Here is a 111,990-nt window from a genome sequence, read left to right as displayed (position 1 = left end):
GGTCCCGACCGTCGACTACGGCACCTTCACGCCGGAGGCCCGCATGGCAGTCCGCGCGCAGATCCCGAACATCGCCAATGGCGGCGACATCGACGAAGCGCTGAAGGCGATCGACGCGCAGCTGCGCCAGCAGATGCAGTAACCAAAAGTCCTTTCCCATGGGGGCGGGCTCTCGGGCCCGCCCCGCTCCGTCAGTCTCTTCCCGGCGAGGCTCGTGGCCACGCCGTGGTCTTGCGGCATTCATGATCGGAAGGACGCATGGCGAAGACGCGTTTGGACCGCAGCGAGCAGATCAACGGCTGGGCTTTCGTGATGCCTGCGCTGGTGCTGCTCGGCCTCTTCATGATCTACCCCATCATCTGGTCGCTCTGGATGAGCTTCCAGGTCGGTCGCGGCGCGAATTTCAGCTTTGGCGGCTTGGCGAACATCCAGCGCCTCGCCAATGATGCCCTGCTGATCAAGGCGCTGACCAACACCACCATCTTCTTCTTCATCCAGGTGCCGATCATGATCGTTCTGGCGCTGCTTCTGGCAGTCGCCCTCAACGATCCGACGCTGAAGTTCCGGGGTCTGTTCAGGACCGCGCTGTTCCTGCCCTGCGTCACGTCGCTCATCGCCTATTCGAGCCTGTTCAAGTCGATGTTCTCGACCGACGGCATCATCAACCAGGCGCTGCTGACGCTGCATGTGATCGGGACGCCGATCCCCTGGCTGACCGACCCGTTCTGGTCGCGCGTCGTCATCATCACCGCCATCACCTGGCGCTGGACCGGCTACAACATGATCTTCTACCTGGCCGCGTTGCAGAACGTGGACAAGTCGATCTACGAGGCCGCCCGCATCGACGGCATTCCGGCCTGGGCGCGCTTCACGCGCATCACGATCCCGATGCTGAAGCCGGTGATCCTCTTCACGACGATCCTGTCGACCATCGGAACGCTGCAGCTCTTCGACGAGGTCAACAACATCACGCAGGGCGGTCCCGGCAACGCCACGCTGACGCTCTCGATGTATATCTACAACCTGACCTTCCGCATGATGCCCAGCTTCGGCTATTCGGCCACCGTCTCCTGGGTCATCGTCGTGATCGTCGCGGTCCTGAGCTTCATCCAGTTCATGATCGCCCGCGACCGGAGGAGGGCAACATGAGCCTCGCTCTCCTGCGCCGCGGCGTTGTCTATGTCTTTCTTTCGGTCGCCACCTTCTTGTCGGTGTTCCCGTTCTACTGGATGGCGGTCGGCTCGACGAACCAGTCGCCCGACATCGTCCGCGGCAAGCTGGGTATCGGCAGCAATCTCCTGGTTAATTTCCAGCATCTGATGACCCAGGTCGACCTGCCGCGCGTCTTCGGCAATTCGTTCCTGATCGCCGTCGTCTCGACGGTGCTGACGCTCGTCATCTCGTCCTTCGCCGGCTACGGCTTCGAGATGTTCCGCTCGCGGATCCGGGAGCGCATCTTCCAGCTCCTGCTCCTGCTGCTGTCGATCCCGTTCGCCGCGCTGATGGTGCCGCTGTTCGTGATGATCTCGCGCGCTCAGCTCAACAACACCTTCACGGCGGTCATCCTGCCGGGCATCGCGTCGATCTTCATCGTCTTCTATTTCCGCCAGGCCACGAAGGCGTTCCCGCGCGAACTGCGCGACGCCGCCCGCGTCGACGGGCTGAAGGAATGGCAGATCTTCCTCTTCGTCTACATGCCGACCATGCGCTCGACCTATGCGGCGGCGACGATCATCATCTTCATGAATGCCTGGAACAACTATCTCTGGCCGCTGATCGTGCTCCAGACGCCGGAGAACAAGACGATCACGCTCGTGATCTCGACGCTCACGGCGGCCTATACGCCGGATTACGGCGTCATCCTGCTCGCCACCGTGCTCGCCACGGCTCCGACGCTCGTCATCTTCTTCGTCCTGCAGCGGCAGTTCGTGCAGGGAATGCTGGGAGCGGTCAAATGAGGAACCCATCATGACCAGCCTCAGCCTCAAGGGCGTGCGCAAGTCCTACGGCAACCTTCCCGTCATCAAGGGCGTCGATCTCACCGTCGAGTCGCGCGAGTTCGTCGTCTTCGTCGGACCGTCGGGCTGCGGCAAGTCCACCCTGCTGCGCATGATCGCCGGTCTCGAATCGATCACCGGCGGCGATCTGGAGATCGGCGGCAAGCGGATGAACGACGTCGATCCGTCGAAGCGCGGTATCGCCATGGTCTTCCAGTCCTATGCGCTCTATCCGCATATGACCGTGCGCGAGAACATGGGCTTCGCGCTCCGTTTCGCCGGAAAGCCCAAGGACGAGATCGCCCGCCAGGTCAACGAAGCCGCGCGCATCCTGGAACTCGGGCCGCTGCTCGACCGCCTGCCGGCCCAGCTCTCGGGCGGACAGCGGCAGCGCGTCGCCATCGGCCGCGCCATCGTGCGCCATCCCGACGTGTTCCTCTTCGACGAGCCGCTGTCCAATCTCGATGCCGAACTGCGCGTCCATATGCGCATCGAGCTTGCGCGCCTGCATCGCGAATTGCAGGCGACCATCATCTATGTGACGCATGACCAGGTCGAGGCCATGACGCTGGCCGACAAGATCGTCGTGCTGCGCGAGGGCGAAGTCTCGCAGGTCGGAACGCCGCTGCAGCTCTACGACGATCCGGACAACCTGTTCGTCGCCGGCTTCATCGGCTCGCCGAAGATGAACTTCCTCGCCGGCGAGGTCGTCGAGGCCGCCGCTGGCAGCGCGACGATCGCGCTCGTCAACCATGGCGGAGCACGCCTCACCAAGCCACTTGGCGGTCCGCTGCCGAAGGCGGGCGAAAAGGTGACGATCGGCATCCGCCCCGAGCATTTCGGCGAGGCGGGGGAGGGCACCGACCTTTCGCTCGCCGTCGACGTCGCCGAGCATCTCGGCTCGACCACCTATGTCTATGCCAACGCAGGCGGCGAGCGGCTGATCATCGAGCGCGAGGAACGCCATATGGGCGACAGCGATACCATAGCGGTGTCGGTCCCCATCGAGGCGGCATTGCTCTTCGACGCCGCCGGCAGGCGGCTGCGCTGAATTTCCAGGCTTCTATCGATCGACTGAGGAGACCCCCCAAATGACTTCGCAACCCCTGCGCTGGGGCATAATCGGCCCCGGCGGCATCGCCCGCGCCTTTGCCGACGGCGTCGCACATTCCCGTACCGGCAAGCTGGTTGCCATCGCGACCCGCGATCCGCAGAAGCCCGGCCTCGCCGACGCATTCCCGGGCGCGCGCATCATTGAGGGTTATGATGCGATGCTCGCCGATCCGGAGGTGGAGGCGATCTACATCGCCACGCCGCATCCGAGCCACGCCGAATGGGCGATCAAGGCGGCCGAGGCCGGCAAGCATGTGCTGGTCGAGAAGCCGCTGGCGCTGACCGCTTTCGAGGCCGACGCGGTGTTCCACGCCGCGCGCAAGGCCGGCACCTTTGCCGGCGAGGCCTTCATGTATCGCCTGCACCCGCAGACGGCGAAGCTGGTCGAACTCGTCAAGGCCGGCACGATTGGCGAAGTGCGCGCGATCAAGTCGAGCTTCGGCTTCGCCATGCCGCGCTTCGACGCGTCGCACCGCCTCTATGCCAACGAACTGGCCGGCGGCGGCATCCTCGATGTCGGCTGCTATCCGGTCTCCATGTCGCGCCTCATCGCCGGCGCGGCGTCTGGCAAGCCTTTCGCCGAGCCGGAGCAGGTCTTCGGCATCGGCCATCTCGGCAAGTCGGGCGTCGACGAGTGGGCCTCGGCGCTGCTGAAGTTCCCCGGCGACATCCTTGCGGAGGTCTCCTGCTCCGTCTCCTTGGCGCAGGACAATGTGCTGCGCATTCTCGGCACGACGGGCCGCATCGAGGTCAAGGATTTCTGGTTTGCCGGCGGCCGTGAGGGCGGCACCGGCGTGATCTCGATCCATCGTCCGGACGGTTCGGTCGAGACGGTCGAGGTCGCCGAACCCGGCTGGCTGTACTCGTTTGAGGCCGATGCGGCCGGCGAGGCGATCCGCGCCGGCAAGACCGAGTTCGCGACGCCCGGCATGAGCTGGGCCGACACGCTCGGCAATCTCGCGGTGCTCGACAAGTGGCGCGCGGCGATCGGCCTCGAATACGATATCGAGAAGGCCGCCAACCGTCCGCGCACGGTCGCGGGCCGCGTCATCGCAAAGCGCCCGGCCGGCATTCCGAAGCGCGCGCTGCCCGGCGTCGCCCGTGACACGTCGCTGGTCGCGCTCGGCTTCGAGTTCTTCCCGAACTTCTCCGGCGCCTCGATCCTGCTCGACGCCTTCTTCGAGGCGGGCGGCAACCTGTTCGACACCGCCTTCATCTATGGCGGCGGCAAGACGGAAGCTCTGTTCGGCGAGTGGCAGACCTCGCGCGGCATCGCCCGCGACGATTTCGTCGTCATCGGCAAGGGCGCGCATTCCCCGCTCGTCTATCCGGACATCATCGCCAAGCAGCTGACGCAGACGCTCGACCGGCTGAAGACCGACTATGTCGACGTCTATTTCATGCATCGCGACAATCCGGAGATCCCGGTCGGCGAATTCGTCGATGCCATGGATGCCGAGGTGAAGGCCGGCCGCATCCGCGGTCCCTATGGCGGCTCCAACTGGACGCGCGAGCGTCTCGACGCGGCGATCGCCTATGCCGACAAGACCGGCAAGACGCGGCCGGGTGCGCTCTCGAACAACTTCTCGCTCGCCGAGATGGTCGACCCGATCTGGGCCGGCTGCGTCCATGCCTCGGACGATGAATGGAAGAGCTGGCTCAAGGAGCGGCAGATTCCGAACTTCGCCTGGTCGAGCCAGGGCCGCGGGTTCTTCACCGACCGCGCTGGCCGGGGCAAGATGGACGATGCGGAGATCGTGCGCTGCTGGTATTCGGAGAAGAACTTCGACCGCCGCGACCGCGCGATCGAACTGGCCGGCAAGCTCGGCCGCAGCCCGATCCATGTCGCGCTTGCCTATGTGCTGGCCCAGCCCTTCCCGGTGGTGCCGCTCATCGGGCCGCGCACGCTGGCCGAACTCGAGGACAGCCTCTCGGCCCTCGACATTCGCCTGACGCCCGACCAGATCGCCTGGCTCGACAACGGTTGAGGCGGGTACTCCCTCTCCCGCGAAGCGGGGGAGGGTTCAGGGGCCTCGCAGTCGCGTTAACCGGCTGGACGAAACCTGTCCCAGCCGTCCGCCGCCCTCTCAATCTCTCCCCCACGAGGGGAGAGGGCCGGGGTGAGCGCGGCATCGAGGGCGGGTCATCTCGAGGTTCGCCATCCTCTCCCAGACACAGGCGATTCACTCTCCCGCGAAGCGCGGGGAGGGTGAGGGAGGGGGAGCGCCGCAAGCGACTGCGGCATCCTCCCGTCGCGCGGATCGTTCCGCGCGACGATTTCTTTCAGTCCATGTCGGAATCGCCGCCGCAGGGCTCCGGCCGCTCGCGGCGCTCGGCCACGCGCGCATGGATGAGGGCGGCTCGCAGATGCGGATTCAGCGTCTTGTAGTGGTCCTGAAGGCGCTCGCGGCCCTCGATGTCCTCACGGCGCAGAAGCGTGGCCTCACGCAACGACATGGCTCTCTCCTCGGGGATTTCCGGACCGCCTAGGCGCAGCGGTCGCGGCGGGCCGCCTCGAAGGCGGCCCCTTCATTGTCAGGTTCGGGGCCGATCGGCAGATCGGCCAAGTCGTGGGCGCTCATGCGCCACAGCGCATTCTCGTTGTCATGGGCGAGCGCGGGGCGCGCCGCCCACTGGATGATGGCGCGATAGAGGCTGGTGATGATCATGGTCGTTCTCCCAGGCTGCGACGCCACCGAATATGGAGATAGACCGGACCGCTCCCTATCGACATGATCTCGGTCACACTATAGATTTTCTCTATGGCTAATCCCTTCAAGGTGCCGCTCAACGCTATTCGTGCGATAGAAATTGTCGGTCGCGACGGCACTCTGTCTTTGGCGGCCGCCGAGCTCGGGGTGACGCCGGGAGCCGTAAGTCAACATATCCGTCGGGCCGAAGAGCGGCTGGGCTATGTCCTTTTCGAGAGGACCCGCGAGGGAATGCGGCCGACCGCGGCCCTGGAGGCGGCGCTGCCGCATTTCCGTCAGGGTTTTCGGGCTCTGGCGGACGGAATCGCCGCGATCGAGCAGAGCCATAGCGGCACGCTCACATTGACCGCCGCGCCGGCCTTCGCCGCGCGCTGGCTCGTCCCGCGACTCGGCCGCTTCACGCGCGAGCATCCGGAGATCGAGATCCGCTTCGCCGCTTCGGTCACGCTGGTCGACCTCAACCACAGCGACATCGACTGCGCGATTCGCCTCGGCAAGGGCGACTGGCCGGATGTCGAGGCCGAGAAACTGCTGGCGCAACCGTTCTTTCCGGTCGCCACGCCGGAATGGGCGGAGCGGCTGAAGGCGCCAGCCGATCTCGCGAACGTGCCGATCATCCATGACGAGGGCACGATGGTCGCCTGGCGCGACTGGTTCGAGGCGGCCGGCCTCGAGATGCGGGAATTGGCCGGTCCGCGCTTTTCCGATCCGATCCTCGCGCTCGAGGCGGTGATGGCGGGGCAGGGGGTGATGCTCGCCTGGGACATGGTGGTGGCCGACGCGCTGGCGCTCGGCCGCCTGGTCCGCCCATTCGACATCGCCGTCGAGAGTTGCCTCGCCTACTGGTTCGTGACGACCGCCGCCTCGGCGCGCAGCCGCAAGGTTCGCCTCTTCCGCGACTGGCTGAAGCGCGAGATCGCGGCGACGGGCGGGCGCGCCGCCTGACCGGTCAGCCCTCGAGGCGGATGCGGTTGCCTTCGTGGATGGCGGCGCCTTCCTCCGTCATGACTTCCGCGAAATCTTCCATCGAGATCAGCGGGCGAATCTCGATCTCGCTCGGTCCCGGCATCGGATTGGGGCAGCGCTTCACCCAAGCCACCGCCTCGTCCATGTCGGCCACTTCCCAGAGCCAATAGCCCGCGATGAGCTCCTTGGTCTCGGCGAAGGGGCCATCAATGACCAGGCGGCTGGCGCCGTCGAAGGCGACGCGCTTGCCGAAGGAGGACGGCTTCAGCCCGTCGCCGGCCTTCATGATCCCGGCCGTGATCAGCTCCGTGTTGAAGCGACCCATCGCCTCGATCAGTTCAGGCGACGGCATGGCGCCGGCCTCGCTGTCCTTCGTCGCCTTGACGATCACCATCACGCGCATTGCTTGTCTCCCATGGATTTTCGGCGGCCGGTGGTGGCCGGCTCTTCGAAATGACGAATGGGCGCGTCGCGATCCGACATTCTTCGTACTCCGTTCGCCGCGCCCCGCACGGACGTGATTTGTTCGTGCGATGCGGTATCAATGCACACGACAAGACGGCCTTCGGGCGCCTCCGCATCATGGGATCTGGAATGACCGATTGGAACGACCGCGTGCGCATCGTCGAGACGACGCCCCTCTCGCGCAACTGGGGCAAGCTCGATCGCAATGTCTTCGACTACCAGCGCTCTGACGGGATCTGGCAGCGCCAGACCCGCGAGACCTATGACCGCGGCGACGGCGCCGCCGTGCTCGCGTATGACCCCGATCGCAGCACGGTCCTGCTCATCCGCCAGTTCCGCTTTCCGGCCTACAAGCGGGGCCATGGCGAGCCGCTGATCGAGGCTTGCGCCGGCCTGCTCGACGCCGACGACCCGGTCACCTGCATCCGCAAGGAAGCCGAGGAGGAGATGGGCGTCACCATCGATACACCCGAGGAAGTCCTCGTCAGCTTCATGTCTCCGGGCAGCGTGGTCGAGAAACTTCACCTCTTCGTTGCACGCTACCGGCCCGGCGATCGCCACGGCACGGGCGGCGGCCACGAAGCGGAGGGCGAGGATATCGAGGTGCTGGAGCTTCCCTTCGCGGAGGCGCTCGCCATGAGCTTCGATGGCCGCATCTGCGACGCGAAGACGATCATGCTTCTCCACTATGTCGCGCTGAAAGGGCTGATGCGGCGCTAATCGGCGTTTGGCGGCGGCCGTCATTGCTGTATCTCTGATGGCCATCCCTCCAGCCACCGCCGGGCCCGGCCCGCGCGCCACGGACGAGCGACCATCATGACCACGACGACCCGACGTTTCACCCGCCTCGCCGCCGCTGCCATCGCCGCCGCGGCGGTCTTCGGCCCGGCCGCGGCCTTCGCCGCCAAGGATCCGGCCTGCAAGCAGACGCGCTGGTCGCTGCAGGTTCCTCAGGGCATGAGCGAGGGCGAGGCCGTGATCATCCAGTCGCCGGAGAATCACGTCTGGCGCGTCGGGGTCGGCGGCGTTCCGGCCGATGCCATGCTCATCATCGAATACAGGAGCACGGTCGGCAGCAAGGGTGAGGTGGTGCTGAATTCCGGCGCCGCCGAGCTGGTCGAGGGTGCGACCGTCACCATGCGGCTGAAGCGCGACACCTCGACCAAGGGCGTCGCGGTTGCCGGCACCTGGAACATGAAGTGCGGCAAGTGATTGCGCGGCGGCCGGCTCAGGCCGCCGACGAATCGTAGCGCGATCGCGCCGCGCGGACACTGTCATGGTGGCGCGCGGCCCATCGCGTCAGCGCCGCCATCGGCTCGACGAGCGACTCGCCGAGCGGCGTCAGGCGGTATTCCACCATCGGCGGTGTCGTCGGATAGACCGTGCGGGACACGAGCCCGTCGCGCTCGAGGCTGCGCAGCGTTACGGTCAACATCCGCTGCGACACACCGCCGACCCGGCGCTTCAGTGCGTTGAAACGCTGCGGCCCGTCCGCCAGCCGCAACACGACGAGAAAGCTCCAGGCATCGCCGAGCCGGTCGAGCACGTCGCGCACCGGACAATCCTCGGCCGAGAGGGCGGCCGCGCCGAAACCCGACTCGAGCGTCGCGATCTCGGGCGCGCAGGCCGCAAACGACGATCCGGACGTTTCGAAGCCCTGCGTCTCCGCCGCCATGGCAACGGCGCCGTCGTCCAGCCGATCCATCATCGCATCTCCGTTCGCCGTCCTGCACTGGCCATACGCCCGGCGGTTCCGACCATGTGCCTTGGTGCCGGCAAGATGCGTTCTTCACGGCGGCAGTTCAAGCGCCTAGTTACGATGTGTAACCGGGCGGTGCCGTCAAGGCCGCCGTGACCCGGCCCAGGACACCAGGAAAAGCGACCCATGAGCCAACCCACACTCCTCGTCACCGGCGCCGGTGGCCATCTCGGCCGCATCGTCGTCGAGACGCTGCTCGAATCGGGCGCCGGCAAGGTGATCGGCACCACCCGCGATCCCTCGAAGCTCGCCGACCTCGCCGCGAAGGGCGCCGAAATCCGCGCCGCCGACTTCGACCGTCCCGAAACGCTCGCCGCCGCCTTCAAGGGCGCCGACCGGATGCTGCTGGTCTCGACCGATGCGCTCGACGTTCCCGGTCGCCGTCTCGCGCAGCATCGCGCGGCCGTCGCCGCCGCGGTTGCGGCCGGCGTCGGCCATATCGCCTATCTCTCGGCCCCCGCGCCCTATCCGACGGCCGAGCCGAGCCTCATCGGCGATCATTTCTGGACCGAACAGGCGGTGGTCGCGTCCGGCGCGGACTTCACGCTGCTGCGCGACCATATCTATACGGACTATCTGCTGTTCGGCCTGCCGCACGCGATCGCGACCGGAACGCTCTACACCGCGACCGGAACGGGCGGCCGCAACTATGTGCTGCGCGCCGATTGCGCCCGGACCGCCGCTGCCGTTCTGGCGCGTGCGACCGGTCAGTCGGTCCTCGACGTGACGGGGCCTGCGCCGGTGACGCAGAACGAACTCGCCGCGCTCGCTTCGGAGATCTCCGGCCGGCCGGTCGCGCATGTGGCGCTGCCGGCCGAGGCGATGAAGCAGGGCCTCGCCGCGGCCGGCCTGCCGCCCGGCATGGTCGAAGGTCTCGTCGCCTTCGACGTCGCGGCCGCCGAAGGCTTCCACGCGATCACGACATCGGTGGTCAAGGACTGGACGGGCCGCGAGCCTGGCTCGGTGCAGGACTTCCTCACCGCTAACGCGGCGGCGCTCAAGGCGGCCTGACCTATTCGATAACGATGCGCGGCGCCGGCTTCGCCCCGGCGCCGCCGGCGACTGCCGCCGCGATTCGTCCGGCGATCGTCCGGTAGACGGCGGCATGGGCGCTCTCGGGGGCGGTCGCCACAATCGGCGTGCCGGCATCCGAGGTCTCGCGGATCGCGAGTTCGAGCGGGATCTCGCCGAGGAAGGGAATGTCGAGCTTCTCCGCCTCGTGGCGGGCGCCGCCATGGCCGAAGATGTCCGACCGTCCGCCGCAATGCGGGCAGAGGAAGTAGCTCATGTTCTCGACGATCCCGAGCACAGGCACATTGACCTTGCGGAACATGCCGAGGCCCTTTCGGGCGTCGATGAGCGCGAGATCCTGCGGCGTCGAGACGATCACCGCGCCGGCGAGGGGCACCTGCTGCGCCATGGTGAGCTGAGCGTCGCCGGTTCCGGGCGGCATGTCGACGACGAGGATGTCGAGCGGCGCCCAGGCCACCTCGCGCAGCATCTGCGTCAGCGCCGACATGACCATCGGGCCGCGCCAGATCATCGGCGTGTCTTCCTCGACAAGAAAGCCCATCGACATCGCCTTGATGCCGAAGGCCTGCATCGGGACGAGCGTGCGCCCGTCCTGAGTCTGCGGCCGGCCGGAGAGACCCAGCAGGCGCGGCACCGACGGACCATAGATATCGGCGTCGAGCAGGCCGACCTTGAGCCCGTTGGCGGCGAGCCCGAGCGCGAGGTTGACAGCCGTGGTCGATTTGCCGACGCCGCCCTTCCCCGATGCGACGGCGACAATGGCCCCAACGCCGGGAATGCCCGGCTTGCCGCTCGCCGAGGCCGCGGGCTGAGCGGGGGCGCGCGGCGGAGCAGGAGCCGTCTGACCCGCGCCGCCCTTCCGCTCCGCCGTCAGGATCACGAGCGTGCTCTCGACGCCGGGCAGCGTCTTGACCGCTTCGGCCGCGCGGGCGCGCAGCGGCTCCATCGCCGCGGCGCGGGCCGCATCGACGGTGATCGAGAACATGACCTTGCCGGCATTGACGACGATGTCCGAGACGAGGCCGAGCGAGACGATGTCGCCTGAGCCGTCCGGTCCGGGGATGGTGGCGAGTCGCGCCAGAATCGCGTCGCGTTCGATGGGGGCCATGAAATCCGATCCTTGCAGGGCTGGAACAGGGGCGGCACCATGCTCCGGTGCCGCCGAAGGTACAAGCGCGGGCGCCGCCTGTCGGGAAAAGTCGATGCGGGCCAGCGCGTTAACACTTCTTTCGAAGACCTTAATCGCGAAGTCGTGACGACGGTCGGTAGTGTTGCAATTCCGTCATAGCGGCATCGGCGGCTTTCGGTATGATCACTTTCACGGAATCGCAAAACGGTTCCCGCTGTTGCGCCTGTCACCCAGGGGTGGGGGACAATCAAAAGGCAGATGCAGCCGAACGGGGATTTGACGGACTTCGAGCGAGCCGACTGACGGAAAGATCGAAAGATCGATCCGGTGGCGACGAGAAGAAAGAAATATCTCCTGGTTTAACCTTTTGGAGGTCAGGATATGAACTTCAAGACCCTTCTCCTCGGCTCTGCCGCTGCGATGATCGTGGCCGGTGGCGCTCAGGCGGCGGATCTCACGGTCGCCGAGCCGGTTGACTACGTGAAGGTCTGCGACGCGTTTGGTTCGGGCTTCTTCTACTCGCCCGGCACCGACACCTGCATCAAGGTCGGTGGCTACGTGAAGTTCGGCACCGCTTTCGGTGACACCGACTTCGGCGTCTACAACGGCTACTACCCGACCTCGAACTGGTCGAACTTCTACACGGAAGCTTCGATCCAGCTGACCGCTTCGTCGGTCACCGAGTTCGGCAACCTCACCGGTTTCCTGGACTTCCGCGCCCAGACCGGCAACGCCGGCAACTTCTCGCAGTCGGCTGCGCAGATCGTCAACTCGGCCACCAATTCGGCCTATGTTGACAGCGCCTGGCTGTCGATCGGGCCGATCAAGGCTGGTCGCTTCACTTCGCTGTTCGACTTCGGCCGTGGCTACACCGACACCGGCGTGTTCGGTTCGGACACCTCGACCGATCACATCCAGGCGACCTATGCCATCAACGGCTTCGGTCTCGCCCTGTCGATCGAAGACCAGCGTGACCGTGGCGCCGCCCCGGGCCTCGACGGCCTTCAGGTCACCAATTCTGGCGACCCGCTGAATCCGGCCGACGACATCTACTACTACGGTGGCCAGAACAACATTCCGGACGTCGTCGGTGCGATCACCTACGCCTCGGGCATCTTCTCGACGAAGCTGGCCGCTGCCTACGTGAACAACGCTGTCGACCGTTCGGGCTCGGGCACGCTGCTCGACCCGTATGACTTCAGCGCGCAGACTGGCTGGGCCATCGGCGGTAGCGTCGAGTTCGCTCTCGACAGCTTCTCGGCCGGCGACAAGTTCTTCGTCACGGCTTCGTATGGCGACAACGCCAACTCGTACACCGGCATCGCCGGCGGTACGTCGGTTGCGGGTCTCGTCGGCAACGGCATCGTCGCGGCTGACAACACGCTCAACTTCGCCGTCGCTCCGGGCTCCAGCTGGTCGGCCCTCGCTTCGTACAAGCATGTCTGGACCCCCTCGGTCTGGTCGGCTGTGTCGGGCGGCTACGCTGCCTATGACGGCAATGGCTACTACGACAACCTGACGATCGATGCCTACCGCCTCGTCGCTTCGACGGGCTGGACGCCGGTTGCCGGTCTCGACCTGATGCTCGACGGTCAGTATTCGCATGCGAATGTCGACCGCGACCTCCTCGACGGTGGCGATCTGGACGGCGACGTCTGGGCTGTCAACCTCTGGATGAAGCGCTCCTGGTAATCATTCCCTCACGGGAATGGGAAAGGCCCGGCGGAAACGCCGGGCCTTTTGCTTTTTGAACCGTGTTGTCGCCGAAGGCTGGCGTCGATCGGCTTGCATGACCAGATTGGCAATAGCTACGCGGGGCAACCGGGTACGAGGGCAACGGGACGGACGCGGCGATGCAGTGGAGCGATGAGGGCATCGTGCTCGGTGTCCGCCGCCTCGGCGAGGCCAGTGTCATCCTCGAGCTGATGACCGCCGAGCGTGGCCGGCAGCTCGGGGTCGTCCGGGGCGGTCGCTCGAAGCGACTGGCGCCGGTGCTGCAGCCCGGTAATCGCGTGGTGGCAACCTGGCGGGCCCGGCTGGACGACCAGCTCGGCGTGTTCACCGTCGAGCCGACATCGCTTCGCGCGGGTGCGATCATGGACCGACCGCTCGCGCTTTTCGCGCTTCAGGTTCTGGTGGGGCATTTGCGGCTGCTGGCCGAGCGGGAAAGCCACCAGGGCCTCCACGACGCCGCGGAGGCCGCGATGGCCGGGTTCGCGGCAGTCATCGGTCCCGACCCTGTCGACATTGGAACATTCATGGCGCGCTTCGAGCTCGCTTTCCTGGAGGAAAGCGGCTTCGGGCTCGATCTTTCTCGCTGCGCTGTGACCGGGATGACGGAAGGGCTGGTTTTCGTTTCGCCACGCAGCGGCCGCGCGGTTAGCGCCGAAGGCGCGCGGGGATACGAGGAGCGACTCCTGGCGTTGCCGGGCTTGCTGATCGGCGGCCGTGGCGCCAACGATGCTGCGGCAGCGCTCGACGATGCCTTCCGGCTCACCGGTCACTTCCTCGATCGCGACGTCTACGCGCCGCGCGGTCTGGAGGAGCCTGCCGCGCGGCGCGAATTCGTTTCAAGGCTGAGGCGCGCGCTCGTGGACGCGCCGGGCGATCACTTGAGCTGATCGCAGAAGGAGCGGACCGTCGAGGAATAGCGAGTCGGGTCGATCGTGACCTGATCGCGGCAGGTGTTCTTGGCCGCCATCATCTGCTCCGCCGTCAGCTTGGCGGTGCCCATCGAGATGTCGAAGCCGAACACGTCCTGATCGGCAATCGCACCACCCGGCTTGTCGGCTTCGCTCGACGATTCCGGCGAGACGCCATTCGACGGATTGGCGGTGTCGGGCGTGCCCGGAGTCGTCGGCGTCGTCGTGGCGCCGGTGTTCGGCTGGACGGACGGCGTATCGGACTGAGCATCCTGCGCCAACGCAGGAGAGAATGCCAGCGCGGAAAGAACAAGGCCACCGGCCACAAGCTTGCCGAAAGAGTAAAACGCCATCTTGAGCTCCCTGAATGCGACGAGAAGCGTCCGGAGACCTTCTCTGATGAGTTCTGTTCCTATCCGGCGCTGCCGATGTTCTTGTCTGTCGAGACCATCAGCAGCTTCCGGGAGGCAAACGGCGGGAGCGGATTTTCGTTCCAAGGGCAGGATCGGACGCAGCGCTCGACGGCCAGCCGCATGGAGCGCCGTTGAGTAACTCACGAAGAGGAACGGCAGAACGTCGTCGCAGCCGAATGCCAGACGACCCTCGCTGCGATGTCAGGCTTCGATTTGTAGCGAGCCGCGGAAGGCGAATCGTTCGCGGAGCCGGTCCCGCCCTAGTGGCCCCAGCAGAACATCCGCACCTTGGACGAATAACGCCAGGGCATCGAGACGATGTCCTGCTTGCAGCGGTTGTTGACGGCAAGTTGCAGGCGCGGGTCCAGCGAGGCTTTGAACGCCATCAGCGAGGCGACGTCGCCGGGGACTGTCGTCAGGTCAAAGCCGAACACCTGCCAGTCCGGGACGGGCGCGGTGTGGCCATCGTAATAGCTGAACGCGCCGGCCTCCACGGCCACCGACACAGAGGCCAGAGCGGCAAAGACTGCCAAGCGCAGCATCCTGATCATGATGGTCTCTCCTTCGTCGAGCGCCCGGCGACCGCGCCATGATGCCCGATCGGGGCCGGCATTTCCACTGCCTGCGCCGCAACGCCGCCCATCACCAATCGCCGTCGTCACCGGCGGCGCGACGGGGTAATGATGAGACGCCGCCCGCTTCGACTAAGGCCGAGGACTGTCTTGCGCTACGCCATCTATGCAACGCCCGCTCCCGATCATCCGCTGACCCGCGCGGCCGTTGCCTGGCTCGGCCGCGACGCCTTCGGGGCCACAGACCTGCCGCTCCCCACCGTCGAGGGGCTGGCGCCCGAAACGGTCGAGGCCTATCTCGCCGACCCCGCCCGATACGGCTTCCACGGCACGCTGAAGGCACCGTTCGGGCTTGCTGATGGTCGCAGCGAGGACGAGTTGCTGGCCGCCTTCGACGCCTTCGCGGCGGCGTCGCGCCCGATTGCCATTCCGGAACTGGTCCTGCGGCGGCTCGGCCGGTTCTTCGCGCTGGTCCCCAACGAGCCGGTCGATGAACTGGACGAATGGGCCGGACGGATCGTCGCCGATTTCGATTCGTTTCGCGCGCCGATATCGGAGGCCGACATGGCCCGCCGCCGTGCCGCCGGTCTCACGCTCGAGGAGGAAAACAACCTCGTGCGCTGGGGCTATCCCTATGTCTTCGGTGCCTTCCGCTTCCACCTGTCGTTGACGGGGCGCGTCCCGCGCGAGGATGCAGAAGCGGTCGACACGGCCCTTCGCCGCCATTTCGCGGCGTTCGACGGCAAGCCTCTCGTCATTGATCGTCTCGCGCTCTTCGTCGAGCCGCAGCGCGGGGCACCGTTCTCGGTGCGGCATGTCGCGTCTCTCGACGGCGCGAACGCTGCTTGATCGCCGTCATTGTGGACCGCGCCTGGCGGTTCCAATAGTCTTCGATGGCTGCCCGGAACTCGCCGGAGCCGCCAATCCGGGACGCCCGCCATGAGACTGTTCGCCGCCGCATCGCTGATCGTTCTGATGACCGCCGGGCCGGCGCTCGCCGACGACGGCGCGAGGTTGACCGGCGTTCCGGCGGCGTTGCTCTCGGGCGCGGCCGCCGAGGGAACGCAGCACGAGATCCCCAATCCGCCTGCGCCGACCATCGCCGCCGGCCCGGCGACGATCATTCTCGGCCAGACGCCACTCGCAGACCTGCATGAGGCCTTCGGCGGAACGCTTCATCATGCCTCGGACGGCGTCGCATCGGCGGATTGGCTCTGTTACCAGCTCGACGCGGACGGCCGGGCGGAACTGGTCTGGTTCGTTTCCGATGGCGAGTCGGGCGGCGATTCGAAACTGGTGACGCTCGTCGCCGCGGCCTATGCGCAGCCGAATCCGGTCTGCGATGCGCCTTCGAACGGCCTCGCGAGCCCCCAGCCGGCGGCGCCGATGCCGGGGCTCGGCGGAAGCCTCGCCGATCTCGAAAAGGCCTATGGGCCGGTAAGCCCGCGCGACGGCATGGTCGCCTATATCAACCAGGGCGCGGCCATGAAGGGCGGCTTCACGGCCTTCCAGAGCATCAACTATCTGCTGAGCGGCGATAGCATCGTCGCCTTCGGAGCCAGCCAGATCTCCGTTCGCTGACGCCTCAGCCGTCCACACCCGCCTCGAGCGCCGGAAGAAGCCGCGGCTTACGCTCGGCATCGATGGCGACGAAGGTGAAAGTCGCATGCGTAACCTGCGCGACGTCGTCGCTTTCCCGGCTGCGGCGCCAGGCCTCGACGAAGACGCGGATCGAGGTACGGCCGGTCGAGACGATGCGGCCATAGATGGTGACCTCATCGCCGACCTTGACGGGGGAGATGAACGACATCGCCTCGACGGCCGCGGTCACGGTGCGTCCGCGCGCGCGCCGTGTCGCGATCGTGCTCGCGCCGAGATCCATCTGCGACATGAGCCAGCCACCGAAGATGTCGCCGGCGGGATTCGTGTCGGCCGGCATCGCGATGGTGCGGATGACGGGGATCGCAGACCGGTCGGGCGTCGGCTGGACTGCGCGCCCCAGCTTGGCGGGCAGGGAAGGGGATTCTGTTTCAGTCTCGCTCACGCATCGGGCTCCGTCGGAAGAGGCGCCACAATTCTAGAGGCATTTTATCCGCTGGCGAGTCTCAGCCTCCATTCCGCCCTTGCCTGGGGTCGGTTGACGACGACGCTGCGGCGGACGGCGTGGTGGTGATAAGCTTCGATTAGCCAACGGGGGAAGGCAGAGACATGAAACACTTCCTGAAGACACTGGTTCTCGTGGCCGGTACGGCCGCGACAGTCATCGCGCCGTTTGCGCAGGTGACGCCTGCCGAGGCACGGCGCGCGGCCGGGGCCTGTGGCCCGCGCGGCTGCGCGGCGGCGGGTTGCGGCCCGCGCGGATGCGCCGCTGGCGCCACCACGCGCCCGGCCTATCGTCCGGCCGCGCCAGTCTATCGCGCGGCGCCGGTCTACCGACATCCGGTCTATCGTCCGCCTGGTGTCGTGGTGGTCAATCCGGGCCGCTACTACTGGCCGCCTGGCGGCGCGGTGGCGGCCGGCGTGGCGATCGGCTTCATCGCCGGTGCGGCCGCGGTCTCGGTCGCCGGCCAGCCGCCCAAGGCGGGCTATTGCTGGTATTACACGACCCCGGCCAAGACGAGCGGCTTCTGGGACGTCTGCCCCTAAGGGTTTTCGAGGACAAGGCGCCACCGGTCGGGCGGCGCCTTGTCCTCGCCGTTGGGTGGTCAGAGGGTGGCGGCAAGCGCCGCCAACTGGTCTGCGCAGCGTCCCCAGCCTTCGTGGAAGCCCATGCTCTCATGGGCCGCGCGGTCTTCCGCCGACCAGTGCTGCACGCGGGCCGTGTAGCGGGTCTTGCCGTCTTCGTCGGCGAAGGTGACGGTGGCGACCATGAAGGCCTTGGTCGAGGGCTCCCAGGCTTCGGCGAAAGCGTCGGTCAAGACGAGCTTTTCGTTCGGCACCACATCGAGATAGACACCCGGATTGGGAAAGTCCTCGCCTTCAGGGCTGCGCATCACGACGCGGCACGAACCGCCGGGCCTGACATCGAGTTCGGCGACGGGTGTCGTCCAGGGCTGCGGCGCGAACCATTTCCTCAAAAGCTCGGCCTCGGTCCAGCAGCGATAGAGCGCTGTGCGCGGAGCATCGATCAGCCGCGTGATGACGAGTTCGCGCTCGGCGATGGGGCTCCCCTCGGCCGCGCTGTCGGTGGTCTGGCTCTCGGCGATCGAAGTGTCGGCGGTCATGGCGGTCTCCCTGTTGCGTGAACCGGCCTGAGGACGTTTGCTCGGTCCCTTGTCCGACATGCTTGCACGAAAATCGAAACCGGGTTGGCATGGTCCGGAGCGCAGTCCGTGTCGGAACCGGGCGCCGCCGCTCGTCTTCAAGGCACCAGGGAGAAAGCCATGCTCTACGCCATCCTTTGCTACCACTCGGAAGACGTCGTCGGCTCCTGGACCAAGGAGGAAGACGACGCGGTGATGGCGCGCCTCGCCGTGGTCCACGAAAAGCTGGCGCGGGACGGACGGCTCGGTCCGGTGGCTCGCCTGCTGCCGACGACGGCCGCCACGACGCTGCGCAAGGATCAGGACCCGCCGCTTGTGCTCGATGGGCCTTTTGCCGAAACGAAGGAGCAGCTTCTCGGCTTCTATCTCGTCGAGGGCGGCTCACTGGAAGAAATTCTCGACGTCACGCGCGATCTCGCGGCGGCCAATCCCGGCGGCGCCTATGAAGTCCGACCGGTCGGCGTCTATCATCCGGGCGGGGGCAAGCCATGACCGACATCGCCTGGATCGAGGCGGCCGTCGCCGGGGCGCGGCCGAAGGCGATCAGCGCGCTGCTGCGCTATTTCCGCGATCTCGACATCGCCGAGGAGGCGTTTCAGGAAGCCTGCCTCAAGGCGCTGGCGCTCTGGCCGCAGAAGGGGCCGCCGCGGGACCCCACCGCCTGGCTGATTTTCGTCGGGCGCAACGCGGCGATCGATGTGGTGCGCCGGCGCAGCCGCGAGGCCGAACTTCCCGACGAGGCGGCGCTGTCGGATCTCGGCGATGCCGAGGCCAGCCTTGCCGACCGCCTCGACGATGCCCATTACCGCGACGACATCCTGCGCCTCCTGTTCATCTGCTGCCATCCCGACCTCTCGGCGACGCAGCAGATCGCCCTTGCGCTCCGGATCGTATCCGGCCTCACGGTGCCGCAGATCGCCCGAGCCTTCCTCGTCAGCGAGGCGGCGATGGAGCAGCGCATCACGCGCGCCAAGAGCCGGATCGCCAAGGCGGGCGTGCCGTTCGAGACGCCGGGTCCCGTCGAGCGGGCAGAGCGCCTCGCCGCCGTGGCGACGATGATCTATCTCGTCTTCAACGAGGGCTATTCGGCACCGTCAGTGGATGGCGCGCGGACGCGGCTCTGCGATGAGGCGATCCGCCTCGCCCGGCTGCTGCTGCGGCTCTTCCCGGCCGAGCCGGAGATCATGGGCCTCGCCGCGCTGATGCTGCTTCAGCACTCGCGGCTTGAGGCTCGCTTCGACGCCGACGGCGCGCTGATCCTGCTCGACGACCAGGACCGCTCGCTCTGGAACGGCGCCATGATCGCCGAGGGCCTCGCGCTCATCGACAAGGCGATGCGCCACCGCCGCCCCGGTCCCTATCTGATCCAGGCGGCAATCGCGGCTCTGCATGCGCGAGCCGCCCGGCCGGAGGAGACGGACTGGCAGCAGATCGATCTTCTCTATGCGACGCTCGAGCACCTCCAGCCTTCGCCGGTCGTGACGCTGAACCGGGCCGTGGCGGTTTCGAAGGTCGCGGGACCGGCCGCGGCACTCGCCATGATCGAGCCGCTCGCCGGACCGCTCGGGAGCTATTTCCACTATTTCGGGCTGGTGGGTCACCTGCTGCTGCAACTTGGCCGACCCGCGGAAGCGCGCCAGGCCTTCGATCGCGCGATCGCGCTGGCGCGAACGCCTGCCGAGGCGGCCCATATCCGCTCCCATCTCGATCGTCTCGCCGCCGAAGCGGCGCCGAGAGCCATCGCCGCTTCGGCGATTTGAGCGGTCTGTCGGAACGTCGGGCGCCCGAACGTCCTTGCTGTGTCGGGTCAGGCAGCTGCGCTGCCGCTTTGCACGAAGGAGGAACGGGAATGAGCGAGACGGCAGTCCACCAGCAGGCGAACAACACCATCACCGGGGTCGTGCCCTATCTCAGTGTCGACGGCGCCGTGGCGGCGGCCGAACTCTACAAGCGGGCCTTCGGCGCCGAGGAACTCGCCCGGCAGCCGCTCGACGAGAAGGGCCGGACGATGCACATCCATCTGCGCATCCATGGCGGCTCGGTGATGCTGTGCGACTTCTATCCCGAATATGGCCACGAGAAGCAGGCGGCGCAGGGCTACACGCTGCATCTGCAGGTCGCTGATCCCGACATGTGGTGGCGCCGGGCGGAAGGCGCGGGCCTGACCGTCGTGAACCCCCTTCAGACGATGTTCTGGGGCGACCGCTATGGTCAGCTGCGCGACAGCTTCGGCGTCATGTGGTCGATCGGCGGCACCTGATCGACGATCCCGTCAATGAAAACGGCGCGGAGTGGTCTCCGCGCCGTCATCGTATCCAGCTTGCTCAGGATCAGGCGGCGGCCGAAGCGCTGCCTTCCACGGGAACCTCGGCGATCGTCTTCAGCACGCGCGAGGCGATCTGGTAGGGGTCGCCCTGGGAGTTCGGGCGGCGATCCTCGAGATAGCCCTTGTAGCCGTTGCGGACGAACGAGTGCGGCACGCGGATGGATGCGCCACGGTCAGCCACGCCATAGGAGAACTTGTTCCACGGCGCCGTCTCGTGCTTGCCGGTCAGACGCAGATGGTTGTCCGGTCCATAGACGGCGATATGCTCCTGAAGGTTCTTGTCGAACGCCGCCATGAGCTTCTCAAAATAGTCCTTGCCGCCAACTTCGCGCATATAGGCGGTCGAGAAGTTGCAGTGCATGCCCGAGCCGTTCCAGTCGGTGTCGCCGAGCGGCTTGCAGTGGAACTCGATGTCGACGCCGTACTTCTCGGTCAGGCGCAGCAGCAGGTAGCGCGCCATCCAGACTTCGTCAGCGGCCTTCTTGGAGCCCTTGCCGAAAATCTGGAATTCCCACTGGCCCTTCGCCACTTCGGCGTTGATGCCCTCATGGTTGATGCCGGCCGCGAGGCAAAGGTCGAGATGCTCCTCGACGATCTCGCGCGCGACGTCGCCCACATTCTTGAAACCGACGCCCGTGTAGTACGGGCCCTGCGGCGCCGGATAGCCGGCGGCCGGGAAGCCCAGCGGGCGGCCGTCCTTGTAGAAGAAATACTCCTGCTCGAAGCCGAACCAGGCGCCGGAATCGTCCAGGATGGTCGCGCGGGCGTTCGAGGGATGAGGGGTGACGCCGTCGGGCATCATGACTTCGCACATGACCAGGGCGCCGTCCTTGCGGGCCGGGTCGGGATAGATCGCGACGGGCTTCAGCACGCAGTCGGAGCTGCGGCCTTCGGCCTGCATCGTCGAGGAACCGTCGAAGCCCCAGAGCGGGAGCTCCTCGAGGGTCGGGAATACGTCGAACTCCTTGATCTGCGTCTTGCCACGCAGGTTCGGCACGGGCGTGTAGCCGTCGAGCCAGATGTACTCCAGTTTGAACTTTGTCATTTAGGTCTCTCGTTCAGTGATGACGCGACGCGCCCGGAACCCTTCGCCTGTCAGAGCCGTCGCCCGATCGGTCGCCAGCGCCGCCCTCGATCTTGCATTTTGCATGCCACGCCGCCGCCCGCTATGCGCGCACTGCCGCAGGCGCGACGAATTTCGCGGCATCGCGACGGCCGCCGCATGACCGCGCTCAGGTCTCGCGACCGATATCGACGCCCGAAGATGCTGCATTCTTCATCGCAAGCAATCGCGATGGCGCCTGAAAAGGCAGCAGTGTCCAGAAAATGCTCAGAGCAGCGGCGGCGACTGCCCTTCGACGCGTTTCATCACCGCGAGCATGGTGCCGAGCCAGCCATCAAAGTCCATTACTGAGCAAATTGTAGTCATTTGCTGCTCTTTGGCGCATTTTTGCGCGCAATCGGTGTGCAACCATGGTATGAGTCACTACATTGTTCGATGAGCGGTTTGCCGCACAGCGAAGGACAACTGAAATGACTGCGAGTGTTCAAAGAGAAACTGCGAAGATATACGCGTTTCCAGCCGGCGGACGGGCCGGCGTGAAAGGTCGTCTCGCCGGATATATTGGCGAGACCAGTCTCGAGCGCGAGGCGGCCATGCCGGCCATCGCCTGGGACAGCTGGTACCACGACGCTGCCATCGCCGAAGACGACCGCCTCGGTCAGCACTAATGGATGGCGACGGGCACAGCGAAGCAACGGCATCCCGGCTTCGGGGTGAAGACGAAAAAAGGGCCGATGCAGGCGATGCATCGGCCCTTTTGATTCTGCGGCCCGTTTGCGCAGTCGGTGGTCTCGCCTAGCGCGTCTCCCATTGCCGCGAGGGCGGGCCGACGGAGTTGCGGATGACGAGGTCCGGGACGAGCAGCAGCTCGCTCTCGGCCGGCTGGCCTTCCGACAGGAGTTCCAGGAGCAGGGCCATGGCATGCTTTCCGATCAGCGTGCGCGGCTGGCGGATTGTCGTCAGCGGCGGCGTCATGAACGAGGCCTGCGGAACGTCGTCGAACCCGGTCACCGAGAAATCGCGCGGCATCGTGTAGCCGCGCGCCGCGAGGCCGGTCATGACGCCGAGCGCGGTCTGGTCGTTGACGCACATGAAGGCCGTCGGCAGCGTGTCGCGCATGAACAGCTGCTCCACCGCGAGGCGACCGCTCTCGCTTGTGCCGTCGCCCTCCAGCACCATGCGCGGATCGAGCGGGATCCGTGCCGCGGCAAGGCCCTGCTCATAGCCTTCGCGACGGCGGCTGTAGGCGAGGCGGGTGCGCGAGTCGCCGATGAAGGCAATCTTGCGGTGACCCTCCGTGATGAGCAGGTCGATCGCCTTGCGCGCCCCGGCATGTTCGTCGACGCCGACATAGGGGATGCCGCCGTTGAAGACCGGCTCGAAGACGGCGACGCTCGGCGGCAACCGTGCCATCATGGTCTGGTGGCCGAAGGGCAGGATGCCGGTGAAGAGGATGAGACCCGCCGCCTGGTTCGAATCGAAAAACTTCAGATACTCGAGGCCGCGCTGCGCGTCGTTCTGCGTATGGCCGATCAGCACGCCATAGCCATGGGCGCGGGCCTCGTTTTCGAGCCCGATCAGGATGCTTGAGAAGTTCGGATCGCCGATGTCGGGCGCCACGACGAGGATCATGTTCGACCGGCCGAGGCGCAGGCTGCGCGCCATGGCGTTGGTCGTGTAGCCTGTGATCGCGATCGCCTGATTGACCTTGAGCCGCGTCGAGTTCGCGACCTTCTCCGGATTGTGGATCGCGCGCGACACCGTCGCGATCGACACCTGCGCGATGCGCGCGACATCCTCGATGGTCGCTGGCGTGGAATGAAACACTCTGGACTGCCCCGGATCGCCCTTCCGAAGGAGTCTACACAAACTCACCCTGCGATCAAAGCATGACGCGGAAAGGGCGCCTATTCAGCGGTATGAAAACCTTTACATCGCCGACTGAAAAGGTTTACATTGCCCCTCAAGCGGTGGAGGCCGCGGGTGGAGGGGGAGTCCATGAAGTCTGCCGATCCGGCTGGAGCGGACGTCGTTCTATCGGCGCGCCGCATCAGCAAGTCGTTCAGCGGCGTGCAGGTGCTGTTCAGCGTCGACTTCGAGCTGCGCCGCGGCGAGGTGCATGCCCTCATGGGCGAGAACGGCGCCGGCAAGTCCACCCTCGTCAAGATTCTCTCTGGCTTCGAACAGCCGACCTCGGGCGAGATCCTGCTCGACGGCGTCCCGGTGAAGCTGCCGGCCAACGGCGCCGCAGAGGCGCTTGGCATCGTCATCATCCATCAGGAATTCAATCTCGCCGAACATCTGACGGTGGCCGAGAGTCTGTTTCTCGGCCGCGAGGTGACGCGGTTCGGCGTGCTCGACCGCCGCTTCATGCGCGCCGAGGCGCGGCGCGTGCTCGACATGCTCGGATCGCATGTCGACGAGAACGCGCTTATCGGCAGCCTCGCGGTCGCCGACAAGCAGATGGTCGAGATCGCCAAGGCGATCAGCCGCGATGCCCGCGTCGTCATCATGGACGAGCCGACCGCCGTTCTTTCGCGCGAGGAGACCCGCGTCCTCTTTGACCAGGTGCGCAAGCTGCGCGCCGCCGGCACCAGCTTCATCTTCGTCTCGCACAAGCTCGACGAGGTGATGGAGCTGACCGACCGGGTCACGGTGCTGCGCGACGGCCAGTGGGTGAAGACGGCGCGCACGGAGGTGCTGGACGGCGAGTCGATCGCGCAGCTGATGGTCGGGCGCGAGCTTTCCAGCCTCTATCCGGCCAAGCACGAGCCGGACATCGACGAGAATATCCTGCTCTCCGTCCGCTCGGTGTCGACGGGGTTCGTGAAGGAAGCGAGCTTCGAGATCCGCCGCGGCGAGATCATCGGCTTCTCCGGCCTGATCGGCTCGGGACGGACGGAGCTGATGGAGGCCGTGGTGGGACTTCGGCCGCGCCTTTCCGGCCATGTCGCGGTGCGCGGCCAGGAACTGCCGTCCGGGGACGTCCATGCGGCCATCCGGGCCGGCCTCGCCTACATGACCAAGGATCGCAAGCACAAGGGCCTGCTGCTCGGCGAGGGCATGACGGCGAACCTGACGCTTCAATCGCTCGCACGGCATTCGCGCCGTGGCTATCTCGACCCGGCGAGCGAGGCCGCGGCCATGGATCGCGCGCGTCGCCGCTTCGACATACGCGTGCGCGACAACGCCGTCGCCGTCGGGCGCATGTCGGGCGGCAACCAGCAGAAGCTGCTGCTTGCCAAGGTGATGGAAACGGAGCCGCAGATCATCATCATCGACGAGCCGACCCGCGGCATCGATGTCGGCACCAAGCAGCAGATCTATCACTTCATCTCGGCGCTGGCGCGCGAGGGCAGGGCGATCGTCGTCGTCTCCTCGGAGATGCCGGAGGTGATCGGCCTCTGCACGCGGGTCGCGGTCATGCGCGAGGGGCGCATCGCCGGCATCCTCGAAGGCAGCGAGATCAACGAACACGAGATCATGCGCTACGCGGCCGGCCTCAAGAGCAAGGCCGCCTAGCCGATCGACGAGGCGGCGCCGATGAGGCGCCGTGAGGAGCCGGCGAGGACCGGACGGGGAGGTTTTTTCGTAAAATGACGGCCAATGACGACAACAGCGCGCTGGCGCGGCCGCGCCGCAGCTTTCGCGACGTCGATCTCCGGGCGGTCGCGCCCTTCGCGGCGCTGATCCTGCTCCTCATCGTCGGCGCGCTGGTCAATCCCAATTTCATCGGGATCAACAACCTCGCCAATGTCGCGACGCGCAGCGCCTTCATCGCCATCATCGCGGTCGGCGCCACCTTCGTGATCTCCTCCGGCGACCTCGACCTCTCGGTCGGCTCGATGGTCGCCTTCGTCGCCAGTCTCATGATCCTGTTCATGAATTCCGGCGCGATCTCCGATCCCGCACTGATGCTCGCGGCAGCGGCGCTCCTCGCCGTTGGCGTCGGCGCGCTATGCGGCCTCGCCAATGGCCTGATCACGACGCTCGGGCGGATCGAGCCCTTCATCGTCACGCTGGGCACGATGGGCATCTTCCGGGGACTGACGACATGGCTCTCGCAGGGCGGCGCGATCACGCTGCGCCAGCCCGAGCTGCAGGCGATGTATCGCCCGGTCTATTTCGGCTCGATCTTCGGCATCCCGATCCCGATCATCGTGATCTTTGTCGTCGCCGCGATCGCCGCCTTCGTTCTGTACCGCACCCGCTATGGCCGCCACGTCGTCGCCGTCGGCTCCAGCCGCGACGTCGCCCGCTATTCCGGCATCCACGTCAACCGCGTCCGCACCATCGCCTTCGTGATCCAGGGTCTCTGTGTCGCGATCGCCGTGCTTCTCTATGTGCCGCGCCTCGGCTCGACCTCCGCCACCACCGGCATCCTGTGGGAGCTGCAGGCCATCACGGCCGTCGTTGTCGGTGGCACAGCGCTCAAGGGCGGCTCCGGCCGCATCTGGGGCTCGATCTGCGGCGCATTCATCCTCGAGCTCGTGGGCAACATCATGCTGCTCTCGAACTTCATCAGCGAATATCTGATCGGGACGATCCAGGGCTCGATCATCATCATCGCGATGCTCGTCCAGCGTTCGCTGGTGCGGAAGTCGTGAGGGAGCCGGGCCGACGGGTCGCCCGGTTCGGAGGAACAAAGACCCGCCAATCAAGGGAGTGAGTTGATGATCAAGCAGTTTCTGGGCGCGGCCGCTCTCGCCGCCGCGCTCTCCGGCACCGCTTTTGCCCAGGATGCCAAGACCATCGGCGTCTCGATCCCGGCGGCCGACCACGGCTGGACGGCGGGCGTCGTCTATCACGCCGAGCGCGTCGCCGAGCAGATCCGCAAGGAGCATCCGGGCGCCAAGGTGATCGTGAAGACCTCGCCCGATCCGGCGAGCCAGGCCAACGCCGTCCAGGACCTCGCGGTGCAGGGGCTCGACGCCCTCGTGATCCTGCCGACCGATCCGGACCAGCTCGTCAACGCGATCAAGGAAGTGAAGGACGCCGGTACCTTCGTCGCGATCGTCGACCGCGCCCCGAGCGTCAATGATGACAGCGTGCGCGACCTCTATGTCGCGGGCAACAACCCGGCCCTCGGCGAGGTCGCCGGCGAATACATCAAGGCCAACACGCCGGACGCCGAAGTCGTCGTGATCCGCGGCATGCCTATTCCGATCGACCAGCAGCGCCAGGACGGCTTCGACAAGGGCATCGCCGGCTCGAACGTCAAGGTCCTCGACCGCCAGTTCGGCAACTGGAACCGCGACGACGCCTTCAAGGTGATGCAGGACTTCCTGACCAAGTATCCCAAGATCGACGTGGTGTGGTGCCAGGACGACGACATGGCGGTCGGCGTGCTCGAGGCCATCGAGCAGGCGAAGCGCACCGACATCAAGTATGTCGTCGCCGGCGCCGGCTCCAAGGACATGATCAAGCGCGTCATGGACGGCGACAAGATGATCCCGGTCGACGTGCTCTATCCGCCGGCGATGGTGGGGACGGCCATGGAGCTCACCGCCGCCGCGGTGTTCAACCAGGTCCCGGTGCGCGGCACCTACGTCCTCGACGCGACGCTCATCACCAAGGACAACGCCAAGAACTACTACTTCCCCGATTCGCCGTTCTGATCGGCGAGCGAAGGCCAAGACCGAACTGCCCGGGCATGCCCGGGCAGTTTTCGTTTGGGGGCCAGGCTCATTCGGACTGCTACCCACTAGAGAGGCCTGCATCAGCTGCTAGACTGGCGGCAATCCCACCATTGCGACGCCGCGGCCTCGCGCCCGCGGCGCGCACCGAACCTTTCACGTCGATCATGACGAAGCCGGTCGCGTTCAAGCGATCGTGGCGATTCCGGGAGGAGACGATTCCATGAAGATCACCGCTGTCACGCCGTTCCTCGTCAAGGAATGGAGGACGATGCTGTTCGTCAAGGTCGAGACCGACGAGGGCATCGTCGGGATCGGCGAGGCCGGACTCACCTCACGAGAGGACGGCGTGGCCGGGATCGTGCGCGCCCTGGCGCCGCTCGTCATCGGCGAGGACGCCATGCGCTCCGAGCATCTGTGGCAGTTGATGTGGCGCGGTGGCTTCCACCCCTCCGGACAGGTGCTGTCGTCGGCCATCGCCGCCATAGATATCGCGCTCTGGGACATCAAGGGAAAGGCGCTCGGGGTTCCCGTCTACCAGCTGCTCGGCGGCAAGGTGCGGGACAAGGTCGACACCTATTGTCATCTCGGCGACGGCAATTCCCCAGAGACGCTGCTAAAGTCGGCCCGGGCGCATCTCGAGGAGGGGTGGAACTGCCTGCGCTGGGCGAGCGGGTCCCGGCAGGACGGCGTCTATGAGCCGGGCAAGACGGTCGACGCCACAGTCGAGGCCTTTCGCCTGCTGCGGAGCGAACTCGGCCCGGATGTCGAGCTCTGTTTCGACGCGCATACCCGCATGAGCATGGCCGACGCCGTTAGGCTCTGCCGCGCCGTCGAGCCCTATCGCCCCATGTTCATCGAGGACCCGCTTCGTGTGGAGAACCCCGAGTCCTACCGCCGCCTGCGTGACCAGACCGCGGTGCCGATCGCAGCCGGCGAGCAACTGGGCACCAAATGGCAGTTCCGCGCGCTGATCGAGGAGGAGCTGATCGACTATGCGCGCATCGACATGTGCATCTGCGCCGGCTTCACGGAATCGCGCAAGATCGCCGGCTGGTGCGAGACGCATATGATCGACATCGCCGTTCACAACCCGATCGGGCCGGTCTCGACGGCGGCATGCCTGCATCTGAACGTCGCAACGCCGAACATGCTGGTGCAGGAACTGCCGCGCCGGCCCGGAGAGAGCCTGGCCGACGTGATCGTCAGCGAGCATCGCTGGAAGGATGGCTGGCTCATCCCGTCCGACGCGCCCGGGCTCGGCCTCGAGGTCGATTGGGAAGGACTCGCGCGTTACCCGTTCGTGCACGAGAACCTGCCGCTGTTCCGGCGCGAGGACGGCAGCTTCACCAACTGGTAGCGCTTCGCAGACGTGAGCGGAGCCAGCCGAAATCTGCCCTGTCCAGCGGTAGATCGACCTTCCCGGTCCACCTGAAAAAAAGGGCCCGGATACCGAGCCGAAGCAGCCGGTATCCGGGCCCAAAGAGGATCGCCATCAGCGGGAATCGGCGGCCGTCCGCCGAATCCCGCCTTTTCGCAGGCCTTCCGATCAGACCGAGAAATACATCTCGAACTCGATCGGATGCGGCGTCATCTCATAGGCCATCAGCTCTTCCCACTTCAGCTCGATATAGCTCTCGATGAAGTCGCGGGTGAACACGTCGCCGGCGAGCAGGAAGGCGTGATCCTTCCTGAGGCTCTCGAGCGCCTCGCGCAGCGAACCACACACCGTCGGGATCTTCTTCAGCTCCTTCGGCGGCAGGTCGTAGAGGTTCTTGTCCATCGCCTCGCCGGGATGGATCTTGTTCTTGATGCCGTCGAGACCGGCCATCAGCAGCGCCGAGAAGGCGAGATAGGGATTGGCCGTCGGATCGGGGAAGCGGACCTCGAGGCGCTTGGCCTTGGGCGAGGTCGTGTAGGGGATGCGCACGGAGGCTGAACGGTTGCGCGCCGAATAGGCGAGCAGCACCGGCGCCTCATAGCCCGGCACGAGGCGCTTGTAGGAGTTGGTCGACGGGTTGGTGAAGGCGTTGAGCGCCTTGGCGTGCTTCAGGATGCCGCCGATATAGTAGAGGCAGGTCTCCGAGAGGTCGGCATACTGGTTGCCGGCGAACACCGGCTTGCCGTCCTTCCAGATCGACTGGTGCACATGCATGCCCGAGCCGTTGTCGCCGAACACAGGCTTCGGCATGAAGGTCGCGGTCTTGCCATAGGCCTGCGCGACCTGGTGGATCGCGTACTTGTAGATCTGCAGATGGTCGGCGACGCGCGTCAGCGGCGCGAACTTGATGCCGAGCTCATGCTGCGCGGAGGCGACCTCGTGGTGGTGCTTCTCGACCGAGACGCCCATCGCCTTCATCTGCGCCAGCATCTCGCCGCGCAGGTCCTGATAGCTGTCGATCGGCGGAACGGGGAAGTAGCCGCCCTTCTTCTTCACGTGATGGCCGAGATTGCCACCCTCATAGTCCGTGTCGGAATTGATCGGCAGTTCCTGGTCGTCGAGCTTGAAGCCCGTGTTGTACGGGTCGACCTTGTACTTGACGTCGGAGAAGATGAAGAACTCGGCCTCGGGGCCGAAATAGACCGTGTCGCCGATGCCGGTCTGCTTCAGATAGGCCTCGGCCTTCTTGGCGATCGAGCGCGGGTCGCGGTTGTAGCTCTCGCCCGAGATCGGATCGATGATGTCGCCGACGATGACGAGCGTCGTCTGGGCGAAGAAGGGGTCGATGAAGGCGGTGTCCGGATCCGGCACCAGCGTCATGTCGGATTCGTTGATCGCCTTCCAGCCGGCGATCGACGAGCCGTCGAAGGCGGTACCTTCCGCGAAGATCTCCTCGTCGATGAGATCGATGTCGAACGTGACGTGCTGCCACTTGCCGCGCGGGTCAGTGAAGCGGAAGTCCACATATTTCACATCCTGATCCTTGATCAGCTTCAGGATGTCTTTGGCGGTCGTCATGGCGAGGGTCCTCTCTCACACTGAAGGGTGCCGGCGCAGCCCAACGGGCCGCTGCCGGCAGCCCACCGGAAACGGTATGTGAGATTATCAGGGCTGTCGCCGCTGGCTAGGGCCTCGACCGAACGAGCCGTTCAGATCGCGTCGAGACCGCTCTCGCCGGTACGGATGCGCACCGCCTCCTCGATGTTGGAGACGAAGATCTTCCCGTCGCCGATGCGGCCGGTCTGCGCAGCCTTGCGAATGGCGTCGACGGCGCGCTCGACCAGATCGTCGCCGAGGACGATCTCGACCTTCACCTTCGGCAGGAAGTCCACGACATATTCGGCGCCGCGATAGAGCTCGGTGTGACCCTTCTGGCGTCCGAAACCCTTGGCCTCGGTGACCGTGATGCCCTGGAGACCGACTTCCTGCAGCGCTTCCTTCACCTCATCGAGCTTGAACGGCTTGATGATCGCTTCGATCTTTTTCATTGCCTCCGCATCTCCGATGCTCAACTGGCCCCGGCCGTGTGACCGGCCCGTCGCCGACGCTTGCAGGCTCCGTGCCATATCTCCCGACGCCCGAAAACGCCGGAAAATTGGGCTCCCGGACTGCCATGCCGACGCTCGCAGCCAATGAAACCCGGCGGGGCCGGTGCATCAATAGGCAAATGAGCAAACTGTGTGCAGAACACCCCTTTTCCTTAGGGTGAGGCCGCCATGGGGTTAAGAAGGAGGATCTCTGCGCCCGCGCGCAGCTTCTCCGGGACCTCGACATGATCGAACTGCTCACGCCCGCTGAAATTTCCGCCGCCGATGCCGCGACGATCCGATCGGGAACACCCGGATACACGCTGATGAAGGCGGCCGGCCGCGCCGTGGCCGATATCGTTTCGCGCAGCCCTCTCGGAAGCCGCATCGCCATTCTCTGCGGGCCCGGCAACAATGGCGGCGACGGCTTCGTGGCGGCGCGGCTTCTGTCCGAGCGCGGCTATCGGGTCACGCTCGGCCTTCTCGGCGAACGGTCGGCGCTTAAGGGCGACGCCGCGAGCGCCGCGGCGGACTGGAAGGGCGAGGTGCTGCCGGCGGCTGCGCTCGATCTCGCAGCGGCCGATGTCGTGGTCGATGCGCTGTTCGGGGCCGGCCTCGCGCGTCCGCTCGAAGGCGCCGCCGCCGATACCGTGCGGGCTATCAACGCCGCCGGAGCACGGATCGTCGCCGTCGACCTGCCGAGCGGCGTCAACGGCGCCACAGGCGCCGTGATGGGGGAGGCGGTGCGCGCGGACGAGACGGTAACCTTCTTCCGCGCCAAGCCGGGTCACGTGCTCCTGCCAGGCCGCGTGCTCTGCGGACGCCTTTCGATCGCCGATATCGGCATTCGCGATACGGTCCTGCAGGCGATCGCGCCCAGCGCCTTCCGCAACCGCAAGGAACTCTGGGACTCCGCTTTTCCCGTTCCGCGGATCGACGGCCACAAATATGACAAGGGCCATCTCGTGGTGGTCTCGGGTCCGGCCTGGCATAGTGGCGCCGCCCGCATGGCCGCCCGCGCCGGGCTGAGGATCGGCGCCGGCCTCGCCACGATCGCCTCGCCGCCGGATGCCCTGCCAGAGAACGCGGCCCATCTGACCGCGATCATGCTGCGGCCCATGGAAGGCGCGGCGGGGCTCGCCGAGATTCTCACCGACAAACGGCTCGACGGCGTCGTGCTGGGGCCGGGCCTCGGCGGTGGGCAGGGTACGCGGGCGCTCGTCGAGGCGGCGCTCGGTTCCGGAGCTGCTGTCGTGCTCGACGCAGACGGCATCTCGGCCTTCCGCGAGGCGCCGCAAGCGCTCTTTGCCTTGATCGCCGGGCGCGCCGCGCCGGTCGTGATGACGCCGCACGACGGAGAATTCGCCCGCCTCTTCCCCGACCTCGCCGGCGAAGCCGGCAAGCTTCAGCGGGCGCGCGAGGCGGCACGGCGTTCAGGCGCGACCGTGCTGCTCAAGGGGCCGGATACGGTGGTCGCGAGCCCCGACGGCCGCGCCTCGATCGCCGACAATGCGCCGCCCTTCCTCGCCACCGCCGGATCGGGCGACGTCCTTTCCGGCATGATCGGCGGGCTCCTTTGCCAGAAGATGCCGGCCTTCGAGGCGGCGAGCGCCGGCGCCTATCTCCATGGCGAGGCGGGCTCTGTCCTCGGCCGCGGCCTCATCGCCGAGGACCTGCCCGAGGCGCTGCCCCGCGTCTTCCAGCGGCTTTTCGATTGACCCGGACCGGGCTGATGCTATAGAGCCGGCGCCTTAGTTATGGGCCTTGAGGGGTCCGGAACCATACGGCTGCCGCGGGCGTGGTGGAATTGGTAGACACGCTGGATTTAGGTTCCAGTGGCTCGCGCCGTGGGGGTTCAAGTCCCTCCGCCCGCACCAGGCGCCGCTGAAGAGCAAAAGACGATCCCGGCGAGACGCCAACCTTAAGAACGCACGAGACGGAAAGCGCTGAACATGCAGGTGACCGAGACCCTCTCCGAGGGCCTGAAACGTGAGCTCAAGATCGTGGTCCCCGCGGCGGATCTCGACAGCCGCCTCTCGGCGCGCCTCGAAGAGCTGAAGGGTCAGGTCCGCCTGAACGGCTTCCGCCCCGGCAAGGTGCCGACCGCGCATCTGCGTCGCCTCTACGGCAAGTCGGCGATGGCCGAGATCGTCCAGAACATCCTGAACGAGACCGCCCGCAAGACTCTCGAGGAGCGCGGCGAGCGCGCCGCCATGCAGCCGAGCTTCGCGCTGCCCGAGGACGAGGCAGAGGCCGGCGAGGTGCTCGACGGCAAGAAGGACCTTTCCTACACGATGACCTACGAGGTCCTGCCGAGCTTCGAGCTTGGCGACTTCGCGGGCATCAAGATCGATCGTCCGATCGCCGAGGTCACCGACGAGGAAGTCGACGCGGAAGTGGCGAAGCTCGCCCGTGACTCGGCCGATTTCGCGACCAAGGACGGCGCCGCCGAGAATGGCGACCGCGTCACCATTTCCTATGTCGGAAAGATCGACGGCGAGCCCTTCGAGGGCGGTGCCGACGAGAACGGCCAGGTCACGATCGGCTCGGGCCGCTTCATCCCCGGCTTCGAGGATCAGCTTATCGGCGCCAAGGTCGGCGAGGAGCGCGTCCTCAACGTGACCTTCCCCGAGAACTACGGCGCCAAGCATCTCGCCGGCAAGGCCGCGACCTTCGACGTCACCGTCAAGGACGTCGCTGCCCCGGTGGCCGCGACCGTTGACGACGAGTGGGCCAAGAAGTTCGGCCTCGAGTCGCTCGAGAAGCTGCGCGAGACGATGCGCGAGCAGATGCAGGGCCAGCTCGGCTCCGCGACGCGGACCAAGATCAAGCGCCAACTGCTCGACAAGCTCGACGAACTGCATTCCTTCGAACTGCCGCCGACCATGGTCGAGCAGGAGTTCGAGAATGTCTGGAACCAGGTGACGCAGGATCTGCAGCGCTCGGGCCGCACCTTCGAGGACGAGAATACGACCGAGGAAGCGGCCAAGGCCGACTACCGCAAGATCGCCGAGCGCCGCGTGCGCCTCGGCCTCGTCCTCTCCGAGATCGGCGAGGGCGCCAAGATCCAGGTCACCGACGAGGAGTTGCAGCGGGCGCTGGTCGACCGCATCCGCCAGTTCCCGGGCCAGGAGAAGGAAGTCTACGAGTTCTACCGCTCGAACCCCGAGGCGCTCGCGTCGCTGCGCGCCCCGATCTTCGAGGAGAAGGTGGTAGATCACGTTCTCGGCCTCGCCGACATCACGGACCGCACCGTCTCCCGCGAAGAGCTGCTCAAGGACGAGGAAGAGGGCCAGGCGTCTGCCTGATCGCCTCCAGTCCTCCTCCCCATTCGGGGCATGAGAACGCGCCGCGGCCCTCGCCGCGGCGCCGTCGTTTCTTGCGTCTGGCCGCGCCCCTTCCGAAGCCGGGGAAGCTGCCATATGTATGGGCTTCAGCGCCCCGGGAATCGGTCCATCCGATTGAGGTCGACCGGGGCCCCCTCAACCCTGTGGCAAATCGAGACGCCGAAGGACAATCATGAGAGACCCGATCGACCTCTATATGAACACGCTCGTGCCGATGGTCGTCGAGCAGACGAACCGCGGCGAGCGCGCCTACGACATCTATTCCCGACTGCTCAAGGAGCGGGTGATTTTCGTCACCGGCCCGGTCGAGGATTATATGTCGACCCTGATCACCGCGCAGCTTCTCTTCCTCGAGGCCGAGAACCCGAAGAAAGAGATTGCGATGTACATCAACTCGCCGGGCGGCGTGGTGACGTCGGGTCTGGCGATCTACGACACGATGCAGTTCATCAAGCCTGCGGTGTCGACGCTCTGCATCGGCCAGGCGGCCTCGATGGGCTCGCTCCTGCTGACCGCCGGCGAGAAGGGCATGCGCTTCGCGCTTCCGAACGCCCGCATCATGGTGCATCAGCCGTCCGGCGGCTATCAGGGCCAGGTGACCGACATCCTGATCCATGCCCGCGAGGTAGAAAGCCTCAAGCGGCGCCTTAACGAGATCTATGTCCACCACACCGGTCGCGACTACCAGACGATCGAGAACGCACTCGAGCGCGACAATTTCCTCGTCGCCGAGTCGGCGGTGGAGTTCGGCCTCATCGACCAGGTGCTGACCAGCCGCGAGGCGTTGGACCAGCTCAAGAAGGATTGATCCGGCTGCCGGAAAATCCGAAGCCGGCCGTCGGCGGAATGGCGGGACCTCCGGGTCTCGCATTGGCCGACGGCGGCATTAAGTATGTCTTGATCAAGTCCCGACTAGCATGTTTGGATCGCAATCAGCCGATTGCGTCCGTCGGCTAGGGGCGCTAGAGGGTCGAGTTTCGACCGCGGCGGGCCGGCAGGATTGCACCGGCCGACATCAGAAGAGTCGTTCCGCTTTCCCCGGACCGGACGACAGCGAGGTATACGGATGAGCAAAGTCAGCGGCAGCGACACCAAGAACACGCTCTATTGCTCGTTTTGCGGCAAGAGCCAGCACGAGGTGCGCAAGCTGATCGCGGGGCCGACGGTTTTCATCTGCGATGAATGCGTCGAACTCTGCATGGACATCATCCGCGAGGAATCGAAGTCCTCGCTGGTGAAGTCGCGCGACGGCGTTCCGACGCCGCAGGAAATCTGCGCGGTTCTCGACGACTATGTGATCGGCCAGCGCCATGCCAAGCGCGTGCTCTCGGTCGCCGTGCACAATCACTACAAGCGCCTGAACCACGCCACCAAGAACAACGACGTGGAACTGGCCAAGTCCAACATCCTGCTGATCGGCCCGACCGGCTGCGGCAAGACGCTGCTCGCGCAGACGCTCGCTCGCATCCTCGACGTGCCCTTCACCATGGCCGATGCCACGACGCTGACCGAGGCCGGCTATGTCGGCGAGGATGTCGAGAACATCATTCTGAAGCTGCTGCAATCGGCCGACTACAATGTCGAGCGCGCACAGCGCGGCATCGTTTATATCGACGAGGTCGACAAGATCAGCCGCAAGTCCGACAACCCGTCGATCACGCGCGACGTGTCGGGCGAGGGCGTGCAGCAGGCTCTTCTGAAGATCATGGAGGGCACCGTCGCCTCCGTGCCGCCGCAGGGTGGGCGAAAGCATCCGCAGCAGGAGTTCCTGCAGGTCGACACGACGAACATCCTCTTCATCTGCGGCGGCGCTTTCGCCGGGCTCGAGCGCATCATCTCCGACCGCGGCCGTTCGACTTCGATCGGCTTCGGCGCTCGTGTTTCGGCTCCCGAGGAGCGTCGTACGGGTGAGCTCTTCCGCCAGGTCGAGCCCGAGGATCTGCTGAAGTTCGGCCTCATCCCCGAGTTCGTCGGCCGCCTGCCGGTGCTGGCGACGCTCGAGGATCTCGACGAGGCGGCGCTGATCACCATCCTGACCGAGCCGAAGAACGCGCTCGTCAAGCAGTATCAGCGCCTTTTCGAGATGGAGAACGTGGATCTCACCTTCCATCCCGACGCCCTGACCGCGATCGCCAAGCGCGCCATCGAGCGCAAGACCGGCGCACGCGGCCTGCGATCGATCATGGAGCAGATCCTGCTCGAGACGATGTTCGATCTGCCGGGCCTCGACGGCGTGCAGGAGGTCGTGATCTCGGCCGAAGTGGTCGAGGGCAAGGCCCGCCCGCTCTACATCTATGCAGAGCGGCAGCAGGACGAAGTCGCCAACGCCTGACGGCGCAGCGGATCGCAGACATTGAAAAGGCCCGGTGGAGCGATCCACCGGGCCTTTCTCTTTCCTGGAGGCGCCGAACGCCTCGGCTCCCTGCATCACCGTGGGTCGGAGGGGCGCGGCGCCCGGACAGAGGCAACCGGCACGATGCGGTCGCGCCTCTCCGCGGGCTACTCTTTCGGCACCACCGGCATGAAGGTGAAGGGCTTGGTATCGACGAACTTGTCGGCGGCGTTCCCCGAGAACACGCGGCCGCCGGTGATGTCGAGCATCTTCACGGGAGCGCCTTCCTTCAGGTCCAGATCTGCGAGCGGCACCCAGAAGGTGTTCGGGCTCGTCGACGAATCGAAGAAATAGACGCGGTCCTTCTGCTCTGCGACGGTGCGCCAGATCGTCGACGAGATGTTCGGCTGGCCGGGTGTGGTGATGCCGAGCGGCACCGAAACCGACCTCATGACGCCCATGACGCTCGCCACCGCCTGGTTGGCAAAACTTTTGTCGGGGACCGCGCCGATATAGCTGGGCGCCACCTCGGTCGGGATCGCCTGGATGAGGAACGAAGCGCGCGCGAAACGGTCGGCGGCGCGGTTGGTGCCCGGCAGGAAGGTGAGACCGCCGATCTCCTTCCAGTAGGCGTTGAGCGCCAGCTGCTGGTCATAGGTCGGCGAGTTGGTCATCACGCGGTATTCCTTGCCGTGATAGATAACCAGCCTGCCGCCGATGTACTGGAAGATGGCGGAATCGCCCGTCGCGTCCGAAATCGACAAATGCAGTTGCGCCGCTTTGCCGTTCGGCAGTTCGGCGGTCTGGACCCGGAACGGCTCCTTCTCGAGGACCGCCACCGCCTCGGCGACGCTGGCGAAGTTGTCGAGCACATATTGCGCCCAGAGCGACATCGACAGCGGCGGCTTGCCCATGGTGGTGCCGTAATCGCTCTCGGCGAGATAAAGCAGGTTTGCGACCAGGCCCGCTTCGTTCATGCCGTCGGCCGTGCCGAGATCGTAGCCCGAGGCGACGACGCTGCCATATTTCGCGGTCCAGACCGGTGCGTTCGGTCCGGCGGCGCCGTCCCGCTTGATGCCGCGCGGAAAGGCCCAGAGCCGCGTGTGCATATCTTCCAGCCAGTCCATGGTCCGGCCGGTGATCACCATGTCGTCGGAGCCGATATAGACGGCGCGCGTGCAGGCGAGGGCCGGCGCGAGCGAGGACGAAAGCAGCGCGGCAGCGGCGAGTGCCGTGACGAGGGGGCGGAAGCGGCTGGACATTGTCATGGTCTCCTCTGGCAGGCCCCGGGGAGGGCTGTCGGCGGCAGGATAGCATCGCCCGGCGTCGAACGGGTTGCGCAGGGGCAGCAGGGCGTTTCCAGAGGCCCGCGGGCGGCGGGCGACGGGCAGTGGTGGCGCTTGACACCCCCCCATCCCAACGCCACCTAATGGTGCGACGCGTCGAACGACGCAGTGCCTGACGGGCGAACGGGGAGGTCCTCCCAAGCCACCCCCGAAGACGCCCATGAGCCGGACGGTGCCCATCGGGGGCCGCGAGGCGCGAAAGGAACGAGAATGACATCCGACAAGAAGCGTTCGATCGGCCTCTCTTCCGGCGACGAACTCTATCCCGTGCTTCCCCTGCGTGACATCGTCGTCTTCCCGCACATGATCGTGCCGCTCTTCGTCGGCCGCGAGAAGTCGATACGTGCGCTGGAGGAGGTGATGCGGGCCGACAAGCAGATCCTGCTGGCGACCCAGAAGAATGCCGGCGACGACGATCCGGCGCCCGATTCGATCTATCCGATCGGCACGCTGGCCAGCGTCCTGCAGCTTCTGAAGCTGCCCGACGGCACCGTCAAGGTGCTGGTCGAGGGAATCGCCCGCGCCGAGATCGAGAGCTACACCGAGAACGAGCCCTACTACGAGGCCTACGCCCATCCGTTGCCCGACGCCGACGGCGACAAGGTCGAGGTCGAGGCCATGGCGCGCTCGGTCGTCTCGGAGTTCGAGAACTATGTGAAGCTCAACAAGAAGGTCTCGCCCGAGGTCGTCGGCGCGGTGACGCAGATCGACGACTATTCGAAGCTCGCCGATACCGTTGCCTCGCATCTCGCGATCAAGATCCCCGAGAAGCAGCAGATCCTGGCGCTCCGCACCGTCGCGGAACGGCTGGAGCGCGTGCTCGGGCTCATGGAGAGCGAGATCTCGGTCCTTCAGGTGGAGAAGCGCATCCGCTCCCGCGTCAAGCGGCAGATGGAGAAGACGCAGCGCGAGTACTACCTGAACGAGCAGATGAAGGCCATCCAGAAGGAGCTGGGCGACCAGGAGGATGGCAAGGACGAGCTGGCCGAGCTTGAGGAGCGGATCAACAAGACCAAGCTCTCGAAGGAAGCTCGCGAGAAGGCTCAGGGCGAGCTGAAGAAGCTGCGCCAGATGTCGCCGATGTCCGCCGAGGCGACTGTCGTGCGCAACTATCTCGACTGGCTGCTCGGCATCCCGTGGGGCAAGCGCACCAAGGTCAAGAACGACCTGGTCTACGCCCAGGAGGTGCTGGACGCGGATCACTATGGCCTCGAGAAGGTCAAGGACCGCATCGTCGAGTATCTGGCCGTCCAGAGCCGCGCCAACACGCTGAAGGGGCCGATCCTCTGCCTCGTCGGCCCGCCCGGCGTTGGCAAGACCTCGCTCGCGCGCTCGATCGCCAAGGCGACCGGCCGTGAATATGTCCGCATGTCGCTCGGCGGCGTCCGCGACGAGGCCGAGATCCGCGGTCATCGGCGGACCTATATCGGCTCGATGCCCGGCAAGGTCATCCAGTCGATGAAGAAGGCCAAGAAGTCCAACCCGCTCTTCCTGCTCGACGAGATCGACAAGATGGGCCAGGACTTCCGCGGCGATCCGTCGTCGGCCCTGCTGGAGGTGCTGGATCCGGAGCAGAACGCGTCCTTCAACGATCATTACCTCGAGGTCGATTACGACCTGTCGAACGTGATGTTCGTGACCACGGCGAACACGCTGAACATCCCCGGCCCGCTGATGGACCGCATGGAGATCATCCGTATAGCCGGCTACACCGAGGACGAGAAGCTCGAGATCGCGCACAAGCATCTCCTGCCGAAGGTGACCAAGAATCACGGCCTCTCGGCCAGTGAGTTCGAGGTCTCCGACGAGGCGCTGAGGTTCGTCATCCGCCGCTATACGCGGGAGGCGGGCGTCCGCAGCCTGGAGCGAGAGATCGCGACGCTGGCCCGCAAGGCCGTCAAGGCGCTGCTGCTCGAGAAGAAGACGTCGATCAAGGTCGACGAAACGGTTGTCGAGGAGTATCTCGGCGCGCCGCGCTATCGCTATGGCGAGGCGGAGCTCGAGGATCAGGTTGGCGTCGTCACCGGTCTCGCCTGGACCGAGGTCGGCGGCGAGATCCTCACGATCGAGGGTGTCATGATGCCCGGCAAGGGCCGCATGACCGTCACCGGCAACCTGCGCGACGTGATGAAGGAATCGATTTCCGCCGCGGCCTCCTATGTCCGCAGCCGGGCCGTCGATTTCGGCATCGAGCCGCCGCTCTTCGACCGGCGCGATATCCACGTGCACGTTCCTGAAGGGGCGACTCCGAAGGACGGGCCGTCGGCGGGTATCGCCATGGTGACGGCGATCGTCTCCACGCTGACCGGAATTCCGGTTCGCAAGGACGTCGCCATGACCGGCGAGATCACGCTTCGCGGCCGTGTGCTGCCGATCGGCGGATTGAAGGAGAAGCTGCTCGCGGCGCTGCGCGCCGGGATCAAGACCGTGATGATCCCCGAAGACAATGTGAAGGACCTCGCGGAGATTCCGGACAACGTGAAGAACGGCCTCGAGATCATCCCCGTCTCGCGCATGGACGACGTTCTCGGTCACGCGCTTGTGCGCAAGCCCGAGCCCATCGTCTGGGACGAGGCGAAGGAGAAGGAGAAGGCCGGACCGGTCGCCGCCGACGAGGATGCGACCCACGCGTTGACGGCTCACTGAGCCCCGGCGGCACCTCGCCGCCACCCAGAATCGCGAACGCCCGCCCTCGTGGCGGGCGTTTTCGCATCTCGATTCACTGAATTGTCGCCCGAAATCGCGGAAAACCGCCATTTTCGCTTGCCACGGCCGCACAATTCGTTGAGATACCCCGCCATGGCCGGGTCCGACTCATGCGGGCCGGGTTCGTGACCAGGGAAAGGATCATCATGAACAAGAACGATCTCATCGCCGCTGTCGCCGAGCGTACCGGTACCTCCAAGGCCGCCGCCGCCGAAGCCGTCGATGCAACGTTCGACGCGATCACCGGCGCCCTGAAGGCCGGCGACGAAGTCAAGATCATCGGCTTCGGCAATTTCAGCGTCGCCGAGCGCGCCGCCAGCGAGGGCCGCAACCCCCGCACGGGCGAGACCATCGCCATCGCCGCCTCGAAGACCCCGAAGTTCAAGGCCGGCAAGGGCCTGAAGGACGCCGTCAACTAAGGCGCTCCCGCTGTTGCCGGGGAGGCGGCCGAGCGGCCGCCCACCCTGGCGGCGGCCCGCGGCCGCGCCAAAGGCCGCGCCAAGGGCTAGCCCTACCGCGATGCGTCATCTCGTAGCGAACGAAGGCATGACGCGCTGATCCCGACGCCTTGGCGCCGGGTTCGTTCTCATCGTCCGGCCGTTTCCCATGTGGCCGGAGATCGTCTATAGACGGGGCGCGCCTTGCGGCGCCTTGTGGGCGGTTAGCTCAGTTGGTAGAGCGCCTCGTTTACACCGAGGATGTCGGGAGTTCGAGTCTCTCACCGCCCACCATTCCCGCTCGCGGCACCCCTCAGGCGCGGCTGACCGCATAGAGCGTCGTCGGCGCCGGGAATCCCTTGAGTGTTGACGGCTCGCGCGCCGTGAAGCGATAGGATGGGCGCCTGACGGCGGGCATCTGTTCGACCGTCGCATCGCAGGCCAGCACTTCGTCGGCGGCCGCTTCGGCGGCGGCGCGCGCAGCGAGATTGACGGTGCGGCCGAAGATGTCGCCGTCGCGCGGCACCACCGATCCCGTTGCCAATCCGATCCTGAGCGGCGGTAGCGCGAGGATCGTCGCATGATCGCGCAGTCGGAAGCTGGTATCGAGCGCCGTAGCCGCGTCCCCGAACTGCAGCAGGATGCCGTCGCCGAGCGACTTGATGAACCGTCCACCGGCGATCAGCGCCGTCTCGTAGCCGATGGCCTCGAAGGTCGCGGCCTGTTCCGCGGCCTCGGCATCGCCGACGCGGTGGGTGAGCATCGTATAGCCGGTGAGGTCGGCGAAAACGACGGTGAAGCCGGCCGATGTCGCCCCAACCCCGGCGGGGCGCGCCGGCAGCGCTTCCTGGATTCGTGTTGCGACATTGTCGAACACTGCATCTTCCAGCATCCGCCGCTGCAGCAGGTGGAGCGCTCGAAAGCCGAGCCGCTGCAATTGCAGCCGCAATGCCGCGGTCGACGCCAGCATCGCGCCGCTGCCGGCGCCGGCAGCCAGCATCGGCTCCTCCACCTGGCTGCGGAAGAGGTCGCGCATCGCCTCGACCGTTCGACGGGCGGATTGACCGAACACGCGCAGCACGCGCGCGAGGCTGTCGTCGGAGAGACCCGCGGCGCGCGCGGCGGCGATCAGTTGCAGGAGCTCGCGGTCGTCCTCGCGAAGCGGCGCGCCCGGCTCCAGCTCCGACAGGCCCATGGCGCTTCGCATGCGACGCACCACATCGACGGGCAGCCCCAGCCCGGCGATTCCGTTCTCGCTCGCGATTCCAGTGAGCGCGACCGGCTCGAACATCAGCTGGCCGGTGAAATCGAGCGAGAGCAGGCCTGCGCGGATCGCCTCGGCGAGATCGGGGAGGGCGATTCCGGCGGCTTCGAGCGACAGCGCCAGGCGAACCCGGTTCACATCGCCGGCGTCGTGGCCGCTGCCGTCGCCGCCGAGGATTCCGAGCCCGCGAAGCGCCGATAGCTGTGCTTCCGTGCAGCCGGCGCGTTCGGCGAAGTCGGCGGGGGAGAGGAGGGTCATCGCGGGCCACTTAGTCGGCGCGCGGCGGCGGCCGTCAAGCCGGGCGGTGCCCGATGCTCGGTTGAGCCGGCTCGCCTCCGGCTTATCCACAGTCGGACCGGGTGCCGCTTGACTTGACCCAAACGGTGCCGTACTTCACCGCCCACACGACGCGGCGACGCCGCTTCGGCCCTCGCAAGAGGGACCCCAGCGGGGGTGTAGCTCAGTTGGTTAGAGCGCCGGCCTGTCACGCCGGAGGTCGCGGGTTCGAGCCCCGTCACTCCCGCCATTTTCTCCCTGCTAAGTCCGTTGCTCGTCTGTTCTGTCGCCTCGTGCGATCTGAAGCAGTTTGAACGCCGCGAGCCCGACGGCCGCCGCGATCGCTCCGATGACGGTGTCCGTCAGCCGTTCGTGCAGCAGCAGGTTGGCCGTGTGACTGTCGGGCGTCACGAGCTCGACCATCAGCAGCACGAACAGCGTCAGGCAGAAGACGCCGAGCGCATTGTGGAACTGTTCCGCCGGCCAGCGCACGAAGGCGGCGAGCGCCATCGCGAGCAGCGTGACCCGGTGGCTGCCGACATGGGCGATCCCCACGGCCGCGACGACGCCACCGAGCGTTCCCAGGACGCGCGCGCCGGCAAGGCGCAAGCTGCCCAGCACTTCCGACCGCATGACCAGCAGCACGGTGAGGCAGGTCCAGGACGGCCGCAGCGAGCCGACGAGCACGGCCGCCGTCAGCGCCGCGCCGATCGAGAGCGATACCGCGATCGCGAACGCGATGCGTGGGCCGAGCGCGCCGCGCAGGCTGAGGCCGATAGAGGCGGCTGGCGGGACAGAAAGCGCCGTCTGGCGACCGTCCGCGAGATCGCTGGCAAGCGAGATCAGCCAGGAGAAGACCAGCATGATGGCGATCGCCAGGAAGTCGACCGGCGTCGGGGCGCTGACGAGGCCGGCCAGCACGATGCCGAAGGCGAAGAACCGGGTCGCGAGCAGCAGATGCGGATGCGCGGTCTCGACCAGGCCGTAGGCGAGGCCAGCGCCCATGGAGAGGGCGAACACGGCCGGCAGGTGGCCCGTCGACGCGGCGCCGAGAGCGAGGCCGGCCGCCAGCGCCAGCGGACCCGTCGCCATCCAGCCGAATCGTTGCAGACGCGGGCCGCCGGCGTCCCCCGCAAAGGCAACGATGGCCGAGACCATCGCGTAGACGAGCCAGGTCTCCGGCCCGGTGAAGAGCGTGACCACGATTGGCGCCATGACCGTGACCGTGAAGCGGATGGATCGCTTCAGCGTCACGCGGTGAAAAGCCAGCCAGTCGCCCAGACGCTCGCGCGTCCTGACGCGACGGGGTGTCGATACGACATGGGGTGAGCCGGTCATGGGCGTCTCCGTTGGCGGAGAAAGAAGACCAGACCGCGGCACCTTCGAAAAGAGCGAGAGACGAGTCGGCATCGCCGCAATGGGATGCGGGGGCGGGCGCGAGCCGCCTCCCTTGACGCGCGGGACATTTCGCCGCGCGCGGGCTTTTTTCATCGTTCCAATTCAACGACAGGCGAAATTCCGCCAAGATGACGCCGGGTTGCGGCCACCCATGTGGCGACCTGGCATGGCGCGGGGCTTGCCACTTCAGACGGCCTCCGCTAAGGCTCGCTTGTTGTTTTCGGACCTCGGCGAAATCGGTTCCGGCCCCGTTTGGATGGCTGGATAAGACAGCAGAGTTAAGCGGTTGGCGCCTTGTTGCGTCGCACGCCGGCCGCCCAGGCCGGTTGAAGGTCGGAGCGGATCATGGATGCTCTCTTGCGCGAATATCTGCCGATCGTCGTCTTTCTCGGCATAGCGCTGGTTATCGGTCTCGCGCTGCTGGTCTCGCCCTTCCTCGTGGCCTACCGCAATCCGGACCCGGAGAAGCTCTCGGCCTATGAGTGTGGCTTCAATGCCTTTGACGACGCGCGCATGAAGTTCGACGTCCGCTTCTACCTCGTGGCGATCCTGTTCATCATCTTCGATCTCGAAGTGGCCTTCCTGTTCCCCTGGGCGGTGACGTTCGGCTCGATCGGCTGGTTCGGCTTCTGGTCGATGATGATCTTCCTCGCAGTGCTCACGATCGGCTTTATCTACGAATGGAAGAAGGGAGCGCTCGAATGGGATTGAACCAGACCCCGGCAGCTGCCCCGGCTCGCGGGCCGCTCGTCGCCGAGCGGCCGCGTGGCCTCGTCGATGCGTCCGGACGGCCGCTCGGCCATGACGACAAGTTCTTCATGGAAGTGAACGGCGAACTGGCCGACAAGGGCTTCTTCGTCGCCGCCGCTGACGACCTCATCACCTGGGCGCGCACCGGCTCGCTGATGTGGATGACCTTCGGCCTCGCCTGCTGCGCCGTCGAGATGATGCAGGTCTCGATGCCGCGCTACGACGTGGAGCGTTTCGGCTTCGCGCCGCGCGCCTCGCCGCGGCAGTCCGATGTGATGATCGTCGCCGGCACTCTGACCAACAAGATGGCCCCCGCGCTCCGCAAGGTCTATGACCAGATGCCGGAACCGCGCTACGTCATCTCGATGGGCTCCTGCGCCAATGGCGGCGGCTACTACCACTACTCCTATGCCGTCGTGCGCGGCTGTGATCGCGTCGTGCCGGTCGACATCTATGTCCCCGGCTGCCCGCCGACGGCGGAGGCGCTGCTCTACGGCGTGCTGCTGCTGCAGAAGAAGATCCGCCGCACCGGAACGATCGAGCGCTGAGGCGATGATGGACGAGACGCTGAACGAGCTGGGTGCGCATATCGCGGAGAGCTGCGGCGACGCCGTTCTCGGCTGGCGGCTTGCTTATGGCGAGCTGACGGTGGCGGTAGCGCGCGCCGAGATCGCGACCGTGGTGGCGAAGCTCGCGGCCGATCCGAAGGCCGGCTTCGTCTCGATCATCGATGTCTGCGGCGCCGACTATCCGGAGCGCGAGAACCGCTTCGACGTCGTCTATCACCTGCTGTCTCCGACGCGAAACCTGCGTGTGCGTCTCAAGGTCGAGACCGACGAAATGTCGCCGGTTCCCTCGATCACGCCGGTGCTTCCCGGCGCCAACTGGTTCGAGCGCGAGGCCTACGACCTCTACGGCATCCTGTTCGTCGGGCATCCGGACCTTCGCCGGCTACTGACGGACTACGGCTTCGAGGGCCATCCCCTCCGCAAGGACTTCCCGCTGACCGGCTATGTTGAGGTCCGCTACGACGACGAGCAGAAGCGCGTTGTCTACGAACCGGTGCGCCTCACGCAGGAATTCCGCGATTTCGATTTCCTCTCGCCCTGGGAAGGCACTGATTACGTGCTGCCCGGTGACGAGAAGGCCCCCCAGAAGGCGAGCTGAGGCGAGCGCTGATGACCGAAGCCCAGGTCCGCACCTTCAACATCAATTTCGGCCCGCAGCATCCTGCGGCGCATGGCGTGCTGCGCCTTGTCGTCGAGCTGGACGGTGAGGTGGTCGATCGCGTCGATCCGCATATCGGCCTGCTGCATCGCGGCACCGAGAAGCTGATCGAGGCGAAGACCTATCTTCAGGCCGTGCCCTATTTCGACCGGCTCGACTATGTCGCGCCGATGAATCAGGAGCATGCCTTCGCGCTCGCGGTCGAGAAGCTGCTCGGCGTCGAGGTCCCGAAGCGTGGCCAGCTGATCCGCGTGCTCTATTCGGAAATCGGCCGCCTGTTGTCGCATCTCCTCAACGTCACTACCTGGGCGCTGGACGTCGGCGCGCTCACGCCGCCCCTGTGGGGCTTCGAGGAGCGTGAGAAGCTGATGATCTTCTACGAGCGCGCCTCGGGCTCCCGCATGCATGCGGCCTATATCCGGCCGGGCGGGGTCCATCAGGACATCCCTCAGAAGCTGGTCGACGATATCGGCGCCTTCTGCGATCCGTTCCTCGAGGCTCTCGCCGATCTCGACGCGCTCGTGACCGGCAATCCGATTTTCAAGCAGCGCAATGTCGATATCGGCAAGGTGACGCTCGAGGATGCCTGGAAGTGGGGCTTCTCGGGCGTGATGGTCAGGAGCGCCGGCGCCGCCTGGGATCTGCGCCGTTCACAGCCCTACGAGTGCTATTCCGAACTCGACTTCGACATCCCGGTCGCCCGTCATGGCGATTGCTATGACCGCTTCCTGATCCGCATCGAGGAGATGCGCCAGTCGATCCGCATCATGAAGCAGTGCGTCGAGCGGCTGTCTGGCGCGGAGCGCACGGGGCCCGTCTCTTCGATGGACGGCAAGGTCGTGCCGCCGAAGCGTGGCGAGATGAAGCGTTCGATGGAAGCGCTCATCCACCACTTCAAGCTTTACACCGAAGGCTATCATGTGCCGGAGGGCGAGGTTTACGCCGCCGTCGAGGCGCCCAAGGGCGAGTTCGGCGTCTATCTCGTCTCCGACGGCAGCAACAAGCCCTATCGCTGCAAGATTCGCGCGCCGGGCTTCGGGCATCTCCAGGCGATGGACTTCCTGAGCCGCGGCCACATGCTGGCCGACGTCTCGGCCATCCTCGGTTCGCTCGACATCGTGTTCGGAGAGGTTGACCGCTGATGTCCGTCCGTCGTCTTGCAGCCGAGCAGCCCGAGAGCTTCGCCCTCACGCCGGAGAATCTCGCCTGGGCGCAGAAGACCGTCGAGAAGTTCCCGGCCGGGCGCCAGGCGTCCGCCGTGATCCAGATCCTCTGGCGCATCCAGGAGCAGGAGGGCTGGGTCTCCGAGCCGGCGATCCGCTGGGTCGGCGAGTTCCTCGACATGCCCTATATTCGCGTGCTCGAGGTCGCGACCTTCTACACGATGTTCCTGCTCGCACCGGTGGGCCGCAAGGCGCATATCCAGGTCTGCGGAACGACGCCCTGCATGATCGCAGGCGCCGGCGAACTTCTGAAGGTCTGCCGCAGCCGCATCCATGCCGAGCCTTTCCATCCCTCGGCGAACGGCGATCTCTCGTGGGAAGAGGTCGAGTGCCTCGGCGCCTGCGTGAACGCGCCGATGGTGCAGATCGTGCCAGACACCTACGAGGACCTCACGGCGGAGAGCTTCGGCAAGCTCATCGACGACATCGAGGCCGGCCGGCCGCTGGAGCCCGGTCCCCAGACGGACCGCTTCAACTCCATGCCGATCGGCGGCGCGCGCGTGCTGACCAGCCCCGAACTCTATGACGGTTCGATGATCGGGCAGGGTGCCGGCCTTGCGGCCGCGCGTGAGGCGATCGCGGCCCGCGAAGCCGCCGAAGTCGCGAAGGCCGCCGAGGCCGCCGCCGCCGCTGCTGAAGCTCCTGCTCCCGCCGCGGCTGCGCCTGCGGGCGATCCGGCGCCGGCCAAGGATCCGGTCGCTCCGGCTGTCAAGGTGCAGGCCGAGGCGGACAAGGAAAAGGTTCCGAACCAGGTCGACCAGTCGAAGCCGGCTTCCGATCCGTCGGTTCGTCCCGACGGGGGCAAGGAACAGGTTGCGCAGTCGGGCGAGAAGAAGTGAGGGCGGACCATGCTGGCTGACAAGGACCGCATCTTTACCAACATCTACGGTGCCCAGGACTGGGGCCTTCAGGGCGCGCTGAAGCGCGGCTCGTGGGATGGCACCAAGACGATCCTCGCGGCCGGCCGCGACTGGATCATCGAGCAGATGAAGGCGTCGGGCCTGCGCGGTCGCGGCGGCGCCGGCTTCTCGACCGGCCTCAAATGGTCGTTCATGCCGAAGGTGAATGACGGCCGCCCGCACTATCTCGTCATCAACGCCGACGAGTCGGAGCCGGGCACCTGCAAGGATCGCGAGATCCTGCGCCATGATCCGCATCATCTCGTCGAGGGCGCGCTGATCGCGTCCTTCGCGATGGGTGCACATGTCGCCTACATCTACGTTCGCGGCGAGTTCATCCGCGAGCGGGAGCATCTGCAGGCTGCGATCGATCAGGCCTACGAGGCACGCCTCATCGGCAAGAACAACGTCCATGGCTGGGACATGGACATCTATGTCGCCCATGGCGCGGGCGCCTATATCTGCGGCGAGGAAACGGCGCTGCTCGAGAGTCTCGAGGGCAAGAAGGGCCAGCCGCGCCTGAAGCCGCCGTTCCCGGCCAATGTCGGCCTCTACGGCTGCCCGACAACCGTCAACAATGTCGAGAGCATTGCAGTCGCACCGACCATCCTGCGCCGTGGCGCGGCATGGTTCGCCTCGATCGGCCGTCCCAACAATGTCGGCACCAAGCTGTTCGGCATCTCCGGTCATGTGAACACGCCCTGCATTGTCGAAGAGGCGATGGGCATCCCGTTCCGCGAGCTGATCGAGAAGCATGGCGGCGGCGTGCGCGGTGGATGGGACAACCTGCTCGCCATCATCCCCGGCGGCGCGTCCTGTCCGATCATCCCGGCCAAGGACTGCGAAGAGCTGATCATGGACTTCGACGGCACGCGTGCCGTGAAGTCGTCGTTCGGCACCGCCGGCGTGCTGGTCATGGACAAGTCGACCGACGTGGTCCGCGCCATCGCCCGCATCTCGTCCTTCTTCAAGCACGAGAGCTGCGGCCAGTGCACGCCTTGCCGCGAAGGCACCGGCTGGATGGCCCGCGTTCTGGCGCGCATGGCGCGCGGCGAGGCCGAGAAGCGCGAGATCGACATGCTGCTGCAGGTCACGACCCAGATCGAGGGTCACACGATCTGCGCGCTCGGCGACGCGGCGGCCTGGCCGGTCCAGGGTCTCATCCGTCATTTCCGCCCGCTCATCGAGGAGCGGATCGATCTCTATTCGGCCAATCCGAAGCCGATCGAGCGGGAGATGATGGAGGCGGCGGAGTAGGGCGATGAAGCTCAGCGGCGTCATCGAGAAGCTGGATGTCGAAAGGTCGACCCTCGCGGGCTCGAGCTTCGTCGACGTCAATTTTTCGGGCGCCCGCTTCGACGACGTGAACATGTCGGGCTGGACGGCGACCAACGTGAACCTGTCTGGGCTCTCGGTCGAGAATGCGAATCTCTCGGGGACCCGCATCAACGACGTGAACCTTTCGGGAGCGCGGCTGTCCAAGGTCAACCTGATGGGCGTTTCGATCGAAGGCTGCCGACTGGACGGCGCCACGGTCGACGGTGTCCTCCTATCGGAATTGCAGGCCGCCTATCGCGCGGCGCAAGAGGCGAAGTAATGGCCAAGATCATCGTTGACGGCATCGAAGTGGACGTCCCCCCGGACTACACGCTTCTGCAGGCGGCGGAAGCGGCCGGCGCCGAGGTGCCGCGCTTCTGCTTCCATGAACGGCTGTCGATCGCCGGCAATTGCCGCATGTGCCTCGTTGAAGTGAAGGGTGGTCCGCCCAAGCCGCAGGCTTCCTGCGCGATGAACGTCCGCGACCTGCGGCCCGGTCCGAACGGCGAGCCGCCGGTCATGTTCACCAAGTCGCCCATGGTGAAGAAGGCGCGCGAAGGGGTGATGGAGTTCCTCCTCATCAATCACCCGCTCGATTGCCCGATCTGCGACCAGGGCGGCGAGTGCGACCTGCAGGACCAGGCCATGGCCTATGGCGTGGACAAGAACCGCTTCGCCGAGAACAAGCGCGCCGTCGAGGACAAGTATATCGGCCCGCTCGTGAAGACGTCGATGAACCGCTGCATCCATTGCACGCGCTGCGTCCGCTTCACGACGGAGGTCGCCGGCATCTCCGAGATGGGCCTGATCGGGCGCGGCGAGGATGCCGAGATCACGACCTATCTCGAGCGCGCGCTGACCTCCGAACTGCAGGGCAACGTCATCGACCTTTGCCCGGTCGGAGCGCTGACTTCGAAGCCCTATGCCTTCCACGCGCGTCCCTGGGAACTGGTGAAGACGGAGTCGATCGACGTTATGGACGCGGTCGGCTCGAATATCCGCGTCGACGTGCGCGGCCGCGAGGTGATGCGCATCCTGCCGCGCCTCAACGAGGCCGTGAACGAGGAGTGGATCTCCGACAAGACGCGCTTCGTCTGGGACGGGCTGCGCACCCAGCGCCTCGATCGCCCCTATGTTCGCACCGGCGGCAAGCTGCGTCCGGCTTCCTGGAGCGAGGCCTTCGCGGTGATCGCGGCGAAGGTGAAGGGTCTGGACGGCAAGCGGATCGGCGCCATCGGCGGTGATCTCGCCTCGGTCGAGGACCTCTTTGCGCTGAAGGGGCTGATGGCGGGTCTCGGCTCGCCCAATCTCGACGTCCGCCAGGACGGCGCCGCGCTCGATCCGGCCGCCGGCCGCGCCGGCTATGTCTTCAACCCGACGATCGCCGGAATCGAGCAGGCCGACGCGATCCTGATCGTCGGCGCCAATCCGCGCCGTGAGGCGTCTGTGCTGAATGCGCGCATCCGCAAGCGCTGGCGCGCAGGCGGCATGAAGGTCGGCGTCATCGGCGAGCAGGTCGACCTGACCTATCCGCACGATTATCTCGGCGCCGGAACCGAGACGCTCGCAGACATCGCGGCCGGAAAGGGAGCATTCGGCGAACTGCTCGCCAAGGCCAAGCGGCCGATCGTCATCGTCGGCCAGGCGGCTCTTGCCGGCGAAGCTGGCGCCGCGGTGCTTGCCACCGCCGCGTCGATCGCCTCGGCGCCCGGTCGCGACGAGGGCTGGAATGGCCTTGCCGTTCTTCACACCGCCGCCTCGCGCGTCGGCGGGCTTGATATCGGCTTCGTGCCGGGCGAGGGCGGTCTCGATACCCGCGCCATGGTGAAGGCCGCGGGGGAGGGCGCGCTCGACGTGCTGTTCCTGCTCGGCGCAGACGAGATCGACACCGAGGCGCTTGGCTCCGCTTTCGTGGTCTATGTCGGGACGCACGGCGACAATGGCGCGCATCGCGCCGACGTCATCCTGCCGGCGGCGGCCTATACGGAGAAGTCGGGTACTTATGTGAACACGGAGGGGCGCGTCCAGTTCGCCAACCGCGCGGCATTCCCGCCCGGCGACGCGCGCGAGGATTGGGCCGTCTTCCGCGCCCTTTCCGACGTGCTCGGCAAGCGGCTGCCCTTCGACTCGCTCGGTGAGTTGCGCCGCGCGCTCTATGCGGCCTATCCCCATCTCGCCAAGGCCGATCATGTCGAGCCGGCGGGGCTGGCGGATGTACAGGCGCTCGCGTCGAAGGCGGGTTCGCTTCCGTCCGTGACCTTCGCGAGTGTGGTCGCAGACTTCTATCTGACAAATCCGATCGCCCGTGCTTCGGCCGTGATGGCGGAGTGCTCGGCGCTCGCGGCCGGCCAGGTCGCGGCGGCAGCGGAGTAAGGAACCGATGAACGGCTTCGTCGACGGCTATCTGATCCCCGGCGTGATCATCATCGCGCAGAGCCTTCTGCTGCTGATCCTGCTGCTGGTCTCGATCGCCTTCATCCTTCTGGCGGATCGCAAGATCTGGGCGGCTGTCCAGCTGCGCCGCGGCCCGAACGTGGTCGGCGCCTTCGGCCTGCTCCAGTCCTTTGCCGACCTGCTCAAGTTCGTGCTCAAGGAGCCGGTGATCCCATCCGGCGCCAACAAGGGCATCTTCCTTCTGGCGCCGCTGGTCACCGTGACGCTGGCGCTGGCCGGCTGGGCGGTGATCCCGTTCAACGCGGGCTGGGTGATCGCCAACATCAATGTCGGCATCCTCTACCTGCTCGCGATCTCCTCGCTCGGCGTCTATGGCATCATCATGGGCGGCTGGGCTTCGAACTCGAAATACCCGTTCCTATCCTCGCTGCGCGCCGCCGCGCAGATGGTGTCCTACGAGGTTTCGATCGGCTTCGTGCTGGTGGGCGTCCTCCTCTGCGTCGGCTCGCTGAACATCTCCGACGTGGTGATCGCGCAGGAGCATGGCCTCGGCACCAAGCTCGGCCTGCCCGGCAGCTTCCTCGACTGGCACTTCATCCCGCTGCTGCCGCTGTTCGTCATCTTCTTCATCTCGGCGCTGGCCGAGACCAATCGCCCGCCCTTCGACCTCGTCGAGGCGGAATCGGAGCTCGTCGCCGGCTTCATGTCGGAATACGGCTCGACGCCGTACATGATGTTCATGCTCGGCGAATACGCGTCCATCTGCCTGATGTGCGCGATGACGACGATCCTGTTCCTCGGGGGCTGGCTGCCGCCGTTCAACTTCGCGCCGTTCACCTGGGTCCCGGGCATCGTCTGGTTCGTTCTGAAGGCGCTGCTGGTCTTCTTCATGTTCGCGATGGTGAAGGCCTTCGTGCCGCGCTACCGCTACGACCAGCTCATGCGGCTCGGCTGGAAGGTCTTCCTGCCGATCTCCCTCGGCATGGTCGTCGTGGTCGCCGCCGTTCTCAAGATCATGGGATGGGCTCCGTAATGCGCCTCGACCAGACCGCGAAAGCGATTTTCCTCACCGAGTTCGTCTCGGCCTTCTTCCTGTCGATGCGCTACTTCTTCAAGCCGAAGAAGACGCTGAACTATCCCTTCGAGAAAGGGGCGCTCAGCCCGCGCTTCCGCGGCGAGCATGCGCTGCGCCGCTATCCGAACGGCGAAGAGCGCTGCATCGCGTGCAAGCTTTGTGAGGCGATCTGCCCGGCACAGGCGATCACGATCGAGGCGGGGCCCCGTCGCAACGACGGTACGCGGCGTACGACCCGTTACGACATCGACATGGTGAAGTGCATCTATTGCGGCTTCTGCCAGGAAGCCTGCCCGGTGGACGCCATCGTCGAAGGACCGAATTTCGAGTTCGCCACCGAGACACGCGAAGAGCTTTACTACGACAAGGAAAAGCTGCTCGCGAACGGCGATCGGTGGGAGCGGGAGATCGCTCAGAACATCAGCATGGATGCACCTTACCGGTGAAGCGATCATGATCCTGCACACGCTCTTCTTCTACCTGTTCTCGGCCATCACCATCGCCTCCGGACTGATGGTGATAGGTTCGCGAAATCCCGTGCTTTCGGTGCTGTTCCTCATCCTCGCCTTCTTCAATGCGGCGGCGCTGTTCGTGATGCTCGGGGCCGAGTTCCTGGCGATGCTGCTGGTCGTCGTCTATGTCGGCGCGGTCGCTGTTCTGTTCCTGTTCGTGGTCATGATGCTCGACGTCGACTTCGTCGAGCTTCGCCAGGGCTTCCAGCAATATCTGCCGGTCGGCGGGCTGATCGGCGTCGTGCTGCTTGCCGAGCTGCTGATCGTGCTGTCCGGCTGGGTCTTCGCGCCCGAGGCGGTCAAGGGCGTCGCAGCGCCGATCCCGGACGTGGCGCAGGTCTCGAACACCGCCGCGATCGGGCAGCTGCTGTACACCCACTACTTCTTCTTCTTCCAGGCGGCCGGCTTCGTGCTGCTGGTGGCGATGATCGGCGCGATCGTGCTGACGCTTCGCCACAAGCCGAACGTGAAGCGTCAGGTCGTCGCCGATCAGGTCGCGCGTTCGCAGAAGGTTGAACTGCACGCCGTCAAGCCCGGCCAGGGCGTCTAGAGAGAGAACGGGGACTTCATCATGGAGATCGGGCTCTCCCACTATCTGGCGGTCGCGGCGATCCTTTTCACGATCGGCGTGTTCGGCATCTTCATTAATCGCAAGAACGTCATCGTCATTCTGATGTCGATCGAGCTGATCCTGCTCGCAGTCAACATCAACTTCGTCGCGTTCTCGTCCTTCCTGGGCGATCTCGTCGGCCAGATCTTCGCGCTCTTCGTGCTGACCGTCGCGGCGGCCGAAGCCGCGATCGGCCTCGCCATCCTCGTCGTCTTCTACCGCAACCGCGGCTCGATCGCGGTCGAAGACATCAATCTGATGAAGGGCTGAGGCTCCGATGTATTCCGCGATCGTCTTCCTCCCCCTTCTCGGCGCCATCATCGCCGGCGCCATCGCGCTGTTCGGCAGCTATCGCGCCGCCATGGTCGGCGCGCCGGCCGAGGGCAGCGATGCCGGGCACCACGACCACGCCGCGCATGCGCATGACGATCATGGCCACGATGCCCATGCTCACGACGCGCATGGTCACGACGATCATAGCCACGGCGACCACGGTCATGCGCCGGCGGCGCCCGGCTCCCGGTCGGCGGAGATCGTGACGACGGGTCTCCTCTTCGTCTCGGCCATTCTCGCCTGGATCGCCTTCTTCACCGTCACCTCGCCGGACGGCTCGCCGGTGCGCGTCGACGTGCTGCCCTGGATGCAGTCGGGCACGCTTTCGTTCAACTGGGCCTTCCGCATCGACACGCTCACCGCGGTCATGCTGATCCTGGTGACGACGGTGTCGTCGCTCGTCCATCTCTACTCATGGGGCTACATGTCCCATGACGAGCACCGGCCGCGCTTCTTCGGCTATCTGTCGCTCTTCACCTTCGCGATGCTGATGCTGGTGACGTCGGACAATCTCGTCCAGATGTTCTTCGGCTGGGAGGGCGTCGGTCTCGCCTCCTATCTCCTGATCGGCTTCTGGTTCCAGAGGCCGTCCGCGAATGCGGCCGCCATCAAGGCCTTCGTCGTCAACCGCGTCGGCGACTTTGGCTTCGTCCTCGGCATCTTCGCCGTGTTCGTCCTGTTCGGCTCGGTCGATTTCGACACGATCTTCGCCAATGCCGGCGGCATCGTCGGCACGAAGATTCACTTCCTTTCCTGGGATCTCGATGCGCTGACCGTCGCCTGCCTGCTGCTCTTCGTGGGCGCGATGGGCAAGTCGGCGCAGTTCCTGCTGCACACCTGGCTGCCGGACGCGATGGAGGGCCCGACCCCCGTCTCGGCGCTCATCCATGCTGCGACCATGGTGACGGCCGGCGTGTTCATGGTGGCGCGCATGTCGCCGTTATTCGGCCTCTCGGAGACGGCGCTGACCGTCGTGACCTTCTTCGGTGCGACCACCGCCTTCTTCGCGGCGACGATCGGCCTCGTCCAGAACGACATCAAGCGCGTCATCGCCTATTCGACCTGCTCGCAGCTCGGCTACATGTTCGTCGGCCTCGGCACGGGCGCCTTCGCGACCGGCATCTTCCATCTGCTGACGCATGGCTTCTTCAAGGCGCTGCTTTTCCTTTGCGCCGGCTCCGTGATCCATGCGGTCTCGGGCGAGCAGGACATGCGCAAGATGGGTGGCCTCCGGAAGCGAATTCCGGTGACCTACTGGGCGATGATCGCCGGAACGCTCGCGATCACCGGCTTCCCCTTCACCGCCGGCTACTTCTCCAAGGACGCCATCATCGAGGCGGCTTACGTCGCCGAGAATCCGCTTGCCGGCTATGCCTGGTTCCTGACCGTCGTCGCGGCGCTGCTGACCTCGTTCTATTCCTGGCGCCTCATCTTCATGACGTTCCATGGCGAGCCCCGCGCTTCGGCCGAGGTCATGTCGCATGTCCATGAATCGCCGAAGGTCATGACGATCCCGCTGATCGTCCTATCGTTCGGCGCGATCTTCGCCGGAATGATCCTCTCCAACCGCTTCATCGGCGAGGGTTACGGCGAGTTCTGGAAAACGGCCCTGTTCATGAACCCGGAAAACCACGTGCTTCATGCGATGCACGAGCTCCCGGAGACCATCAAGCTGGCCCCCACCGTGATGATGGTGATCGGCTTCCTGTTGACGTACTGGTTCTATATCCGCTCGCCGAACATTCCGAAGCAGCTCGCGGCAGAGCAGCCGCTCCTCTATCGCTTCCTGCTCAACAAGTGGTACTTCGACGAGCTCTACGACTTCCTGTTCGTCCGCCCGATGAAGTGGCTCGGCCGCTTCCTCTGGAAGAAGGGCGACGGCTGGCTCATCGACGGCTTCGGTCCGGACGGCGTGTCGGCCCGCGTGGTGGACGTGACCAATCGCGTGGTGAAGTTGCAGACGGGCTACGTCTACCACTACGCATTTGCGATGCTGATCGGCATTGCCGCGCTGGTCACCTGGATGATGTTTGCGGGCTGAGGATTTGACCTAACATGACCAGCTGGCCGATCCTTTCGACCGTAACCTTCCTGCCGGCGGTGGGAGCACTGTTGCTGCTCACCATCCGCGGCGACGACGCGGCGTCGCGGCGCAACATCTACTGGATTGCGCTCTGGACGACGATCGTCACTTTCCTCGTCTCGCTGCTCATCTGGAAGGACTTCGACAATTCCAACGCCGGTTTCCAGTTCGTCGAGCAGGCGGGCTGGCTCGGCGGCAAGATCGGCTATTCGATGGGTGTCGACGGCATCTCGATGCTGTTCGTCATCCTGACAACCTTCCTGATGCCGGCCTGCATCATCGCGTCGAAGTTCTCGGTGCAGAAGCGGTTCCGCGAATACATGATCGCGTTCCTGCTGCTCGAGACGCTGATGATCGGCGTCTTCTGCGCCACCGACCTCGTGCTGTTCTACGTGTTCTTCGAGGCCGGCCTCATCCCGATGTTCCTGATCATCGGTATCTGGGGCGGACCGCGCCGCGTCTATGCCGCGTTCAAGTTCTTCCTCTATACGCTGCTCGGCTCGGTCCTGATGCTGCTCGCCATCATGGCGATGTACTGGCAGGCGGGCACGACCGACATCCCGACGCTCCTCAACCATTCGTTCCCGGCCTCGATGCAGACCTGGCTGTGGATCGCGTTCTTCGCGTCCTTCGCGGTCAAGATGCCGATGTGGCCGGTGCACACCTGGCTGCCGGACGCGCATGTGGAAGCGCCGACGGCCGGTTCGGTCATCCTGGCGGGCGTGCTCCTGAAAATGGGCGGCTACGGCTTCCTGCGCTTCTCGCTGCCGATGTTCCCCCTGGCATCGGCTGATTTCGCGCCCTTCGTCTACACGCTCAGCATCGTGGCGATCGTCTACACCTCGTTGGTCGCCCTGATGCAGGAGGACATGAAGAAGCTGATCGCCTACTCGTCGGTCGCCCATATGGGCTATGTGACGATGGGCATCTTCACGATGAACCCGCAGGGCGTCGAAGGCGCGATCTTCCAGATGCTGTCGCACGGCATCGTGTCGGGCGCTCTCTTCCTGTGCGTCGGTGTCGTCTATGACCGCATGCATACCCGCGAGATCAGCGCCTATGGCGGCCTCGTGAACCGCATGCCCTTCTACGCGATGGTGTTCCTCGTCTTCACGATGGCCAATGTCGGCCTTCCCGGCACCTCGGCCTTCGTCGGCGAATTCCTGACCCTGCTTGGCGCCTTCCGGGCCAACACCTGGGTGTCGTTCTTCGCGGCGACCGGCGTCATCCTCTCGGCGGCCTATGCGCTGTGGCTCTATCGCCGCGTCATGCTCGGGCCGCTCGTGAAGCCGGAACTGAAGTCGATGTTCGACCTGTCGCGCCGCGAGGCGACGATCCTGGTGCCGCTGCTCGTGCTGACGATCTTCTTCGGCGTCTATCCGAAGCCCGTCTTCAACGTGACCTCGGCCTCGGTCGACAATCTCATCACCAATTACCAGGCGGCTCTCTCGGCCGCCGGCAAGCTCGCCGTCGCGGTCAAGTGACGAACCAGGACGCCCGATAATGGAACTCGCGACATTGCCCGTCCTCTCGCCTTTCCTGCCTGAGCTCATCCTGGCGGTCGGCTCGCTCGTGCTGCTGATGATCGGCGTCTTTCAGGGCGAGCGTTCCAGCGGCCTCGTCACCACGCTTTCGGTGTTCGTCGTCCTCCTGGCCGGCCTCGCGCTCCTGTTCATGACGCCGGACGGCACGACCTTCTCGGGCGCCTTCGTCCTCGATCCCTTCGCGCGCTTCATGAAGGTGCTGGCTCTGGCCGGCTCCGGCTTCGCGATCCTGATGTCGACGGATTTCGCTCGCCGCGAGAATTTCGATCGCTTCGAGTATCCGGTGCTCATCGTCATCGCGACGCTGGGCATGATGATCATGATCTCGGCCAGCGACCTGATCTCGCTCTATCTCGGCCTGGAGCTGCAGTCGCTTGCGCTCTACGTCGTGGCGGCGATCAATCGCGACAGCGTCCGCTCGACGGAGGCTGGCCTCAAATATTTCGTCCTCGGCGCGCTGTCGTCGGGCATGCTCCTCTATGGCGCGTCGCTGGTCTATGGCTTCACTGGCCACACCCAGTTCGGCGAGATCGCCCGCGTGCTCTCGAGTGGGGACATTTCCGTCGGCGTGGTGTTCGGCATCGTGTTCGTGATCGCCGGCATCGCCTTCAAGGTCTCGGCCGTGCCGTTCCACATGTGGACGCCGGACGTCTATGAGGGCGCCCCGACCCCGGTCACCGCCTTCTTCGCCGCCGCGCCCAAGGCGGCCGCGATGGCGATGCTCGTCCGCGCCATGGCCGGCGCCTTCGGGCCGGCCGTCTCCGAATGGCAGCAGGTTATCAGCTTCATCGCGATCGCCTCGATGCTGCTCGGCGCCTTCGCCGCGATCGGCCAGCGGAACATCAAGCGTCTGATGGCCTATTCGTCGATCGGCCATATGGGCTTCGCGCTGGTCGGCCTCGCCGCCGGCAGCCAGGCCGGCGTCCAGGGCGTCATCCTCTATATGGCGATCTACGTCGTCATGACGCTCGGCGTTTTCGCGGTCATCCTCTTCATGCGTCGCCAAGGGACGATGGTGGAGGAAATCGGTGATCTCGCGGGCCTCTCGCGCACGCATCCGCTCATCGCCTTCATCTTCGCGATGTTGATGTTCTCTTTGGCAGGCATCCCGCCGCTCGCCGGCTTCTTCGCCAAGTTCTACGTCTTCCTGGCGGCGATCGAGGCTCAGCTCTATGCGCTGTCGGTGATCGGCGTGCTCTCCAGCGTGGTTGGCGCCTATTATTATCTGCGCATCGTCAAGCTCATGTATTTCGACGAGCCCGCCGGCAATTTCGAGCCGATGGCCGTGTCGCTGCGTGTCGTGCTCGGCCTCTCCGGCGCCTTCGTCCTGCTGTTCGTCTTCTTCGCCGGCCCGATCGGCTCGGCGGCGAGCGTCGCAGCGAAGACCTTCTTCTGACGTGGAGTTCCATCCGGGCCCTGCCGCTCGCGCCGCCGGCTACCGCGTCACCAGCTATCCGGCCATTGGCTCCACGAACGAGGAGGCGCTAGCCGCTGCGCGCGCCGGAGATACTGGCTCGCACTGGTTCGTCACAACCGAGCAGACGGCCGGTCGTGGCCGCCGAGGTCGTGCCTGGGTGGCGCCGAGCGGCAATCTCGCCGCGACGTTGCTCGCGGTCGTCGATCACCAACCGCAGGTCGCTGCGACGCTCGGCTTCGTTGGAGGTCTCGCCCTCGACGAGGCTCTGCGGGCTGTCGCGCCGGATCTCTCGGTCCGCATGGCGCTGGACGGGGCGGAGGGTGAGGGAGCCGATCGCCGCGCCCGGCTTCGCCTCAAATGGCCGAATGACGTGCTCCTCGACGGTGGCAAGCTCGCCGGCATCGGTCTCGAAGCCGCGGCCCTGCCGAATGGCAAGCTCGCCGTCGCGATCGGCATCGGGGTCAATGTGGCGGCCGCGCCGCAGGGGCTTCCCTATCCCGCGACCTCGCTGGCGATGCTCGGTCTCGGCCTCGATGCCGGCACCGTCTTCGAGGCGTTGTCCGATGCGGCTGCCGGCCTGATGCGCATCTGGAATGGCGGCGCCGGCTTCCCGGTGCTGCGGCGGCTGTGGCTGGAGCGGGCCGCCGGGCTGGGCGAGGCGGTGGCTGTCCGCTCGGGCGAGGAAGTCGTGCAGGGCGCTTTCGAGACGATCGACGACCAGGGGCGGCTCATCGTGCGCGCAGCCGATGGCGGCATTCGCACCATCTCGGCCGGCGAGGTTCATTTTGGCGCCGTTGCGACGGTGCGCGCGTGATGGCCAAATCCCGGACCGACGAACTGGTCTTCCTCCCGCTCGGCGGCGTCGGCGAGATCGGCATGAATCTGGCGCTCTACGGCCTCGGGCCGTCGGATGCGCGGCAGTGGCTGGCTGTCGATTTCGGCGTCGGCTTCGCGGGCGACGATCTGCCCGGCGTCGATCTGATCATGCCGGACATCGCCTATCTCGAGGAAGAGCGCACCAATCTGGCGGGCATCGTCATCACGCATGCCCATGAGGATCACTTCGGCGCGCTGCTCGATCTCTGGCCGCGGCTCCGTGTGCCTGTCTATGCGACGGCGTTCACCGCCGGACTGCTCGCCGCCAAGCGTGTGGGCCATCCCGGCGCGCCGGAGGTTCCGGTCACCATCGTGCGGCCCGGCGAGCGCCGCCGGATCGGCCCGTTCGAGGTCGAGTTCATTGCCGTTGCCCACTCGATTCTCGAGCCGATGGCGCTCGCGATCCGGAGCCCACTGGGCACCGTGGTGCATACCGGCGACTGGAAGCTCGATCCGACGCCGGTGATTGGCCCTGTAACGGATGCCGAACGCTTCGCGGCGATCGGCGACGAGGGCGTATTGGCGCTCGTCTGCGATTCGACCAACGCGATGCGACCGGGGCGCAGCCCCTCCGAAAGCGAGGTCGCGCGCGAGTTGAAGGCCGTCATCGCCGAGGCGCGTGGCCGCGTCTTCTTCACGACCTTCGCCTCCAATATCGCGCGCATTCGCTCGATCGCCGAAGCGGCTGCGGCCAATGACCGGCAGGTGGTGCTGGTCGGCCGTGCGCTGCATCGCGCCTGCCAGGTGGCGCATGAACTCGGCTATCTCGACGGCTTGCAGCCGTTCCTCGACGAGGAGTCTTACGGCTATCTGCCGCGTGACAAGGTGGTGGCCATCGTGACGGGCAGCCAGGGCGAGCCCCGGGCCGCGCTGGCCCGCATCGCCTCCGACGATCACAAATTCATCGGCCTCGCGCCCGGCGACACGGTCGTCTTCTCGGCACGTCCGATCCCAGGCAACGAGAAGGCGATCAACGGCATCATCAACCAGCTCGCGGAACTCGGTGTCGATGTCGTGACAGACCGCGAGCGGCTGGTTCATGTCTCGGGCCATCCCCGGCGCGACGAACTCGCCGAAATGTATCGCTGGACGCGGCCGAAGATCGCGATTCCCGTCCATGGCGAGGCGATGCATCTTGCCGCCCATGCGGCCTTCGCCCGCGCTCACGGCGTTGGCGAGGTGGTGGAGATCGAGGACGGCGCCATGGTCCGCCTCGCCCCCGGTCCGGCCGAAGAGATCGACGATGTCGCGGCCGGCCGCCTCTACAAGGACGGCTCCATCATCGGCGATCTCGATGCCGTCGGCGTACCCGAGCGCAAGCGCCTCGCCTTTGCCGGGCATGTCGCGGTCTCGGTCGTGCTCGATGCCAAGGGCGCGCTGGCAAGCGATCCCGAGATCGGGCTCGTCGGCCTGCCGATGCAGGGGCCGACAGGTGAGCCGTTCGAGGCTCTGGTGATGAGCGCCGTGCTCGGCACGATCGAGAGCATTCCGCGGGCCCGGCGGCGCGATGGTGAACTGGTGCGCGATGCGCTCCGGCGCGCCGTTCGCGCGGCCGTTCGCGACGCGTGGGGCAAAAAGCCCGTTTGCACGGTCTTCGTCGCCGCCGTATGAGCCTTCCACATGCTGCTTTCGCGGCGTTTTTGGAAGGATGGGCTCGTGATCGGCCGTCTCAACCATGTCGCCATCGCCGTGCCGGATCTCGGCGCCGCCACAGCGATCTATCGTGATCGGCTCGGCGCGACTGTCTCCGCGCCGCTCGACCTGCCGGAACACGGCGTCACGACCGTCTTCGTCGAGCTGCCGAACACCAAGATCGAGCTGATCACGCCGCTCGGCGATGCATCGCCGATCGCGTCCTTTCTGGCGCGATCCCCGGAGGGCGGTGTCCACCATCTCTGCTTCGAGGTCGCGGACATCGACGCTGCGGCCGAGCGGATGAAGGCCGACGGCGCCCGCGTGCTCGGCGATGGCCGTCCGAGGATCGGCGCCCATGGCAAGCCTGTCCTGTTTCTGCACCCGAAGGATTTCGCCGGAACTCTGGTCGAACTCGAGGAGGCCTGAGACGCCATGCGCATCTACAGCCTGATCGCCATCTATTTCGTCGTCTGGTGGTTGGTGATCTTCATGATCCTGCCCTTCGGCATCAAGACGCAGGAAGAGCAGGGCGAAGTGACGCTCGGCACGACGCCGAGCGCCCCCTGGAAGCCGATGCTGATCAAGAAGGCGATCGCGACCTCGATCGTCTCAGCCATCCTCGTCGGCGCCTTCTACTATGCCTATGCCGTTCTTGGATGGACGCCGGAACGTCTCTCCACCCTGTTCGGCTGATCAGGTCCCTGCCAGTGTCTCCATGCGCGGCGGCCCCTCCATTCGCTGGGCCGGGCGCCACGGCGAGAGCCGCGGCAAGGCAGACTTCGGCGAGGCGGACTGTGGCAGGGCCGGGACGTCCGGCATCTCTCCGGCGACGAGCGAGAGAACGCGACTGCTGAAGCGCGTCTCGCTGATCGGCAGATAGCCGGTCGCGATGCGGGCCGTGAGCTCCTGCAGGAAGGTGGGGTCCTCCACCGCGCGTCGCACGAGTGCAGTCCATCCTTCCTCATCGTCCATGCCCGTGATCGGCATCAGGCCTTGCGTCGCCTCCGACAGCGACGGTGTCTCCGAGATCAGGACCGGCAGGCCGAAATCGAGACACTCGGCGGCGCCCAGGCCCCAGCCCTCGGCGCGGGAGGGGTAGAGACCGAAATCGGCATGCGCATAGAGCCAACCGAGTTCGGCGTCGCTCATGTCCGAAAGCTGCACGAGATGGCTCTCCAGTTCGGGATGCGCAGCGAGATAGGCCTCGACTTCGTCGTTCATCCAGCCCCAGCGCCCGCAGAAGACGAGCTTCGGTAGCCGCTCGCCGAACTCAGGGATGAGTCGCGACCACACCTTCAGAAGCATGAGGTGGTTCTTGCGGATCTCGATCGTGGAGCAATAGAGCGCGAAGCGGCGGCCGGCGAGCGCGGGGACCGGCTCGAGCGGCTTGTGGCGCAGCCCTTCCTTGAGGAACGAGCCGAGCCGCGAAACGGCAATGGAGGGCGCCGTCTCGACGCCGTTTTCGCCGGAATAGCGCCGGGCCGTCTCGGCCGTGTGGGCGGAAACGGTGATGATCCGCTCGCAATGGCCGAACATCCAGGCGACGTCCTTCTCGAAGTTCCGCGCGTGGCTCCGATCGACCAGCTTCGGGTGGTCGAGGGGGATGAGATCATGCAGGATCGTCGCGAGCCGCGCCGCGATGCCGTCGCCGCGCCCGCTGCTCGCCAGGGCATGCAACCCGGCGGTCGAGATGAAGCAGGCGGCATCGGGATCGAGCAGCGGGTCGGGCCCGGGCGCGGCAAAGGCCGGCGCCCGCCGGCCGCCGACGAGCTTCGCCACGCGGATGAAGGTCTTGGCGGCCTGGTAGGCGATCCCGCGACGGTCGTTCCTGCCCGAAATGTAGGAGGCGGAGACGCGATCGAACTCCTTGCCCGTCGCGGCGGCGCCGGCGCGGATTGACTTCAGCACCAGGCGCGTCCGCGCGAGGACGCTTTCTCCGGCGCCGGATTCTACGGCGGCTGCGCGTCCCTCGACGAGGTCGCCGAGATAGGCCAGTTCGCGCCGATCTAGGAAACGCGCCTCTCCGTTCCGGTTGATCATGAAGAAGCGGACCTGCCGCGCGCTCTTGCCCTTGCTCGGGCCCGCGTTGTTGCGCAGCGCTTGGCGGACGATCGCGCTCTCGACGCGCGGGATGCCGACCGGCGGGTGAGGTCCCCAGCGCAGGGGCACCGTGGCGTCGATGTAGAGCTTGCTCAAGGCGGATACTCCGATGATTCGCTTCGCAGACCCGGTGCGCGAGCCGCGCTGCCGTTGACCAAATGGATATGTGGGAAAATTTCCCACGTCAATCGGTCAGGCGGTCAGATCACGCCATTGTGGGAAAATTTCACATGCGCTATAGGCTAGACGTGATTGGAACGACGCCGAAGGGCGGGGGAGGTGGCTGCATGGCACGCGCGCGGCCGGGTGGCGCCGCGGCGATGCCGAGGCGGCCGGGGATGGGGGAATGAACGACCGTGACCGCACGGCGCTCGACGCCGGCCGCCTGCAGGCGCCGCTGGCGCGGCTGCTCAGGCCGCTGGTGCGTATCGCCATTCGCAGCGGGCTTACTTTCCCTGCCCTCGTCAATCTTCTGCGCGAGCTTTACGTGAACGTCGCAGAGAATGATTTTGCGCTCACCTCGAAGAACCAGACGGATAGCCGGGTCAGCCTCCTGACCGGCATCCATCGCAAGGAAGTCAGCCGCCTGCGCGGGGCCGGAGCGCCAGTCAATGTCGTCCCGGCCTCCATCTCCCGCACCAGCCGCATCCTCGCGCGCTGGCTGGCGGATGCCGAATTCAGCGACCGGGCAGGCCGGCCGCTGCCTCTGCCGCGTATCGGCAGCGCAGGCGAGGCCTCGTTCGACCGGCTCGTCGAGTCGGTCACACGCGATGTTCGGCCCCGCGTCGTGCTCGACGAATGGATTGACCGCGGGCTGGTCGTCCAGGACGCCGAGGATCGTATCACTCTGGTCGAACAGGCCTTCGTGCCGAAGAGCGGCAGCGACCAGCAGCTCTATTATTTAGGCCGCAACCTTCATGATCACATCGCCGCAGCCGTGGCGAATGTCGAGGCCCAGACCCCCCGCTTTCTCGAGCGCGCCGTTCACTATGACGGGCTCACGCGCGAGGTTGCCGAGATGCTCGAGCGGCGCTCGCGCGAGATCGCCATGGACGCCCTCACCAGCGCCAATCGCGAGGCGCATGCCGCGGCCGGAGAGGAAAATGCCGGACCGTGGCGCTGGAATTTCGGCGTCTATGTCTACGCCGAAAAGGTCGGCGGCGCGGACGACGACGCGGACGGAGGGGAGGGAAAGCCGTGAGCGGGTTGGTTTCAGTCAGCCGGCGCGGCATCCTCCGTGCGCTCGTCGCCGGGATCGGCATGCGCATCCTGCCGGGCCTCGCCGACGACACGCCGCCCTCTGACCGTGGCATCGGCGGTACGGGCATCACAGGATTGCCCGGCGGAGGCGCGATCGGCTTCCTCGGTTCGATCCAGCGCTTCGGGAGCATTTACGTGAATGGCGACCGGATCAGCTATCCGGCCGACGCCGAGGTTCGTATCGACGGACGCCGGCGTTCCGTGCGCGATCTGATGATCGGGCAGGTGGTGAAGACCGTCGCCCAGCCGCAGGGCGGCCACCTTGTGACCGATCGGATCGTCATCGACAGCGAAGTCGTGGGCGCGATCACGGCGAGCGAGGGCGCCCGACTGGTGGTGCTCGGCCAGACGGTCGATATGGGAACGACCGGAACCGGCGCCTTCGCGGTCGGCGAGCGCATCGCCGTCAGCGGCATCCGTCGCCTGGACGGCACGATCGAGGCGCGGCTCGTCGAGCCTGCCGGCAGCCGCATGGATCAGGTTGTCGGTCCCGCCGTTTATCGCGGCTGGCTGCTCTCGATCGGCGGCCTCTCGCTGTTTGGTCCCGACGCCCGCTTCGACGGGCAGCGGGTCATCGTGCGCGGCCGCGCGACGCCGCGCGGGCTGATGGTGAAGACCATCGCGCTGGACGGCCTGCCGGATGGGCCGGGTGTCACCCGGCTCTCCGTGGAGGCCTATGTCGCGCGGCACGGCAACCAGCTGCAGCTCGGCTCGGGTTTCGTTGTGAACGACGCGCCCGGAGCAGCTGCGCCGACCGACGATGGCAGTCCGTCCGTCGTCGATATCGATGTCGGCCAGCAACTGGCGCAAAGAGCCGCAAATATCCGCGCCATACGCGACGGCCAGGGCAATCTCCCGGCGCGACTCCAAGGTGCAAGACCCGATCAGGCCGCGGTACCGCAGGGATCGCCGCCGTCCGGAGCTAGCGGCTTCGCCGGCGGCGATGGCTCGTCCGGGATCGGCAGCCGGATCCAGCAGTGGCGGTCGCGACCAGGTGGCGGCGGGCCGGGCGGCGACTGACGCGGGGCGGCTACTTTTCGACGATGATCGCCGTGCGCTCCATCCCGATATCGGCGACGGCGCGGAAGAAGACCTCGGCATTCTGCGGATCGAGGCGCACGCAGCCATGCGAGGCCGGCGAGCCGAGCCGCTTCAGCTCGGTGGTACCGTGCACGGCGATCCCGTCGTTGAAGAACACGGAGAACGGCATCGGCGCATTCTCGTATTTCGTCGAGTGGTGCAACTCGTCGATATAGTCCGGGCGGAACTTGCCGGGCGGCGTCTCGAAGCCCTTGCGGCCCGTCGAGACCTTCCAGGAATAGGTCTCCTTCTTGCCGTTGCCGCGATTGACCACGACGTCCATGCGCTGGTCGGCGATCGAGACTTTGGCATAGACGCTGGCCGGGCCCGGAAAGAGCAGGTTGGCCGAGGCGGGCACCGCGGCGGAAACGAGCAGGCCGGCGGATATGGAAATGGCGGCGAGGGCGGTGCGGACGGACATGGAGCGGTTCTGGTCGAGTTCGCGGTTACGGGAGAGGCCGCGGCAATCTCCGCCGCAGCTGTGGTCATTTTCTTAAGGGAAGCGGGCGGCCGAGGTCAGTGGCTTTCGTCACAGCGGCGGCCGGGCCACGTCGATTTTCTCAACGTGTGATCACGATGCGCGCATTGCCCATCCCCTGATCCGCGACAAGGCTGTAGAGGGTGCGCGCATTGTCGGGATGGAGGCGGATGCAGCCATGCGAGGCAGGCCGGCCGAGAGCCCGGACATGCGGCGTGCCGTGTACGGCATATCCGCCGGTGAAGAAGATCGAATTCGGCATCGGCGCGTTGTCGTATTTCTTGGAATACCACATGCGGTGCATGCGGGTCGGGCGATAGGAGCCCGTTGGCGTGCGGAAGCCGCGCCGCGCGGTCGAGACCGCCCAGTCATAGACCGGGACGCCGTCGACATAGACCACCATCGCCTGTGACGACAGGCTGACGCGCGCCACCACTTCGGCTTGCGCTCCGCCCGACAGAACCGCGAAGGGCGCGGCGAGAAGGGCTAGGATCTTCAGTCGACGAGGCATGGACGGCAGGCGCATGGAAGTACAAGTCCGCGTGAGAGCACACAACGACCATCGAATGATGCGCGCGACTGCTGAAGAACTGGTAAGCGGGCAAAGTCTCTTCGCGCGAACCGGCGGCAAGCCATGCGCGTTGCTTGAGGCAGCCATGCCCGCGGCGGAGGCAGAAAACGCTTCTGGCACGGCGATATTCGCTCTAGGAAAACGGCAACGAGCGGCGAGGCCGCACCGGGAGAGACGCTGATGTCCGTCGAGGCCAACATCCGCCGCGTGACGGCGGTCGATATTCGCGCGCGCAAGGGCGGGGAGCCGATCGTCTCTCTGACCTCCTATCACGCGCACACCGCCGCGATCATCGATCCCTTCGTCGACTTCATGCTGGTCGGCGATTCGCTCGGCATGGTGATGCATGGGATGGAGACGACCATCCCTGTCACGCTCGACATGATGATCCTGCAGGGTCAGGCGGTCATGCGCGGTTCGAAGCGTGCACTCGTCGTCGTCGATTTGCCGTTCGGCTCCTATGAGGAGAGCCCCGCCGTCGCCTTTCGCTCGGCGGTGCGCATCATGAAGGAGACGGGCTGCGGCGCCGTGAAGATGGAGGGCGGCCGCCAGATGGCCGAGACGGTGCGCTTCCTCGTCGATCGCGGCGTGCCGGTGATGGGGCATGTCGGACTGACACCGCAGGCGATCAACACCATGGGCGGCTTCAAGGTGCAGGGCCGTAGCGAGGCGAGCGCCGAGGCGGTGCTTGCCGATGCCGACGCCATCGCCGCGGCCGGCGCCTTCGCGATGGTCGTCGAGGGCGTCGTCGAGCCGCTCGCCCGCGCAATCACCGAGCGCGTGCCGATCCCGACGATCGGCATCGGGGCCTCACCGGCCTGCGATGGGCAGATTCTGGTGCTCGAAGACATGCTCGGCCTGTCGCCGCGCGTGCCGAAATTTGTCAAGCGCTTCGGGTCGCTGGCCGGCATGATCGAGGAATCGGTCTCGGCCTATGCCGGGGCGGTCCGCGACCGCTCCTTCCCCGGCGAAGAGAACGTCTACAAGCCGAAAACCTGAGCCGGCCTCCGGGCTGGGACTGGACTCGAGGCGGAGCGTGGCCTACGGCGCGCCGCGATTCAGCGGATTCCGGCCATTTGCCAGCATCATGACGCTTCTATATGGTGCCGGCCGCTGACCGGCGACCGGACGGGGAACGATGACCGATATCTTTCATGAAGTCGAAGAGGATCTGCGCAAGGAGCAGGCGAAGAGGCTGTGGCGCCGCTTCGGGCCCTATGTGATTCTCCTCGCGGTCCTCATCGTCGTCGCGACGGCCGGCTGGCGCGGCTGGCTCTACTGGCGCGAGCAGCAGGCGGCAGCCACGGGCGACCGCTTCGTCGCTGCCCTCCAGCTCGCCGAGGAAGGCAAGCGCGACGAGGCGCTGAAGGCGCTCGAGGATCTCTCGAATACAGGCAGCGGCGGCTACCCCATGATCGCCCGATTCCGCTCGGCGGCCGAGCTGGCCGCTGCGGGCAAGACCGACGATGCCGTAAAGGCCTTCGATGCGCTCTCCGCCGAGACATCGACGCCGCCGCTCTTCAAGGCGATGGCGCGGCTTCGGGCGGCGATGCTGCTTGTCGACACCGCCGACCTGCCGGCCATGAAGGCCCGGCTCGACGATCTCGCTGCGACCGGCGGTCCCTGGCGCAACGCAGCCCGCGAACTGCTCGGCCTGTCGGCCTGGCGCGCGGGCGATCTCGAGGCGGCGCGCGGCTATTTCAACGAGATCGCACAGGATCCAAGTTCGGTCGAATCCACCAAGGCGCGCGCCAATCTGATGCTGGAGCTGATCCGTTCGAAGATCGGCGCCGCCCCGGAGCCCGCCAAGTCCTGATCCGCGCGGATTCCCGACCCCGCGTCGGGTCTCTAGCGCGTCGAAACCTGATCGCATCCCGGGCCGATCGCGATCGAGCCTGATGCGGCCGTTGCAATCGGTGGCGGCCTCTCCGCCCGGCGCCGCGTGACCGACGCCGGTCTGCCGCGCTATCATCGGCGCTCGATCGAACCGAAAGCTCAGCCATGTCGTTCACGGCCGCCATCATCGGACGCCCCAATGTCGGCAAGTCGACGCTCTTCAACCGCCTGGTCGGCTCGAAGATCGCACTTGTCGACGATACGCCCGGCGTGACGCGCGATCGCCGTCCGGGCGAGGCGCGCATCGGCGATCTGCACTTCACCATCATCGACACGGCCGGCCTCGAGGAGGCGGATCCCGCGAGCCTCGAGGGGCGCATGCGCGCGCAGACGGAGGCGGCGATCGCCGAGGCGGATGTCTCGCTGTTCCTGATCGATGCCCGCGTCGGCGTCACGCCGGTCGACGAACATTTCGCCGATCTGCTGCGCCGCGTCGGCAAACCGGTGGTGCTCGTCGCCAACAAGGCCGAGGGCAAGATCGGCGAGGACGGCGTGATGGAAGCCTACAGCCTCGGTTTTGGCGAGCCGGTCGCCATCTCGGCCGAGCATGGCCAAGGCATGGCCGATCTCTTCAATGCGCTGTTGCCCTTCGAGCGGCTCGACGAGGACAAGGACATCGAGGAGGAGGGCGACGAGGAGGTCGTGATCGGCCCCGACGGCGAGGAGATCTTCCCGGAGCTCGACACCACGAAGCCGATCCGCGTCGCCATCGTCGGCCGCCCCAACGCCGGCAAGTCGACCCTCATCAATACCATGCTCGGCGAGGAGCGGCTGCTTACCGGCCCCGAGGCCGGCATCACGCGCGATTCGATTTCGGTCGACTGGACCTGGCGCGACCGTGGCTTCAAGCTCTTCGACACCGCCGGCATGCGCAAGAAGGCGCGTGTCGAGCAGAAGCTCGAAAAGCTCTCGGTCGGCGATGCCTTGAGGTCGATCCGCTTCGCCGAAGTGGTGGTCCTGATGCTCGACGCGACTATGCCCTTCGAGAAGCAGGACCTGCAGATCGCCGATCTCGTCGCCCGCGAGGGCAGGGCGCTAGTCATCGCAATCAATAAGTGGGACCTGATCGAGGACCGCCAGAAAGCGATGGCGGAACTGCGCGAGATGGCCGAGCGGCTGCTGCCGCAGGTGCGCGGCGTGCCGCTCGTCACGCTTTCGGGCCTTACCGGCTCGGGCATCGACAAGCTGATGGGCGAAATCCTGCGCGTCTACGCCCTCTGGAACCGCCGCGTGCCGACCGCGGCGCTCAATCGCTGGCTTTCGGGCGTACTCGAGCATCATCCGCCGCCAGCCGTCTCCGGCCGCCGCATCAAGCTGCGCTACATGACGCAGCCCAAGGCGCGGCCGCCGACCTTCGTCGCATTCTGCTCGCGGCCCGAGGCGTTGCCGGAGGCCTATACGCGCTATCTCATCAACGGTCTCCGCGAGGCCTTCGACCTCGACGCGGTTCCCCTGCGGCTGATGCTGCGCAAGGGCGAGAATCCCTACGAGGACAAGGCCAAGAAGCGCTGAGCTCTAGTCGCGCACGAGCATCCTGCGCAGCCGCTCCGGCTCCAGGATGACGATGTGGCGATAGTCGAGGCGGATGAGCTCTGCCTCGACGAAACGGTGTAGGATGGCGAGCGTCGTCGAGCGAGCGAGATTTGCCATCGTCGCGAGATCTTCCTGGCTCATGTCGAGTTCGATCGGCTCCGCCTCGGCGAGGCTTACGAAGCGGTGGCCGGACAGTCTCAGAAGGGTGGCCGCCAGCCGCTTCGTGTCGTCGCGGATCATCAGATCGTTGAGCGCAAGTACCGCCGTCTGCAGATTGACGAAGGTCAGCATGGCGATGGCATGCCAGCCGGCCGGATGCGCCTCCAGGAGTGACTGGATCGTCGGCAATGGCAGCAGCAGCACCTCGCTGCGACGCCCCGCCGAGAGACCGACGAGCCGCGGCTGGCGCGTGATCAGCGGTCCTTCGCCGATCCAGGTGCCGGGACGCATCAGATGGCCGAAGAACGGCCCGCTTTCCGCCGAGGCGACGCTGACCCTGACGCTGCCCGAGATCAGGCAGTGGATGCCGCCCGGACCGTCGCCGACGCCATAGATCACCTGCTGCGCTTCGAAATGCTGCATCAGGCAGCCTTCCAGCACCGCCCGCCGAAATCGAGGATCGGCCTCGGCGAGCCATGCGGCACGGCCTGCGAGCGCGCGGGCATCATCCAGTGTAGTCACTGCAATCTTCCCGAGACTGTCCGTCGACGGACAGTCTCCCACCCCGCCGCGTGCTAAGCAACGCCGGGGCGGGTGCGGGGCAGGGCTGTCGCTAGTCGGGGGACCGGCGCGCCGTGTTGCACCCGCCTCCTCTCGAGGGGGAGACTCAAGAATGAAACGTCTGATCGCTTCGGCACTGGCCGGCCTTCTTGTCGCCGGCGGAGCCACGCTGATGCCCATCAAAGCCGGGGCCGCGTCCGAAAAGCCCAATATCCTCGTGATCTGGGGCGACGACATCGGCGGCTTCAACATCAGCGCCTACAACAACGGCATGATGGGCTACCGGACGCCCAATATCGACCAGATCGCCCATGACGGCGCGCTGTTCACCGACTGGTATGGCCAGCAGAGCTGCACCGCCGGCCGCGCCGCCTTCATCACCGGCCAGTCGCCGATCCGCACCGGCCTCACCAAGGTCGGCCTGCCAGGCACGCCCGAAGGCATGCGACCGGAGGATCCGACCATCGCGACGCTGCTGCGCCCGCTCGGCTATGCCACCGGCCAGTTCGGCAAGAACCATCTCGGCGATCGCGACGAGATGCTGCCGACAGCGCACGGCTTCGACGAGTTCTTCGGCAATCTCTATCATCTCAATGCCGAGGAGGAGCCGGAGAACGTCGATTACCCGGCCTCGCCCGACTTCAAGAAGAAGTTCGGCCCGCGCGGCGTTATCCATTCCTGGGCGCTGCCGGACGGCGGCCAGAAGATCGTCGATACCGGCCCACTGACCCGCAAGCGCATGGAGACCGTCGACGAGGAGGTGACGAAGTCGGCGCTCGAGTTCATGCGCAAGGCGCATTCGGATGGCAAGCCGTTCTATGTCTGGTGGAATTCAACCCGCATGCACGTCTTTACCCATCTCAAGCCCTCGTCCGAGGGAAAGACGGGTCTCGGCGTCTATGCCGATGGCATGGTCGAGCATGATGGGATGGTCGGCCAGCTGCTGGACGAGCTGAAGACGCTCGGCATCGAGGACAACACGATCGTGATGTACTCGACGGACAATGGCGCCGAGACATTCACCTGGCCCGATGGCGGCACGACGATGTTCCGAGGCGAGAAGAACACCAACTGGGAGGGCGGCTACCGCGTCCCGACGGTTATCCGCTGGCCGGGCGTCATCAAGCCGGGCACGGTGATCAACGATATCGGCGCGCATGAGGACATGCTGCCGACTCTCGTCGCCGCTGCCGGTGATCCCAAGGCCAAGGAAGAGCTGCTGGAGGGCCGAACGATCGGCGGACGCGACTACAAGGTGCATCTCGACGGTTACGACCTCGGTCCAGCCTTCCGCGGCGAGGCGGCCTGGCCGCGGCACGAGTTCATCTACTGGACCGATGACGGCAGCGTCGCGGCGCTGCGCTACGACAACTGGAAGATGACCTTCCTCGAGCAGGACGCAAAGGGCCTGCGCGTCTGGCAGGACCCGTTCAAGCAGCTGCGCGCGCCGCTTCTGACCAATCTGCGCATGGATCCGTTCGAGCGGGCGGAGGAGGAGAATGCGATGGGCTATCAGCGTTGGTACATGGACCGCATGTTCGCGATCGCACCGGCCGGCGCCTATGTCGCGCAGTGGCTTCAGAGCTTCCGCGAGTTTCCCCCGCGCCAGAAGCCGGGCAGCTTCAATCTCGATCGCGTGATGGAAGCGGTCTCTGCCGGCTCGCAGGGCAACCAGTAGGCCTCGCCGGCATGGCAGAAATTAAGGGCGGCCCCGGCAGAGGCCGCCTTTTCATTTCAGAGGAGCTGCGTGACGGTGCGAGTCGGGAACTCGAAGCGCGTGCCGTTGTCCAAGAAGCCCGGCGAGATCATGCGCAGGATGTCGGGAACGACGACCGCGGGCAAGGCGACCGTCTCGGGATCCTCCCCCGGCGCCGCCTTGGCGCGCATCTGCGTGCGCAGCCGTCCGGGATCGAAGAGATTGGCGCGGATCGTCGTGGAAGCGACCTCACCCGCATAGACGCGCACGAGCGCCTCCAGCGCCGCCTTGGAGGCGGCATAGGCGCCCCAGAAGGGCCGGGGGCTCGATCCGACCGACGAAGTCATGAACAGCGCCCGGCCGGCATCCGAGAGACGCAGCAGTGGATCGAGGGAGCGGATCAATCGGTAGTTCGCCGTGACGTTGACCGTCATGACGTCGTTCCAGTCCTTCTGGTCGAGATGGGTCACCGGCGTGATGAGGCCGAGCAGCGCGGCATTGCCGACCAGCGCGTCGAGCTTGCCCCAGCGCTCGTAAATCGACAGCCCGAGGCGGTCGATGGCGTCGAGATCACGCAGATCGAGCGGCACCAGCGTCGCGCTGCCGCCTTTGGCGCGGATGGCGTCGTCGAGCTCTTCCAGCGCCCCCACCGTCTTGGCGATAGCGATGACATGGGCTCCGGCCGCGCCGAGCGCCGTCGCCACCTGCCAGCCGACGCCGCGCGAGGCCCCGGTCACGACGACGAGGCGGCCGGAGAAGTCAGGGGTGGTCATGAGCGTCTCGCTGGATGGTGGGCGGTTTCCGCGGAGGCTCTACCATGCCGGTCCGGCGCGGCAAACGGTGATCGGCGGGCCGGACCGGTGCCGGGAGGTGAAGGGAAGGGCGAGATAGAACCGCTCGCCCCCACAAGTGACTCGACCGACGGAGCCCCTCGAGCCTTGCCTCAGCTCGCCTCAGCGAGAAGCGGCAGCGGCCGGATCTTGCCGCGATCGTCGAAATCGGAGAGGCGGGTCGGATAGTCGCCGGTGAAGCAGGCGTCGCAGAATTGTGGCAGGTCGCCGTTGCGCTTCGCCTCGCCGACTGCCCGGTAAAGCCCGTCGATCGAGATGAAGGCGAGGCTGTCGGCCTTGATGTAGCGCCCGATCTCCTCGACGCTCATCTGGGCGGCGATCAGCTTCGACTTCTCCGGCGTGTCGACGCCGTAAAAACAGCTGTCGGTGGTCGGCGGGCTGGCGATGCGCATATGCACCTCGGCCGCGCCGGCGTCGCGCACCATCTGAACGATCTTCATCGAGGTGGTGCCGCGCACGATCGAATCGTCGACGAGAATGACACGCTTGCCGGCCAGGATGGCGCGGTTGGCGTTGTGCTTCAGCTTGACGCCCATATGGCGGATCGCGTCCGTCGGCTCGATGAAGGTGCGTCCGACATAGTGGTTGCGGATGATGCCGAGATCGAACGGGATACCCGCTTCCTCGGCATAGCCGATCGCCGCCGGCACGCCCGAATCGGGTACCGGAACGACGATGTCGGCGTCGATGCCGCTCTCGCGCGCCAGTTCGGCGCCGATATTCTTGCGCACGGCATAGACGCCGCGGCCGTCGACGGCGGAATCCGGCCGCGCGAAATAGACATATTCGAAGATGCAGAAGCGCGAGGCCTGACGCTCGAACGGATAGAGGCTCTCAATGCCATCGTCGGTGATGATCACCACCTCGCCGGCATTGATGTCGCGCACATAGCTGGCGCCGATGATGTCGAGAGCGCAGGTCTCGGACGCGAGGATATAGGCGTCGTCCAGCCGGCCGAGCACCAGCGGCCGCACGCCGAGCGGATCGCGGCAGCCGAGCATCTTCTTCTCGGAGAGGGCGACGAGCGAATAGGCGCCCTCGATGCGGCGGATCGCGTCGATGAAGCGGTCGAGGAGGCGGCCATGGTTCGAGGTGGCGATCAGATGGATGATCGTCTCGGTGTCCGAAGTCGACTGGAAGAGCGAGCCGCGCCGCTGCAACTCGCGTTTCAGCGTCATGGCGTTGGTGAGATTGCCGTTATGCGCGACCGCGAAGCCGCCGCCGGCAAACTCGGCAAACATGGGTTGGACATTGCGCAGCCCGGCACCACCCGTGGTCGAATAGCGGTTGTGGCCGATGGCGCGCGGACCCGGCAGGCGGTCGATGACAGCCTTCCGCGTGAAGTTGTCGCCCACGAGGCCGATATGCCGCTCGATCGAGAACTGGCGGCCGTCGTGCGCGGCGATGCCGGCGGCTTCCTGGCCGCGATGCTGGAGCGCGTGCAGGCCGAGCGCCGTCAGCGCGGCGGCGTCGGGATGGCCGAAAACGCCGAAGACGCCGCATTCCTCATGGAAGCGGTCGTCGTCGGGGCGGGAAGGCAGCAGAGAGAAATCGTCCATTCCATCCTCTTCGGCCGATACGCCGGCCGCGCGCCTCACGGTTTCGCCTGTCCTCCGGTCGCCCCCTGCGGTGCGGCCGGTTCTTGCGCCGGGCCGTCGCCATTATCGAACAGCTGGTCGAGACCCTGGCGGGCCGCACCACCGTAATTGGGCGCCTGCTGGTCGGCGCCGCCTTGAGGGACCGTCGCCGGCGGTGTCGGAGCCTCAGGCGAGTCCGCCGGAGCATCGACGCCCGGCGACCCGTCCTCTGTCGCACCGTGCAGGCGCTCCTGGATGGTCTTCTCGACATCTTCGGGAAGCGCCGCGACCAGCCGCTCGCCGAGCCGCTTCAACATGGGGGCTGTTTGCGCATTCGCAACCCAGTCGGGCTGCTTGTCCGACAGGATCCAGCTGAGGAACGAAAAGGCGATGACGACGATCAAGAGGCCGCGCGCGGCGCCGAAGACGAAGCCGAGCGTGCGGTCGAGCAGCCCGACGCGGCTGTCGACCACGAAGTCGGAGATCCGCATCGCGATGTAGCTAACGATGATCAGCGTGATGAAGAAGATCGCCGCCGCTGTCGCGATGACCGCGATATTGTGGTTGGCGATATAGGGCTCAACGTAGGGAAGCACCGGCTTGTAGAGATAAAAGGCGGCGACGGCCGCCAGCACCCAGGAGACGACCGAAAGGACTTCCCGGACGAACCCGCGCACCATCGCGAGCAGTGCCGAGATCAGCACCACAACCACGACCACGCCATCAAGGATGGTGACCGACATCGCTCCGCCTACCCCCAGAACCGCCCTGCCAAGCGGACCAATCCAGTCTCATCACGGCTCGTCGGCAGCGATCGTGGCGCGCCGCCGTTCCGCCGGTCGGCCGCCTGGCTCGCGCGCTGCGGGACGCCCAGTCGGCGGCCCTGACGCGGCGATGGCGGCCACGAGCCCCGCGAGCTGATCGATCCCGACCAGACCTGCGGCGCCACCCTGATCCTTGTCGAGCGACTGGAGGGGCAGGACGGCCTTGGCAAAACCCAGCTTCTGCGCCTCCTTGAGGCGCTGCGCGGCATGCACGACGGGCCTCACCGCGCCGGACAGGCTGACTTCGCCGAAATAGACGCAATCGGCCGGCAGGGCAATACCGGAGAGCGAGGAGACGAGCGCCGCGGCGACCGCCAGATCGGCTGCGGGCTCGTTGATCCTGAGACCCCCGGCTACCGCGAGATAGACGTCGTGCGGCCCGAGCTTCACGCCGCAATGCGATTCGAGAACCGCGAGAACCATGGCGAGTCGGCCACCGTCCCATCCGACCACGGCGCGGCGCGGCGTACCGAGCGGGGAGGGCGCGACGAGCGCCTGGATCTCGACCAGAACCGGGCGCGTGCCCTCCATGCCCGCGAAGACGGCGGCGCCCGGTGCGGCGGCGTTGCGCTCGCCGAGGAAGAGCTCCGAAGGGTTCGGCACTTCGCGAAGGCCGCCGCCGGTCATCTCGAAGACGCCGATCTCGTCGGTGGCGCCGAAGCGGTTCTTCACCGCGCGAAGGATGCGGAAATGATGGCCGCCCTCGCCCTCGAAATACAGCACGGCGTCGACCATGTGCTCGACGACGCGCGGGCCTGCGATCTGCCCGTCCTTCGTGACATGGCCGACCAGGATGACGGTGGCGCCCGATTGCTTCGCGTAGCGGATCATCGCCTGCGCCGAGGCGCGTACCTGCGTCACCGTTCCCGGCGCAGCCTCGACCGTCGAGGTCCAGAGCGTCTGGACGGAATCGAGAATCACCAGCGCCGGCGCACGGTCGGCCTCCAGCGTTGTAAGGATGTCCTCGACGCTGGTCTCCGCCGCAAGCGCGACCGGGGCGGCAGAGACGCCCATCCGCTCGGCCCTGAGGCGGACCTGAGCCACGGCTTCCTCGCCGGAAATGTAGACGACGCGCTCGCCCTTCTTCGCCAGCGCCGCCGAGGCCTGCAGGAGCAGCGTCGACTTGCCGATGCCGGGATCGCCGCCGATCAGGATCGCCGAGCCGCGCACGAAACCGCCGCCGGTGACGCGGTCGAGCTCGGCGATGCCGGAGGCGATGCGCGGCGGCGTGCGGCTCTCGCCGGCGAGGGCGTGGAGCTCGACCACGCGCCCTTTCTGCGGCGCACGGCCGGGACCGCCGCCGATGCCGCCGGCGGTGTTCTCCTCGACGAGCGTGTTCCACTCGCCGCAGGCCTCGCAGCGCCCCTGCCAGCGCGGACTGACCGCGCCGCAATTCTGGCAGATATACTGGACACGTGCCTTGGCCATCAGGCGCCTCCTCGATAGTGGCGCTGATAGCGGCGGCCGAGGCCGGTGAGAAGCTCGTATCCGATCGTCTCCGCCCGCTCCGCAACCTCGTCGATCGCGATATTCGGCCCGAACAGCTCGGCATGATCGCCGCGACGGGCCTCGGGAATATCGGTCACGTCCACCGCGATGAGATCCATCGAGATGCGGCCGATCAGTGGCGCCCGCCTGCCATGCAGATGGACGCTTGCTCCCGGCCGCTCATCGGTCGAGCCGGCGCGGCGGTGATAGCCGTCGGCATAGCCTGCGCCGAGGATCGCGATCCGGCTCGGCCGCCGCACATGTTCGCTCGCGCCATAGCCGACCGCCGTGCCGGCAGCGACGTCGCGCACCTGCACGATCCGCGCTTCGGCGGTGACGACGGTCGAAAGCGGCGGCGCCGCGGCGGTCGAGCGGGCGCCGTAGAGCGCGATGCCGGGACGCACGAGATCGAACAGGAAATCCGGCCCGAGATGAAGGCCGGCGGAATTCGATAGCGAAGCCGGCACTCCGGCGAACGCCTGTGCAACGGAACGGAAACGGGAAAGCTGCGCGGCGTTCAGAGCATGCCCGGGCTGGTCGGCAGCTGCCAGATGGCTCATGACGAGCGCGAGGCCGAGCGCCTTCGCGCGGGGCGCGATGGCTGCCGCCTCATCCAGCGTGACGCCCAGTCGCTGCATGCCGGTATCGACATGAAGTGCCGCGGCGCCGGTGCCGCCCGCGGCACGGAAGGCTGCCCATTCGTCCACTTCTTCCGCCGAGCCGAGCACGGGCCGCAGACCGGCGCGAGAAAATTCGGCTGCGGCTCGGGGAGGAAGTCCGTTCAGCACATAGATCGGCGCGTCGGGAAGAGGCGGCCGCAGCCGCAGGCCTTCGGAAGGAAGCGCTACGAAAAACGTCTGGCAACCGGCTGCCGCGAGCGCCGTGGCCGCCGCTTCGATCCCGATGCCATAAGCGTCGCCCTTGACCACTCCGGCGGCTTCCGCCCGCCCGGCGAGCCGAGCGGCCGCCCGCCAGTTGTCGGCAAGAGAGGCCAAGTCGACCACGAGCCGGCCGCCGCAGCGCCAGTCCTCCGCGAGCGGCCGCTCTGCCGTGACGAAGATCGATGATTCCATGGCCGAGACTTTACGCGAATTTCCGGCGACATTATTGCGCCGGCCTTGCGACCGGCGAATTTCACGCGCCTCCCGCTTCTCATCGGAATGCCAGCCATCATGCCGCACGCCCGCATCGCCACCGTCACGCTGGTCGTGGACGACTATGACCGCGCCATCGCCTGGTACACGGAAAAGCTTGGCTTCGCGCTTCTCGCCGATACGCCGCTCGGGGGCGGCAAGCGCTGGGTTCTCGTCGCGCCGTCGGCCGATGCCGGCGCGCGGCTGTTGCTGGCGACGGCCGATGGCGAGGACCAGAAGAACCGGATCGGTGACCAGACCGGCGGCCGCGTCGGCTTCTTTCTCGAGACAGAGGATTTTGCGCGCGACCACGCCGCATTCCTCGCCCGGGGCGTCCGTTTCCGCGAGGAGCCGCGGCACGAGAGCTATGCGACAGTCGCGGTCTTCGAGGATCTCTACGGCAATCTCTGGGATCTGCTGGAGCCGAGCATCTGAGTCGCACGGTCAGCGCCGGCGGCCCGCTGTCCCGAGCGACTTCATGAGAAGGTTCGCGGCAGCTATGGCTGAGCCGCCACCCGTGAGCGCGACCGCCACGATCGCCTCGTCCGCGCGCGAATAGGCTGCCAGGGCGCTGACGCCGGGGGCGCCGCCGGCATGCCCGATCCAGCGCAGCGTCGACTTCCCGTCCGGCACGTCGAACACCATGATGCCGAGCCCATAGAAAGTGCCGGGGTCGAACATCGGGTAGAGGGCCGAGGTCATCGCCTCAAGGAGCGGCTGCCTGACCAGCCGCCCTTCGAGAAGCGCTGCCCAGGCCGTCACCATGTCGCGGGCGTCGCTCGCGACCGGCCCGGCCGCACCGGCCCAGCCGGGATCGACTGTTGCGCCAGCGATCGCTACCGCGGGAGCGACATCGGCGGGGCTCTTCCCCGGCAAAAGCGCCCGCATTGATGCAAGGCCGAGCGGGGCAATGATCCTGGAGGTGATCGCCCTGTCGATCGTCTGTCCGTCCGCGCGTTTGACGATTTCGCCGAGCACGTCATAGCCGGTGTTCGAGTAGCGCCACCTCTCGCCGGGGCAGAACATCGCGCCGTGACGCCGCGCAATCGCCAGCAATGTCTCCGGATCGCGGTAGGCGGGGTGTGCGCGAACGACGCGATCCTCGTTGGCGCTGAAAAGGCCGGATGCGTGCGCGAGAAGATCGCGCAGGCTCACGACGTCGCCGTTGGGTACACCGCGCACCCAGCGCGAGACCGGCGCGTCCAGCGACAGCTTGCCTTCCTGAGCGAGTTGCAGCACGACGACCGCGGTGAACGTCTTGCCGACGCTCGCCCACCACAGCCTCGGACGGGTCGACTGCGTCTCTGTGCGATACCAGACGCCGCCTCCCGGTCGCGCGACGGCGGCGGTGAGCGCCGGAGCCGATGTCAGTGTCTTGATCCTTGCGAAGGCCTCGTCGAGCCGCGCGGCTTCCCGCGAGGGGAGCGGCCGCTCAGGGACCGCCCCAACAGTCCCCCAGGCGACCGGCGTGTGAAGAGGCGGACCGGAATAGGCACGGCGGGCCTCGCAGCGTACAGGCTTGTAGTCCTCTGCCCGCGCTCGCACTCCCGACGCTGCCAGGCCGGCCAGGCCCACGGCACCGCGCAGGATAGCGCGGCGTGTCGCCACTGGAGAGAGCCCGCCAGTCAACGGCGACAGCCCGCGCGCGCCAGCATGTCGCTGACAATGAGCGGTGTCGCTGCAAACGTTCTTGTCGGTGCGGCGCCAATCGCGTGGCGAGCCTCCTCTGCCGAGAGCGTGAGCGGGCGCCGGCAGGGGGCATCGCCGAGGTCGAGGAGTACGCCGGCCGCCTCGCCGACGCCGGCGAGATAGGCCGTTAGAACCTGCTGTGCCATCCGGTTGCCCGGTGCTTGGTCGAGCATCTGCGTGACTTGGGCGACCGATATGGCGCCGGCCTGTGTCGACGGCTCTGCGCCTGCTGGGGCTGCGACGACAAGGATACTGGGAGCGAGCGCGACGGCGATGGAGCGAAAATCGGGCATGCGAACCTCCTCGAAAGAACGTCGAACCGTCATACGAAAAGAAATTATTGTCAAACAATAATATCGACGATAGTTTGCGGCCTCGAAGGATCCCGAATGACAGGTGTCTCGATGATAGGACCAACAAGGCTCTCCCCGGAGCGAGACCGAACGCATCGCTTGCTCCGCTGGAGCAGGGCATTGGCAGCAGCCTGTCTGTGTATCGCCGCGCTGCTGCCGGCCCTGATGCTCGTCTATTGGTGGCTGACGCCGGCCGACGCAGTGTTCCGTCAGGCGGGCCTCGGCCTTTCTCCTCCTGCGGAGCTCGGACTTCCGGTGCGTCTCGCCGGATTCGCCTTTGCCATGGTCCCGCTGGCCGCTCTGGTACTTGGCCTCTTGAGCGCTCGGCGCTGTTTTGCCTGCTTCGCTGCCGGTCGCATCTTCTCCGCGGAAGCCGCGCGCGGCCTTCGTGGATTTGCGCTCGGCGTTGGCGCGTCGGCGCTGCTCAAGCCGCTTGCAGGCGCGGCACTCAGCCTTCTGCTAGGCGCAGCGTCGCCGGAGCAGACGCGGACCCTCGTGCTGAGCGTCGGGTCCGATACGCTGCTTTCGCTGCTTTTCGCGGTGATGGTCGCGATCGTCGCCTCGGTACTGGTCTCGGCGGCCGATATTGCTGCCGAAAACGAGCAGTTCGTCTAGGGAGCCCCGGCATGCCCATTCATGTCCGGCTGGCCGTCATGCTTGCCGAGCGCAATGTCACGTCGAAGGACCTGGCTGAATATGTCGGCATCACGGAAGCCAATCTTTCGCTGCTCAAGAATGGGCATGTGAAAGGCGTGCGCTTCGAGACCCTCGAGCGCATCTGCGACTTCCTCGATTGTCAGCCAGGCGACCTGATGCGCTACGAACGCGGAGAGTCAGGCAGGAGGTGAGCCCCGAGCGGCACTCTCCCAAGAGAGCTAGCGCGGCCTTGTTCCATGCCGCGCAAAAGCCGGTCCTCCCTCTCCAGGAAGAACGGCGGCCGGGCACGGGCGGGCCTACCCGCACGGATGCGCCGCTCTACTCGTACGCCTCGGGCAGCTGGTCGCGGCGGACGAGGTTCGAGAAGCGCGTCAACTCGGCCTCGAACTGGAGCTGCACCGTGCCGGTCGGGCCGTGGCGCTGCTTGCCCACGATCACTTCGGCGATGCCGGCGACCTGCTCCATCTCGGCCTGCCACTTGAAGAACTCCTCGGTGCCTTCCTTCGGCATCTTGCCCTTCAGGTAGTATTCGTCGCGATAGACGAACATCACCACGTCGGCGTCCTGCTCGATGGAGCCCGATTCGCGAAGGTCGGAGAGCTGCGGCCGCTTGTCGTCGCGTGTTTCGACCTGGCGTGAAAGCTGCGACAGCGCCAGAACGGGAACGCTCAGTTCCTTGGCGAGAGCCTTGAGGCCGGTGGTGATCTCGGTGATCTCCTGAACGCGATTCTCCGAGCCGCGCTTCGACGACCCCTGCAGCAGCTGCAGGTAGTCGATGATAAGGAGATCAAGTCCGCGCTGGCGCTTCAGCCGCCGCGCCCGCGCCGCGAGCTGGGCGATCGAGAGACCACCGGTCTGGTCAATATAGAAGGGAATTCGCGCCATCTCCCGCGAGGCGGCGACGATGCGCGCGAACTGGTGCTCGTCGATCGCGCCGCGCCGGATGCGCGAGGAGGAGACGCCCGAATGCTCGGCGACCATACGCGTCGCCAGCTGCTCGGCCGACATTTCCAGAGAGAAGAAGCCGACGATGCCGCCGTCCACCGTCTTGGTCGAGCCGTCCGGCTGAACCTCGCCACGATAGGCCCTGGCGATGTTGAAGCCGATATTGGTCGCAAGCGAGGATTTGCCCATCGCGGGACGGCCGGCGAGGATGATGAGGTCGGAGGGCTGCAAGCCGCCCATCTGGCGGTCGAGGTCGTCGAGGCCGGTGGCGAGGCCGGAGAGGTGGCCGTCGCGCTGGTAGGCGGCGCTCGCCATGTCGATGGCGGTCTTCAGCGATTCCTCGAACGAATGGAAGCCGCCGTCATAGCGGCCCGTCTCGGCCAGCGCGAACAGCCGCCGCTCGGCGTCCTCGATCTGGGCCTTGGGCGGCATGTCGATGGGCGCGTCGAAAGCGATGTTGACGACGTCCTCGCCGATGCCGATCAGCGCGCGGCGCAGCGCGAGATCGTAGATCGCGCGGCCATAGTCCTCGGCATTGATGATCGTCGTCGCCTCGGCGGCGAGGCGCGCCAGATACTGGGCGAGATTCATGTCGCCGATCGCGAGATCGGCAGGAAGGAAGGTCTTGAGCGTGACCGGCGTCGCCACCTTGTTGGCGCGGATCAGGCTGCCGGCGACCTCGAAGATCTGCCGGTGGATGGGTTCGTAGAGATGCACCGGCTCGAGGAAGTCCGAGACGCGGTAGAAGGCCTCGTTGTTGACGAGGATCGCGCCGAGCAGCGCCTGCTCGGCTTCGATATTGTGCGGCGGCTGGCGATAGAATTCGGTCGCCTGCTGCTGGAGCGCCCGTGCCGGACTATTCATCGCCTCGCCCTCGTTTTTCCCCAGGCGATTCATAGGCGCGATTGGGCCGGGACGCTCGCTAGATGAGTCAATCCCGCGGCCCGCGCCCCGATTCCCTCGCAATTAACAGTATGCCGATAAAGGCGCGGCATGCGCTTGTCCGTGGCCGAATCGCGACAGGCCGACCGATGCCGGCCGGTCGCCCGGCTTCATTCGCCGGCTATCTTCAGAGACGGCCGCTGGCCGGCGTTGTCGCGACGCCGGAGCGCCTCCTCTGCCTGCCAGATATAGTCGCGCGTCATCGGCAGCGCATGCTGGTCGCGCACGAACTGGATCTGGAAGTTCATCATGTCCTGATAGCGGAAGGCGGTCTCGGACGCGGCGAGATAGAACTCCCACATCAGACAGAAGCGCTCGTCATAGAGCTTCAGCGCCTCGGCGCGCCGCGCCATGAAGCGCAGCCGCCATTCGCGCAGCGTCTCAGCATAGTGCAGGCGCAGGATCTCGATATCGGTGACCTTGAGGCCAGCCCGCTCGATCTCCGGCAGCACCTCCGACAGGGCCGGGATATAGCCGCCGGGGAAGATGTATTTGTGGATCCAGGAATTGGTCTCGCCCGGCATGTCGAACCGGCCGATCGAGTGCAGAACCATGACGCCGTCATCGGTCAGCAGATTGCGCACCTGCTCGAAGAACTCGCGATAGTGACCGACGCCGACATGCTCGAACATGCCGACAGAGACGATTCGGTCGAAGCGCGTCGCGAGATGGCGGTAGTCCTTGAGCAGGAAGCGCGTCCGGTCGGAAAGCCCCCGCTCGGTGGCCCGCGCGTTGGAGACCTTGTGCTGTTCCTCCGACAGCGTGACGCCCGTAACGTCGATGTCGGCATGTTCGGCGAGATAGAGGCCGAGGCCGCCCCAGCCCGAACCGATGTCCAACACCTTCTGCCCAGGCCCCAGAGCGAGCTTGGCGGCAAGATGCCGCTTCTTCGCCACCTGCGCTTCCTCGAGCGAGGCATCCGCCGTCTCGAAATAGGCGCACGAATACTGCTGGTCCGGATCGAGGAACAGCGAATAGAGCCGTCCATCGAGATCATAGTGGTGGGCGACGTTCCGGCGCGCGCGGAAGGGCGTGTTCCACTGGCGGAAGCGGCGCGTTGCGACTCGGGCCTGATAGATGGCCTGCGCCACGAAGGATCGCCCGCCCGAGCCGATATTCTGCAGTACGACCGCGAGGAAGTCGTAGATCGTGCCCTGCTCGACCACGAAGTCGCCGTCCATGAAGGCCTCGCCGAGCTTGAGCTCGGGATTGAGGAACACGGCAAGTTCGGCCGAGGACGACTTTATTCGCACGCGGACCGTCTCGCCGGTGCCGTCGCCGAAGCGGTGCAGGCGGCCCTTGGCATCGATGAGCTCGAGCGAGCCCTTCTTCAGCACGCGGTCTATGTAGCTGGCGAGCAACCGGTTCATGGCGGGGATCCGTTGCCTAGGCGGCCCCGTTCACCGGGGTCGGTTTTGACTTGGGGACAGGACGGAATTGCTTCCTCTGTCGAATGTTAGCCCCGATTTTGCCACGATTACAAGTTGCTGGGCGACACACCTGCAGATGGTCGTGAGAATGCGAAAAGGGGCGCCCGGCCGTCGCCGGGCGCCCCTTCGAAAGGTAAGGCGTCCTTTGGGTTTGGCGAGGATTACTCCTCGCTCTCGCCCTCGGCTTCCAGAGCCTCCTCGTCCTCGAGCGGCTCAAGCTCGAAGGTCTCGCGGACGGTGAGATCCTCGCCGCGCGCCTGGCGCTCGGCCTCGTCGGCGCTGCGCGCGACGTTGATCGTGACGGTCGATTCGACTTCCGGATGCAGGGCGACGACGACTTCGTGCAGGCCGATCGTCTTGATCGGATGATCGAGCACGACCTGGTTGCGCGCGACCGCGAAGCCGGCCTCTGCGACCAGCTCGGCGATGTCGCGGCTCGACACCGAACCGTAGAGCTGGCCGGTCTCGCCCGCCTGGCGCACGACGATGAAGCTCTGGCCGTTCAGCTTCTCGGCGACGACGTCGGCTTCCTTCTTGCGCTCAAGGTTCCGCGCCTCGAGATGCACCTTCTGGCTCTCGAAATGCTTCTTGTTGGCCTCGGTGGCGCGGAGCGCCTTGCCCTGCGGCAGCAGGAAGTTGCGCGCATAGCCGTTCTTGACGTGCACGATCTCGCCCATCTGGCCGAGCTTGGCGACGCGTTCCAGCAGAATGACGTCCATGTCAGGTCTCCTTGATCGAATGGTTTGAAGGTCAGGATGCGGGGCCGGAGCCGCCGGCGTGGCGGAACCGGAACTGGAGAAGCGAATCGGCGATGCCGAGAAGCGCCGCGGCGATGATCGCCGGGGCGAAGATGAAGCTCGCCGCATAGACGAGCACCAGCAGCGCGACGCGGCCCGGACGGCCGCGCAGTAGCGCATGCAGCGCGCCATAGCCCGAGAGCGCGAAGGCGAGGGTGAAGGCACCCGAGAGCGCGACGGCGATCTGGCTGCCGATGCCGGGCAGCACGAAGGCCGCGAGAATGGCGATGCCGAGGACGGTTACCGCATGCTTCGGCATGGTCACGGTCCACATCGGCATCCATGGACGGGGCAGATGGCCGGACATGCGCGCAACATGACCGCCGAGCCACAGATTCATCACCGTGAAGGTGAGGGCACTGAAAGCGCTGATCGCCGGCAGCAGCGCAACCATGATGTCGATGACCTGCGCCGCCTCTGCCCGCGTCGTCGCATCGAGCGGCTCGCCGCCCGACTTCATCCATTCCTCGATCGCCAGCATCAGCTGCTTCGAGAAATCGGCCGGGTTCATGCCCATCAGCGGCAGAAGCACCACGACGCCGGCCGCGACGACCACGGCGATGCGTACCAGAGCCTGGGAGAGGGGAAACCACTCGACCTTGCCGTCTTCGCCGGCGGGACGCGACAGCCCGACGAGATGGGCGCCCCAGGCGACGGGGATGCCGAACATCGCGAGTTGGACGCCGCCGAACAGCGGACCGAACAGCGCAGCGATCACGACCGCTGCCGTCGCGGCAGCGGCGGCGCCGGCCCATGTGCCGAAGCCGAGCCCGGCAATGGCGATCGGAAGCGGTGACAGGAAATAGAGGGGGAGCGCGAGCGACGTTCCCGTCGCGATGCCGGCGAACAGCAGCGCGGCCGCGAGGCCGGCACCGAGGCCGATCAGGATGTTGCGCATCGTCATCGTGTCGCTGTCCCGCTCCTGGAGCGGTTAGAGACGGGTCGCGAGAAGCGCCCGCCCCAACCATGTCTCGCCTCCCGGCTCGGCGCCGGGAGGCCGCGTCGCATCGGCCGACAGGCGGCCGAACGCCTTACTTGATCACGTAGGGCAGGAGGCCGAGGAAGCGCGAACGCTTGATGGCCTGAGCCAGCTCGCGCTGCTTCTTCGCCGAGACGGCGGTGATGCGCGAGGGAACGATCTTGCCGCGCTCGGAAATGTAGCGCTGCAGCAGCCGCACGTCCTTGTAGTCGATCTTCGGCGCATTCGGGCCGGAGAACGGGCAGGTCTTGCGACGACGGAAGAAGGGACGGCGCGCGCCGCCACCGGTGCTCTGGGGAGCGCTGGAACCACCGAATTCAGACATTATTCAGCTCCACCTTCGCTGTCTTCGTTGCGCGGACGGCGCTCACCGCGGAAACCGCCGCGGTCGCCACCACGATCACCGCCGAAGCCGCCACGCGGACGGTCGCCACGGTCGCCGAAGCGGCCGCCGCGATCGCCGTCGCGGTCGTCGCGGTCACGCTTCTGGAGCATGGCCGACTGGCCTTCCTCGAGCGCCTCGACGCGGATGGTGAGAACGCGGAGGACGTCCTCGTTGATGCGCTGCTGACGCTCGAGCTCGGCCACGGCGGCGGCCGGGGCGTCGATGTTCATCAGCGTGTAGTGCGCCTTGCGGTTCTTGCGGATGCGGAACGCAACCGACTTGAGGCCCCACTGCTCGATCTTGCCGATCGAGCCGCCATTGGCCTCAATGATACCCTTGAACGTCTCCGTCAGCGTCTCGACCTGCTGGGCCGACACGTCCTGACGCGACAGGAACACGTGCTCGTAAAGAGGCATATTCGCCTTTCCCTGTTGGCCCCGGCGCCAAGCCTCACCGAAGCCTCCGGAAGGAAGGCGGTCGGTCGTACTTCGAGAGCGGAGACACGGGAAGACGGGATCCTGCGATCCCTGCGGCAAGCGCCGCCTTCCGTTCAACCCCCGGCCGGGTGTCATGCGACGGGCGGTGCATACAGCGGATCGACGCGAAACTCAAGGCGCGCGACGCGAATGCGCGGCGCCGTATCGGCCGAGACTTGGAGGCGGTGGTCGGTCGCGGTGACATGCGCCCGTGGCAGCCATGCGCGACTGAGGACTTTCGGTCTCATCAGGCGGCCTGATGAACCCATCACGCCAAGCCGTCTTTTCAATCGGTTCGGCCGGCGGCATAGTGCCGATCCTTCCGGCCGATCGCTATGGCTTGATCCCCGACGCCATCCCGCCGATCGACGCTTCATTTCGAGGATCCTATCGTGACCGACAGGGTTGCCGCCGTCCCCGCCTCGGCGGGTAGCACGCTCGCGCAGCGCACCTCCTTCGGCATCCTGGTCGCCATCAGCATGTCGCACATGCTGAACGATCTGATGCAGTCCGTGATCTCGGCAATCTATCCGATCCTGAAGGACGAGTTCGCACTCGACTTCAGCCAGATCGGACTGATCCAGCTCGTATTCCAGTGCACGGCCTCGATCCTGCAGCCGATCGTCGGCATTTACACCGACAAGAAGCCGATGCCCTTCTCGCTGCCGATCGGCATGGGCTGCACACTGGTCGGCCTCGTCCTGCTCGCGACAGCGGGCCACTATTCCGTGATCCTCCTGTCGGTCGCGCTGATCGGCCTCGGTTCCTCGATCTTCCACCCTGAATCCTCGCGCGTCGCGCGCATGGCCTCCGGCGGACGCCATGGCCTCGCGCAGTCGCTCTTCCAGGTTGGCGGCAATTTCGGATCGGCGATCGGGCCGCTGCTCGCTGCTTTCATTGTGCTGCCGCGCGGGCAGGGCGCCGTCGCCTGGTTCGCCCTCGCCGCGCTCGCCGGCATCATCATCCTGTCGCGTGTCGGCTTCTGGTATCGGGCCCAGCATCAGTCGGGCATCCACCGCAAGGGCGGGACGGCGGCGCATGTCATGCTGCCGCGGCCGATCATCGTCCGCTCGATCCTGATCCTGGCGGCGCTGATCTTCTCCAAGTTCTTCTACATGGCGGCGCTGTCGAGCTACTACACCTTCTATCTCATCGACACGTTCGGCGTGTCGGTGCGCGATTCGCAGCTGCTCCTCTTCGTCTTCCTTGGCGCCGTCGCCGCCGGGACGATCGCCGGCGGACCGATTGGCGACCGCTTCGGCCGCAAATTCGTCATCTGGTTCTCGATCCTCGGCGTGCTGCCGTTCACGCTGCTTCTGCCGCATGTGAACCTCGCCTGGACGGTGATCCTGTCGATCGTGATCGGCCTCGTCCTCTCCTCAGCCTTCTCGGCGATCATCGTCTATGCGCAGGAGCTGATCCCCGGAAAGGTCGGCCTCGTCTCTGGTCTCTTCTTCGGCTTCGCCTTCGGCATGGGCGGCATCGGCGCCGCGGCGCTGGGCGAACTGGCGGACCGCACCTCGATCGCCTTCGTTTTCCAGATCTGCGCTTTCCTGCCGCTGATTGGCCTGCTGACGGCCTTTCTGCCGAATATCGAGCCGCCGAAACGCCGCTGAGCCACTCCCTCGGGAATCGCTTGCTGCGCCGTGGTGGCCGTCCTCGGCGCGGTGAAGCCCCGCTCGATCGCCGTGATGCCGCGGAAGACCGCGGCAAGCTTGGCCATATCGTGCGGCAACGCGGCGACGGCTTCGGGTTGCTCGATGGACCACCCAGGCGATATCGCCCCAGGACTGCGAGGGCGGCGGCGCCTCGCTGAAAGCGAACGGGGCCGGCGCTGGTCCGACCCCGGTCGTCAAGTCGTCGCGTGCGGGCTCAGTTGTCGTAGGACGTCGTGCTTTCCCACTGCGAGGGGTCCTCGGAGAAGCCGATCGTCTTGTCGTCATTGACGGTGATGATCACCTTCTCGCCCGGGATGACGCCTTCGAGCAGGATCGGGTTGCTGACCTTGAACGAGCGGCCGTCCATGAGCGTGATCGCGCCGCTGCGGGCATCGAGCTGCCGCACCGTCCCCGAGTCGACGTCGACCGCATAGGCGGCGCCGGCCGAAGCGATGAAGCCCGCCAGGGGAAGTGCGAGAGCGAGGGTCTTCATGATGGTTCTCCAATCATCGATCCGTCCCGTCGCGTCATCCCGGTCCGGCGGCCGCAGAAGGATTGGCGGGCGGTCCGCGATGGCGTGTGGACGACTGTGATCTGAGGCCTCGATTGGGGCGCGCAAGCGACTTTCGGACGGATGAACGAAATTTAATAAGCTCAACATACTATCACGTTTCCGCGACGGCGACGGAAGCGTGCCGCAGCGCCGTAGCGGATGGCGGCCGGGCTTGACTTCGCGGCACGAAGGCGCGATTAGCCGCCGCCAAAGGCCGGGCGGGCGTCGCCGGCGACCATCGAGCCGGGAGCGCATTCTTGACGACAGCTCTGACATTTCCGGGCCAGGGTAGCCAGGCCGTCGGCATGGGCAAGGCGCTGGCGGAGGCCTATCCAGAGGCACGTGCCGTGTTCGACGAGGTCGACGATGCGCTGGGCGAGAAGCTCTCCGCCGTCATCTTCGAAGGCCCGATCGAGACCCTGACGCTGACCGCGAACGCCCAGCCGGCGCTGATGGCCGTGAGCCTCGCGGCGATGCGGGCGCTGGAGGCGAACGGTGTGACCGTGTCGGGTTCCGCCGCCTATGTCGCCGGTCACTCGCTCGGCGAGTATTCGGCGCTGGCCGCGGCGGGAAGCCTGTCGGTCGCGGAGGCCGCGCGCCTCCTTCGCATCCGCGGTTCGGCGATGCAGGCGGCGGTGCCGGTCGGCGAGGGCGCCATGGCGGCGCTGCTCGGCCTCGATTTCGAGACCGCGGTCGCCGTCGCCTCGGAAGCCGCCGAGGGGGATGTCTGCCAGGCTGCCAACGACAACGGCCCCGGTCAGGTCGTGATCTCCGGGTCGCGTGCCGCTATCGAGCGCGCGGTGGAGATCGCCAAGGCCAAGGGCGCCAAGCGGGCGCTGCTGCTGCCGGTGAGCGCGCCCTTCCATTGCGCCCTCATGCAGCCGGCCGCCGATGCGATGCGCGAGGCGCTGGCAGGCGTGCTCATCGCCCCGCCGGTGGTGCCACTCGTCGCCAATGTGCTCGCGGCTCCGATCTCAGATCCCGACGAGATCCGCGCCAGGCTTGTCGAGCAGGTGACCGGCATGGTGCGCTGGCGTGAGTCGGTCGGCTGGCTGGAGCAGGCCGGTACCGATCTCTTCGTCGAAATCGGCGCCGGCAAGGTGCTCTCCGGCCTGGCCAAGCGCATCGCGCCCGCCGCGCGGACCCTTTCGATCGGCACCCCCGACGACATCGCGGCAGGCCTGCCGCTTCTCGCCTGACGGCAGCAGCTCACACGCGCAAAGGAGTACCGCGATGTTCGATCTCACCGGCAAACGTGCCCTCGTGACGGGCGCGAGCGGCGGCATCGGCCGCGCCATCGCGGTGGCGCTGCATCGCCAGGGCGCCACTGTCGCGATCTCCGGCACGCGCCAGGAAGCCCTCGAGACGCTGGCAACGGAACTCGGCGAGCGCGTCCATGTCAGGACTTGCAATCTCTCGAAGGCGGACGATGTCGAGAGTCTCGTTCCCGCCGTCGAGGAGACCCTCGGTGGTCTCGATATTCTCGTGAACAATGCCGGCATCACCCGCGACATGCTGTTCGCCCGTCTCTCGGACGAGGCCTGGGGCGACGTTCTCGACGTCAATCTGACGGCGCCGTTCCGCCTGACTCGCGCTGCGCTTCGCGGCATGATGCGCCAGCGCTCCGGCCGCATCGTGAACATCACCTCGGTCGTCGCCGTCACCGGCAATGCCGGGCAGGGCAACTACACGGCCTCCAAGGCCGGCCTCATCGCGATGTCGAAGTCGCTGGCTCAGGAAGTCGCCGGCCGCAACATCACGGTGAACTGCGTCGCGCCCGGTTTCATCGAGACGGCGATGACCGACGTGCTGAACGAGAAGATTCGCGCGTCCATCCTCGAGCGCGTGCCGGCGAAGCGGCTCGGCAGCGGCGAGGACATCGCGGCGGCTGTCGTCTATCTCGCCTCCGAAGAGGCGGCTTACGTGACCGGCCAGACGCTGCATGTGAACGGCGGTATGGCTATGATCTGAAAAGCGAATCGGCGGTCGGTCCGGACCTGTCCCAAGCGCCTTCGGCAGCCTCCCGCGCCGCTGGTCAAGGGTTGGAAACTATGTTAGGACCGCCCTCTGATGGACGGGTTCTCCGCGGCGGAAGCGGCGGGGAAGCGGTGAGTTGACGATCGCGGGCAGAAGAGGCTCTCCTGGCCTTAGGCGGGGTCCTCGTGACGATATCGCGGTGCGTTTTCCGGGAGTGGGCTTTCAGGTCCATCTCCCGCGTGCGAGAAATCGCGTCGAGTGAAGTGACACGAACAGTCGAGGTTAGGACAAAATGAGCGATATCGCTGACCGGGTTAAGAAGATCGTGATCGAGCACCTCGGCGTCGACGCCGACAAGGTGACGGAAGGTGCGAGCTTCATCGACGACCTCGGCGCGGACAGCCTCGACACCGTCGAGCTCGTCATGGCTTTCGAGGAAGAGTTCGGCGTCGAGATCCCCGACGATGCCGCCGAGACGATCCTGACCGTCGGCGACGCGGTCAACTTCCTGGAGAAGAACGCCGGCTGATCCGGCGTCATCCAGTTTCCCCTCAGACAAAAAGAAACGGCGACCGGACCCTCGGGGTCCGGTTCGGGAGTTGCGCATGAGACGTGTCGTCGTCACCGGGATGGGTATGGTCACGCCGCTCGGTTGCGGTGTCGACGTCACGTGGTCGAACCTGCTCGCCGGAAAAAGCGGCGCCTCGCGCATCACCTCTTTCGAAGTCGACGATCTCGCCTGCCAGATCGCCTGCCGCGTTCCGCGCGGTGCGCTGTCGGACGGCGCTTATGATCCGAACGACTGGATGGAGGAGAAGGAGCAGCGCAAGGTCGACGAGTTCATCGTCTTCGCGATGGCCGCCGCCGACCAGGCCGTGCGCGATTCGGGCTGGCTTCCGACCGCCTATGAGGACCAGATCCGCACCGGCGTGCTGGTCGGCTCCGGCATCGGCGGCATCGAGGGCATCGTGGAGGCAGGGTATATCCTCCGCGACCGCGGCCCCCGTCGCGTTAGCCCCTTCTTCATTCCCGGCCGCCTCATCAATCTCGCCTCCGGCCAGATCTCGATCCGCTTCGGCTTCAAAGGCCCGAATCACGCCGTGGTCACGGCCTGCTCGACCGGCGCGCACGCGATCGGTGATGCGGCCCGGCTGATTGCGCTCGACGATGCCGACGTCATGATCGCTGGCGGCACGGAAAGCCCGATCTCGCGCATCTCGCTGGCCGGCTTCGCGGCCTGCAAGGCGTTGTCGACCGGCTACAACGATCGTCCCGAGGAGGCGTCGCGTCCCTATGACAAGGACCGCGACGGCTTCGTGATGGGCGAGGGTGCCGGCATCGTGGTGCTCGAGGAGCGCGAGCATGCGCTCGCCCGCGGCGCCAAGATCTATGGCGAGGTGATCGGCTATGGCCTTTCCGGCGACGCCTATCACATCACCGCGCCTGCGCCGGATGGCGATGGCGCCTATCGCTGCGTGCAGGCCGCGCTGAAGCGGGCGGGTATCGCCCCCTCCGATGTCGATTATGTCAACGCGCATGGCACATCGACCATGGCGGACGGCATCGAGCTTGCGGCTGTGGAGCGCGTGCTGGGCAATGCCGCGGCCGAGGTATCCATGTCGTCGACCAAATCGGCGACCGGCCATCTGCTCGGCGCCGCCGGCGCGATCGAGGCGATCTTCTCCCTTCTCGCCATTCGCGACAATGTCGCGCCGCCGACCATCAATCTCGACAATCCCGCCTACGAGACGCCGATCGACCTCGTCCCGAAGGTCGCGCGCAAGCGCAAGATCGACGTCGCGCTCTCGAACTCGTTCGGCTTCGGCGGCACCAATGCATCGCTGGTCTTCCGCCGGCATGACGGCTGAGCGGAGCGGCGCAGCGGGCATCGCCCGCGCTTTCGCCATATTCCTCCCTAAAGTCGCGCGATCGGCCGATACGGGCTGGAGCGGCCGGCAATCAAGGTGCGGGGTGTGATGAACGACGCGCAGCCGACAGGCGAGGGCGCCGACAAGGCCGCCGAGCCGGCCCGAGGAAAGTCTCGCGCGGCAGGAGCCAGCCGGATCAATCCGAAGAGCCCCAGCGACGCGCTGCGTCCCGAGCGTGCGCCAGGCCCGCCGCCTCGCTCGCAGCAGGCGCGCCACCCGATCGTCATGATCATGAATTTCGCGATGACGATCATCGTCGTCAGCGTGCTCGGTGCTGCGGGTCTCTTCTTCTTCGGCAAGATGCGCTTCGAGGAGCGCAGCCATTTCGACCAGCCGCGCACCGTCCTGATCGACCGGGGCACGGGTCTGCGCGATATCGCCGAGATCCTGCACGAGCGTGGGCTCATATCCTCGAAGTGGATTTTCGTGGCCGGCGTCGAATTCTCGCGCGAGCGCGACAATCTCAAGGCCGGCGAATATCTGATCCCCGCCCACGCCAGCATGCGCGACATCATGAATGCGCTCGTGAGCGGCAAGGGCATCGTCTATTCGATCAGCATCCCCGAGGGACTGACGAGCGAGCAGATCGTCGACAAGCTCAACGCCGATCCGGTCCTGATCGGCACCATCGAGACGGTACCGCCGGAAGGCACTCTGCTCCCCGATACCTATCGCTACACGCGCGGCGACAGCAGGCAGGGCATCATCGATCGTATGGAGCGGGAGCACGACCGGGTCGTGGCGACGGTCTGGGCCGGCCGCGACAAGGACCTGCCCGTCCAGTCGCCGGAAGAACTCGTGACGCTCGCCTCGATCGTCGAGAAGGAGACCGGCATCGCCGACGAGCGCAGCCGCGTCGCGGCCGTTTTCATCAATCGCCTCAAGCAGAACATGCGCCTGCAGTCGGATCCGACGGTCATCTATGGCGTCTATGGCGGAGCCGGACTGCCGCAGGGCGCCGCGATCAAGCGCAGCGACCTTGATGCCGAGAACGACTACAACACCTACAAGATCGCAGGTCTGCCGAAGGGACCGATCGCCAATCCCGGCCGCGCTTCGCTGGCGGCTGCGGCCAATCCCTCGCGCACCAAGGACCTCTATTTCGTCGCGGACGGAACCGGGGGCCACGCCTTCGCGGAAAACTACCAGGACCACCGCAAGAACGTCGCCCGCTATCGCGCGCTGATGGCCGATCAGAAGGCGGGAGCCGATGCCGCCGATGGCGATGCCGCACCAGCCGGCACGGGACCCGGCGACCAGGAGGCGGATCCGACCGACGCCGCGCCTCAGCCACCCGCGAATGGCGGCGGAGCCAAGAAGCCGAAGGCCGGCACGCAGCAGGATTGAGCGCGCCCAGCCAACCAGCGGCTCCCTTGAGGCAGAGGGCGGCTGCGACTATGGTCGCCGCTTTCGGGGCAGGGGCGAGCGGATCGGGATGATCGCATGACGCTTATGAGCATGACCGGCTTCGCCCGCAGCACGGGCGCCGGCCTCGGCTACCGCTGGACGTTCGAGATCCGCAGCGTCAACGGCAAGGGGCTCGACATTCGCCTGCGCCTTCCCGCCGGCATCGACACGATCGAGCCGGCGCTGCGCGAGCGGCTCGGAGCTCGCCTCCAGCGCGGCAGTGTCCAGGTGTCGCTCGCCCTTCAGGCCGAGGCCAGCGCCTCGCAGCTCCGCGTGAACGAGCCGCTACTCGAGCAGGTGATGGCGCTTGCCAAGCGCATCGGCAGCCGCATCGACGCCGCTCCGGTGAGCGTGGACGGCCTGCTCGCCATCCGCGGTGTCCTCGAGGTCGTGGATGCCGAGGACGACCCGGAGAAGCTGGCCGAACTGGCGCGACTCCTCATCGCCGAATTCGAGCGCACGCTCGACGATCTCGTTGCGGCCCGCGCCCGGGAGGGCTCGGCCATCGGCGCCGTTCTTGCAACGCGCCTCGCCGAGATCGACCTTTTGCGCCAGAAGGCCGAGGAAGCGCCAGCCCGCACGCCCGACGCGATCCGCCGCCGTCTCGCCGATCAGGTGGCGGCGCTTCTCGACGCCTCGCCGGCCTTCGACCCGGATCGCCTTCACCAGGAAGCGGCGCTGATTGCGACCCGCGCCGATATCCGCGAGGAACTCGACCGTCTCGCTGCCCATGTCGCCGCGGCCTCGGCCCTTCTCGCGGAAGGCGGCCCGGTTGGCCGCAAGCTCGATTTCCTCGCGCAGGAATTCAACCGCGAGACCAATACGCTCTGCGCCAAGGCCAATGACCGGTCGCTGACGGCTATCGGCCTCGATCTCAAATCGGCGGTCGACCAACTGCGCGAGCAGATCCAGAACCTCGAATAGGAAAGAGGCCGCGTCCCGATGTCCGTCCCCGCCAAGCCGCAGCGCCGCGGCCTGATGCTCGTGCTGTCCTCGCCCTCGGGCGCCGGCAAGTCCACGATCGCGCGTCATCTGATGGAGGACAAGGACATCGTCCTGTCGGTTTCGGTGACGACACGTGGTCGCCGGCCGAGCGAGATCGACGGCGTCCACTACCACTTCATCGACAAGAAGAAGTTCGAGCGGATGCGCGACCAGGGCGATCTGCTCGAATGGGCCGAAGTGCACGGCAACTGCTACGGCACGCCGCGCGAGCCCGTCGAGCTGGCGCTTTCGGGCGGCAAGGACGTTCTCTTCGACATCGACTGGCAGGGCGCCGACCAGGTCGCCAGCGCGATGCCGGAAGACCTCGTGCGCATCTTCGTGCTCCCGCCGACCATGCGCGAGCTGGCGGCGCGGCTGGAGCGGCGTGCGGAGGATACGGCCGAGGTCATCGCCAAGCGGCTCGCCAATGCCCGCGCCGAGATCGAGCACTGGCGCGACTATGACTATGTGATCATCAACAAGGATCTCCAGACCTCGCTCGAGAAGGCCCGCGCCATCCTTTATGCCGAGCGGATGCGCCGCGCCCGCGACACCTATCTCGAGAGCTTCGTCGCCGGTCTGCTTGCCGAGACCTGAACGCGCGTCGGTATCGCGGACATCGGTTCCTCATGCTATGGTTGCCGTCGCCTCTTTTGCGGGAGGGGACAATGCATGCGAGTGCCGTCGACATCGCCATGCGGGCCATCAGCGGCCATCTCGTGGCGCGCTGTATGCAGGTCGTCGCCGAGGTGGGAATTGCCGATCATCTCGGGCATGAGCCGTCAGGCGCAGAAATTCTCGCCGCGCGGGCGGGCGTCGATGCCGACGCGCTGAACCGGATCCTGCGGCTCCTCGTGGCGCATGGCGTGTTCGACGCGAGTCCCGAGGGCTATCGCCACACCGACGCCTCGCGCCTGTTGCGATCAGACCATCCGCGTAGCCTCCGCCCTTATGCGCGGATGCTCGGAGCGGAATGGCAATGGCGGTCCGTCGGCGCGCTGAATCATGCCCTGGCTACCGGCGAGACGGGTATCCGCCACGTGTTCGGCACCGAGAGCTTCGACTACCTCGCCGCTCATCCTGAGGCATCGGCGATCTTCGACGCCGCCATGGCAAGCCGCGCCAGCATCGACACGGCGAGCGTGGTCGAAGCGGGGGACTTTTCACGATTCGCGGTGATCGCCGATATCGGCGGCGGGAACGGTTCTCTGTTGCGGGCCGTCCTGGAAGCGGCGCCGGCAAGCCGTGGTGTCCTGTTCGATCTGCCCCATGTCGTGGCCGCCGCGGCGCCGGCCGAGCGCATCACGGTGGTCAGCGGCAGCTTCTTCGACGACCCGTTGCCGAGCGCCGACGCCTATCTGCTCCGCCGGATCCTGCACGACTGGCAGGATGGCGAGGCCCATCGGATTCTCGCCGCGATCCGCGCGGCCGCCGATCCGGGCGCGCGTGTCCTCATCATCGAGGCGCCACTGCCGGACGGAAACGAGCCGCATCCGGCCAAGGGGCTGGACATCGTGATGCTCGCCGTCGTCGGGGGCCGCGAGCGCAACCTCGACGAATACCGGTCGCTCCTGCAAGGGGCGGGGTTCCGCTGGATCGGCGCGACGTCGACGCCGTCCGGCACGGCTCTGATCGAGGCTGAGGCAACCTAGCTGGCGGCGTCGGCGGTCTTGTTTGCGAGGCCGTTGGCGAGGCGGACAAAGCCGGCGACGTCGATCTCCTCGGCACGCGCCGTCTCGGGTATTCCCGCCGCGGCGAGCAGCGGCAACGGGTCGGTGCCGAGCGACTTGAGGCTCTGGCGCAGCATCTTGCGCCGCTGGCCGAAGGCGGCTGCGGTGACTCGCTCCACGGCCTTGAGATCGGCGGGGAGGGGGTTGCGGCGCGGGATCATCTGCACGACCGAAGAGGTCACCTTCGGCGGCGGCGTGAAGGCCTTCGGTGAAATGTCGAACAGGATATGCGCCTCGGTCCGCCACCCGGCCATGACGCCTAGCCGGCCATAGGCGTCGTCGTCCGGCGTCGCAACGATGCGCTCCGCCACCTCGCGCTGAAACATCAGCGTCAGGCTCTCGTAGAAGGGAGGCCAGGGCTCGGCCTGCAGCCAGCCGATGAGAAGTGGCGTCGCGATGTTGTAGGGGAGGTTGGCCACAATCTTCACCCGGCCGCTGGCGAGCGCCGCCATGTCGGTCGCGAGCGCATCGCCTTCGATGATCTCGAGCCGGCCGGGATGATGCGCGGCAATCTCCTCGAGAGCGGCGATGCAGCGGCGGTCGCGCTCGATGGCGATCACGCGCGTTGCGCCCTCGCTGAGCAGGGCCCGCGTCAATCCGCCAGGTCCGGGACCGACCTCGATCACCGTGACGCCTTCAAGCGGGCCAGCGGCACGGGCGATGCGGCCGGTCAGGTTGAGATCGAGCAGGAAGTTCTGGCCGAGCGATTTCAGCGCGTTGAGGCCATGCGCGGCGATGACGTCGCGCAGCGGCGGCAGTCCGTCGGCAGCGTTCACGCGCTCATCCGCGGCGCTTCGGTGCCAGAGGTCTGAGCCGCGATATAAGCGGCCTCGTGCGCCGCGAGTTCGTCGGCGAGGCGAAGCGCCGCCACGAGGCTGGAGAAGTCGGCCGTCCCCGTCCCGGCGATGTCGAACGCCGTTCCGTGGTCGGGCGACGTGCGAATGAAGGGAAGGCCGAGCGTGACGTTCACCGTCTCGGAGAAGGCGACCGTCTTGGTCGGGATCAACGCCTGATCGTGGTACATGCAGAGCGCGACGTCGTACCGCGCGCGCGCGGCGCTGTGGAACATCGTGTCGGGCGCCAATGGGCCGAAGGCGTCGATGCCCTCCTGCTTCATGCGCTCCACCGCCGGCCGGATAACGGCATCGTCTTCCGTTCCCATCACGCCGCCTTCACCGGCGTGCGGATTGAGGCCTGCGACCGCAATGCGAGGTCGAGGGTAGCCGAAGCGGCGGCGCATGTCGCGATCGATGGTCCGCCCCGTCGCGAGCAGCAGTTCCTCGGTGAGAAGACCGGGCACGGCAGAGATCGGAACGTGGATCGTGGCCGGAACGCAGCGAAGGCCGGGGCCGGCGAGCATCATGACCGGCCTTGCGGGTTGTCCGCTCCAGGCGGCCGAGAGCATGCCGAGAAACTCGGTATGGCCGGGATGCTGGAAACCGGCCTCGACAAGAGCCTTCTTATTGATCGGATTGGTGACCACGGCCGCTGCGGAGCCGGCCCGGACATCGGCAACGGCGCGGGCGATCGCCTCGATCACGCCCTGCGCGGCAGCGCGGTCGGGCCGCCCGGGCTCGGCATGGGTGCGTGTCTCCAGCCGGACGACCGGCAGGGCCCGCTCGAAAGCTTCGGCAGCCTCGCCTGGCGCGACGACTTCGATCGGCACGTCGATGCCGATGCGCGCCGCGCGGGCGGCGAGCGCATCGGGGTCAGCGAGACAGTAGAAATAGGGAAGCTCGCGCTCGCGGCGCGCCGACCAGGCCGCGAGCGTCACGTCGGGGCCGATGCCAGCGGGCTCGCCCATCGTGAGGACGAGCGGACGTGTCGCCTTCGATCGATCCATGGCGATCAGTTATAGACGATCTTGTTGTTCTGGCGAAGCTCTGCCTTGAACTTCGTCTCGAGGTCCTTCGTCTCGCTCTCCAGCAGCCGGCGCTCGGCGGCTGCGCGGACACCGGCCGTGCTCTGCACTTCCTTGACCGAACAGACTGCGACGACCTCGACGCCGCGATCGGTGACGTCGGGCTTCAGCGTGCCGCCGACGGGGGTCTTCATCAGCGCCTCGGCGCCTTCGCCGCTGACCTGCGTCGAATCGCGGCGGCCGATGTCGAGGACCACGACGCCCTTCATCGTCTGCGCGAGCGCGAGGCTGCCGTCGCAGCCGGGGAAGCGCTTGCGGAACGATTCGGCCTCGGCGGTCCGCTTGCCGACCATGCCGGGCGGCGAACCCTTCGGAATCACGAAGACGATCTGCTGAAGCTTGAATTCCTTGATCGTGGCCGTGTCGGGCGACACGCCCTCCTTCTGCATCTCGGCCTGGATGTCGGCTTCCGACACGTCCGCCTTGAGGCTCGATGCCTTGGCGCGCATCACCGCCGCCCAGGTCGCCTGGCCGCGGAAGAAGCGCTTCAGCGTCGCAAGCTGCACGCCCTGCTGGTTCAGCGCCTGCTCGAACTGCGGAACGGTCAGCTTCACTTGCTTGGCGATACCGGCGACGCGCTGGTTGATCTCCGCGTCGCTCGGAAGCGTCAGCTTGGCACGCTTGGCCACCTGTTCGGCCAGCGTCTCGTCAATGAGGTCGTCGAGCGCGATCTTCTCGCTCGTCTTCTGGCGGAACAGCGTCATCATCTTGACGCGCTGCTGCACGTCGTAGCTGGTGATGGGCTGGTCGTTGACGGAGGCCTTCACGGCCTGCTGCGCCACCGCCGGGACCGGTGCGACGCTAGTCATGGCAATCGCCGCGGCGGCGATGCCCGCCGCGGCGATCATGCTCCGCATCGTATGGAACCGCATCAGCTCCCCTTTCCGATGTCTCGACGCCGTCCCCCGACCTTGGACTTGAACGAGGCTAGAACCTCAAATTCAGGCAAAAGGATGAAGGCCGCCGCGTTATTCGAGGTCAATTGTTGCCGTCGCTGAAGTTGCTCTGGAACTGCGTGCCGCCGAGGGTGCGCAGCTGCAGGCTGACGATCAGCGATTTCGAGGTCTGCAGGTCGGTATAGTCCTGCGTGATCTCGCTATAGGCGATGGAGAAGGTCGTGCACTCGTCGTCATAGGCGAGGCCGATGCTGTTGCCGGCCATCTGCTTTTCCGCGAAGTCCCAGGCGATCGATCCGAACAGGCGCCAGGTCTCGGTGAACTGCCAGGACGCGCGGCCGCTGATCGTATCCGTCGGCGTGCCGCTGTTGGTGCTGGCGATCGCAGGCTGCTCGCGCAGATAAAGATAGGAGGCGGAGGCGGTAACGTCGCCCATCTTCCCGGTCGCGGTCACCTGCGCCTGATTGACGTCGAAGGTGGCCGAGTCGAACCGCCCGCGCGCGCTGACGAAATAGCCGCGGCCGGAATCGACGGTCATGCTGCCGACATAGTCAGAGACGTCGTCCTCAAGGCCAGAGACGGTGCCCGTCTCGGTCAGATCCTCGACCGCGAACGAGTTGAGCCCGGCGATCTGATAGGACTGGCCGACCACGCCGGAGACGGTTGCCAGGGCGCCGAGCTCAGCGGCGTAGCGGAAGCCGAGATTGGCGCGGGTGCCGCCTTCGATGCGGTCGTAGCCCGAGAACTTGTCCCAGTCGAACAGTGAGGAATCGTCGAAGACGAGCGACTGCGCGTCTTCGTTAGGCAGCCTGCCGGCGAGCGGCTCGTCCGGGCGGACGATCATCTGGGCGATCGGCTCGATCAGCATGCTCGACGCGCCACCGGCGGCGAGGATCGGCCAGCGCCACTCGAGGCCCATGGCCGGCATCGCGCGATAGTACTGGCCGTTGTCGTCGATGCCGAGCAGTTGCTCGTCCTGCGACAGGTAGAAAGCGTCGGCGCGCAGATAGGCGAAGGGCTTCAGCACCATGCCGGCCGGCCCGATCGTCTGGGACTGCCAGGTCCAGTCCGTGCTGGCGCGGTTGAAGTTGCCCTTGAGGCCAAGGATCGCGTCGCCCGGACGGCAGATGCCGTCGCCGCCCGAATCGACGCAGTCCGTCTGGTCGCGCGTCAGGCTGACGACGTTGTTCCTCATCGTCAGCTGACCGCCGAGCACGTCCTTGTCGAACAGATAGTTCTGGTCGGCGACCGGCGCGACGAAGGGCTGGCGCGCCTGATTGTATTCGGCGCCTTGGTCGTTGGTCAGCACGCGGAAATAATAGCCGCGCATGTCGAAATAGTTGGTCTGGCTGAGACCCGTCAGGTGGACCTGGGAGACTGCGACATCCGTTGATTCGTAGAGGACGTTGTAGTCGCGCGTGAAGGTCCGGTCCGAGAGCAGCGTCGCATCCCAGCCGAACGTCCACAGCCTGTTCAGGAAGAACTGGCCGGTGGTCCTGAGCCCGCCGCGATATTCCTGGTCGCCCGAATTGCGCGTGCCTTCCTCGACGAAGGCCTCCGGATCCGCCTGACGGATGCCGGCCATGTGCAGCGTGTAGATGCCGGTGTCGAGCCGGTGGCGCCACTCGGCGTCGAGCAGGAGACCCTGCTTGGTGTAGACAGCCGGCGAGAAGGTCAGGTCGTAATTCGGCGCCAGGGCCCAAAAATAGGGCACCTTGGCGAAGGCGCCGAGCGCCGACTTGTAGCCGGCCGAGGGGAAGAGGAAGCCGCTCTTGCGCTTCACCGTCGGGTCCGGCGACGAGAAGGCCGGGAAATAGGCGACCGGGATGCCCAGGAACTCGAGCCGCGCCGAGCGGAAATAGATCATGTGCTCGTTGTGGTCGACGATGATTCGCGCCGCGCGCACCTGCCAGACCGGCGCCTTTTCGGGCTTTTCGCGGCAGGGTTCGCAGGCCGTATAGACACCGCGATAGAACGTCGTCGTCGTGCCGTCCTTGCGTAGGGCCTTTTCGGCCGCGAAATGCGTCTGCGACGGCGTATCGAGCTTCAGCGCCGTGACGAAGCCGTTCGCGAAGTCCTGCGTGATGTCGATCGTCTCGGCATTGATGATGGCGCCCGTGCGGTCGACGATCTTCACGCCGCCCTCGGCGACCATCGTCTTGTTCTTCTGGTCGTAGGTGACCTTCTTCGCTTCGAGCGTGTAGCCGTCGTAATAGATCTTCACGCCGCCGACGGCAGCGACCGTGGACTTGTCGTAGTCATAGATGAGCTGATCCGACTCGAGCAGCATCTGCGCGCCCGGCGTCGGCTTGAAATTCTCGTCGGTTCCGAAGCCGAGCGAGCCCGGATTGGTCTGAGCATCGGCGGGCGAGGCGGGAACGACGAAGCTTGCCGCGGCGGCGATCGCAAGCGCAGCCACGAAGCGCGGAAACACACCGGCGAAGCGACGTGTTCGTCGGCAGGGAACGGAAACCCCGATCATCCGTCCTCCCGATACAGCAACACGGTGACACTCGCCAGCGACGCGACGATGGAAGGAAACCATGCCGCGATCACCGGTGCAACGACCCCGCTCCTGCCGAGGCCAATCGCCAATTCTGTGACCACATAAAGCACGAAGCCCACGACCACGCCAGTCAGAATCACCTGCCCGAGATCACGCGATCGGGAGAAGCGGAGCGACACCGTCGCCGCCACGAGAACCATGGCCATGAAGAGCAGCGGCTGGGCGAGAAGCGACTGGAAGCGCATCTCGTAACCGCTGCTCGGAACGCCGGCTTTCTCAGAGATATCAATGAATTGCGGCAAGGACCAGAAAGAGAGCGTCTGCGGGTCGGCCAGCTGCTGCGACACTTGGTTGGGCCCGAGATCGGTGGCGAGCCGGGTCTCGTCGAAGGGCTGGGGAACAGCGCCGGACCGTGTGATCGTGCCGTTGCGGAAGATCCACTCTCCACCGGAATATTGTGCAGTGCGAGCGTCGATGCGGTGGTCGAGCGCGCCGCTCTCTCCAAACACGAAGGCGGAGACGCCTGAAAGCGACAGGCCGCGATTGTAGCTGTTCTTGGCGCCGAGAATTGAATTGCCGTCCGGTCCCGACTGCCGGATCCAGATCGGCTTGTTCTGCTGGTTGGTCGCGCTCTCGAGCGTCAGCGGTCCGTCGCCGACCCGGTTGAGGATGGCAATCGATTCTTCCTTCAGCGCCGTCGCGGCGGGATTGAACACCGTCGTCGCGAAGATGCCGAACACGAGCGCGACGACGGCCGCCGGTAGCACGAAGCCCCAGGCGGACACGCCCGAGGCGCGCGCGACCACCAGCTCGAGCTGGCGGTTGGCGAGGACGAAGCTCGCCATCGCGGCGAAGAGCACCGTGAAGGGCAGTGCTCGCTCGACCACCGTCGGCACGCGCGTCAGCGAGACCGCGAGATAGATGAGCGCATCGAAATTCGACCGCTGCACGGCTCGCCGCGCCAGCTCGAGGTAGTCGATGAAGGCGATGAGAACGAACACCACCAGGAAGATGACGAGCGCCATCTTCGCGAATCGCCGGGCGAAATAGAGCGCGAGCGTGTGATTACTGGTCATGGCGTCACCATCGCGTCACGCCCGCCCACCGGCGGTCTGGCGCCTCGGAACGAGGCGTTGCGCCAGCTCCGCCACGGCCGAGCCGATGCCCTCGGACGCGGCGAAGCGGTAGCCCCTCATCGCCGCGAACAGGGCGACGGCGATGGCGCCCAGCGGAATGACGTAGAGCAGTGGCACCAGGATCACGTGATTGGCCGCGATTCCCGCGACGATCAGGCCGCCGACGCGGATGCCGGTCGCGAGCAGCACGGTCGAGAGAATCAGGACGCCGCGTCCCTGTCGGGTCGTCTGGGCCTGGCCGAGCGCCATGACCGGAAGAAGGGCGAAGAGCAGCGTGTAGAGCGGCGAGGAGAGGCGATCATGCAGCTCGGCGGTGAAGGCGCTGGGGCGCTTCTGGTATTCCTCGTCGTTGATGTCGGGCGACAGCAGATACGAGGTGCTTCGCTCCGCGGCGTTGAAGGCCGGGAGCGCCCCGCCTCCGCCGAAGGTCGACATGTCGAAGGCGTAGGATTCGAACTGGATGATCGACATCGAGCCCTTCTCGACGGAGCGCTGCTGGATCGTTCCGTTGCGCATCACGAGGAAGGTGCCGAGCGGGTTCTTGAGGATGATTCCCTGGCCGGCCACATAGACGGTGCTCTGCGTCTTGTCGCGTTCGTCCTGGATGAAGATGCCTTCCAGCACGCCGTCGGGCTTGCGGTCGCGGATGTGGAAGACGAGGTCGTCGCCGATCTGGACGAAGGTGCCCTCCTGGATGAAGGTGGAGACGAAGTCGCTGTTGATGTTGGTGATCATCTCGCGCGCCGCCTGCAGCGAGCGCGGCACGAGATAGAGAGACATCGTGCCGACGAGGATCATGCCGATGGTGCCGAGCAGCAGCGCCGGCTTCAGCAGGGTCACCGGCGAGGCTCCGCTCGCATTGATGATCACGAGCTCGGAATCGGCATTGAGCTGGTTGAGCGTGTAGATGACGCCGATCAGGACGCCGACGGGGCAGACGATAAGCAGAAGGCCCGGAAAGATCAGGGCTGAGACCTGCGCGAAGGTGACGAAGCTCTGGCCCTGCGTGGTGACGAGGTTGAGCTCGCGCAAGGCCTGGCTCAGCCAGACCGTGCCCGCGAGGCCGCCGAGGCTGAGCATCGCTGCCGCCAGCATCCGCTTGAAGATGTATCGCCCGATCAGCGTCATTCCAGCATCGATCGTCCCGGTCCCGGTCGGTTCGCGGTCGCACTATCGAGCGAAGCGCGGCGGAATTGAGCCGGTACTCTTCCGGACCCCTTAGGCGCGCCTGCCATCATCCTCATGCCTGAACCATCGCGGTAAACGATCGGCCAAGGAACATCCTTAGCGAAAGGTAAACGTCTAGCCCGATCCGCCGGCACTTGCCATAGAGCCGGCGGCGGCGCCAAAGTGCCGCCTTCATCTCGCGGCCAAGTGTTGCCGCGACGCCCTGCCTTCGCGAAAGCCCCACCGCATGTCCAGCCGTCCCTCGATCACATTCTCGAAATCCGCTCCCGCCGCAGAAGGCGGCACGCTAGTCGTGCTCACGGACCACACGCTCGCCCTCGGCTCGGCCGCAACTGCGCTCGGAATCGGCGATCTCGTGACGCGCGCGGCCGCCTCGGCCGAATACAAGGGCAAGCTTCTCGCGACTCTCGATCTCCTGGCGCCGGCGGGCATCGGCGCCGCGCGACTGGTCGTGGTCGGCCTCGGCAAGGCGGGCGAGCTTAAGGAGCTCGACTGGTCGCGCCTCGGCGGCACGATCATGGGTGCGCTGCGCAAGGGCGAGACGGCGACGCTGATCGCGGAGCGCCCCGATGGCGTCGATGTTTCGCCGGCCGAGCTCACCGAGATCGGCCTTGGAGCGAGTCTCCGCGCCTATGCATTCGATCGCTATCGCAGCCGCGCCAAGGACGATGATTCGGCTGCCAAGGCGCCGCCTGCGCTCGCTATCGTCGGCCCCGAGGCCGGCAAGGCGAAGAAGCTCTGGCCCGCGCGGGCTGCGGTGGCCGAGGGCGTCGTCCTCGCCCGCGATCTCGTCAACGAGCCGGCCAATGTGCTCGGCACGCTCGAATTCGCCGCCAAGGCCGAGGCGCTCGCCGATCTCGGCGTCGCTATCGAGGTGCTGACCGAGAAGCAGATGAAGAAGCTCGGCATGCGGGCGCTGCTCGGCGTCGCGCAGGGTTCGGTGCGGCCGCCGCGCCTGGTTGCCATGCACTGGAACGGGCTGAAGGACGGCAAGGATGGCGACAAGGCCGCGTCGAAGCCGGTCGCCTTCGTCGGCAAGGGCGTCGTGTTCGATACCGGCGGCATCTCGATCAAGCCGGCCGGCGGCATGGAGGACATGAAGGGCGACATGGGCGGCGCCGCGGCGGTCGTCGGCCTTATGCACGCGCTGGCAAGCCGCAAGGCCAAGGCGAATGTCGTCGGCATCATCGGCCTCGTCGAGAACATGCCGGACGGCAACGCGCAGCGCCCGGGCGATATCGTAGAGGCGGCCTCGGGCACGACCATCGAGATCATCAATACTGATGCGGAAGGCCGGCTCGTCCTCGCCGATGCCCTCTGGTACGTGCAGAAGACCTACGAGCCGAGCCTCATCGTCGATCTCGCGACCCTGACCGGCGCCATCATCGTCGCGCTCGGCCATGACCATGCCGGTCTCTTCGCGAGCGACGATGCGCTCGCCGGGCAGCTGCTGGCCGCCGGCCTCGCGACCGGCGAGAAGGTCTGGCGGATGCCGCTCGGCCCAGCCTATGACAAGCAGATCGAATCGAAGTTCGCGGACATCAAGAACACCGGCGGTCGCGACGGCGGCTCCGTGACGGCGGCGCAGTTCCTGAAGCGCTTCGTGAAGGACGGCACCCCCTGGGCACATCTCGATATCGCCGGCACGGCCATGGGCTCGCCGCAGTCCGAGACCAACCGCTCCTGGGCATCGGGCTGGGGCGTTCGCCTGCTGGACCGCTTCGTCGCCGACAATCACGAGGCGTGAGCGCGGCGCCATGAGCGAGGTGCTGTTCTATCACCTCGAAAGGCAACCGCTCGATGCGGTGCTCCCGCCGCTCCTCGAGAAATGCCTCGAGCGCGGCTGGAAGGTCGTGGTCGAGGCCGGGTCGCGCGAACGGGTCGAGGCGCTCGATGCGATGCTGTGGACTTGGCGGGAGGAATCGTTCCTGCCGCACGGTCTCGCCAGCGACGCCAATGCACCGCTGCACCCGATCGTCCTCGCGACCGACGGCTCCAATCCGAACGGCGCTACCGTGCGCTTCGCGGTCGATGGCGCCCCGCTCGGCGCGGCGGCGCCCTTCGACCGCGTCGTGCTGATCTTCGACGGCAGCGATCCGGACGCGATCGAGAAGGCCCGTCAGGACTGGCGGCGCGCGAAGACCGAGGGTCACGCCGCCACCTACTGGCAGCAGGGATCGAGCGGTCGCTGGGAGAAGCGTGCCTGAAGCGCGGGTCAGGGGACGGCGATCAGCAGCAGGTAGGCGACGAAGATGACGAGGTGGACGCCGCCCGTCAGCGCGTTTGTCCGTCCGGTGCCGAAGCTCACCATGCTGACGAGCAGGGCGACGGCGAGCAGGACGATGTCGCCCTGAGCCAGGCCGAGCGTGACGCCGCGGCCAGTGACGAGGCTCGCGAGAGCCACCACCGGCACGGTGAGTCCGATCGTGGCACAGGCCGAGCCGAGCGCGATGTTGAGGCTGCGCTGGAGCTCGTTGCGATAGGATGCCTTGATGGCTGCGATCGACTCGGGCAGCAGCACGAGCGTCGCGATGAACGCGCCGACCACCGCATCAGCCTGCGGCACCTCGAGCGCCGCGAGTCCCTGCTCGATGCCGGCTGCGACATATTCGGCGAGGAGCACGATGCCGAGCAGTCCGACGCCCAGCATCACGAGACTGACGACAAGGCTCGACGACGCGGCGTGCGGATCATGCCCTCCATGCTGCGACGTCGTCGCCGCGTCGAGGAAATCCTCGCGGTGGCGCGTCATCTGGGCGAACAGGAAGCTGCCATAGAGCAGCAGGCAGAGCAGGCTGACGAGTGCGAGTTGGACGGTCGAGAAATTGCCGACGGGCGCGGCGAGCGTGTAGTCGGGGAGCACGAGCGTCAGCATCGACAACGCGAGGACCACGGCGAGGAGGGCGCTCGTTCCCTGGCGTTTCAGGTCCTGTTCGCGATGGCGCAGCCCGCCGATCGTCAGGCAGATGCCGACCACGCCGGCGCAGACGATCATGACTGTGGAGAAGACGGATTCGCGCGCCAGCGTCGGGTTGTTGCTGCCGTGCAGCATCATCGACACGATCACCGACGCCTCGATGGCGGTTACCGCGATGGTGAGCACGAGTGTGCCGAACGGCTCGCCGACCCGGTGGGCTACAGCCTCGGCATGGCGAAGGACGACGAACACGGTCACCACCATGATCGCGATGATGAAAAGCGGAAAGCCGATGGCGATCCCGGACGGGAGCGAGCCGATTTCGGTGTGGCTGGCATGCAGAAGCAGCGCGAGCACCAGCGCCAGCGGCGGGAACCCGAGCTTGACGATGAGGCCGGTTCGGCGCCGGGCGGCCGACTGCGACGGGGCGGCGTGCTCGCTCATGACATTCTCTCGCCTTGCATCGCCCGGTGGTGCGGCCGATAGGTTGCGTCGCTACCTTCTAGGCGGCGGGACGCCGCCCGAAAAGACGGCTCTCGCCTGTCGCGGCGCGATCGTCAGCCGAACGCCGCTTCGACCGCGTCCGCGATCATCGCCCCCATCAACGGCGCGAGGATGACGCCCGGATGTCCGGCGGCAAGGGCGAGACCTTCGAAACCGTCGACGAAGCCCATGCGCGGCAGACCATCCGCGAAGATCGGGCGGCGGCCGATAGAAGACCCGATGACCCGGATCGGGGCCGACACGTCGAACCGGGCAACAATCGCGGCAAGCGAGCGATCGACCGATTCTGCTTCGCTCTCGGCTGCCGGTCGCGGGAGCAGCAGCGTTCCGTCGCTGGCCTGCCGGATCTCGAGTTCCGGCTCATCGACGATATGGAAAATAAAGCGGTCGTCGCATGCGAGGCGGAGCAGCCTCACCGGTGAAAATTTCCAGCGCGATGTCGATACCGAGAGGCTCCAGCAGGGACGCTGTGCCCGGACCGGCAGCGATCACGACGCAGTTGGCCTCGAGACGGCCCGCTTCGGTCTCGACGCCGGTGACCTTGTCGCCCGCGAGGCGAATGGACCGGACGGTGTCGCCTCTACGGAAGACGGCACCGAGCGCCTCGGCGCCGTCCGCGAGTGCTTGTGAAAGACCGGCGGCATCGACCGCCATGTCAGACGGCGAGAAGGCGGCGAGGGCAGGGGCATCGCGCAGCCGCGGCTCCAGCCTTTCAATTTCGGCAAGCTCGGCCGGACGCACGTCTGCGCCGGCGGCGGCCTTCCGGTCGATGAGCGCCGCGGTCTCTGCAGGCGAGCCGAGCCAGAGGAGCGAGCCACGCCGCATGCCGGCATAGGCGGCAGGGAGCCGGGCCCCCAGCGCCTCGTGCGCCGCCACCGCCCGCCTTTGCAGATCGTGGGCGCGGCGATTGGAGTGATCGCCGTGGATGAGGTTGATCCAGCCGAAAGCACGGCCGGTGACGCCGCGCCCCGCTTCGGCTTCCGCCTCCACGAGCGTCACTCTGCAACCGGACTGCGCGAGATGCCAGGCGATCGACGCGCCGACGATGCCGGCTCCCACGACGACCACATGCGGCCTCGCGCGGCGATCGCTCATGTCGCGGGATCGGTGTTGGCGGCCTCATATTCGGCCGACATCTCCAGCCAGCTTTCCTCGGCCGACTCGAGGCGGCGGGCGGCTTCGGCGCGGTCGCGGGCGAGTTTGGTGGCGCGCGCCGCGTCCTTCACGTAGAGGTCGCCATCGGCGAGCGACGCGTCCAGCTTCTGAATCTCTTTCTGAAGCTTATCGATCAAGGACTCGGAATCCTTGATCTTCTTCCTCAGCGGGGCGAGCGCGGCACGGCGCTCGGCGGATTCGCGGCGCCGCTCTTGCGCCGACGGCCCGCGCTCTCCTTCGTCGTCCCGCTTTGTCTCGCCGGCGTCCGGTCCGGAGACGATGAGGCGGCGATAATCGTCCATGTCACCGTCGAAGTCGCTGACGCCGCCATTGCCGACAAGCAGCAGCCGGTCGACGGAAGCCTCGATCAGGTGGCGGTCGTGGCTGATCAGGATGACGGCGCCCGGATAGTCGTTCAGCGCCTGGACGAGCGCCTCGCGGCTGTCGATGTCGAGATGGTTGGTCGGCTCGTCGAGGATCAGCAGGTTGGTGCCGCGGAATGTGGCGAGGCCGAGCAGGAGCCGCGCCCGTTCGCCACCCGAAAGCTCGCGCGCCGGGGTATCCATCTTCGCGGTCGGAAAGCCCATGGCGCCGACCCGCGCCCGCACCTGCGCCTCGCCGACATCTCCCATCAGCGGTCGCACATGCTGCACGGCACTGTCGGCCGGCCGCAGGTCGTCGAGCTGGTGCTGCGCGAAGAAGGCGATGTCCATGCGGTCCGCGCGCCTGAGCGCGCCGGACATCGGCTCGAGCCGCCCGGCGATCAGCTTGGCGAGCGTCGACTTGCCGTTGCCGTTCGCCCCCAGGAGGCCGATGCGGTCCTCGGTATCGATGCGGAGATCCAGGCGCTTCAGGATCGGCTTCCCCGCCTCATAGCCGACCGAGACATTGTCCATCGCGATGATCGGCGGCGCCAGGGTGCGCGTGGGCGGCGGGAAGGAGAACGGCGTCACCTCTTCGTCGATCAGTGCGGCGATCGGCTGCATCTTCTCCAGCGCCTTCATGCGCGACTGCGCCTGGCGAGCCTTGGAGGCCTTGGCCTTGAAGCGGTCGATGAAGGATTGCAGGTGCTTGCGCTGGTCCTCCTGCTTCTTCATCTGCTTCTGTTGCAGCGCCTGCTTCTCGCGCCGCTGGCGGTCGAAGCTGTCATAGCCGCCGCGATAGGCGACGAGCTTGCCGTTGTCGAGATGCACGATCATGTCGACGGCCCGGTTGAGCAGGTCGCGATCGTGGCTGATCAGGAAGACGGTATGCGGATAGCGCGCGACATAGCTTTCCAGCCACATCGTGCCTTCGAGGTCGAGATAGTTGGTCGGCTCGTCGAGAAGCAGCAGGTCGGGCTCGGCGAAGAGGACCGCGGCGAGAGCGACGCGCATGCGCCAGCCACCGGAGAAGGCCGAGCAGGGGCGCTTCTGCGCTTCGGAATCGAAGCCGAGACCTGAGAGGATCGTCGCCGCCCGGGCTTCGGCCGCATGGGCGCCGATATCGGCAAGGCGAATCTGGATCTCGGCAATGCGGTGCGGGTCTGTGGCGTGCTCGGCCTCGGCGAGGAGGGCGAGCCGCTCGGTATCGGCCGCGAGAACGAAATCGATCAGCGCCTGCTCGGTGCCGGGAGCTTCCTGCGCCACCTGGCCGATGCGTACGCCACGCGGCAGCCCGATCGACCCGCTTTCGGGCGCGATGTCGCCCGTCACGAGCTTGAACAGCGTCGTCTTGCCGGCGCCGTTGCGCCCGACGAAGCCCGCCTTCACGCCATCGGGCAGCGCGATGCTGGCGCCTTCCAGAAGCGTGCGGCCGGCGATGCGATAGGTGAGGTCGTTGACGTGGAGCATGAGCGGCTATCTGCCGTGCCGGAGCCCGCCATGCAAGTGAACATGCGAGTGAACATGCAACCGACGCCGTCGCCTGCCGTGCACCGTCAGTTGCGCTGCTCGATATCGCGCATGATCATCTCGGCATGCAGCGTCGAGAGCTCGTAGCAGAGCACCAGCTCGTTGGCCTCGACGTCGAACCGTGTGGACGCCATGCCGCAACTGCGCGCCCGAAGCGTCGGCGGGTTCTTGAAGGCGAAGCGCTCGGCGAGATTGTCGGCGACTTCTTCGAGCACGCCATTG

The 111,990-nt window shown here is 66.3% G+C and carries 112 protein-coding genes and 3 tRNA genes (2 of these 115 running past the window's edge); 70 read left to right on the top strand and 45 right to left on the bottom strand.

What is annotated here, in order from left to right; all coding sequences use genetic code 11:
- The 5 genes from QO015_RS04785 to QO015_RS04765 form a co-directional block, all read left to right on the top strand.
- A protein-coding gene (locus QO015_RS04785; protein WP_266281120.1) for an ABC transporter substrate-binding protein crosses the window boundary here: on the top strand, positions 1–142 show its end. 1,151 nt of this gene lie to the left of the window's left edge; 142 of the gene's 1,293 nt are visible here — the last part of the coding sequence; its start codon lies beyond the left edge, outside the window; it ends in the stop codon at positions 140–142.
- Between the two features lie 116 nt (positions 143–258).
- Positions 259–1,149 (top strand): carbohydrate ABC transporter permease, encoded by an 891-nt coding sequence (locus QO015_RS04780; protein ID WP_266281121.1) that lies wholly within the window; start codon positions 259–261, stop codon positions 1,147–1,149.
- Positions 1,146–1,958, top strand: a complete 813-nt coding sequence (locus QO015_RS04775; protein WP_266281122.1) for a carbohydrate ABC transporter permease — start codon at positions 1,146–1,148, stop codon at positions 1,956–1,958. The genes QO015_RS04780 and QO015_RS04775 overlap by 4 nt, the downstream gene beginning before the upstream one ends.
- 10 nt (positions 1,959–1,968) lie before the next feature.
- The gene (locus tag QO015_RS04770) at positions 1,969–3,048 is read left to right on the top strand and encodes an ABC transporter ATP-binding protein (protein ID WP_266281123.1); all 1,080 of its coding nucleotides are present in this window, start codon (positions 1,969–1,971) and stop codon (positions 3,046–3,048) included.
- Between the two features lie 40 nt (positions 3,049–3,088).
- On the top strand, positions 3,089–5,098 hold the full coding sequence (locus QO015_RS04765; RefSeq protein ID WP_266281124.1) for an aldo/keto reductase: 2,010 nt from the start codon (positions 3,089–3,091) through the stop codon (positions 5,096–5,098).
- 295 nt (positions 5,099–5,393) lie between these two features.
- Here QO015_RS04765 and QO015_RS04760 read toward each other — a convergent pair whose 3' ends face one another.
- Both QO015_RS04760 and QO015_RS04755 read right to left on the bottom strand, forming a co-directional pair.
- Positions 5,394–5,567, bottom strand: coding sequence for a hypothetical protein (locus QO015_RS04760; protein ID WP_266281125.1), 174 nt, complete (start codon positions 5,565–5,567; stop codon positions 5,394–5,396).
- Positions 5,568–5,596: 29 nt separating this feature from the next.
- Positions 5,597–5,779, bottom strand: a complete 183-nt coding sequence (locus QO015_RS04755) for a hypothetical protein (protein ID WP_266281126.1) — start codon at positions 5,777–5,779, stop codon at positions 5,597–5,599.
- Positions 5,780–5,872: 93 nt separating this feature from the next.
- On the opposite strand from QO015_RS04755, the gene QO015_RS04750 reads away from it, so the two are divergent.
- A complete protein-coding gene (locus QO015_RS04750; protein ID WP_266281127.1) occupies positions 5,873–6,766 on the top strand; it encodes a LysR substrate-binding domain-containing protein in 894 nt (297 codons plus the stop codon).
- Between the two features lie 4 nt (positions 6,767–6,770).
- Here QO015_RS04750 and QO015_RS04745 read toward each other — a convergent pair whose 3' ends face one another.
- On the bottom strand, positions 6,771–7,190 hold the full coding sequence (locus QO015_RS04745; protein WP_266281128.1) for a YciI family protein: 420 nt from the start codon (positions 7,188–7,190) through the stop codon (positions 6,771–6,773).
- A 191-nt stretch (positions 7,191–7,381) separates the two neighbouring features.
- Between QO015_RS04745 and QO015_RS04740 the strand changes: the two genes are divergently transcribed.
- Both QO015_RS04740 and QO015_RS04735 read left to right on the top strand, forming a co-directional pair.
- A complete protein-coding gene (locus QO015_RS04740; RefSeq protein ID WP_266281129.1) occupies positions 7,382–7,972 on the top strand; it encodes an NUDIX domain-containing protein in 591 nt (196 codons plus the stop codon).
- Between the two features lie 96 nt (positions 7,973–8,068).
- The gene (locus tag QO015_RS04735; RefSeq protein WP_266281130.1) at positions 8,069–8,464 is read left to right on the top strand and encodes a hypothetical protein; all 396 of its coding nucleotides are present in this window, start codon (positions 8,069–8,071) and stop codon (positions 8,462–8,464) included.
- Between the two features lie 16 nt (positions 8,465–8,480).
- Here the strand turns inward: QO015_RS04735 and QO015_RS04730 are convergent, their stop codons facing one another.
- Positions 8,481–8,927: a winged helix-turn-helix transcriptional regulator gene (locus QO015_RS04730; RefSeq protein ID WP_266281131.1), complete on the bottom strand. Its 447-nt coding sequence runs from the start codon at positions 8,925–8,927 to the stop codon at positions 8,481–8,483.
- A gap of 210 nt (positions 8,928–9,137) precedes the next feature.
- Here QO015_RS04730 and QO015_RS04725 point away from each other — a divergent pair, with 210 nt between their 5' ends.
- Positions 9,138–10,022, top strand: a complete 885-nt coding sequence (locus tag QO015_RS04725; protein WP_266281132.1) for an NAD(P)H-binding protein — start codon at positions 9,138–9,140, stop codon at positions 10,020–10,022.
- 1 nt (position 10,023) lies between these two features.
- On the opposite strand, the gene apbC is transcribed toward QO015_RS04725, so the two are convergent.
- Entirely contained in the window at positions 10,024–11,151 is a 1,128-nt protein-coding gene (apbC, locus tag QO015_RS04720) for an iron-sulfur cluster carrier protein ApbC (protein ID WP_266281134.1), read from the bottom strand.
- Positions 11,152–11,553: 402 nt separating this feature from the next.
- Here apbC and QO015_RS04715 point away from each other — a divergent pair, with 402 nt between their 5' ends.
- Complete coding sequence (locus tag QO015_RS04715) at positions 11,554–12,864, top strand: porin (RefSeq protein WP_266281136.1); 1,311 nt, start codon at positions 11,554–11,556, stop codon at positions 12,862–12,864.
- A 161-nt stretch (positions 12,865–13,025) separates the two neighbouring features.
- Entirely contained in the window at positions 13,026–13,793 is a 768-nt protein-coding gene (gene recO, locus QO015_RS04710) for a DNA repair protein RecO (RefSeq protein WP_266281138.1), read from the top strand.
- On the opposite strand, the gene QO015_RS04705 is transcribed toward recO, so the two are convergent.
- Both QO015_RS04705 and QO015_RS04700 read right to left on the bottom strand, forming a co-directional pair.
- Positions 13,781–14,167 carry a hypothetical protein gene (locus tag QO015_RS04705; RefSeq protein WP_266281140.1) on the bottom strand — a complete coding sequence of 129 codons (387 nt, stop codon included), beginning with the start codon at positions 14,165–14,167 and terminating at the stop codon, positions 13,781–13,783. The two genes, recO and QO015_RS04705, sit on opposite strands and share 13 nt — an antisense overlap.
- Before the next feature lie 320 nt (positions 14,168–14,487).
- Entirely contained in the window at positions 14,488–14,778 is a 291-nt protein-coding gene (locus tag QO015_RS04700; protein ID WP_266281142.1) for a hypothetical protein, read from the bottom strand.
- A 171-nt stretch (positions 14,779–14,949) separates the two neighbouring features.
- Here QO015_RS04700 and QO015_RS04695 point away from each other — a divergent pair, with 171 nt between their 5' ends.
- Positions 14,950–15,648 (top strand): DUF1045 domain-containing protein, encoded by a 699-nt coding sequence (locus QO015_RS04695; RefSeq protein WP_266281143.1) that lies wholly within the window; start codon positions 14,950–14,952, stop codon positions 15,646–15,648.
- A 90-nt stretch (positions 15,649–15,738) separates the two neighbouring features.
- Entirely contained in the window at positions 15,739–16,380 is a 642-nt protein-coding gene (locus tag QO015_RS04690) for a hypothetical protein (protein ID WP_266281145.1), read from the top strand.
- A gap of 4 nt (positions 16,381–16,384) precedes the next feature.
- On the opposite strand, the gene QO015_RS04685 is transcribed toward QO015_RS04690, so the two are convergent.
- Positions 16,385–16,738 carry an acyl-CoA thioesterase gene (locus tag QO015_RS04685; protein ID WP_266282459.1) on the bottom strand — a complete coding sequence of 118 codons (354 nt, stop codon included), beginning with the start codon at positions 16,736–16,738 and terminating at the stop codon, positions 16,385–16,387.
- Between the two features lie 269 nt (positions 16,739–17,007).
- Between QO015_RS04685 and QO015_RS04680 the strand changes: the two genes are divergently transcribed.
- Positions 17,008–17,445 carry a hypothetical protein gene (locus tag QO015_RS04680; protein ID WP_266281147.1) on the top strand — a complete coding sequence of 146 codons (438 nt, stop codon included), beginning with the start codon at positions 17,008–17,010 and terminating at the stop codon, positions 17,443–17,445.
- Between the two features lie 59 nt (positions 17,446–17,504).
- Here QO015_RS04680 and QO015_RS04675 read toward each other — a convergent pair whose 3' ends face one another.
- Complete coding sequence (locus tag QO015_RS04675) at positions 17,505–18,023, bottom strand: SRPBCC family protein (protein ID WP_266281149.1); 519 nt, start codon at positions 18,021–18,023, stop codon at positions 17,505–17,507.
- 159 nt (positions 18,024–18,182) lie between these two features.
- On the opposite strand from QO015_RS04675, the gene QO015_RS04670 reads away from it, so the two are divergent.
- From QO015_RS04670 to QO015_RS04660, 3 genes are all read left to right on the top strand, one after another.
- Positions 18,183–18,554 (top strand): YciI family protein, encoded by a 372-nt coding sequence (locus tag QO015_RS04670; protein ID WP_266281151.1) that lies wholly within the window; start codon positions 18,183–18,185, stop codon positions 18,552–18,554.
- A complete protein-coding gene (locus QO015_RS04665) occupies positions 18,551–19,822 on the top strand; it encodes an RNA polymerase sigma factor (RefSeq protein WP_266281153.1) in 1,272 nt (423 codons plus the stop codon). The genes QO015_RS04670 and QO015_RS04665 overlap by 4 nt, the downstream gene beginning before the upstream one ends.
- 89 nt (positions 19,823–19,911) lie before the next feature.
- The gene (locus QO015_RS04660; protein WP_266281154.1) at positions 19,912–20,322 is read left to right on the top strand and encodes a VOC family protein; all 411 of its coding nucleotides are present in this window, start codon (positions 19,912–19,914) and stop codon (positions 20,320–20,322) included.
- A gap of 70 nt (positions 20,323–20,392) precedes the next feature.
- On the opposite strand, the gene QO015_RS04655 is transcribed toward QO015_RS04660, so the two are convergent.
- Positions 20,393–21,433 (bottom strand): glutamine synthetase beta-grasp domain-containing protein, encoded by a 1,041-nt coding sequence (locus QO015_RS04655; protein WP_266281156.1) that lies wholly within the window; start codon positions 21,431–21,433, stop codon positions 20,393–20,395.
- Positions 21,434–21,921: 488 nt separating this feature from the next.
- Between QO015_RS04655 and QO015_RS04650 the strand changes: the two genes are divergently transcribed.
- Entirely contained in the window at positions 21,922–22,119 is a 198-nt protein-coding gene (locus tag QO015_RS04650; protein WP_266281158.1) for a DUF2735 domain-containing protein, read from the top strand.
- A 127-nt stretch (positions 22,120–22,246) separates the two neighbouring features.
- Here the strand turns inward: QO015_RS04650 and QO015_RS04645 are convergent, their stop codons facing one another.
- A complete protein-coding gene (locus QO015_RS04645; protein ID WP_266281160.1) occupies positions 22,247–23,278 on the bottom strand; it encodes a LacI family DNA-binding transcriptional regulator in 1,032 nt (343 codons plus the stop codon).
- A gap of 171 nt (positions 23,279–23,449) precedes the next feature.
- Here QO015_RS04645 and QO015_RS04640 point away from each other — a divergent pair, with 171 nt between their 5' ends.
- The 4 genes from QO015_RS04640 to dgoD all read left to right on the top strand — a co-directional run bounded on the left by QO015_RS04640 (position 23,450) and on the right by dgoD (position 28,447).
- A complete protein-coding gene (locus QO015_RS04640; RefSeq protein ID WP_266281161.1) occupies positions 23,450–24,973 on the top strand; it encodes a sugar ABC transporter ATP-binding protein in 1,524 nt (507 codons plus the stop codon).
- 74 nt (positions 24,974–25,047) lie between these two features.
- Entirely contained in the window at positions 25,048–26,058 is a 1,011-nt protein-coding gene (locus QO015_RS04635) for an ABC transporter permease (protein WP_266281162.1), read from the top strand.
- A gap of 66 nt (positions 26,059–26,124) precedes the next feature.
- On the top strand, positions 26,125–27,069 hold the full coding sequence (locus QO015_RS04630; protein ID WP_266281163.1) for a substrate-binding domain-containing protein: 945 nt from the start codon (positions 26,125–26,127) through the stop codon (positions 27,067–27,069).
- A gap of 241 nt (positions 27,070–27,310) precedes the next feature.
- Positions 27,311–28,447 carry a galactonate dehydratase gene (gene dgoD / locus QO015_RS04625; RefSeq protein ID WP_266281164.1) on the top strand — a complete coding sequence of 379 codons (1,137 nt, stop codon included), beginning with the start codon at positions 27,311–27,313 and terminating at the stop codon, positions 28,445–28,447.
- A 189-nt stretch (positions 28,448–28,636) separates the two neighbouring features.
- On the opposite strand, the gene glnA is transcribed toward dgoD, so the two are convergent.
- Positions 28,637–30,046: a type I glutamate--ammonia ligase gene (gene glnA, locus QO015_RS04620; protein WP_266281165.1), complete on the bottom strand. Its 1,410-nt coding sequence runs from the start codon at positions 30,044–30,046 to the stop codon at positions 28,637–28,639.
- Positions 30,047–30,177: 131 nt separating this feature from the next.
- On the bottom strand, positions 30,178–30,516 hold the full coding sequence (locus tag QO015_RS04615) for a P-II family nitrogen regulator (protein WP_073051175.1): 339 nt from the start codon (positions 30,514–30,516) through the stop codon (positions 30,178–30,180).
- A 284-nt stretch (positions 30,517–30,800) separates the two neighbouring features.
- Between QO015_RS04615 and QO015_RS04610 the strand changes: the two genes are divergently transcribed.
- The 5 genes from QO015_RS04610 (at position 30,801) to clpX (ending at position 36,234) form a co-directional block, all read left to right on the top strand.
- Positions 30,801–32,273 (top strand): NAD(P)H-hydrate dehydratase, encoded by a 1,473-nt coding sequence (locus QO015_RS04610; protein ID WP_266281166.1) that lies wholly within the window; start codon positions 30,801–30,803, stop codon positions 32,271–32,273.
- Between the two features lie 74 nt (positions 32,274–32,347).
- Positions 32,348–32,432: transfer RNA gene (locus tag QO015_RS04605), tRNA-Leu, on the top strand.
- Between the two features lie 75 nt (positions 32,433–32,507).
- On the top strand, positions 32,508–33,863 hold the full coding sequence (tig, locus tag QO015_RS04600) for a trigger factor (RefSeq protein WP_266281167.1): 1,356 nt from the start codon (positions 32,508–32,510) through the stop codon (positions 33,861–33,863).
- Between the two features lie 211 nt (positions 33,864–34,074).
- The gene (locus QO015_RS04595) at positions 34,075–34,710 is read left to right on the top strand and encodes an ATP-dependent Clp protease proteolytic subunit (RefSeq protein ID WP_266281168.1); all 636 of its coding nucleotides are present in this window, start codon (positions 34,075–34,077) and stop codon (positions 34,708–34,710) included.
- A gap of 258 nt (positions 34,711–34,968) precedes the next feature.
- Complete coding sequence (gene clpX / locus QO015_RS04590) at positions 34,969–36,234, top strand: ATP-dependent Clp protease ATP-binding subunit ClpX (protein WP_266281169.1); 1,266 nt, start codon at positions 34,969–34,971, stop codon at positions 36,232–36,234.
- Between the two features lie 167 nt (positions 36,235–36,401).
- Here clpX and QO015_RS04585 read toward each other — a convergent pair whose 3' ends face one another.
- Positions 36,402–37,496, bottom strand: a complete 1,095-nt coding sequence (locus tag QO015_RS04585; RefSeq protein WP_266282460.1) for a linear amide C-N hydrolase — start codon at positions 37,494–37,496, stop codon at positions 36,402–36,404.
- Positions 37,497–37,790: 294 nt separating this feature from the next.
- On the opposite strand from QO015_RS04585, the gene lon reads away from it, so the two are divergent.
- The 3 genes from lon to QO015_RS04570 all read left to right on the top strand — a co-directional run bounded on the left by lon (position 37,791) and on the right by QO015_RS04570 (position 41,017).
- Positions 37,791–40,226 (top strand): endopeptidase La, encoded by a 2,436-nt coding sequence (gene lon / locus QO015_RS04580; protein WP_266281170.1) that lies wholly within the window; start codon positions 37,791–37,793, stop codon positions 40,224–40,226.
- A gap of 206 nt (positions 40,227–40,432) precedes the next feature.
- The gene (locus QO015_RS04575; protein WP_266281171.1) at positions 40,433–40,705 is read left to right on the top strand and encodes an HU family DNA-binding protein; all 273 of its coding nucleotides are present in this window, start codon (positions 40,433–40,435) and stop codon (positions 40,703–40,705) included.
- 236 nt (positions 40,706–40,941) lie between these two features.
- A tRNA-Val gene (locus QO015_RS04570) sits at positions 40,942–41,017 on the top strand.
- A gap of 19 nt (positions 41,018–41,036) precedes the next feature.
- On the opposite strand, the gene QO015_RS04565 is transcribed toward QO015_RS04570, so the two are convergent.
- The gene (locus QO015_RS04565) at positions 41,037–42,245 is read right to left on the bottom strand and encodes an adenylate/guanylate cyclase domain-containing protein (RefSeq protein WP_266281172.1); all 1,209 of its coding nucleotides are present in this window, start codon (positions 42,243–42,245) and stop codon (positions 41,037–41,039) included.
- A 191-nt stretch (positions 42,246–42,436) separates the two neighbouring features.
- On the opposite strand from QO015_RS04565, the gene QO015_RS04560 reads away from it, so the two are divergent.
- A tRNA-Asp gene (locus QO015_RS04560) sits at positions 42,437–42,513 on the top strand.
- An 11-nt stretch (positions 42,514–42,524) separates the two neighbouring features.
- Here QO015_RS04560 and QO015_RS04555 read toward each other — a convergent pair.
- The gene (locus tag QO015_RS04555; RefSeq protein WP_266281173.1) at positions 42,525–43,601 is read right to left on the bottom strand and encodes an FUSC family protein; all 1,077 of its coding nucleotides are present in this window, start codon (positions 43,599–43,601) and stop codon (positions 42,525–42,527) included.
- Between the two features lie 405 nt (positions 43,602–44,006).
- Here QO015_RS04555 and QO015_RS04550 point away from each other — a divergent pair, with 405 nt between their 5' ends.
- The 19 genes from QO015_RS04550 to QO015_RS04460 are packed head-to-tail and all read left to right on the top strand — an operon-like array spanning position 44,007 to position 62,249.
- Positions 44,007–44,372 carry an NADH-quinone oxidoreductase subunit A gene (locus QO015_RS04550; RefSeq protein WP_266281174.1) on the top strand — a complete coding sequence of 122 codons (366 nt, stop codon included), beginning with the start codon at positions 44,007–44,009 and terminating at the stop codon, positions 44,370–44,372.
- Entirely contained in the window at positions 44,363–44,959 is a 597-nt protein-coding gene (locus QO015_RS04545; RefSeq protein ID WP_266281175.1) for a NuoB/complex I 20 kDa subunit family protein, read from the top strand. Before QO015_RS04550 ends, QO015_RS04545 begins: the two co-directional genes overlap by 10 nt.
- Positions 44,960–44,966: 7 nt before the next feature.
- On the top strand, positions 44,967–45,578 hold the full coding sequence (locus QO015_RS04540) for an NADH-quinone oxidoreductase subunit C (protein WP_266282461.1): 612 nt from the start codon (positions 44,967–44,969) through the stop codon (positions 45,576–45,578).
- Positions 45,579–45,589: 11 nt separating this feature from the next.
- On the top strand, positions 45,590–46,780 hold the full coding sequence (locus tag QO015_RS04535) for an NADH-quinone oxidoreductase subunit D (protein WP_266281176.1): 1,191 nt from the start codon (positions 45,590–45,592) through the stop codon (positions 46,778–46,780).
- The gene (gene nuoE, locus QO015_RS04530; RefSeq protein WP_266281177.1) at positions 46,780–47,700 is read left to right on the top strand and encodes an NADH-quinone oxidoreductase subunit NuoE; all 921 of its coding nucleotides are present in this window, start codon (positions 46,780–46,782) and stop codon (positions 47,698–47,700) included. The genes QO015_RS04535 and nuoE overlap by 1 nt, the downstream gene beginning before the upstream one ends.
- 9 nt (positions 47,701–47,709) lie before the next feature.
- Positions 47,710–49,017 (top strand): NADH-quinone oxidoreductase subunit NuoF, encoded by a 1,308-nt coding sequence (gene nuoF / locus QO015_RS04525; RefSeq protein WP_266281178.1) that lies wholly within the window; start codon positions 47,710–47,712, stop codon positions 49,015–49,017.
- A gap of 4 nt (positions 49,018–49,021) precedes the next feature.
- The gene (locus QO015_RS04520) at positions 49,022–49,357 is read left to right on the top strand and encodes a pentapeptide repeat-containing protein (RefSeq protein ID WP_266281179.1); all 336 of its coding nucleotides are present in this window, start codon (positions 49,022–49,024) and stop codon (positions 49,355–49,357) included.
- Positions 49,357–51,450, top strand: coding sequence for an NADH-quinone oxidoreductase subunit NuoG (gene nuoG / locus QO015_RS04515; RefSeq protein WP_266281180.1), 2,094 nt, complete (start codon positions 49,357–49,359; stop codon positions 51,448–51,450). Before QO015_RS04520 ends, nuoG begins: the two co-directional genes overlap by 1 nt.
- A gap of 7 nt (positions 51,451–51,457) precedes the next feature.
- A complete protein-coding gene (nuoH, locus tag QO015_RS04510; protein ID WP_266281181.1) occupies positions 51,458–52,504 on the top strand; it encodes an NADH-quinone oxidoreductase subunit NuoH in 1,047 nt (348 codons plus the stop codon).
- Positions 52,504–52,992 (top strand): NADH-quinone oxidoreductase subunit NuoI, encoded by a 489-nt coding sequence (nuoI, locus tag QO015_RS04505; RefSeq protein WP_266282463.1) that lies wholly within the window; start codon positions 52,504–52,506, stop codon positions 52,990–52,992. The genes nuoH and nuoI overlap by 1 nt, the downstream gene beginning before the upstream one ends.
- A gap of 7 nt (positions 52,993–52,999) precedes the next feature.
- The gene (locus tag QO015_RS04500; protein WP_266282465.1) at positions 53,000–53,608 is read left to right on the top strand and encodes an NADH-quinone oxidoreductase subunit J; all 609 of its coding nucleotides are present in this window, start codon (positions 53,000–53,002) and stop codon (positions 53,606–53,608) included.
- A 21-nt stretch (positions 53,609–53,629) separates the two neighbouring features.
- The gene (gene nuoK / locus QO015_RS04495) at positions 53,630–53,938 is read left to right on the top strand and encodes an NADH-quinone oxidoreductase subunit NuoK (protein WP_266281182.1); all 309 of its coding nucleotides are present in this window, start codon (positions 53,630–53,632) and stop codon (positions 53,936–53,938) included.
- Positions 53,939–53,945: 7 nt separating this feature from the next.
- On the top strand, positions 53,946–56,042 hold the full coding sequence (nuoL, locus tag QO015_RS04490) for an NADH-quinone oxidoreductase subunit L (protein ID WP_266281183.1): 2,097 nt from the start codon (positions 53,946–53,948) through the stop codon (positions 56,040–56,042).
- A 14-nt stretch (positions 56,043–56,056) separates the two neighbouring features.
- Positions 56,057–57,568 carry an NADH-quinone oxidoreductase subunit M gene (locus QO015_RS04485; protein ID WP_266281184.1) on the top strand — a complete coding sequence of 504 codons (1,512 nt, stop codon included), beginning with the start codon at positions 56,057–56,059 and terminating at the stop codon, positions 57,566–57,568.
- A gap of 19 nt (positions 57,569–57,587) precedes the next feature.
- Positions 57,588–59,024, top strand: a complete 1,437-nt coding sequence (gene nuoN, locus QO015_RS04480; RefSeq protein ID WP_266281185.1) for an NADH-quinone oxidoreductase subunit NuoN — start codon at positions 57,588–57,590, stop codon at positions 59,022–59,024.
- 1 nt (position 59,025) lies between these two features.
- Entirely contained in the window at positions 59,026–59,859 is an 834-nt protein-coding gene (locus QO015_RS04475) for a biotin--[acetyl-CoA-carboxylase] ligase (protein ID WP_266281186.1), read from the top strand.
- The gene (locus tag QO015_RS04470; protein ID WP_266281187.1) at positions 59,859–61,532 is read left to right on the top strand and encodes a ribonuclease J; all 1,674 of its coding nucleotides are present in this window, start codon (positions 59,859–59,861) and stop codon (positions 61,530–61,532) included. Before QO015_RS04475 ends, QO015_RS04470 begins: the two co-directional genes overlap by 1 nt.
- Positions 61,533–61,577: 45 nt before the next feature.
- Positions 61,578–61,982, top strand: a complete 405-nt coding sequence (mce, locus tag QO015_RS04465; RefSeq protein WP_266281188.1) for a methylmalonyl-CoA epimerase — start codon at positions 61,578–61,580, stop codon at positions 61,980–61,982.
- Between the two features lie 6 nt (positions 61,983–61,988).
- Entirely contained in the window at positions 61,989–62,249 is a 261-nt protein-coding gene (locus QO015_RS04460) for a DUF1467 family protein (RefSeq protein ID WP_266281189.1), read from the top strand.
- Here the strand turns inward: QO015_RS04460 and QO015_RS04455 are convergent, their stop codons facing one another.
- On the bottom strand, positions 62,250–63,752 hold the full coding sequence (locus tag QO015_RS04455) for a glycosyltransferase (RefSeq protein WP_266281191.1): 1,503 nt from the start codon (positions 63,750–63,752) through the stop codon (positions 62,250–62,252). It abuts the gene before it with no gap.
- 250 nt (positions 63,753–64,002) lie between these two features.
- On the opposite strand from QO015_RS04455, the gene QO015_RS04450 reads away from it, so the two are divergent.
- Both QO015_RS04450 and QO015_RS04445 read left to right on the top strand, forming a co-directional pair.
- Positions 64,003–64,857 carry a DUF6502 family protein gene (locus QO015_RS04450; RefSeq protein ID WP_266281193.1) on the top strand — a complete coding sequence of 285 codons (855 nt, stop codon included), beginning with the start codon at positions 64,003–64,005 and terminating at the stop codon, positions 64,855–64,857.
- Positions 64,854–65,936 (top strand): hypothetical protein, encoded by a 1,083-nt coding sequence (locus tag QO015_RS04445; RefSeq protein WP_266281194.1) that lies wholly within the window; start codon positions 64,854–64,856, stop codon positions 65,934–65,936. The genes QO015_RS04450 and QO015_RS04445 overlap by 4 nt, the downstream gene beginning before the upstream one ends.
- 10 nt (positions 65,937–65,946) lie before the next feature.
- On the opposite strand, the gene QO015_RS04440 is transcribed toward QO015_RS04445, so the two are convergent.
- Together QO015_RS04440 and QO015_RS04435 are read right to left on the bottom strand one after the other, a co-directional pair.
- Positions 65,947–66,417 (bottom strand): L,D-transpeptidase, encoded by a 471-nt coding sequence (locus QO015_RS04440; protein ID WP_266281195.1) that lies wholly within the window; start codon positions 66,415–66,417, stop codon positions 65,947–65,949.
- A gap of 139 nt (positions 66,418–66,556) precedes the next feature.
- Entirely contained in the window at positions 66,557–66,985 is a 429-nt protein-coding gene (locus QO015_RS04435; RefSeq protein WP_266281196.1) for a L,D-transpeptidase, read from the bottom strand.
- Between the two features lie 240 nt (positions 66,986–67,225).
- Between QO015_RS04435 and panB the strand changes: the two genes are divergently transcribed.
- The 3 genes from panB to der all read left to right on the top strand — a co-directional run bounded on the left by panB (position 67,226) and on the right by der (position 70,453).
- Positions 67,226–68,044 (top strand): 3-methyl-2-oxobutanoate hydroxymethyltransferase, encoded by an 819-nt coding sequence (gene panB, locus QO015_RS04430; RefSeq protein WP_266281197.1) that lies wholly within the window; start codon positions 67,226–67,228, stop codon positions 68,042–68,044.
- A 139-nt stretch (positions 68,045–68,183) separates the two neighbouring features.
- Positions 68,184–68,861, top strand: a complete 678-nt coding sequence (locus QO015_RS04425) for a tetratricopeptide repeat protein (RefSeq protein ID WP_266281198.1) — start codon at positions 68,184–68,186, stop codon at positions 68,859–68,861.
- Positions 68,862–69,046: 185 nt separating this feature from the next.
- Entirely contained in the window at positions 69,047–70,453 is a 1,407-nt protein-coding gene (der, locus tag QO015_RS04420; protein ID WP_266281199.1) for a ribosome biogenesis GTPase Der, read from the top strand.
- Between the two features lie 3 nt (positions 70,454–70,456).
- Here the strand turns inward: der and QO015_RS04415 are convergent, their stop codons facing one another.
- Positions 70,457–71,155: a Crp/Fnr family transcriptional regulator gene (locus tag QO015_RS04415; protein ID WP_266281200.1), complete on the bottom strand. Its 699-nt coding sequence runs from the start codon at positions 71,153–71,155 to the stop codon at positions 70,457–70,459.
- A gap of 151 nt (positions 71,156–71,306) precedes the next feature.
- On the opposite strand from QO015_RS04415, the gene QO015_RS04410 reads away from it, so the two are divergent.
- Positions 71,307–72,872 carry an arylsulfatase gene (locus QO015_RS04410; protein WP_266281201.1) on the top strand — a complete coding sequence of 522 codons (1,566 nt, stop codon included), beginning with the start codon at positions 71,307–71,309 and terminating at the stop codon, positions 72,870–72,872.
- A gap of 56 nt (positions 72,873–72,928) precedes the next feature.
- Here the strand turns inward: QO015_RS04410 and QO015_RS04405 are convergent, their stop codons facing one another.
- The 5 genes from QO015_RS04405 to alr all read right to left on the bottom strand — a co-directional run bounded on the left by QO015_RS04405 (position 72,929) and on the right by alr (position 78,703).
- A complete protein-coding gene (locus QO015_RS04405) occupies positions 72,929–73,663 on the bottom strand; it encodes an SDR family NAD(P)-dependent oxidoreductase (RefSeq protein ID WP_266281202.1) in 735 nt (244 codons plus the stop codon).
- A 170-nt stretch (positions 73,664–73,833) separates the two neighbouring features.
- Positions 73,834–75,300, bottom strand: coding sequence for an amidophosphoribosyltransferase (purF, locus tag QO015_RS04400; protein WP_266281203.1), 1,467 nt, complete (start codon positions 75,298–75,300; stop codon positions 73,834–73,836).
- A gap of 35 nt (positions 75,301–75,335) precedes the next feature.
- Positions 75,336–76,061: a CvpA family protein gene (locus tag QO015_RS04395; RefSeq protein ID WP_266281204.1), complete on the bottom strand. Its 726-nt coding sequence runs from the start codon at positions 76,059–76,061 to the stop codon at positions 75,336–75,338.
- A 51-nt stretch (positions 76,062–76,112) separates the two neighbouring features.
- Positions 76,113–77,570, bottom strand: a complete 1,458-nt coding sequence (gene radA / locus QO015_RS04390; protein ID WP_266281205.1) for a DNA repair protein RadA — start codon at positions 77,568–77,570, stop codon at positions 76,113–76,115.
- Entirely contained in the window at positions 77,570–78,703 is a 1,134-nt protein-coding gene (alr, locus tag QO015_RS04385; protein ID WP_266281206.1) for an alanine racemase, read from the bottom strand. The genes radA and alr overlap by 1 nt, the downstream gene beginning before the upstream one ends.
- An 87-nt stretch (positions 78,704–78,790) precedes the next feature.
- Between alr and QO015_RS04380 the strand changes: the two genes are divergently transcribed.
- Positions 78,791–79,198: a VOC family protein gene (locus QO015_RS04380; protein WP_266281207.1), complete on the top strand. Its 408-nt coding sequence runs from the start codon at positions 78,791–78,793 to the stop codon at positions 79,196–79,198.
- Between the two features lie 9 nt (positions 79,199–79,207).
- Here the strand turns inward: QO015_RS04380 and QO015_RS04375 are convergent, their stop codons facing one another.
- Both QO015_RS04375 and QO015_RS04370 read right to left on the bottom strand, forming a co-directional pair.
- Positions 79,208–80,308 (bottom strand): serine hydrolase domain-containing protein, encoded by a 1,101-nt coding sequence (locus QO015_RS04375; protein ID WP_307288662.1) that lies wholly within the window; start codon positions 80,306–80,308, stop codon positions 79,208–79,210.
- An 80-nt stretch (positions 80,309–80,388) separates the two neighbouring features.
- On the bottom strand, positions 80,389–80,745 hold the full coding sequence (locus tag QO015_RS04370; protein ID WP_266281209.1) for a chlorophyllide reductase: 357 nt from the start codon (positions 80,743–80,745) through the stop codon (positions 80,389–80,391).
- A 159-nt stretch (positions 80,746–80,904) separates the two neighbouring features.
- Here QO015_RS04370 and QO015_RS04365 point away from each other — a divergent pair, with 159 nt between their 5' ends.
- Both QO015_RS04365 and QO015_RS04360 read left to right on the top strand, forming a co-directional pair.
- Complete coding sequence (locus QO015_RS04365) at positions 80,905–81,420, top strand: DUF2975 domain-containing protein (RefSeq protein WP_266281210.1); 516 nt, start codon at positions 80,905–80,907, stop codon at positions 81,418–81,420.
- 11 nt (positions 81,421–81,431) lie between these two features.
- The gene (locus QO015_RS04360; RefSeq protein ID WP_266281211.1) at positions 81,432–81,653 is read left to right on the top strand and encodes a helix-turn-helix domain-containing protein; all 222 of its coding nucleotides are present in this window, start codon (positions 81,432–81,434) and stop codon (positions 81,651–81,653) included.
- 127 nt (positions 81,654–81,780) lie between these two features.
- Here the strand turns inward: QO015_RS04360 and QO015_RS04355 are convergent, their stop codons facing one another.
- The 6 genes from QO015_RS04355 to rpsF all read right to left on the bottom strand — a co-directional run bounded on the left by QO015_RS04355 (position 81,781) and on the right by rpsF (position 87,356).
- Positions 81,781–83,271: a replicative DNA helicase gene (locus QO015_RS04355; protein ID WP_266281212.1), complete on the bottom strand. Its 1,491-nt coding sequence runs from the start codon at positions 83,269–83,271 to the stop codon at positions 81,781–81,783.
- A gap of 188 nt (positions 83,272–83,459) precedes the next feature.
- Entirely contained in the window at positions 83,460–84,719 is a 1,260-nt protein-coding gene (locus QO015_RS04350; RefSeq protein ID WP_266281214.1) for a cyclopropane fatty acid synthase, read from the bottom strand.
- Between the two features lie 221 nt (positions 84,720–84,940).
- Complete coding sequence (rplI, locus tag QO015_RS04345; RefSeq protein WP_266281216.1) at positions 84,941–85,498, bottom strand: 50S ribosomal protein L9; 558 nt, start codon at positions 85,496–85,498, stop codon at positions 84,941–84,943.
- A gap of 31 nt (positions 85,499–85,529) precedes the next feature.
- Entirely contained in the window at positions 85,530–86,480 is a 951-nt protein-coding gene (locus tag QO015_RS04340) for a DUF2232 domain-containing protein (protein WP_266281217.1), read from the bottom strand.
- Between the two features lie 127 nt (positions 86,481–86,607).
- Positions 86,608–86,880 carry a 30S ribosomal protein S18 gene (gene rpsR, locus QO015_RS04335; protein ID WP_266281218.1) on the bottom strand — a complete coding sequence of 91 codons (273 nt, stop codon included), beginning with the start codon at positions 86,878–86,880 and terminating at the stop codon, positions 86,608–86,610.
- The gene (gene rpsF / locus QO015_RS04330; protein WP_266281219.1) at positions 86,880–87,356 is read right to left on the bottom strand and encodes a 30S ribosomal protein S6; all 477 of its coding nucleotides are present in this window, start codon (positions 87,354–87,356) and stop codon (positions 86,880–86,882) included. Before rpsF ends, rpsR begins: the two co-directional genes overlap by 1 nt.
- 539 nt (positions 87,357–87,895) lie before the next feature.
- On the opposite strand from rpsF, the gene QO015_RS04325 reads away from it, so the two are divergent.
- Positions 87,896–89,032 carry an MFS transporter gene (locus QO015_RS04325; protein ID WP_266282466.1) on the top strand — a complete coding sequence of 379 codons (1,137 nt, stop codon included), beginning with the start codon at positions 87,896–87,898 and terminating at the stop codon, positions 89,030–89,032.
- Positions 89,033–89,288: 256 nt separating this feature from the next.
- On the opposite strand, the gene QO015_RS04320 is transcribed toward QO015_RS04325, so the two are convergent.
- Entirely contained in the window at positions 89,289–89,567 is a 279-nt protein-coding gene (locus QO015_RS04320) for a DUF1344 domain-containing protein (RefSeq protein ID WP_266281220.1), read from the bottom strand.
- 317 nt (positions 89,568–89,884) lie between these two features.
- Between QO015_RS04320 and fabD the strand changes: the two genes are divergently transcribed.
- The 8 genes from fabD to QO015_RS04280 all read left to right on the top strand — a co-directional run bounded on the left by fabD (position 89,885) and on the right by QO015_RS04280 (position 97,575).
- Complete coding sequence (gene fabD, locus QO015_RS04315; protein WP_266281221.1) at positions 89,885–90,826, top strand: ACP S-malonyltransferase; 942 nt, start codon at positions 89,885–89,887, stop codon at positions 90,824–90,826.
- A 34-nt stretch (positions 90,827–90,860) separates the two neighbouring features.
- A complete protein-coding gene (gene fabG, locus QO015_RS04310; protein ID WP_266281222.1) occupies positions 90,861–91,598 on the top strand; it encodes a 3-oxoacyl-[acyl-carrier-protein] reductase in 738 nt (245 codons plus the stop codon).
- Positions 91,599–91,896: 298 nt separating this feature from the next.
- A complete protein-coding gene (locus tag QO015_RS04305; protein ID WP_224572587.1) occupies positions 91,897–92,133 on the top strand; it encodes an acyl carrier protein in 237 nt (78 codons plus the stop codon).
- Positions 92,134–92,209: 76 nt separating this feature from the next.
- Complete coding sequence (gene fabF, locus QO015_RS04300; protein ID WP_266281223.1) at positions 92,210–93,472, top strand: beta-ketoacyl-ACP synthase II; 1,263 nt, start codon at positions 92,210–92,212, stop codon at positions 93,470–93,472.
- A 108-nt stretch (positions 93,473–93,580) separates the two neighbouring features.
- Positions 93,581–94,879, top strand: a complete 1,299-nt coding sequence (gene mltG / locus QO015_RS04295; protein ID WP_266281225.1) for an endolytic transglycosylase MltG — start codon at positions 93,581–93,583, stop codon at positions 94,877–94,879.
- Positions 94,880–94,975: 96 nt separating this feature from the next.
- Positions 94,976–95,863, top strand: a complete 888-nt coding sequence (locus QO015_RS04290; RefSeq protein ID WP_266281227.1) for a YicC/YloC family endoribonuclease — start codon at positions 94,976–94,978, stop codon at positions 95,861–95,863.
- Between the two features lie 18 nt (positions 95,864–95,881).
- Complete coding sequence (gene gmk / locus QO015_RS04285; RefSeq protein WP_266281228.1) at positions 95,882–96,520, top strand: guanylate kinase; 639 nt, start codon at positions 95,882–95,884, stop codon at positions 96,518–96,520.
- Positions 96,521–96,591: 71 nt separating this feature from the next.
- Positions 96,592–97,575 (top strand): methyltransferase, encoded by a 984-nt coding sequence (locus tag QO015_RS04280; protein ID WP_266281229.1) that lies wholly within the window; start codon positions 96,592–96,594, stop codon positions 97,573–97,575.
- On the opposite strand, the gene rsmA is transcribed toward QO015_RS04280, so the two are convergent.
- The 6 genes from rsmA to lptF form a co-directional block, all read right to left on the bottom strand.
- Positions 97,572–98,429 carry a 16S rRNA (adenine(1518)-N(6)/adenine(1519)-N(6))-dimethyltransferase RsmA gene (gene rsmA, locus QO015_RS04275; RefSeq protein ID WP_266281230.1) on the bottom strand — a complete coding sequence of 286 codons (858 nt, stop codon included), beginning with the start codon at positions 98,427–98,429 and terminating at the stop codon, positions 97,572–97,574. The two genes, QO015_RS04280 and rsmA, sit on opposite strands and share 4 nt — an antisense overlap.
- A complete protein-coding gene (pdxA, locus tag QO015_RS04270) occupies positions 98,426–99,496 on the bottom strand; it encodes a 4-hydroxythreonine-4-phosphate dehydrogenase PdxA (RefSeq protein WP_266281231.1) in 1,071 nt (356 codons plus the stop codon). Before pdxA ends, rsmA begins: the two co-directional genes overlap by 4 nt.
- Before the next feature lie 5 nt (positions 99,497–99,501).
- Positions 99,502–100,446, bottom strand: coding sequence for a SurA N-terminal domain-containing protein (locus tag QO015_RS04265; RefSeq protein ID WP_266281233.1), 945 nt, complete (start codon positions 100,444–100,446; stop codon positions 99,502–99,504).
- A gap of 106 nt (positions 100,447–100,552) precedes the next feature.
- Positions 100,553–102,952: an LPS-assembly protein LptD gene (locus QO015_RS04260; protein ID WP_266281235.1), complete on the bottom strand. Its 2,400-nt coding sequence runs from the start codon at positions 102,950–102,952 to the stop codon at positions 100,553–100,555.
- The gene (gene lptG / locus QO015_RS04255) at positions 102,949–104,052 is read right to left on the bottom strand and encodes an LPS export ABC transporter permease LptG (protein ID WP_266281236.1); all 1,104 of its coding nucleotides are present in this window, start codon (positions 104,050–104,052) and stop codon (positions 102,949–102,951) included. Before lptG ends, QO015_RS04260 begins: the two co-directional genes overlap by 4 nt.
- 15 nt (positions 104,053–104,067) lie before the next feature.
- The gene (gene lptF, locus QO015_RS04250; protein ID WP_266281237.1) at positions 104,068–105,240 is read right to left on the bottom strand and encodes an LPS export ABC transporter permease LptF; all 1,173 of its coding nucleotides are present in this window, start codon (positions 105,238–105,240) and stop codon (positions 104,068–104,070) included.
- Positions 105,241–105,526: 286 nt separating this feature from the next.
- On the opposite strand from lptF, the gene QO015_RS04245 reads away from it, so the two are divergent.
- Positions 105,527–107,047: a leucyl aminopeptidase gene (locus tag QO015_RS04245; RefSeq protein WP_266281239.1), complete on the top strand. Its 1,521-nt coding sequence runs from the start codon at positions 105,527–105,529 to the stop codon at positions 107,045–107,047.
- A 10-nt stretch (positions 107,048–107,057) separates the two neighbouring features.
- Positions 107,058–107,507 carry a DNA polymerase III subunit chi gene (locus tag QO015_RS04240; RefSeq protein ID WP_266281241.1) on the top strand — a complete coding sequence of 150 codons (450 nt, stop codon included), beginning with the start codon at positions 107,058–107,060 and terminating at the stop codon, positions 107,505–107,507.
- Positions 107,508–107,515: 8 nt separating this feature from the next.
- Here the strand turns inward: QO015_RS04240 and QO015_RS04235 are convergent, their stop codons facing one another.
- From QO015_RS04235 to QO015_RS04215, 5 genes are all read right to left on the bottom strand, one after another.
- Entirely contained in the window at positions 107,516–108,661 is a 1,146-nt protein-coding gene (locus tag QO015_RS04235; protein WP_266281242.1) for a calcium:cation antiporter, read from the bottom strand.
- A 113-nt stretch (positions 108,662–108,774) separates the two neighbouring features.
- Positions 108,775–109,137 (bottom strand): FAD-dependent oxidoreductase, encoded by a 363-nt coding sequence (locus tag QO015_RS04230; protein ID WP_266281243.1) that lies wholly within the window; start codon positions 109,135–109,137, stop codon positions 108,775–108,777.
- A complete protein-coding gene (locus QO015_RS04225; RefSeq protein WP_266281244.1) occupies positions 109,082–109,816 on the bottom strand; it encodes an NAD(P)/FAD-dependent oxidoreductase in 735 nt (244 codons plus the stop codon). The genes QO015_RS04230 and QO015_RS04225 overlap by 56 nt, the downstream gene beginning before the upstream one ends.
- Positions 109,813–111,708, bottom strand: coding sequence for an ABC-F family ATP-binding cassette domain-containing protein (locus QO015_RS04220; protein ID WP_266281246.1), 1,896 nt, complete (start codon positions 111,706–111,708; stop codon positions 109,813–109,815). Before QO015_RS04220 ends, QO015_RS04225 begins: the two co-directional genes overlap by 4 nt.
- 86 nt (positions 111,709–111,794) lie before the next feature.
- A protein-coding gene (locus QO015_RS04215; RefSeq protein ID WP_266281247.1) for a DUF4344 domain-containing metallopeptidase crosses the window boundary here: on the bottom strand, positions 111,795–111,990 show its final stretch. 644 nt of this gene lie beyond the right edge of the window; the window shows 196 of its 840 coding nt (coding positions 645–840); its start codon lies beyond the right edge, outside the window; its stop codon occupies positions 111,795–111,797.

Origin of the sequence: Kaistia geumhonensis (assembly GCF_030815145.1) — a bacterium.
In the GTDB taxonomy this organism is placed as follows: Bacteria; Pseudomonadota; Alphaproteobacteria; order Rhizobiales; family Kaistiaceae; genus Kaistia; species Kaistia geumhonensis.
The sequence above is the reverse complement of the archived record's forward strand: the minus strand, read 5'-3'. Positions and strand labels throughout refer to the sequence as shown.

Coding starts and splice junctions, on each gene's coding strand:
- QO015_RS04780 (WP_266281121.1), top strand. CDS start 259: ATGGCGAAGACGCGTTTGGACCGCAGCGAGCAGATCAACGGCTGGGCT.
- QO015_RS04775 (WP_266281122.1), top strand. CDS start 1,146: ATGAGCCTCGCTCTCCTGCGCCGCGGCGTTGTCTATGTCTTTCTTTCG.
- QO015_RS04770 (WP_266281123.1), top strand. CDS start 1,969: ATGACCAGCCTCAGCCTCAAGGGCGTGCGCAAGTCCTACGGCAACCTT.
- QO015_RS04765 (WP_266281124.1), top strand. CDS start 3,089: ATGACTTCGCAACCCCTGCGCTGGGGCATAATCGGCCCCGGCGGCATC.
- QO015_RS04760 (WP_266281125.1), bottom strand. CDS start 5,567: ATGTCGTTGCGTGAGGCCACGCTTCTGCGCCGTGAGGACATCGAGGGC.
- QO015_RS04755 (WP_266281126.1), bottom strand. CDS start 5,779: ATGATCATCACCAGCCTCTATCGCGCCATCATCCAGTGGGCGGCGCGC.
- QO015_RS04750 (WP_266281127.1), top strand. CDS start 5,873: ATGGCTAATCCCTTCAAGGTGCCGCTCAACGCTATTCGTGCGATAGAA.
- QO015_RS04745 (WP_266281128.1), bottom strand. CDS start 7,190: ATGCGCGTGATGGTGATCGTCAAGGCGACGAAGGACAGCGAGGCCGGC.
- QO015_RS04740 (WP_266281129.1), top strand. CDS start 7,382: ATGACCGATTGGAACGACCGCGTGCGCATCGTCGAGACGACGCCCCTC.
- QO015_RS04735 (WP_266281130.1), top strand. CDS start 8,069: ATGACCACGACGACCCGACGTTTCACCCGCCTCGCCGCCGCTGCCATC.
- QO015_RS04730 (WP_266281131.1), bottom strand. CDS start 8,927: ATGGCGGCGGAGACGCAGGGCTTCGAAACGTCCGGATCGTCGTTTGCG.
- QO015_RS04725 (WP_266281132.1), top strand. CDS start 9,138: ATGAGCCAACCCACACTCCTCGTCACCGGCGCCGGTGGCCATCTCGGC.
- apbC (WP_266281134.1), bottom strand. CDS start 11,151: ATGGCCCCCATCGAACGCGACGCGATTCTGGCGCGACTCGCCACCATC.
- QO015_RS04715 (WP_266281136.1), top strand. CDS start 11,554: ATGAACTTCAAGACCCTTCTCCTCGGCTCTGCCGCTGCGATGATCGTG.
- recO (WP_266281138.1), top strand. CDS start 13,026: ATGCAGTGGAGCGATGAGGGCATCGTGCTCGGTGTCCGCCGCCTCGGC.
- QO015_RS04705 (WP_266281140.1), bottom strand. CDS start 14,167: ATGGCGTTTTACTCTTTCGGCAAGCTTGTGGCCGGTGGCCTTGTTCTT.
- QO015_RS04700 (WP_266281142.1), bottom strand. CDS start 14,778: ATGATCAGGATGCTGCGCTTGGCAGTCTTTGCCGCTCTGGCCTCTGTG.
- QO015_RS04690 (WP_266281145.1), top strand. CDS start 15,739: ATGAGACTGTTCGCCGCCGCATCGCTGATCGTTCTGATGACCGCCGGG.
- QO015_RS04685 (WP_266282459.1), bottom strand. CDS start 16,738: ATGCCGGCCGACACGAATCCCGCCGGCGACATCTTCGGTGGCTGGCTC.
- QO015_RS04680 (WP_266281147.1), top strand. CDS start 17,008: ATGAAACACTTCCTGAAGACACTGGTTCTCGTGGCCGGTACGGCCGCG.
- QO015_RS04675 (WP_266281149.1), bottom strand. CDS start 18,023: ATGACCGCCGACACTTCGATCGCCGAGAGCCAGACCACCGACAGCGCG.
- QO015_RS04670 (WP_266281151.1), top strand. CDS start 18,183: ATGCTCTACGCCATCCTTTGCTACCACTCGGAAGACGTCGTCGGCTCC.
- QO015_RS04665 (WP_266281153.1), top strand. CDS start 18,551: ATGACCGACATCGCCTGGATCGAGGCGGCCGTCGCCGGGGCGCGGCCG.
- QO015_RS04660 (WP_266281154.1), top strand. CDS start 19,912: ATGAGCGAGACGGCAGTCCACCAGCAGGCGAACAACACCATCACCGGG.
- QO015_RS04655 (WP_266281156.1), bottom strand. CDS start 21,433: ATGACAAAGTTCAAACTGGAGTACATCTGGCTCGACGGCTACACGCCC.
- QO015_RS04650 (WP_266281158.1), top strand. CDS start 21,922: ATGACTGCGAGTGTTCAAAGAGAAACTGCGAAGATATACGCGTTTCCA.
- QO015_RS04640 (WP_266281161.1), top strand. CDS start 23,450: ATGAAGTCTGCCGATCCGGCTGGAGCGGACGTCGTTCTATCGGCGCGC.
- QO015_RS04635 (WP_266281162.1), top strand. CDS start 25,048: ATGACGGCCAATGACGACAACAGCGCGCTGGCGCGGCCGCGCCGCAGC.
- QO015_RS04630 (WP_266281163.1), top strand. CDS start 26,125: ATGATCAAGCAGTTTCTGGGCGCGGCCGCTCTCGCCGCCGCGCTCTCC.
- dgoD (WP_266281164.1), top strand. CDS start 27,311: ATGAAGATCACCGCTGTCACGCCGTTCCTCGTCAAGGAATGGAGGACG.
- glnA (WP_266281165.1), bottom strand. CDS start 30,046: ATGACGACCGCCAAAGACATCCTGAAGCTGATCAAGGATCAGGATGTG.
- QO015_RS04615 (WP_073051175.1), bottom strand. CDS start 30,516: ATGAAAAAGATCGAAGCGATCATCAAGCCGTTCAAGCTCGATGAGGTG.
- QO015_RS04610 (WP_266281166.1), top strand. CDS start 30,801: ATGATCGAACTGCTCACGCCCGCTGAAATTTCCGCCGCCGATGCCGCG.
- tig (WP_266281167.1), top strand. CDS start 32,508: ATGCAGGTGACCGAGACCCTCTCCGAGGGCCTGAAACGTGAGCTCAAG.
- QO015_RS04595 (WP_266281168.1), top strand. CDS start 34,075: ATGAGAGACCCGATCGACCTCTATATGAACACGCTCGTGCCGATGGTC.
- clpX (WP_266281169.1), top strand. CDS start 34,969: ATGAGCAAAGTCAGCGGCAGCGACACCAAGAACACGCTCTATTGCTCG.
- QO015_RS04585 (WP_266282460.1), bottom strand. CDS start 37,496: ATGTCCAGCCGCTTCCGCCCCCTCGTCACGGCACTCGCCGCTGCCGCG.
- lon (WP_266281170.1), top strand. CDS start 37,791: ATGACATCCGACAAGAAGCGTTCGATCGGCCTCTCTTCCGGCGACGAA.
- QO015_RS04575 (WP_266281171.1), top strand. CDS start 40,433: ATGAACAAGAACGATCTCATCGCCGCTGTCGCCGAGCGTACCGGTACC.
- QO015_RS04565 (WP_266281172.1), bottom strand. CDS start 42,245: ATGACCCTCCTCTCCCCCGCCGACTTCGCCGAACGCGCCGGCTGCACG.
- QO015_RS04555 (WP_266281173.1), bottom strand. CDS start 43,601: ATGACCGGCTCACCCCATGTCGTATCGACACCCCGTCGCGTCAGGACG.
- QO015_RS04550 (WP_266281174.1), top strand. CDS start 44,007: ATGGATGCTCTCTTGCGCGAATATCTGCCGATCGTCGTCTTTCTCGGC.
- QO015_RS04545 (WP_266281175.1), top strand. CDS start 44,363: ATGGGATTGAACCAGACCCCGGCAGCTGCCCCGGCTCGCGGGCCGCTC.
- QO015_RS04540 (WP_266282461.1), top strand. CDS start 44,967: ATGGACGAGACGCTGAACGAGCTGGGTGCGCATATCGCGGAGAGCTGC.
- QO015_RS04535 (WP_266281176.1), top strand. CDS start 45,590: ATGACCGAAGCCCAGGTCCGCACCTTCAACATCAATTTCGGCCCGCAG.
- nuoE (WP_266281177.1), top strand. CDS start 46,780: ATGTCCGTCCGTCGTCTTGCAGCCGAGCAGCCCGAGAGCTTCGCCCTC.
- nuoF (WP_266281178.1), top strand. CDS start 47,710: ATGCTGGCTGACAAGGACCGCATCTTTACCAACATCTACGGTGCCCAG.
- QO015_RS04520 (WP_266281179.1), top strand. CDS start 49,022: ATGAAGCTCAGCGGCGTCATCGAGAAGCTGGATGTCGAAAGGTCGACC.
- nuoG (WP_266281180.1), top strand. CDS start 49,357: ATGGCCAAGATCATCGTTGACGGCATCGAAGTGGACGTCCCCCCGGAC.
- nuoH (WP_266281181.1), top strand. CDS start 51,458: ATGAACGGCTTCGTCGACGGCTATCTGATCCCCGGCGTGATCATCATC.
- nuoI (WP_266282463.1), top strand. CDS start 52,504: ATGCGCCTCGACCAGACCGCGAAAGCGATTTTCCTCACCGAGTTCGTC.
- QO015_RS04500 (WP_266282465.1), top strand. CDS start 53,000: ATGATCCTGCACACGCTCTTCTTCTACCTGTTCTCGGCCATCACCATC.
- nuoK (WP_266281182.1), top strand. CDS start 53,630: ATGGAGATCGGGCTCTCCCACTATCTGGCGGTCGCGGCGATCCTTTTC.
- nuoL (WP_266281183.1), top strand. CDS start 53,946: ATGTATTCCGCGATCGTCTTCCTCCCCCTTCTCGGCGCCATCATCGCC.
- QO015_RS04485 (WP_266281184.1), top strand. CDS start 56,057: ATGACCAGCTGGCCGATCCTTTCGACCGTAACCTTCCTGCCGGCGGTG.
- nuoN (WP_266281185.1), top strand. CDS start 57,588: ATGGAACTCGCGACATTGCCCGTCCTCTCGCCTTTCCTGCCTGAGCTC.
- QO015_RS04470 (WP_266281187.1), top strand. CDS start 59,859: ATGGCCAAATCCCGGACCGACGAACTGGTCTTCCTCCCGCTCGGCGGC.
- QO015_RS04460 (WP_266281189.1), top strand. CDS start 61,989: ATGCGCATCTACAGCCTGATCGCCATCTATTTCGTCGTCTGGTGGTTG.
- QO015_RS04450 (WP_266281193.1), top strand. CDS start 64,003: ATGAACGACCGTGACCGCACGGCGCTCGACGCCGGCCGCCTGCAGGCG.
- QO015_RS04440 (WP_266281195.1), bottom strand. CDS start 66,417: ATGTCCGTCCGCACCGCCCTCGCCGCCATTTCCATATCCGCCGGCCTG.
- QO015_RS04435 (WP_266281196.1), bottom strand. CDS start 66,985: ATGCCTCGTCGACTGAAGATCCTAGCCCTTCTCGCCGCGCCCTTCGCG.
- panB (WP_266281197.1), top strand. CDS start 67,226: ATGTCCGTCGAGGCCAACATCCGCCGCGTGACGGCGGTCGATATTCGC.
- QO015_RS04425 (WP_266281198.1), top strand. CDS start 68,184: ATGACCGATATCTTTCATGAAGTCGAAGAGGATCTGCGCAAGGAGCAG.
- der (WP_266281199.1), top strand. CDS start 69,047: ATGTCGTTCACGGCCGCCATCATCGGACGCCCCAATGTCGGCAAGTCG.
- QO015_RS04410 (WP_266281201.1), top strand. CDS start 71,307: ATGAAACGTCTGATCGCTTCGGCACTGGCCGGCCTTCTTGTCGCCGGC.
- QO015_RS04405 (WP_266281202.1), bottom strand. CDS start 73,663: ATGACCACCCCTGACTTCTCCGGCCGCCTCGTCGTCGTGACCGGGGCC.
- purF (WP_266281203.1), bottom strand. CDS start 75,300: ATGGACGATTTCTCTCTGCTGCCTTCCCGCCCCGACGACGACCGCTTC.
- QO015_RS04395 (WP_266281204.1), bottom strand. CDS start 76,061: ATGTCGGTCACCATCCTTGATGGCGTGGTCGTGGTTGTGGTGCTGATC.
- radA (WP_266281205.1), bottom strand. CDS start 77,570: ATGGCCAAGGCACGTGTCCAGTATATCTGCCAGAATTGCGGCGCGGTC.
- alr (WP_266281206.1), bottom strand. CDS start 78,703: ATGGAATCATCGATCTTCGTCACGGCAGAGCGGCCGCTCGCGGAGGAC.
- QO015_RS04380 (WP_266281207.1), top strand. CDS start 78,791: ATGCCAGCCATCATGCCGCACGCCCGCATCGCCACCGTCACGCTGGTC.
- QO015_RS04370 (WP_266281209.1), bottom strand. CDS start 80,745: ATGCCCGATTTTCGCTCCATCGCCGTCGCGCTCGCTCCCAGTATCCTT.
- QO015_RS04360 (WP_266281211.1), top strand. CDS start 81,432: ATGCCCATTCATGTCCGGCTGGCCGTCATGCTTGCCGAGCGCAATGTC.
- QO015_RS04355 (WP_266281212.1), bottom strand. CDS start 83,271: ATGAATAGTCCGGCACGGGCGCTCCAGCAGCAGGCGACCGAATTCTAT.
- QO015_RS04350 (WP_266281214.1), bottom strand. CDS start 84,719: ATGAACCGGTTGCTCGCCAGCTACATAGACCGCGTGCTGAAGAAGGGC.
- rplI (WP_266281216.1), bottom strand. CDS start 85,498: ATGGACGTCATTCTGCTGGAACGCGTCGCCAAGCTCGGCCAGATGGGC.
- QO015_RS04340 (WP_266281217.1), bottom strand. CDS start 86,480: ATGACGATGCGCAACATCCTGATCGGCCTCGGTGCCGGCCTCGCGGCC.
- rpsR (WP_266281218.1), bottom strand. CDS start 86,880: ATGTCTGAATTCGGTGGTTCCAGCGCTCCCCAGAGCACCGGTGGCGGC.
- rpsF (WP_266281219.1), bottom strand. CDS start 87,356: ATGCCTCTTTACGAGCACGTGTTCCTGTCGCGTCAGGACGTGTCGGCC.
- QO015_RS04325 (WP_266282466.1), top strand. CDS start 87,896: ATGTCGCACATGCTGAACGATCTGATGCAGTCCGTGATCTCGGCAATC.
- QO015_RS04320 (WP_266281220.1), bottom strand. CDS start 89,567: ATGAAGACCCTCGCTCTCGCACTTCCCCTGGCGGGCTTCATCGCTTCG.
- fabG (WP_266281222.1), top strand. CDS start 90,861: ATGTTCGATCTCACCGGCAAACGTGCCCTCGTGACGGGCGCGAGCGGC.
- QO015_RS04305 (WP_224572587.1), top strand. CDS start 91,897: ATGAGCGATATCGCTGACCGGGTTAAGAAGATCGTGATCGAGCACCTC.
- fabF (WP_266281223.1), top strand. CDS start 92,210: ATGAGACGTGTCGTCGTCACCGGGATGGGTATGGTCACGCCGCTCGGT.
- mltG (WP_266281225.1), top strand. CDS start 93,581: ATGAACGACGCGCAGCCGACAGGCGAGGGCGCCGACAAGGCCGCCGAG.
- QO015_RS04290 (WP_266281227.1), top strand. CDS start 94,976: ATGACGCTTATGAGCATGACCGGCTTCGCCCGCAGCACGGGCGCCGGC.
- gmk (WP_266281228.1), top strand. CDS start 95,882: ATGTCCGTCCCCGCCAAGCCGCAGCGCCGCGGCCTGATGCTCGTGCTG.
- QO015_RS04280 (WP_266281229.1), top strand. CDS start 96,592: ATGCATGCGAGTGCCGTCGACATCGCCATGCGGGCCATCAGCGGCCAT.
- pdxA (WP_266281231.1), bottom strand. CDS start 99,496: ATGGATCGATCGAAGGCGACACGTCCGCTCGTCCTCACGATGGGCGAG.
- QO015_RS04265 (WP_266281233.1), bottom strand. CDS start 100,446: ATGCGGTTCCATACGATGCGGAGCATGATCGCCGCGGCGGGCATCGCC.
- QO015_RS04260 (WP_266281235.1), bottom strand. CDS start 102,952: ATGATCGGGGTTTCCGTTCCCTGCCGACGAACACGTCGCTTCGCCGGT.
- lptG (WP_266281236.1), bottom strand. CDS start 104,052: ATGACCAGTAATCACACGCTCGCGCTCTATTTCGCCCGGCGATTCGCG.
- lptF (WP_266281237.1), bottom strand. CDS start 105,240: ATGACGCTGATCGGGCGATACATCTTCAAGCGGATGCTGGCGGCAGCG.
- QO015_RS04245 (WP_266281239.1), top strand. CDS start 105,527: ATGTCCAGCCGTCCCTCGATCACATTCTCGAAATCCGCTCCCGCCGCA.
- QO015_RS04240 (WP_266281241.1), top strand. CDS start 107,058: ATGAGCGAGGTGCTGTTCTATCACCTCGAAAGGCAACCGCTCGATGCG.
- QO015_RS04235 (WP_266281242.1), bottom strand. CDS start 108,661: ATGAGCGAGCACGCCGCCCCGTCGCAGTCGGCCGCCCGGCGCCGAACC.
- QO015_RS04225 (WP_266281244.1), bottom strand. CDS start 109,816: ATGAGCGATCGCCGCGCGAGGCCGCATGTGGTCGTCGTGGGAGCCGGC.
- QO015_RS04220 (WP_266281246.1), bottom strand. CDS start 111,708: ATGCTCCACGTCAACGACCTCACCTATCGCATCGCCGGCCGCACGCTT.